The organism is Roseospirillum parvum (assembly GCF_900100455.1).
Taxonomy (GTDB): Bacteria; Pseudomonadota; Alphaproteobacteria; order Rhodospirillales; family Rhodospirillaceae; genus Roseospirillum; species Roseospirillum parvum.
This window is the reverse complement of record NZ_FNCV01000004.1, coordinates 113,108-225,632: the sequence shown is the minus strand read 5'-3', so window position 1 is coordinate 225,632 and position 112,525 is coordinate 113,108. Positions and strand designations below refer to the sequence as shown.

The 112,525-nt window shown below is 70.7% G+C and carries 98 protein-coding genes and 2 tRNA genes; 51 read left to right on the top strand and 49 right to left on the bottom strand.

Features of this window, described 5'->3' with window-relative positions; genetic code table 11:
• Window positions 1–373: 373 nt before the first annotated feature.
• Together BLR95_RS07955 and BLR95_RS07950 are read right to left on the bottom strand one after the other, a co-directional pair.
• Window positions 374–1,972, bottom strand: coding sequence for an EAL domain-containing protein (locus BLR95_RS07955; protein ID WP_092618017.1), 1,599 nt, complete (start codon window positions 1,970–1,972; stop codon window positions 374–376).
• Complete coding sequence (locus BLR95_RS07950) at window positions 1,972–3,369, bottom strand: EAL domain-containing protein (RefSeq protein ID WP_176787711.1); 1,398 nt, start codon at window positions 3,367–3,369, stop codon at window positions 1,972–1,974. Before BLR95_RS07950 ends, BLR95_RS07955 begins: the two co-directional genes overlap by 1 nt.
• A 439-nt stretch (window positions 3,370–3,808) precedes the next feature.
• Between BLR95_RS07950 and BLR95_RS07945 the strand changes: the two genes are divergently transcribed.
• Window positions 3,809–4,996, top strand: coding sequence for a sensor histidine kinase (locus BLR95_RS07945; protein ID WP_176787709.1), 1,188 nt, complete (start codon window positions 3,809–3,811; stop codon window positions 4,994–4,996).
• Between the two features lie 19 nt (window positions 4,997–5,015).
• Here the strand turns inward: BLR95_RS07945 and BLR95_RS07940 are convergent, their stop codons facing one another.
• Window positions 5,016–6,380, bottom strand: a complete 1,365-nt coding sequence (locus BLR95_RS07940; RefSeq protein WP_092618009.1) for a hypothetical protein — start codon at window positions 6,378–6,380, stop codon at window positions 5,016–5,018.
• Window positions 6,381–6,781: 401 nt separating this feature from the next.
• Between BLR95_RS07940 and BLR95_RS07935 the strand changes: the two genes are divergently transcribed.
• Window positions 6,782–7,009 carry a hypothetical protein gene (locus tag BLR95_RS07935; RefSeq protein ID WP_092618008.1) on the top strand — a complete coding sequence of 76 codons (228 nt, stop codon included), beginning with the start codon at window positions 6,782–6,784 and terminating at the stop codon, window positions 7,007–7,009.
• Between the two features lie 17 nt (window positions 7,010–7,026).
• Here the strand turns inward: BLR95_RS07935 and BLR95_RS07930 are convergent, their stop codons facing one another.
• Genes BLR95_RS07930 through BLR95_RS07920 form a run of 3 tightly spaced genes read right to left on the bottom strand, consistent with a single transcriptional unit; the run spans window position 7,027 to window position 11,653 of the window.
• Window positions 7,027–9,768 carry a DUF4159 domain-containing protein gene (locus tag BLR95_RS07930; protein WP_092618007.1) on the bottom strand — a complete coding sequence of 914 codons (2,742 nt, stop codon included), beginning with the start codon at window positions 9,766–9,768 and terminating at the stop codon, window positions 7,027–7,029.
• The gene (locus BLR95_RS07925; protein WP_092618006.1) at window positions 9,765–10,649 is read right to left on the bottom strand and encodes a DUF58 domain-containing protein; all 885 of its coding nucleotides are present in this window, start codon (window positions 10,647–10,649) and stop codon (window positions 9,765–9,767) included. The genes BLR95_RS07930 and BLR95_RS07925 overlap by 4 nt, the downstream gene beginning before the upstream one ends.
• Window positions 10,646–11,653 carry an AAA family ATPase gene (locus BLR95_RS07920; protein ID WP_092618005.1) on the bottom strand — a complete coding sequence of 336 codons (1,008 nt, stop codon included), beginning with the start codon at window positions 11,651–11,653 and terminating at the stop codon, window positions 10,646–10,648. Before BLR95_RS07920 ends, BLR95_RS07925 begins: the two co-directional genes overlap by 4 nt.
• Before the next feature lie 106 nt (window positions 11,654–11,759).
• Here BLR95_RS07920 and BLR95_RS07915 point away from each other — a divergent pair, with 106 nt between their 5' ends.
• Genes BLR95_RS07915 through BLR95_RS07900 form a run of 4 tightly spaced genes read left to right on the top strand, consistent with a single transcriptional unit; the run spans window position 11,760 to window position 14,616 of the window.
• On the top strand, window positions 11,760–12,365 hold the full coding sequence (locus BLR95_RS07915) for a DUF1285 domain-containing protein (protein ID WP_092618003.1): 606 nt from the start codon (window positions 11,760–11,762) through the stop codon (window positions 12,363–12,365).
• Complete coding sequence (locus BLR95_RS07910) at window positions 12,362–13,003, top strand: CoA pyrophosphatase (protein WP_092618001.1); 642 nt, start codon at window positions 12,362–12,364, stop codon at window positions 13,001–13,003. The genes BLR95_RS07915 and BLR95_RS07910 overlap by 4 nt, the downstream gene beginning before the upstream one ends.
• Window positions 13,000–13,275, top strand: a complete 276-nt coding sequence (locus tag BLR95_RS07905; protein WP_092617999.1) for a hypothetical protein — start codon at window positions 13,000–13,002, stop codon at window positions 13,273–13,275. Before BLR95_RS07910 ends, BLR95_RS07905 begins: the two co-directional genes overlap by 4 nt.
• 9 nt (window positions 13,276–13,284) lie before the next feature.
• Window positions 13,285–14,616, top strand: coding sequence for a CCA tRNA nucleotidyltransferase (locus tag BLR95_RS07900; protein WP_092617997.1), 1,332 nt, complete (start codon window positions 13,285–13,287; stop codon window positions 14,614–14,616).
• Here BLR95_RS07900 and BLR95_RS07895 read toward each other — a convergent pair.
• The gene (locus BLR95_RS07895) at window positions 14,607–16,064 is read right to left on the bottom strand and encodes a leucyl aminopeptidase family protein (protein ID WP_092617994.1); all 1,458 of its coding nucleotides are present in this window, start codon (window positions 16,062–16,064) and stop codon (window positions 14,607–14,609) included. The genes BLR95_RS07900 and BLR95_RS07895 overlap by 10 nt on opposite strands.
• Entirely contained in the window at window positions 16,061–17,350 is a 1,290-nt protein-coding gene (locus tag BLR95_RS07890) for a TAXI family TRAP transporter solute-binding subunit (protein ID WP_143130960.1), read from the bottom strand. Before BLR95_RS07890 ends, BLR95_RS07895 begins: the two co-directional genes overlap by 4 nt.
• A 59-nt stretch (window positions 17,351–17,409) precedes the next feature.
• On the opposite strand from BLR95_RS07890, the gene BLR95_RS07885 reads away from it, so the two are divergent.
• The 5 genes from BLR95_RS07885 (at window position 17,410) to BLR95_RS07865 (ending at window position 21,326) form a co-directional block, all read left to right on the top strand.
• Window positions 17,410–17,781 carry an HNH endonuclease family protein gene (locus BLR95_RS07885; protein WP_245689362.1) on the top strand — a complete coding sequence of 124 codons (372 nt, stop codon included), beginning with the start codon at window positions 17,410–17,412 and terminating at the stop codon, window positions 17,779–17,781.
• 11 nt (window positions 17,782–17,792) lie between these two features.
• Window positions 17,793–18,587 (top strand): alpha/beta fold hydrolase, encoded by a 795-nt coding sequence (locus tag BLR95_RS07880; protein WP_092617988.1) that lies wholly within the window; start codon window positions 17,793–17,795, stop codon window positions 18,585–18,587.
• 256 nt (window positions 18,588–18,843) lie between these two features.
• Window positions 18,844–20,124: a polyhydroxyalkanoate depolymerase gene (locus BLR95_RS07875; protein ID WP_092617978.1), complete on the top strand. Its 1,281-nt coding sequence runs from the start codon at window positions 18,844–18,846 to the stop codon at window positions 20,122–20,124.
• 61 nt (window positions 20,125–20,185) lie between these two features.
• On the top strand, window positions 20,186–20,644 hold the full coding sequence (locus BLR95_RS07870) for a YcgN family cysteine cluster protein (protein WP_245689379.1): 459 nt from the start codon (window positions 20,186–20,188) through the stop codon (window positions 20,642–20,644).
• Complete coding sequence (locus BLR95_RS07865; protein WP_092617976.1) at window positions 20,634–21,326, top strand: M48 family metallopeptidase; 693 nt, start codon at window positions 20,634–20,636, stop codon at window positions 21,324–21,326. Before BLR95_RS07870 ends, BLR95_RS07865 begins: the two co-directional genes overlap by 11 nt.
• Window positions 21,327–21,548: 222 nt before the next feature.
• Here the strand turns inward: BLR95_RS07865 and BLR95_RS16220 are convergent, their stop codons facing one another.
• Together BLR95_RS16220 and BLR95_RS07855 are read right to left on the bottom strand one after the other, a co-directional pair.
• Window positions 21,549–22,469 (bottom strand): methyltransferase domain-containing protein, encoded by a 921-nt coding sequence (locus tag BLR95_RS16220; RefSeq protein WP_092617975.1) that lies wholly within the window; start codon window positions 22,467–22,469, stop codon window positions 21,549–21,551.
• Window positions 22,466–23,044, bottom strand: coding sequence for a D-glycero-alpha-D-manno-heptose-1,7-bisphosphate 7-phosphatase (locus BLR95_RS07855; protein ID WP_092617969.1), 579 nt, complete (start codon window positions 23,042–23,044; stop codon window positions 22,466–22,468). Before BLR95_RS07855 ends, BLR95_RS16220 begins: the two co-directional genes overlap by 4 nt.
• Window positions 23,045–23,176: 132 nt before the next feature.
• On the opposite strand from BLR95_RS07855, the gene BLR95_RS07850 reads away from it, so the two are divergent.
• From BLR95_RS07850 to BLR95_RS07830, 5 genes are all read left to right on the top strand, one after another.
• Window positions 23,177–23,252: transfer RNA gene (locus tag BLR95_RS07850), tRNA-Thr, on the top strand.
• 47 nt (window positions 23,253–23,299) lie between these two features.
• A complete protein-coding gene (locus BLR95_RS07845) occupies window positions 23,300–23,584 on the top strand; it encodes a YciI family protein (RefSeq protein WP_092617967.1) in 285 nt (94 codons plus the stop codon).
• Window positions 23,585–23,710: 126 nt separating this feature from the next.
• Window positions 23,711–24,127, top strand: coding sequence for an EVE domain-containing protein (locus BLR95_RS07840; protein WP_092617947.1), 417 nt, complete (start codon window positions 23,711–23,713; stop codon window positions 24,125–24,127).
• A gap of 344 nt (window positions 24,128–24,471) precedes the next feature.
• Window positions 24,472–26,412, top strand: coding sequence for an acetate--CoA ligase (gene acs, locus BLR95_RS07835; protein WP_092617944.1), 1,941 nt, complete (start codon window positions 24,472–24,474; stop codon window positions 26,410–26,412).
• A gap of 69 nt (window positions 26,413–26,481) precedes the next feature.
• A complete protein-coding gene (locus BLR95_RS07830) occupies window positions 26,482–26,670 on the top strand; it encodes a DUF1674 domain-containing protein (protein WP_245689360.1) in 189 nt (62 codons plus the stop codon).
• 135 nt (window positions 26,671–26,805) lie between these two features.
• Here the strand turns inward: BLR95_RS07830 and def are convergent, their stop codons facing one another.
• On the bottom strand, window positions 26,806–27,330 hold the full coding sequence (gene def, locus BLR95_RS07825; RefSeq protein WP_092617941.1) for a peptide deformylase: 525 nt from the start codon (window positions 27,328–27,330) through the stop codon (window positions 26,806–26,808).
• Between the two features lie 64 nt (window positions 27,331–27,394).
• Window positions 27,395–28,102: an HD domain-containing protein gene (locus tag BLR95_RS07820; RefSeq protein WP_218119513.1), complete on the bottom strand. Its 708-nt coding sequence runs from the start codon at window positions 28,100–28,102 to the stop codon at window positions 27,395–27,397.
• 195 nt (window positions 28,103–28,297) lie between these two features.
• Between BLR95_RS07820 and BLR95_RS07815 the strand changes: the two genes are divergently transcribed.
• The gene (locus BLR95_RS07815) at window positions 28,298–29,992 is read left to right on the top strand and encodes a sensor domain-containing diguanylate cyclase (RefSeq protein WP_092617938.1); all 1,695 of its coding nucleotides are present in this window, start codon (window positions 28,298–28,300) and stop codon (window positions 29,990–29,992) included.
• A gap of 88 nt (window positions 29,993–30,080) precedes the next feature.
• Here BLR95_RS07815 and BLR95_RS07810 read toward each other — a convergent pair whose 3' ends face one another.
• Complete coding sequence (locus BLR95_RS07810) at window positions 30,081–30,824, bottom strand: rhomboid family intramembrane serine protease (RefSeq protein WP_245689358.1); 744 nt, start codon at window positions 30,822–30,824, stop codon at window positions 30,081–30,083.
• Window positions 30,825–30,931: 107 nt separating this feature from the next.
• Window positions 30,932–32,902, bottom strand: a complete 1,971-nt coding sequence (locus BLR95_RS07805) for a bifunctional diguanylate cyclase/phosphodiesterase (protein WP_245689356.1) — start codon at window positions 32,900–32,902, stop codon at window positions 30,932–30,934.
• A gap of 189 nt (window positions 32,903–33,091) precedes the next feature.
• Between BLR95_RS07805 and BLR95_RS07800 the strand changes: the two genes are divergently transcribed.
• From BLR95_RS07800 to BLR95_RS07780, 5 genes are all read left to right on the top strand, one after another.
• The gene (locus BLR95_RS07800; protein WP_092617932.1) at window positions 33,092–34,465 is read left to right on the top strand and encodes a class I SAM-dependent RNA methyltransferase; all 1,374 of its coding nucleotides are present in this window, start codon (window positions 33,092–33,094) and stop codon (window positions 34,463–34,465) included.
• 85 nt (window positions 34,466–34,550) lie between these two features.
• Window positions 34,551–35,243 carry a hypothetical protein gene (locus BLR95_RS07795; RefSeq protein WP_092617929.1) on the top strand — a complete coding sequence of 231 codons (693 nt, stop codon included), beginning with the start codon at window positions 34,551–34,553 and terminating at the stop codon, window positions 35,241–35,243.
• Window positions 35,244–35,389: 146 nt separating this feature from the next.
• Entirely contained in the window at window positions 35,390–36,373 is a 984-nt protein-coding gene (gene ubiU, locus BLR95_RS07790) for a ubiquinone anaerobic biosynthesis protein UbiU (protein WP_092618345.1), read from the top strand.
• 47 nt (window positions 36,374–36,420) lie between these two features.
• Window positions 36,421–37,332: a ubiquinone anaerobic biosynthesis protein UbiV gene (gene ubiV, locus BLR95_RS07785; protein WP_092617926.1), complete on the top strand. Its 912-nt coding sequence runs from the start codon at window positions 36,421–36,423 to the stop codon at window positions 37,330–37,332.
• Between the two features lie 141 nt (window positions 37,333–37,473).
• Window positions 37,474–39,078, top strand: coding sequence for a GGDEF domain-containing protein (locus BLR95_RS07780; protein ID WP_092617923.1), 1,605 nt, complete (start codon window positions 37,474–37,476; stop codon window positions 39,076–39,078).
• 10 nt (window positions 39,079–39,088) lie between these two features.
• Here BLR95_RS07780 and BLR95_RS07775 read toward each other — a convergent pair whose 3' ends face one another.
• Entirely contained in the window at window positions 39,089–40,288 is a 1,200-nt protein-coding gene (locus BLR95_RS07775) for an ABC transporter permease (RefSeq protein WP_092617920.1), read from the bottom strand.
• Window positions 40,289–40,296: 8 nt separating this feature from the next.
• Window positions 40,297–41,079, bottom strand: coding sequence for an ABC transporter ATP-binding protein (locus tag BLR95_RS07770; RefSeq protein ID WP_092617917.1), 783 nt, complete (start codon window positions 41,077–41,079; stop codon window positions 40,297–40,299).
• Window positions 41,080–41,206: 127 nt separating this feature from the next.
• On the opposite strand from BLR95_RS07770, the gene BLR95_RS07765 reads away from it, so the two are divergent.
• Both BLR95_RS07765 and BLR95_RS07760 read left to right on the top strand, forming a co-directional pair.
• Window positions 41,207–41,662 (top strand): MarR family winged helix-turn-helix transcriptional regulator, encoded by a 456-nt coding sequence (locus BLR95_RS07765; protein WP_245689354.1) that lies wholly within the window; start codon window positions 41,207–41,209, stop codon window positions 41,660–41,662.
• 139 nt (window positions 41,663–41,801) lie between these two features.
• Window positions 41,802–42,080 carry a DUF4405 domain-containing protein gene (locus BLR95_RS07760; RefSeq protein ID WP_092617914.1) on the top strand — a complete coding sequence of 93 codons (279 nt, stop codon included), beginning with the start codon at window positions 41,802–41,804 and terminating at the stop codon, window positions 42,078–42,080.
• Between the two features lie 197 nt (window positions 42,081–42,277).
• Here the strand turns inward: BLR95_RS07760 and BLR95_RS07755 are convergent, their stop codons facing one another.
• The 5 genes from BLR95_RS07755 to rplU form a co-directional block, all read right to left on the bottom strand.
• A complete protein-coding gene (locus BLR95_RS07755) occupies window positions 42,278–43,552 on the bottom strand; it encodes a glutamate-5-semialdehyde dehydrogenase (RefSeq protein ID WP_092617911.1) in 1,275 nt (424 codons plus the stop codon).
• Window positions 43,549–44,679: a glutamate 5-kinase gene (gene proB / locus BLR95_RS07750; RefSeq protein ID WP_092617908.1), complete on the bottom strand. Its 1,131-nt coding sequence runs from the start codon at window positions 44,677–44,679 to the stop codon at window positions 43,549–43,551. The genes BLR95_RS07755 and proB overlap by 4 nt, the downstream gene beginning before the upstream one ends.
• On the bottom strand, window positions 44,676–45,725 hold the full coding sequence (gene obgE, locus BLR95_RS07745; protein WP_092617906.1) for a GTPase ObgE: 1,050 nt from the start codon (window positions 45,723–45,725) through the stop codon (window positions 44,676–44,678). The genes proB and obgE overlap by 4 nt, the downstream gene beginning before the upstream one ends.
• A gap of 102 nt (window positions 45,726–45,827) precedes the next feature.
• Complete coding sequence (gene rpmA / locus BLR95_RS07740; RefSeq protein WP_092617903.1) at window positions 45,828–46,094, bottom strand: 50S ribosomal protein L27; 267 nt, start codon at window positions 46,092–46,094, stop codon at window positions 45,828–45,830.
• 68 nt (window positions 46,095–46,162) lie between these two features.
• Window positions 46,163–46,468, bottom strand: a complete 306-nt coding sequence (gene rplU, locus BLR95_RS07735) for a 50S ribosomal protein L21 (protein WP_092617901.1) — start codon at window positions 46,466–46,468, stop codon at window positions 46,163–46,165.
• Between the two features lie 296 nt (window positions 46,469–46,764).
• Here rplU and BLR95_RS07730 point away from each other — a divergent pair.
• The 3 genes from BLR95_RS07730 (at window position 46,765) to BLR95_RS15490 (ending at window position 49,517) form a co-directional block, all read left to right on the top strand.
• A tRNA-Ser gene (locus tag BLR95_RS07730) sits at window positions 46,765–46,854 on the top strand.
• Window positions 46,855–47,245: 391 nt separating this feature from the next.
• Entirely contained in the window at window positions 47,246–48,763 is a 1,518-nt protein-coding gene (gene dgt, locus BLR95_RS07725; protein ID WP_092617898.1) for a dGTP triphosphohydrolase, read from the top strand.
• Complete coding sequence (locus BLR95_RS15490; RefSeq protein WP_143130958.1) at window positions 48,747–49,517, top strand: hypothetical protein; 771 nt, start codon at window positions 48,747–48,749, stop codon at window positions 49,515–49,517. The genes dgt and BLR95_RS15490 overlap by 17 nt, the downstream gene beginning before the upstream one ends.
• Window positions 49,518–49,867: 350 nt before the next feature.
• On the opposite strand, the gene BLR95_RS07720 is transcribed toward BLR95_RS15490, so the two are convergent.
• Entirely contained in the window at window positions 49,868–50,131 is a 264-nt protein-coding gene (locus BLR95_RS07720; protein WP_342719798.1) for a hypothetical protein, read from the bottom strand.
• A 634-nt stretch (window positions 50,132–50,765) separates the two neighbouring features.
• The gene (metE, locus tag BLR95_RS07715; protein WP_092617895.1) at window positions 50,766–53,039 is read right to left on the bottom strand and encodes a 5-methyltetrahydropteroyltriglutamate--homocysteine S-methyltransferase; all 2,274 of its coding nucleotides are present in this window, start codon (window positions 53,037–53,039) and stop codon (window positions 50,766–50,768) included.
• Between the two features lie 101 nt (window positions 53,040–53,140).
• Between metE and BLR95_RS07710 the strand changes: the two genes are divergently transcribed.
• Complete coding sequence (locus BLR95_RS07710) at window positions 53,141–54,013, top strand: LysR family transcriptional regulator (protein ID WP_092617892.1); 873 nt, start codon at window positions 53,141–53,143, stop codon at window positions 54,011–54,013.
• A gap of 20 nt (window positions 54,014–54,033) precedes the next feature.
• On the opposite strand, the gene BLR95_RS15485 is transcribed toward BLR95_RS07710, so the two are convergent.
• The 5 genes from BLR95_RS15485 to BLR95_RS07690 all read right to left on the bottom strand — a co-directional run bounded on the left by BLR95_RS15485 (window position 54,034) and on the right by BLR95_RS07690 (window position 58,479).
• Window positions 54,034–54,297 carry a hypothetical protein gene (locus BLR95_RS15485; protein ID WP_143130957.1) on the bottom strand — a complete coding sequence of 88 codons (264 nt, stop codon included), beginning with the start codon at window positions 54,295–54,297 and terminating at the stop codon, window positions 54,034–54,036.
• 176 nt (window positions 54,298–54,473) lie between these two features.
• Complete coding sequence (prpB, locus tag BLR95_RS07705) at window positions 54,474–55,388, bottom strand: methylisocitrate lyase (RefSeq protein WP_092617889.1); 915 nt, start codon at window positions 55,386–55,388, stop codon at window positions 54,474–54,476.
• 9 nt (window positions 55,389–55,397) lie between these two features.
• Window positions 55,398–56,573 (bottom strand): bifunctional 2-methylcitrate synthase/citrate synthase, encoded by a 1,176-nt coding sequence (prpC, locus tag BLR95_RS07700; protein WP_092617886.1) that lies wholly within the window; start codon window positions 56,571–56,573, stop codon window positions 55,398–55,400.
• 11 nt (window positions 56,574–56,584) lie between these two features.
• Window positions 56,585–58,099, bottom strand: a complete 1,515-nt coding sequence (locus BLR95_RS07695; RefSeq protein ID WP_092617883.1) for an MmgE/PrpD family protein — start codon at window positions 58,097–58,099, stop codon at window positions 56,585–56,587.
• Window positions 58,096–58,479, bottom strand: coding sequence for an acyl-CoA thioesterase (locus BLR95_RS07690; protein WP_092617880.1), 384 nt, complete (start codon window positions 58,477–58,479; stop codon window positions 58,096–58,098). Before BLR95_RS07690 ends, BLR95_RS07695 begins: the two co-directional genes overlap by 4 nt.
• A gap of 126 nt (window positions 58,480–58,605) precedes the next feature.
• Here BLR95_RS07690 and BLR95_RS07685 point away from each other — a divergent pair, with 126 nt between their 5' ends.
• Together BLR95_RS07685 and BLR95_RS07680 are read left to right on the top strand one after the other, a co-directional pair.
• Window positions 58,606–60,003: a short-chain fatty acyl-CoA regulator family protein gene (locus BLR95_RS07685; protein WP_092617877.1), complete on the top strand. Its 1,398-nt coding sequence runs from the start codon at window positions 58,606–58,608 to the stop codon at window positions 60,001–60,003.
• A gap of 169 nt (window positions 60,004–60,172) precedes the next feature.
• On the top strand, window positions 60,173–60,508 hold the full coding sequence (locus BLR95_RS07680) for a hypothetical protein (protein ID WP_092617874.1): 336 nt from the start codon (window positions 60,173–60,175) through the stop codon (window positions 60,506–60,508).
• A gap of 382 nt (window positions 60,509–60,890) precedes the next feature.
• Here the strand turns inward: BLR95_RS07680 and BLR95_RS07675 are convergent, their stop codons facing one another.
• Window positions 60,891–62,006: an alpha/beta fold hydrolase gene (locus BLR95_RS07675; RefSeq protein WP_143130956.1), complete on the bottom strand. Its 1,116-nt coding sequence runs from the start codon at window positions 62,004–62,006 to the stop codon at window positions 60,891–60,893.
• Window positions 61,945–62,439 (bottom strand): hypothetical protein, encoded by a 495-nt coding sequence (locus BLR95_RS07670; protein WP_245689352.1) that lies wholly within the window; start codon window positions 62,437–62,439, stop codon window positions 61,945–61,947. Before BLR95_RS07670 ends, BLR95_RS07675 begins: the two co-directional genes overlap by 62 nt.
• Before the next feature lie 197 nt (window positions 62,440–62,636).
• On the opposite strand from BLR95_RS07670, the gene phaR reads away from it, so the two are divergent.
• Both phaR and BLR95_RS07660 read left to right on the top strand, forming a co-directional pair.
• Window positions 62,637–63,410: a polyhydroxyalkanoate synthesis repressor PhaR gene (phaR, locus tag BLR95_RS07665; RefSeq protein ID WP_245689350.1), complete on the top strand. Its 774-nt coding sequence runs from the start codon at window positions 62,637–62,639 to the stop codon at window positions 63,408–63,410.
• 204 nt (window positions 63,411–63,614) lie between these two features.
• Complete coding sequence (locus BLR95_RS07660; protein ID WP_143130955.1) at window positions 63,615–64,358, top strand: outer membrane protein; 744 nt, start codon at window positions 63,615–63,617, stop codon at window positions 64,356–64,358.
• Window positions 64,359–64,440: 82 nt separating this feature from the next.
• On the opposite strand, the gene otnI is transcribed toward BLR95_RS07660, so the two are convergent.
• A complete protein-coding gene (gene otnI / locus BLR95_RS07655) occupies window positions 64,441–65,223 on the bottom strand; it encodes a 2-oxo-tetronate isomerase (protein WP_092617864.1) in 783 nt (260 codons plus the stop codon).
• 218 nt (window positions 65,224–65,441) lie between these two features.
• Between otnI and hemN the strand changes: the two genes are divergently transcribed.
• Complete coding sequence (hemN, locus tag BLR95_RS07650; protein ID WP_092617861.1) at window positions 65,442–66,791, top strand: oxygen-independent coproporphyrinogen III oxidase; 1,350 nt, start codon at window positions 65,442–65,444, stop codon at window positions 66,789–66,791.
• A gap of 96 nt (window positions 66,792–66,887) precedes the next feature.
• Here hemN and BLR95_RS07645 read toward each other — a convergent pair whose 3' ends face one another.
• The 9 genes from BLR95_RS07645 to cobB form a co-directional block, all read right to left on the bottom strand.
• Entirely contained in the window at window positions 66,888–67,526 is a 639-nt protein-coding gene (locus BLR95_RS07645) for a nicotinate-nucleotide adenylyltransferase (protein WP_092617858.1), read from the bottom strand.
• 337 nt (window positions 67,527–67,863) lie between these two features.
• Window positions 67,864–68,979 carry a methylated-DNA--[protein]-cysteine S-methyltransferase gene (locus tag BLR95_RS07640; protein ID WP_092617855.1) on the bottom strand — a complete coding sequence of 372 codons (1,116 nt, stop codon included), beginning with the start codon at window positions 68,977–68,979 and terminating at the stop codon, window positions 67,864–67,866.
• On the bottom strand, window positions 68,976–69,926 hold the full coding sequence (locus BLR95_RS07635) for a DMT family transporter (protein WP_092617852.1): 951 nt from the start codon (window positions 69,924–69,926) through the stop codon (window positions 68,976–68,978). Before BLR95_RS07635 ends, BLR95_RS07640 begins: the two co-directional genes overlap by 4 nt.
• 60 nt (window positions 69,927–69,986) lie before the next feature.
• Entirely contained in the window at window positions 69,987–70,811 is an 825-nt protein-coding gene (locus tag BLR95_RS07630) for a metal ABC transporter permease (protein ID WP_092617849.1), read from the bottom strand.
• Window positions 70,804–71,607, bottom strand: coding sequence for a metal ABC transporter ATP-binding protein (locus BLR95_RS07625; RefSeq protein ID WP_092617846.1), 804 nt, complete (start codon window positions 71,605–71,607; stop codon window positions 70,804–70,806). The genes BLR95_RS07630 and BLR95_RS07625 overlap by 8 nt, the downstream gene beginning before the upstream one ends.
• Window positions 71,604–72,620, bottom strand: a complete 1,017-nt coding sequence (locus BLR95_RS07620) for a metal ABC transporter solute-binding protein, Zn/Mn family (RefSeq protein WP_092617843.1) — start codon at window positions 72,618–72,620, stop codon at window positions 71,604–71,606. Before BLR95_RS07620 ends, BLR95_RS07625 begins: the two co-directional genes overlap by 4 nt.
• A gap of 89 nt (window positions 72,621–72,709) precedes the next feature.
• Window positions 72,710–73,285 carry a D-sedoheptulose-7-phosphate isomerase gene (locus tag BLR95_RS07615; protein ID WP_092617840.1) on the bottom strand — a complete coding sequence of 192 codons (576 nt, stop codon included), beginning with the start codon at window positions 73,283–73,285 and terminating at the stop codon, window positions 72,710–72,712.
• A 690-nt stretch (window positions 73,286–73,975) separates the two neighbouring features.
• Window positions 73,976–74,566 (bottom strand): uracil-DNA glycosylase family protein, encoded by a 591-nt coding sequence (locus tag BLR95_RS07610; RefSeq protein ID WP_092617837.1) that lies wholly within the window; start codon window positions 74,564–74,566, stop codon window positions 73,976–73,978.
• On the bottom strand, window positions 74,553–75,296 hold the full coding sequence (gene cobB / locus BLR95_RS07605) for a Sir2 family NAD+-dependent deacetylase (RefSeq protein ID WP_245689348.1): 744 nt from the start codon (window positions 75,294–75,296) through the stop codon (window positions 74,553–74,555). Before cobB ends, BLR95_RS07610 begins: the two co-directional genes overlap by 14 nt.
• A gap of 152 nt (window positions 75,297–75,448) precedes the next feature.
• On the opposite strand from cobB, the gene BLR95_RS07600 reads away from it, so the two are divergent.
• From BLR95_RS07600 to BLR95_RS07590, 3 genes are all read left to right on the top strand, one after another.
• On the top strand, window positions 75,449–75,925 hold the full coding sequence (locus tag BLR95_RS07600) for a low molecular weight protein-tyrosine-phosphatase (protein ID WP_092617834.1): 477 nt from the start codon (window positions 75,449–75,451) through the stop codon (window positions 75,923–75,925).
• Complete coding sequence (locus BLR95_RS07595) at window positions 75,922–76,788, top strand: fructosamine kinase family protein (protein ID WP_092617832.1); 867 nt, start codon at window positions 75,922–75,924, stop codon at window positions 76,786–76,788. The genes BLR95_RS07600 and BLR95_RS07595 overlap by 4 nt, the downstream gene beginning before the upstream one ends.
• 91 nt (window positions 76,789–76,879) lie before the next feature.
• Window positions 76,880–77,536: a class I SAM-dependent methyltransferase gene (locus BLR95_RS07590; RefSeq protein WP_092617829.1), complete on the top strand. Its 657-nt coding sequence runs from the start codon at window positions 76,880–76,882 to the stop codon at window positions 77,534–77,536.
• Here the strand turns inward: BLR95_RS07590 and BLR95_RS07585 are convergent.
• The 7 genes from BLR95_RS07585 to BLR95_RS07555 all read right to left on the bottom strand — a co-directional run bounded on the left by BLR95_RS07585 (window position 77,526) and on the right by BLR95_RS07555 (window position 87,793).
• Window positions 77,526–78,635, bottom strand: a complete 1,110-nt coding sequence (locus tag BLR95_RS07585; protein WP_281241290.1) for a YbfB/YjiJ family MFS transporter — start codon at window positions 78,633–78,635, stop codon at window positions 77,526–77,528. The genes BLR95_RS07590 and BLR95_RS07585 overlap by 11 nt on opposite strands.
• A gap of 71 nt (window positions 78,636–78,706) precedes the next feature.
• The gene (locus tag BLR95_RS07580) at window positions 78,707–82,153 is read right to left on the bottom strand and encodes a pyruvate carboxylase (protein ID WP_092617823.1); all 3,447 of its coding nucleotides are present in this window, start codon (window positions 82,151–82,153) and stop codon (window positions 78,707–78,709) included.
• Window positions 82,154–82,288: 135 nt separating this feature from the next.
• The gene (locus tag BLR95_RS07575; protein ID WP_092617820.1) at window positions 82,289–82,645 is read right to left on the bottom strand and encodes a hypothetical protein; all 357 of its coding nucleotides are present in this window, start codon (window positions 82,643–82,645) and stop codon (window positions 82,289–82,291) included.
• A 147-nt stretch (window positions 82,646–82,792) separates the two neighbouring features.
• Window positions 82,793–83,314, bottom strand: coding sequence for a translation initiation factor IF-3 (gene infC, locus BLR95_RS07570; RefSeq protein ID WP_092617817.1), 522 nt, complete (start codon window positions 83,312–83,314; stop codon window positions 82,793–82,795).
• Window positions 83,315–83,532: 218 nt separating this feature from the next.
• Complete coding sequence (gene thrS, locus BLR95_RS07565) at window positions 83,533–85,449, bottom strand: threonine--tRNA ligase (RefSeq protein WP_092617814.1); 1,917 nt, start codon at window positions 85,447–85,449, stop codon at window positions 83,533–83,535.
• A 147-nt stretch (window positions 85,450–85,596) separates the two neighbouring features.
• A complete protein-coding gene (locus BLR95_RS07560; RefSeq protein ID WP_092617811.1) occupies window positions 85,597–86,613 on the bottom strand; it encodes a glycosyltransferase family 9 protein in 1,017 nt (338 codons plus the stop codon).
• 19 nt (window positions 86,614–86,632) lie between these two features.
• The gene (locus BLR95_RS07555) at window positions 86,633–87,793 is read right to left on the bottom strand and encodes a glycosyltransferase family 4 protein (RefSeq protein ID WP_092618330.1); all 1,161 of its coding nucleotides are present in this window, start codon (window positions 87,791–87,793) and stop codon (window positions 86,633–86,635) included.
• 165 nt (window positions 87,794–87,958) lie between these two features.
• On the opposite strand from BLR95_RS07555, the gene BLR95_RS07550 reads away from it, so the two are divergent.
• Together BLR95_RS07550 and BLR95_RS07545 are read left to right on the top strand one after the other, a co-directional pair.
• Window positions 87,959–88,750: an alpha/beta hydrolase gene (locus BLR95_RS07550; protein WP_092617808.1), complete on the top strand. Its 792-nt coding sequence runs from the start codon at window positions 87,959–87,961 to the stop codon at window positions 88,748–88,750.
• Window positions 88,747–89,058, top strand: a complete 312-nt coding sequence (locus tag BLR95_RS07545) for a hypothetical protein (protein WP_092617805.1) — start codon at window positions 88,747–88,749, stop codon at window positions 89,056–89,058. The genes BLR95_RS07550 and BLR95_RS07545 overlap by 4 nt, the downstream gene beginning before the upstream one ends.
• A gap of 13 nt (window positions 89,059–89,071) precedes the next feature.
• Here the strand turns inward: BLR95_RS07545 and BLR95_RS07540 are convergent, their stop codons facing one another.
• Window positions 89,072–89,959: a class I SAM-dependent methyltransferase gene (locus BLR95_RS07540; protein ID WP_092617802.1), complete on the bottom strand. Its 888-nt coding sequence runs from the start codon at window positions 89,957–89,959 to the stop codon at window positions 89,072–89,074.
• A 332-nt stretch (window positions 89,960–90,291) separates the two neighbouring features.
• Here BLR95_RS07540 and galU point away from each other — a divergent pair, with 332 nt between their 5' ends.
• From galU to BLR95_RS07480, 12 genes are all read left to right on the top strand, one after another.
• A complete protein-coding gene (galU, locus tag BLR95_RS07535) occupies window positions 90,292–91,170 on the top strand; it encodes a UTP--glucose-1-phosphate uridylyltransferase GalU (RefSeq protein ID WP_092617799.1) in 879 nt (292 codons plus the stop codon).
• A 55-nt stretch (window positions 91,171–91,225) separates the two neighbouring features.
• Window positions 91,226–92,551: a UDP-glucose dehydrogenase family protein gene (locus BLR95_RS07530; protein ID WP_092617796.1), complete on the top strand. Its 1,326-nt coding sequence runs from the start codon at window positions 91,226–91,228 to the stop codon at window positions 92,549–92,551.
• Window positions 92,551–94,200, top strand: a complete 1,650-nt coding sequence (locus BLR95_RS07525) for an alpha-D-glucose phosphate-specific phosphoglucomutase (RefSeq protein WP_176787707.1) — start codon at window positions 92,551–92,553, stop codon at window positions 94,198–94,200. The genes BLR95_RS07530 and BLR95_RS07525 overlap by 1 nt, the downstream gene beginning before the upstream one ends.
• Window positions 94,200–95,327, top strand: coding sequence for an NAD(P)/FAD-dependent oxidoreductase (locus BLR95_RS07520; protein ID WP_092617790.1), 1,128 nt, complete (start codon window positions 94,200–94,202; stop codon window positions 95,325–95,327). Before BLR95_RS07525 ends, BLR95_RS07520 begins: the two co-directional genes overlap by 1 nt.
• Window positions 95,320–96,549 (top strand): hypothetical protein, encoded by a 1,230-nt coding sequence (locus tag BLR95_RS07515; protein ID WP_092617787.1) that lies wholly within the window; start codon window positions 95,320–95,322, stop codon window positions 96,547–96,549. The genes BLR95_RS07520 and BLR95_RS07515 overlap by 8 nt, the downstream gene beginning before the upstream one ends.
• Before the next feature lie 33 nt (window positions 96,550–96,582).
• Window positions 96,583–97,332: a type 1 glutamine amidotransferase gene (locus BLR95_RS07510; protein WP_092617784.1), complete on the top strand. Its 750-nt coding sequence runs from the start codon at window positions 96,583–96,585 to the stop codon at window positions 97,330–97,332.
• Complete coding sequence (locus BLR95_RS07505) at window positions 97,316–98,242, top strand: DMT family transporter (RefSeq protein ID WP_218119512.1); 927 nt, start codon at window positions 97,316–97,318, stop codon at window positions 98,240–98,242. The genes BLR95_RS07510 and BLR95_RS07505 overlap by 17 nt, the downstream gene beginning before the upstream one ends.
• Before the next feature lie 387 nt (window positions 98,243–98,629).
• Window positions 98,630–100,639: a methyl-accepting chemotaxis protein gene (locus BLR95_RS07500; RefSeq protein ID WP_092617780.1), complete on the top strand. Its 2,010-nt coding sequence runs from the start codon at window positions 98,630–98,632 to the stop codon at window positions 100,637–100,639.
• A gap of 99 nt (window positions 100,640–100,738) precedes the next feature.
• Window positions 100,739–102,451 (top strand): asparagine synthase-related protein, encoded by a 1,713-nt coding sequence (locus BLR95_RS07495; RefSeq protein WP_092617778.1) that lies wholly within the window; start codon window positions 100,739–100,741, stop codon window positions 102,449–102,451.
• 47 nt (window positions 102,452–102,498) lie between these two features.
• Complete coding sequence (locus tag BLR95_RS07490) at window positions 102,499–103,503, top strand: Gfo/Idh/MocA family protein (RefSeq protein WP_092617775.1); 1,005 nt, start codon at window positions 102,499–102,501, stop codon at window positions 103,501–103,503.
• On the top strand, window positions 103,500–104,102 hold the full coding sequence (locus BLR95_RS07485; RefSeq protein WP_092617772.1) for an acyltransferase: 603 nt from the start codon (window positions 103,500–103,502) through the stop codon (window positions 104,100–104,102). The genes BLR95_RS07490 and BLR95_RS07485 overlap by 4 nt, the downstream gene beginning before the upstream one ends.
• Window positions 104,099–105,214, top strand: coding sequence for a DegT/DnrJ/EryC1/StrS family aminotransferase (locus BLR95_RS07480; RefSeq protein WP_092617769.1), 1,116 nt, complete (start codon window positions 104,099–104,101; stop codon window positions 105,212–105,214). The genes BLR95_RS07485 and BLR95_RS07480 overlap by 4 nt, the downstream gene beginning before the upstream one ends.
• Before the next feature lie 661 nt (window positions 105,215–105,875).
• Here BLR95_RS07480 and BLR95_RS07475 read toward each other — a convergent pair.
• Window positions 105,876–108,182 carry a heavy metal translocating P-type ATPase gene (locus BLR95_RS07475; RefSeq protein ID WP_092617766.1) on the bottom strand — a complete coding sequence of 769 codons (2,307 nt, stop codon included), beginning with the start codon at window positions 108,180–108,182 and terminating at the stop codon, window positions 105,876–105,878.
• 206 nt (window positions 108,183–108,388) lie between these two features.
• On the opposite strand from BLR95_RS07475, the gene nifJ reads away from it, so the two are divergent.
• The gene (gene nifJ / locus BLR95_RS07470) at window positions 108,389–111,985 is read left to right on the top strand and encodes a pyruvate:ferredoxin (flavodoxin) oxidoreductase (protein WP_176787705.1); all 3,597 of its coding nucleotides are present in this window, start codon (window positions 108,389–108,391) and stop codon (window positions 111,983–111,985) included.
• Window positions 111,986–112,525: the final 540 nt, after the last annotated feature.

The following is a 112,525-nucleotide window of genomic DNA, read 5'->3' as shown; positions in this document are numbered from 1 at the left end:
GAGGACTCATCGCGGTTTGGTATTAGTTGGGGGCTTTGCCCCCAAACCCCCACCGGGGAAGCAGGGCTTCCCCGGACCCCTCCATTCGTTGGTGAACAAACGCTACCTCCGGGCGGAACACGTCGGGGTTTTCCGTCCGAGCGTTCGGCTCGCTCAGCGATCCATCAATGAATGGAGGGGGTCCGGGGGAGCCCCTGGCTCCCCCGGTGGGGTTTCAAAGGGGCAAAGCCCCTTTCATGCCAACCGGCGATGAGTTCCTCTCATCGTCGGTTGGTATCAAACCCCGGGGCGGGGATCAAACCACCCCGCCGGAGGCGGGAATCAAACCACCCCGCCGGAGGCGGGAATCAAACCACCGCGCCGGAGGCGGGAATCAAACCACCGCGCCGGGGCGGATCAGGTTTTCCACGTGGCGGCCCTGGAACAGGCCGATGCCCAGTTGCTGGCCCAGGCGGATCGCCTCGGCGCTGTCGCAATGGCCGAGGATCAGGCGCCGCCGCCGCGCCTTCTGGAGCATGGCGGCGATGCCGTGCCCGTCGGGGCCGGACAGCCGGCGGGCCAGTTCGGGCTCCCAATAGATCTTGGCCAGATCGACCCCCAGCCGGTCGACGTCGATCACCGGCAGGGTGCGCCAGGTCAGGCCATCGACGCACACCCGGTAGCCGCGCTGGCGCGCGAAGTCGCGGGCGAACAGGAAGGCGTTGACGTCGGCGCAGATGTCCTCGACGCCGATTTCCAGCACCACCGTGGTGTGCTGGCCGCTGGCCACGCTGTCGTCGAACCGCAGGAAGGCTTCGGAGAGCAGGGTGCGGACGTTGAGGTTGATGCTGAACCCGGCCTCCAGCGAGCGGTCGTCGTTGCGCGCCAGCACGGCCAGCACGCGCTGGTCCAGGGTGTGGGTCAGGCGGCGGAAGAGCCACGGGTTGGCGGCCAGATCGACCGTCGGCAGGATGGTCCGGCGCAACTCCTCGATCGACACATAGATCTCGGAGAACACCGGGTCGGGGCGCTCGCCGCCGAGGATGGCGGCCACCGACTGGCGCCTGAGATAGGCGCTGAGGTCGGCCTTCTCGAGGATCGCCTCGGTACGCGCCAGAAGGTCCGGGGTCAGCGGGCTGCCCCGGTCGCGGCGCACGCTGGCCGCCACCGGCAGGGTGCCCTCCACCGCCAGCTCTTCCGGTGGCGCGGCCTCGGCCGAGGTCGCCGGAGCGCGGTCCGGGGTCGCCGGGGCGATATCGGGGCCCACCTGGGGAACCACCTGGGGAACCACCTGGGACTCCATCCGGGGGTCCGTCCGGGAAGATGACGCGCGGCTTTCGTTCAGCCGTTCGGCGCGGCTCGCCGCTTGCCGGCCGAGGCTTGCCTTCTCCTCGTTCACCGCCACCGCCAGATTGGCCAGATGGCGCTCCACGGCGCCCTGCTGGCGGTCGAGCAGGAACAGGCTGGCCAGAGGGTCGTCGCCGTCCTCGGGCATCGATTCGAGGGTCCCGCCCGCCGCCCCGGGCAGCCCGAACCCGGGCGAGATCAGGGCGTCGTCGGCGAACAGGCAGCGCACCTCGAGCAGCGCCGTGGCCACCGCCTCGCGCTGGCGACCGGCGTAGAGCACCACCAGATCGCCGTTGGGCAGCGGGTGAACCTCCAGATCCTGGCCATCGGCCCGCGACTCGAAGGCCTCCAGGGCCACCGCCAGCAACAGCGGCTGACGGTGCTCGGCGGCAAGGCGCGACAGGTGGACGATCAGCGCCATGCGCCCGGGGTGGGCGGCGAAACGGGCCACCCGGCGGCCGACGCGGTCGAAGGAATCGGCACCGGCGGGCTCGTTTCGCCGCCCTTCGCTTCTGGTCTCGCGCGGCGGCGGCAGGCGGATCGGCGCGCCGGCCTCGACCGGGTCGGCCTGGGCAAAGGCCGCCACGTCATCGAGGTGGGGCTCGCGGCGCCCCTTGGCGCGCCGTCCGGGCAGACGGGGGGCCATCAGCCGGCCTCCTTGGTGGCGCCGCTCCTGGCGCCGCTTCTGGCGCCGCTCCTGGCGCCGGCCCGGAAATAGGTCACGGCATGCAGGCGCGGCGGGTTGGGGCAGGTCAGCGGCACCGGCCCGGCCACCCCCCGGCGGCGGGTGACGCATTGGGTCAGGGTGCACTGTTCGCGGGCCGGGCAGCCGTCCATGGTGGCGGCGCCGAGCATGGCTTCCGGGTAGCGCCCCTGGAACATGGTGATGCCCAGCGACAGCCCCCAGGCGACCGCCCGCTCGCTGTCGCAGCGGGCCAGGATGACCCGCGCCGGGCCCAGGCGCTCGATCTCGGCGCGGGCCGCGTCGGCCATCCGGGGGTTGCCCGAGATGTCCAGCGTCTGCGACCACATCACCTTGAGATAGTCGGGGTCGAGCAGGGAGAGGTCGAGCAGGCGCAGCGCCGAGTGGGTGATGCCGTCGAGAATCACCGCGTGGCCCTTGGCGCGCAGGTGGTCGCGCGCCGTCAGGTAGCTGGCCACGTTGTTGAACAGGTCGATGCTCTGCACCTCGACCAGGATGCGCTGGTCGGCCTCCAGCGAGGCGGAGAAGTCGGCGAAGGTGGGGCTGGCCAGGCTTTCCAGGTTGAGGTTGAGGCTGATGTCCCACGGCCCGCGCACCGAGATGGTGCGGGCCAGACGCATCAGCACCAGACGGTCCAGCCGCCGGCTCAGGTCCTGGAACAGCCAGCGGTCGCCGCCCAGCAGCACGTCCGGGCTGATCGCCGCCTGCAACTCTTCGATGCCGACGAAGATCTCCTCGAAGACCAGACTGGCCTGACGCGTCCCCTCGATGGCCAGCACCGGCTGGCGGACCAGGAAGGGCCCCAGGTCGATGGTGTTCAGGCGCTCCTGCAGGGCGGCCAGCCGGCGCGGGTCGAGGGGCTCGGGCCGGCTCTCCCGGCTCTCCCCGCCGGTGCCCAGGACGCGCGGTCGGCGGCGCCGGGTCTGGGTGCGCTCGAACAGGGTGCCGACCACCTGTTCGACCTGGCTCAACTGGGTGGTCAGGTCGAACACCGTGGCCAGCGGGTCGCGCCCGTCCTCGGGCAGGTCGTAGGTCAGCGGGTCGTCCTCGAACAGACCGCGCACCCGGCCGACCATGCGCCGCACCTCGGCCGGGGTGATGTCGAAGGTCAGCACCATGATGTCGCCGTTGGCGAGCAGGAAGATCTGGCAGCGGTGCCCAACCTCCAGCGGCCGGAACAACTGCACCACCAGACGCAGGCGCTCCGGCTGGCGGTTGGCCGGCTGCAACTGCGACAGGTGCAGGTGAATGGCGTAGCGGCCTTCGGGATTGCGGCGCAGGCGGTCCAGGGTATCGAGCAGGGTACGCTCGATGTTGCTGGCGCCGGCGTCCGCGCTCATGCCCATCATGCGCGGCGGTCCGGATCAGACGGCGGGAGCCTCAGTGTGCCCCGGCCAGGGTTAAGGAAGCGTTGGCTCCCACAGGGGACCCGCACAGGCTGCCGGCCCCCGGGGGCACCCCCAGGAACCCCGACATTTTCCCCAGTACCTTGGAAAACCCTGGCTTTGCAGGAAGCCCCCGGGTGGCGTATGGTTCCTGGGAAAGGTGCGATGCAGCACACGGTCGGATGGCCGCGCCTCGCCACCCACGCCAGGAAGAGACGCGAGGTCGCGCCCGGCGACCGGCCCCCCCGCCGCCGGTCACCGTGGGTCACCGTCCATGGCGTGGACGCACCCAAGCAGGATGGTCCCGGCAAGGCAGCACAGGCAAGGCCGCGCAAGCAAGGGAGAACGGCGCCCGATGAACAGGCAGGCGGCAAGCGAACGAACCGCCGGCGACATGCTGAGCGATCTGGTGGCCGCCGCCGGCCGGTCGGGCACCGGAGACCCCGCGTTCGGCGCCCTGCTCGATGCCCTGCCGGCCCCGGTGTCGTTCTACGACCCCGACCTTCTGTACCGTTTCGCCAACCGCGCCTACGGCGACTGGTTCGGCCACCCGCCGGCCGACCTGATCGGCCGCCCGCTGCCGGACATCCTTGGTCCGGACACCTTCCACCGCCTGGAACCGCGCATTCAGGCGGCGCTGGCCGGCCGGCCGATGACCTACGACGCCCGCCTCAACGACGCCGAGGGCATCGCCCGCTGGGTGCGCATCCACCATGTGCCGCACTTCGACGCCAGCGGCGCGGTGGAGGGCGTGCTCAGCCTGATCATCGACGTCAGCGCCGAGAAGGACACCGCCTCGGCCCACGCCGCGGCGCGCCAGGAAGCCGACTGGATCAACGACAACAAGACCCGCTTCCTGATCGGCCTGGGCCAGGACCTGAGCCGCGAGTTGGACGGCATCCTGGGCTTTTCGGAGATGTTCGTCTCCGAGGTCTTCGGCCCGCTGTCGCCGCCCGACGCGGCCGACGACGACGCCCCCGGCGGCGCCGGCGGCGCCGGCGGCTACGTGGCGGCGGCGCGGGACCTGCACGCCGCCGCTCTGCGCCTGAAAGAGCTGGCCGAGCGGGTCAGCACCCTGGGCACCCTGGAGCACCAGAGCATCGCCCTGAGCGAGGCCCGCTTCCATCTGCGCGACGCCTTCTCCGGGGCGCTCAGGCAGGTCCGCGTCAGGGCCCGCGAGGGCCGGGTGGAGATCGGCATCGACCTGCCGCCCAGCCTGCCCCGGCTGTTCGCCGACGAACGGCTGATCCGCACCATGCTCGGCAACCTTTTGACCAACGCCCTGGACCACACGCCGCCCGGTGGGCGCATCAAGATCGCCGCCCGGCTCGATCAGGCCGGCAACATGGTGCTGTCGGTCAGCGATACCGGGGTGGGCATCCCGCCGCAGGCGCTGGATCGGGTGACGGTGGCCTTCGCCGCCTTCAGCGACGACGGCGGCGGCGGCCGGCGCTCCGGCCTCGGCCTGCCGCTGGCCCGGCGCTTCGCCGAGCTGCACGACGGGCACCTTGATCTGACCAGCACCGAGGGCCGGGGAACCACGGTATCGGTCACCCTGCCCCGGGCCCGGCTGGTGCTGTAACCGGGGCGCGCCCCCGGGATCAGGGATCGCCGCCCCGGCGCAGCGATTCGAAGATGCCCTTGCAGACCATCGACAGGTTGTCGTAGTTGCGCAACAGGCCCGAATCGGCCGGGGCATCGCGCTGATAACGATAGTTGTTGTTGAACTTGGCCGGCAGGCTGGACCAGATGGGCTCCAGCCCGGGGTCGTTGAACAGCTTGACCAGCTCCGGGTCGGGGATGTGCTCGCGCGCCGCGACCAGGATGTCCTTGGCGATCTCGGGATCGTTGATCTGCTCGAAAATGCGCGACATCCCGGGCGTGAACGAGGCCATCAGCGGGCCCAGCACCTTGCGCAGGTGGTCCGGGGTGTCGATGACGTTCTGCAGACTCTTGGCATCGGCGAACAGGCTCCAGGTGCGGCTGCCGAAGATCGGGGTCAGGCGGCGCACCAGGGTGGGCGCCTGGGTGCCGGCGTTGCGCAGCCCGTCAAGGGCGTTCATGTGGTGCAGGATGAGGTCGACGAACACCTCGCCGGCCTTGGATTCCAGCACCCGGGCCTCCTCCTCGGTCAGCTCGGGGGCCTGTTTCTGCGGCCGCGCCCCCGGCTTGGCCGAGGCCCGCTGCTTGGTCACCCGGTTGTCCAGCTTCAGGAGCACCGCCGCGTGGGCCCGGGCGATGCCCATCAGCTGCGAGATGTCCTCGGGCTTGAGCTGGGCCAGCCGCTCGACCGCCGCCTGATCCTCCAGGGCGGTGATCAGCGGCCCCAGACGCTCCGCCTGACCGCGCGACAGACGGGCATACTCGGTGATGAACTTGAACTGGCTGGGCCGCTTCAGGTGGGGCTTCAGTTGCTGGTACAGGCCATGCCCGGGGTACTGGGCGCGGAACTCCTGCGGGTCGAACTCCGGCTGGCCGCCGAGCAGCTCCTTCATGCCGGTCCTGAGGCGCCCCCCCAGCGAGCCCTTGGCCTTGGCCCGGTCCTTGGCGTGGCGCTGCCGGGCTTGCCGGGCCCGGCGCTCGGCCCAGGCGATTTCGCAACGTTCGAAGTACAGCCGCGCGGCGCCCTGCAGGTGGGCGATCTCGATCTGATGGAAGGTGCGCCCGCAGGGGGCCAGCGGCTGGCTCTTGGTCTCCACCACCTGACCGGTCTCGGCGGACAGGAAGAACGGCTCGAAGGCCTTGTTGGTGCGCAGGCCCCAGGCCAACTCGAGCAGCGAGCCGACCATCTCCGGGCGCTGGGCCATGACGTCGTTGACCGTCGGCAGGGCGGCGATGTCGGCCGCCATGCCCTGGCTGCCGGCCCGGCTGAGCAGGGCGACCAGCAACTCGTAGGCGCCCTGGGCCTGCTCGCGCAGTCTGGGGACCCGCTTTTCCCGCACATCACTTGGGGCGCGCTCGGCCATGGTCTGTCGTGTCGTTCGGCTGACGGGGTTACTTGAGGGTGGCGTGGTTTGAACTGGAACGGCTTGAACTGGAACAGCGTGATGCCGGCCGGGAGTTATGCGGTCGCTCGGTAGCCCAGCATAGCGCGGGTTTTCCGCCGCTGTCACCCCGTGCACCAAGGTCCCCCGGGCGGATCGCGTCTTTAATCCCGGCACGCGCGGCGCCAAGCCGAACGACCGCGGGCCTCCACCTGCCCATGGTCAGGAAGAACGGCGCGACACGGTCACGGCGCGGCGCGTCGCCAAGTCGGATTGATCGCGATCCGCTGTGGAGCATCGGGAGAAAAATGGTAAAACGGAAACAGCGGCGCAACAAGGCGCCGTGGTTTTTCCGACCGGCGGACACACCAGGGAAGGCGTCCATGCTGAAATACGACCGCCGACTGAGCGACAAGATCGTCATCGCCCACCTGATGTCGATCGAGGAAGACAAGCCCCGGGTGGCCGACCTGCTGATCCAGGCCCTGGAGCTGGACCTGTCCGGCATCGGCGGCGCCGTTCTGGAAAAGCGCAAGTCCCTGAAGGACATCGAGGACGCCTTCGAGCGCCACGAGGAGTTCCGCCAGCGCCACGCCGAGAACAACGGCTGATCCCCGGCCCCACCCGGTCAGCGGGTGAGGCGTTCGAGGATGGCCGGCAGGTGGACCTGATCGGCCTTGTAGGTGCCGGTCAGGGCGTACATCACCAGATTGACCCCGACCCGGGTCGCCATCTCGCGCTGTTCGGGTCCGCCCTGGTCCGGCCCGCCGGGGACCAGGGGCCGCAGCGGCCGACCCTCGGCATCGCTCGCCCAGGCGCCGGCCCAGTCGGCGTGGCCGACCACCACGGCGCTCACCGCGCCGCCGCTCTCGTCGACCGCGCGGGCCTCGATCCACGGCCGCCCGGCGCCGCCCAGACGGCCGGGAAAATCGTCCAACAGGTAGAAGGTGCGGCCGAGCAGATGGCCCCTGGGCACCTGGGCCAGCGGCGGCAGGGCCAGGGCCCGGCCGATCCTCCCCAGGCTGGCCCGGCCGGCCGCCGGATCGTCGGCCGCCCCGGCATCGAGGATCAGCAGACCGCCCCGCCTCAGATAGTCGTCGAGCCGCGCCCGGGCCGGCGGCGGCGGAGTCGGCGTGGCCTCCAGGATGGGCCAGTAGAGCAGCGGAAACAGCGACAGCGGATCGGCCGCCGGATCGAGCAGTTCCGGCTCGGCCAACTCGACCGCCGTGCGCCGGGCCAGCACCCGGGTCAGGCCGGCCAGCCCGGCCTGGCACAGGCGGTCGGTCGGCGCCGCGCCGCTGGGCAGGCAGCCCAGGCGCGGGGCCAGGGCCAGGTCCACCGCGCGCGGCGACAATCCGGCGCCGTCCTCGGCCACGGCGGGGCCAGCGGGAGCCGCCAACAGCAGCAGGACAGCCACGGCGACCCGCCGCCCCGGCCGGACCAGCACCAGCGCCCCATCGAGCAGCAAACCGGCCACGGCGGCGAGCAACAGCCACGGCCCCAGCGCCCGCCCGGCCGGCCGATCGGGCCAGGGGAGCAGGGACAGCCCGCCCAGATGCGCCTCGGTCAGGGCCTGCGGCGGGTCACCGCCCGGAGGCAGCACCTGGACCACCCGCCCGGCGCCGGGCGGGCCATACAGGCCGGGGGGCCGCCCCGGCGCGGCGCCCAGCCCGACCGCCCCGGCAGTCAGCGGGGCGAGGGAAGCCGGCGGCGCCGCCAGCCGTCCCTCGGCGGTGAGGATCAGACGCGGCGCCAGCCGCCCCCCCGGCGGCTCGACCGCGCCGCCGGGGGGGCGGCTGTCGGGCAGGCGGACCAGCCGCTCGAGAAGCTGCGGGAAAAGGCCGGACAGGGGCAGGTCGCTCCACCCCGGATCGGCCGCCGTGTGGACCAGGACCAGCCACCCGGCGCCCCGCCGGCGGGCGGTGATGAGCGGCGTGCCGTCGCTCAGGCGGGCCCACACCCGGGCCCCGTCCAGACCCTCCGGGCGGGCCAGAAGCTGGGTCCGCACCCGCACCTCGGGATCGACCTCGAGCCCGGCCAGCGGGCCGTCCTCGGGAAAGGCGGCCAGCCCCGGCGCGGCGCCCCAGGTCAGCGGCCCGCCGGCCTGCCGGGTGGTGGCGGCCAGCGGCACCGGCAGCAGGGGGTCGGGGCGCCCGGGCAGCAGACGCGGCCCGGCGAAGCGGATCAGGCTGCCGCCCTCGGCCATCCAGTCTTCCAGCCGGCTCGCCAGCGGCTCGGCCAGATGGCCGACGCCGGCCAGGATGAGCACGTCCGGCGCCGTCTCGAGCAGCCCGGCGAGGTCGCCCGAGCGCACCTCGGCCGACCCGGCCAGGGCGCGCTCCAGGTAGTAGGTCTCGCCGAGCAGCGGGATGGCCGCCCGGTCCAGCTCGGCGGCGACCAGCCCGACCCGGGGCGGCCGGGCCGAGGGGTCGCGCAGCAGCGGCGGGGCGGCCGGGCCGGCGGCGCCGGGTCGGGCCACCGCCAGGGTGGCCAGATGGGCCGCCACCGGGGGCGACGGCGCCACCTCGACGTCCAGCCGGCGCTGCTCGCTGTCGAGGGCCAGCGGCCGCCGGTCGAGGGTGCGCCCGGCCGAGTCGGCGAGGCGCAGCTCCAGGCGCTCCGCCGGGCCGCCCCGGGGCCGCAGCAGAACCACCGCGTCGCCCTCGCCGGCCAGCAGGGCCAGCGGCCGGCCGGGCGGCGGGGCGATCACCGAGACCGGACCAAGGGCCGCCAGGGCGCCGGCCAGCGGCGCCGCCTGCCCGGCCAGACCGTCGGAGAGCCAGATCACCGCCATATCAGCCGGCAAATCGGTCGGCGACTGGCCGCCAGCCAGCAGGTCGGCGGCCCGGGCCCGCTCGGTGGGCCAGGGGTGGGCGACCAGCCGGTCCAGCGCCCGGGCCGGCGCCAGCGGCCCGGCCAAGGCCAGCCGGCCTTGGCCGTCGGGGGCCGTGGGCAGCACCCACAGCGGCCCCTCCGGGGCCCGTTCGGCGATCAGCCGGGCCACCATGCGGCGCCGCTCGGGCCAGTCGGCGAGCGCCGCCCAGCCGTTGTCGACCACCAGCAGCAACCCGCCCCCGGCCCGGGGCGGCGGCCCGCCGGCATCGAGGCGCGGCCCGGCCAGACCGACCACGATCAGGCTCAGCACCAGCAGGCGGAGAACGATCAGCCACCACGGGGCGCGCCGGGCCGGGGCCTCGGCCGAGCTCAGGCCGCGCAGCAGGGCCAGCGGCGCGAAGACCACCCGGCGCGGCGCCGGCGGCAGGCGACGGACCAACCACCACAGCAGGGGCAGCCCGGCCAGGGCGAGCAGCAGCCAGGGATGGGCGAAGCCGAGCGTGCCGAGGCTGGCCAGCGGGCCGGGCAGGGTCATCGCCGGGCCTCCCCGGGCGCCGCCTCGCCGGCCAAGGCAGCGGCCAGGGCGAGCAGGCCCGGACGCGGCGCCCGGTCGGTGCGATGGACGACCAGCCGCCCGCCACCGCCGGCGACCAGCCCGGCCAGGGCCTGTTGGCGGGCGGCCAGCCGGCGCCGGTAGTCGGCGCGCACCGACTCGACGCGCGGCACCTCCAGGCTGGCCGCGCCGTCCGGGCTTTCGAAGTGGACCCGGCCGCGCCACGGCAGATCGACCTCGGCCGGGTCGAGCACCTGGAGCAGGTGGACCGGCCCCCGGCTGGCCCGGGCCAGCCGGGCCAAGGGGTCGAGGTCGCCCAGGAAGTCGCCGGCCAGCAGCAGCGCCGCGCCGCCCGGGCCGGGGGCCGCCGGCAGGTCGCCCGAGGCGGTCGCCAGATGCCCGGCCAGGGGAGCCAGGGCGGGGCGGCCGCCGGGTGGCGGGGCGCCCGCCCCCAGGCCGCCGACCCGCTCGCCGCCGCGCACCAGCAGCACCGCCAGGGCCAGCAGCAGCAGGCTGGCGCGCCCGTGCTTGGTGGGCAGGGAGCGCGCCGAGGCGTGGGCCATGCCGGGCCCGCCGGCGGCCCACAGCAGCACCCGGCGGGCGCTCAGCCACTCGCGCTGACGGACCAGCAGATCATCGCCCCGGGCCGAGCGCCGCCAGTCGATGCCCGGCGCCGGGTCGCCCGGCTGGTGCGGCCGGTACTGCCAGAAGGCCTCGCCCGGCCCGGCCCGGCGGCGGCCATGGGCCCCGGAGTCGAGCGGCGTCTGAAGGCCGGCGGCCAGCCGCTCGGCGGCGGCGAGCAGCGGCGGCAGGCCGGCGGCCAGCGCCTCGGCGCCCGGGATTTCGGCGGCCGGCCGGCTCACGCGATCAAGTCGGTGAGTTGATCGATCACCGCCTCCAGACTGGCCCCCTCGGCGCGGGCCGCGTAGTCGAGCGCCATGCGGTGGCGCAGCACCGGCCCGGCCAGCGCCCGCACGTCGTCCACCGACGGGGCCAGCCGGCCGGCCAGCAGGGCGCGGGCCCGCACCGCCAGCATCAGGGCCTGACTGGCCCGCGGGCCGGGCCCCCAGGCCAGATCGCGGTTGACCGCCTCAAGCGGGCTGTCGCCCGGCCGCCCGGCGCGGACCAGGGTGAGGATGGCCTCGACCACCTGCTCGCCGACCGGCAGCCGGCGGACCAGGGCCTGGGCCCGGGCCAGCTCGCCGGCGGCCAGACAGGGCCGGGGCTGGGGCGGCGCCGGGCCGGTGGTGGCGATCAGCATGTCGCGTTCGGCGGCGCGGTCCGGGTAGTCGACGCGGATCATCAAAAGGAAGCGGTCGAGCTGCGCCTCGGGCAGCGGATAGGTGCCCTCCTGCTCGATCGGGTTCTGGGTCGCCAGCACATGGAAGGGATGGGGCAACGGGTGGGCCTGGCCGGCCACCGAGACCCGCCCCTCCTGCATGGCCTGCAACAGGGCCGACTGGGTGCGCGGGCTGGCCCGGTTGATCTCGTCGGCCATCAGCAACTGGCAGAACACCGGCCCGGGCAGGAAGCGGAAGCGGCGCCGCCCGTCCGCCCCCTCCTCCAGCACTTCCGAGCCCAGGATGTCGGCCGGCATCAGGTCGGGCGTGAACTGCACCCGCCGGTCATCCAGCCCCAGCACCACGCCCAGGGCGTGGACCAGCCGCGTCTTGGCCAGCCCCGGCACACCGACCAGAAGACCATGGCCACCGGCCAGCAGCGCCGTCAGCGCCTGCTCGACCACCGCCGACTGACCGAGGATCACATCCTCGACGGCGGCACGCGCCCCCTGGATCGCGGCCTGGGCGATTTCTATATCCTTCAGGGACGGGACACCGTCGGGCGGGGTGGCTGCGGGCTCGGACACGGGGCTGCGGGCCTTTCGGGCCGGGAGGAAACGGGGAACGGACAAGCTCGGGAGCCGGGTCGGCGACCCTCTCCCGCCATTTAGGATGACACGGCCGGAGCGCCAGATGCCAGAGTATGCCAACAGCCGCGCCGACGCCCTGCTGCCCGACCCGCCGATGGGCGCCGGGCAGCCCCTGTGCGGCGATGTGGACATCCGCATCGCCGCCGATGGGCGCTGGTACCACGAAGGCAGCCCGATCGGCCGCCACGAACTGGTGTGCCTGTTCGCCAGCGTGCTGAAACGCGACGCCGCCGGCGACTACTGGCTGGAAACCCCGTCCGAGAAGGCGCGCATCACGGTCGAGGACGCGCCCTTCCTGGCCGTCGAGATGTTCCGCGCCGGGGCCGGCCGCGAGCAGGTGCTGAGCTTCCGCACCAACGTCGACGAGGTGGTCAGCCTGGACGCCGAACACCCCCTGCGGCTGGCCGAGGAACCCATGAGCGGCAGCGCCGCGCCCTATATCGAAGTCCGCCCGGGGCTGGAGGCGCGGCTCACCCGGGCCGTCTACTACCATCTGGTCGGGCTGGCCGTGTTCGAGCCCGATCAGGCCAGCGGCGACGATGGCGATGGCGATGGCGATGGCAAGGTGCCCTTCGGGGTGTGGAGCGACGGGCACTTTTTCGTCCTCGGCCGGCTCGACCCCGAGGACGCCGAGTTGCCGCCCGCATGAGCCCCCTGCCCTCGCCGAGCCACATCGCCCGCGCCCTGGCGGCGCGCCGCGCCAACCCGGCCCGGGGGCCGGCGGTGGCGGGCGACCCGGGGATCGACCCGGTTGCCGAGTCGGACCCCATCCCGGCCGCCGTGCTGGTGCCGCTGATCGCCCACCCGGACGGCCTCGGCGTGCTGCTGACCCGGCGCACCGCCCATCTGGCCCGCCACGCCGGGCAGATCAGTTTTCCCGGCGGGCGCATCGAGCCCTTCGATGCCGACCCGGTGGCCGCCGCGCTGCGCGAGACGACCGAGGAAACCGGCCTTCAGCCCGACACCATCCGCATCCTCGGCCGGCTCGACGACTACCTGACCGGCACCGGCTTCCTGGTCAGCCCGGTGGTCGGCCTGCTCACCCCGCCGCTGCTCCTGAAGCCCGACCCGCAGGAAGTGGCCGAGGTGTTCGAGGTGCCGCTGGCCCATTTCCTGGACCCCGCCAACCACCGCCACGGCACCTGGACCGACCGGGGCCGGCGCAAGCCCTATGTGGCCATGCCCTATGGCGAGCACAACATCTGGGGCGCCACCGCCGGCATCCTGCTTGATCTGTGGCGCTGCCTGGGCCACCCCGCCCCCCTTCGCGAAAAGAGTCTCCCATGACCCGCCTGTTGCTCACCTGGCTGCTGCCCCTGCTCGCCCCGACCCTGGCCTACCTGGCCTGGTTCTGGTGGCGCGCCCGGGTGGTGCGGGCCAACGGCGGCACCCCGCCGGCCATCGAGCGCGGCCCCTGGGTGTGGCTGATCGGGGCCGGGGCGGTGCTCACCCTGGCCGTGCTCGGGGTCGGGGCGCTGACCCGGGGCGCCCCGTCGGACGCGGTCTACGTGCCGCCGGTCAAGGTGGACGGCCGGATCGTCCCCGGCCACTTCGAGTAGACCCCACCCATGGCGCGCCGCCCCACCCCTCCCGCGCCGGTGGTCCGGGTCGGCGACGGCCACGGCCCGGTCGGCCAACTGGCCCCCCAGCCGTGGACCACCGATGCGGCGACCCGGCGCCTGCTCGCCGCGCTCCGGGCCGGCGGGCGGCCAGTGCGCTTTGTCGGCGGCTGCGTGCGCGACGGCCTGCTGAACCGCCCGGTGGCCGACATCGACCTGGCCACCCCGGAGCCGCCGGAGCGGGTCATGGCGCTGCTCGAAAAGGCCGGCCTGAAGGCGGTGCCGACCGGTCTTCAGCACGGCACCGTCACCCACCCGGCGCCGCCGCTGACCTTCGAGATCACCACCCTGCGCCGCGACGTGGCCTGCGACGGGCGCCACGCCGTGGTCGCCTACACCGAGGACTGGCGGGCCGACGCGGCGCGCCGCGACTTCACCATCAACGCCCTGTCGGCCGATCCTTCAAGCGGCGCCGTGTGGGACTACTTCAACGGCCTCGACGATCTGGCCCAGGGCCGGGTGCGCTTCGTCGGCCGGGCCACCCGGCGGATCGAGGAAGACCACCTGCGCATCCTGCGCTTCTTCCGCTTTTTCGCCCGCTACGGCCGCCCGCCGGCCGACCGCGACGCCCTGGCCGCCTGCACCGCCCGGCGGGCCGGGCTGGCCGCGCTGTCCGGCGAGCGGGTGCGCGCGGAAATGCTGAAGATCATCGGCGGGCCCGAGGCCACCGACACCCTGCTGTTGATGCGCGGCCACCGGGTGCTGGCCGAGGTGCTGCCCGAGGCGGCCCACTTCGACCGCCTGCGCCAGGTCACCTTCCTGGTCGAACGCGGGGTGGTGCGCGACGGCCTGAAGGCCGACCCGCTGCGCCGCCTGGCCTGCCTGATCGGCCCCGACCCCAAGGCGGCCCGCGCCATCGCCACCCGCTGGCGGCTGTCGGGCGCCGAGGCGGCACGTCTGCTGACCCTGTGCGGGCCCTTGGAGGAGGCCGAACCGAGCCTCGGCCCGCCGGCCCTGCGCGCCCTGGCCGAACGCCTGGGCACGGCCACCGCCGCCGACCGCCTGCTGCTCGCCTGGGCCGCCCAGCGGGCCGCCAGCGGGCGCACCGACGCCGCCCTCAGCCAGCGCTGGCGGGCGGCCCTCGACGGGGTGCTCGACTGGACGGTGCCGGACTTTCCGCTGAAAGGGCAGGACCTGCTCGACCTCGGCATGGCGCCCGGCCCCGGCGTCGGCATGCTGCTCGGCGAGTTGAAGGCCCTGTGGCGGGCCGAGGACTACGCACCCGATTACCAGGACCTGCTCGCCGAGGCCCGCCGGCGGCTCGACCCCGATCAGCCGTAGCGGCTCTGGATCAGGTCGGCCAGGGCGCGCAGCCCCTGGTCGGCGCCGCCTTCCGGGTAGCCGGGACGGGCGCACGGGCTCCAGGCGAACAGGTCGAGGTGCAGCCAGGGCGTCTTGGGGCCGACGAACTCGGCCAGGAACAGGGCGGCGGTCAGGCTGCCGGCGAAGGGGCTGTCCGGGGCGTTGGTCAAATCGGCGCTGCGGCTGTCGAGCAGCTTACGGTAGCCCGGCCACAGCGGCATCCGCCACAGCGGATCGTGGGTCGCCCGGGCGTGGCCGGCCAGGGCCTCGGCCAGATCGTCGTCCGGGGTGTAGAAGGGCACCACCTCCGGCCCCAGGGCGACCCGGGCGGCCCCGGTCAGGGTGGCCAGATCGATCAAAAGGTGCGGATCGTCGGCCGCCGCCTCGGCCAGGGCGTCGGCCAGGATGACCCGGCCCTCGGCGTCGGTGTTGCCGATCTCCACCGTCTTGCCGGCCCGTGTCGGGACCACGTCGCCGGGGCGCAGGGCGTTGCCGGCCACCGCGTTGTCGACCGCCGGAATGAGCACCCTAAGGCGCACCGGCAGGCCGGCCTCGACGATCATCAGGGCCAGGCCCAGGGCGTGGGCGGCGCCGCCCATGTCCTTTTTCATCCAGCGCATGCCGGCGGCCGGCTTCAGGTTGAGGCCGCCGGTGTCGAAGCACACCCCCTTGCCGACCAGGGTCAGGTGGGGATGGCGCGGATCGCCCCAGGCCAGATCGAGCAGCCGGGGCGGGCGCGAACTGGCCCGCCCGACGGCGTGGATGGCCGGGTAGCCGGCGGCCAGCAGGTCGTCGCCGACCGTCTCGTGAACCCCGACGCCCAGTGGTTCGAGCACCGCCCGGGCGACCGCCGTCAGCTCGGCCGGGCCCAACTCCTCGGCCGGCAGGTTGACCAGATCGCGGACCAGGGTGGCGGCCCGTAGAACGCGGCAGACACGCCCCCGGTCGGCCGCCGCCGGCCACACCAGACGCGGCGCCGCGCCCCCACCGCCGGTCCCTTCGGCGGCGGCCGGACGGTAGCTGCCCAGGGCCCAGGCGATGGCCGACCACGTGGCCCCCGCCCCGGTCGACCCGAAGCGGGCGCCCAGGCGGCGCTCGGTGTCCGGATCGAGGGCATGCAGCCCGCCCCCCAGGCGCCCCGGCAGGGCGGCCAGCAGCCACGGATCGTCGCCCTCGCCGAGGCCGAACAGGCGGCCGGCGAGGCGACCCTCGCCATCGGGCAGGGCGAGCAGTTGGCCGGCCTCGGCGGTGAAGCCGTTGGCCTCGATCCAGGTGCGCTGGCGCGGCGTCTGGCCGATCAGCCAGCGCCCCAACTCGTCGGTCGCGACGCCGCTCAGGGGCAGCGGCGGAGCGTCCTCGGCCTCGCTCAGGGGCAGGGCGCCGAGGCGGCGGGTGAGAGTCTCCAGGAAGGCGGGGTGGGCGGTCATTGGGACGCGTTTCCGGACTCGGTCGGCGCGGCTTTCGGCGCGGCTTTCGATTTGGGGGCCGGTTTGGGGGCCGGCTTGGGAGCCGGATCGGCGACCACCGTGGGCAGCCCATCCGCCGGCAGGTCGGGCAGCGGCGCCGGGGCCCCGGGATCGACCGGTGGCGAATCGCTGGTCGGGCGGGCGACCGGCGGCACGCCCTCGGCGCCGCCCTGTTCGAAGTAGTAGCGGGCCGCCCCGGCGTGCAGCGGGATGCCCAGCCCCTGGGTGGCGTCGACGATGTTCATCATGCCCGCCGCCGGATGGCCGCGCTCGAACAGGGCGCGCTGGTTGGGATGCCACAGGGCACGGGCGATGCCGTAGGCCAGATCCTCGTCCATGCTGGCCGAGGCGACCAGCACCGCGCCGACGGTCAGCGTGTCGACCCCGGGCACCCCCTCGTAGGCGCTGTCCGGGATGCGGCCCGGGCGCAGGAAGGGGAAGCTTTCGTTGACCTGACGCGCCACCTCGCCGCCCACCGGCAGCAGGCGCACCGGGGTGTGCCGGGCCAACTGGGTGACCGTGTCGACCGGCGGCGCGGCGACGAAGAAGAAGGCGTCCAGCTCGCCGCGGGCCAGCCGGTCGGCCGACGGTCCGGGGCGCAGGAAGTGGGGCTCGAGATCGGCCTCGGTCAGGCCGTGGGCGGCCAGGATGATGCGCGCGTCAACCTGGGTGCCCGAGCCGTCCTCGCCCACCGAAACCGCCTTGCCGGCCAGATCGCCGATGCCCTGGATGTCGGAATCGGCGCGCACCACCACGTGCAGCGCCTCGGGGAACAGCATGGCGATGGCCCGAAGGTCGGCCACCGCCCCCTTGTCGCCATAGATGCCGGTGCCGTGATAGGCCCAATAGGCCACGTCGGCCTGGGCCAGGCCGAGGTCCAGCGTATGGGTGGCGATGGCGTCCACGTTGGCCACCGCCCCGGCGGTCGACTGGGCCACCGCGATCAGCCCCGGCACGCCGCAACTGCCGCCCTTGTCGCAGGGGCGCGAGCCCGGCGGGTGGGAGATGACGTTGGCGATCAGCCCGCCGATGGGAAAATAGGTGCCGCCGGTCGAGCCGGTGCCGATGCGCAGGAAGCGCATCCGCGTCTCGGCCTCGTCGCTCCCGTTGGCCCCGCCGGCGCCATCCTGGGCCCGCGCCGGGTTGCCGGCCAACCCGCCAACCAGCAGGGCCAGCGCCAACACCGCCAGCCCGGACAGCCCGAGCCGCTTGATCCCCCCCATCGTTCCGGTCACTGTGACGGCCACGGTTGTCTCTCCCTTTCGCTCCCTTGGTCCCTAACCTAGCAAGAAGCTGGCGCAAAACCATGGCGATTTCCGGGCCACGCCCGCCCCGGGGCGCGCCGCGCCGCGACCCGCCGCCACGCGATCCCGCCCCGGGCAGCGATCTGGGCCCCTGCCCGCTGTGCGGCCGGCCGATGATCGCCGGCCCCTCGGTCGACCGCCACCACTGGCGGCCCCGGCGCCACGGCGGGCGCGACTGGGACTGGCTGCACGTGGTCTGCCACCGCAAGATCCACGCCGAGTTGTCCGAGGCGGCGCTGGCCACCAGCCACCACACCCCGGCCGCCCTGAAGGCCGAACCGGCGATCACCGCCTTCCTCAAATGGGTAGCCGGCAAGCCGGCGGAATTCATCGACCACCACCACCGCCCGGCTGGCCGGCGGCGGCGCGGATAGGGAGCAACATCATGGAACTGGCCTGCCGAATCCAGGGACACGGAACCCCGGTGGTCATCCTGCACGGGCTGTTCGGCAACGGCCGCAACTGGGCCGGCATCGCCAAGCGGCTGTCGGCGCATCACCGGGTGTGCCTGCCCGACCTGCCCCACCACGGGGACTCGCCGTGGCGCGGCGGCCTCGCCTACCCGGCCCAGGCCGAGGCGGTGGCCGGCTTCCTGACCTCCCACCGCCTGGACGGCGCCGCCCTGATCGGCCACTCCATGGGCGGCAAGGTGGCGATGACCCTGGCCCTGACCCGCCCCGCCCTGGTCGGCCGGCTGGCCGTGGTCGACGTTGCCCCGGTCGCCTACCCGCCGCCCCACGGCGACGACCACCGGGCCGCCGCCCAGGCCATGCGCGACCTGGCCGCCGACGGCACCCTGGCCGCCACCAGCCGCCGCGCCGATCTGGCCGAACGGCTGGCCGAGGCGGTGCCCGAGCCGGCGGTGCGCGCCTTCCTGACCGGCAACACGCGGCGCGACGGCGACGGTCTGGCCTGGGGGGTGGACGTCGATCAGGTGCTGGCCGACCTGCCCGATCTGGTCGGCTTTCCCGAGTTGCCCGGGCACACCGCCTTCAGCGGCCCGACCCTGTTCCTGGCCGGCGGCCGCTCGCCCTACCTGAAGACGGCCCATCACGCGGCGATCCATGCCCGCTTTCCCCACGCCCGGCGCGAGACCATCCCCGAGGCCGGCCACTGGCCGCACAGCGAACAGCCCGACGCCGTGCTCGGCCATCTGGCGCCGTTCCTGGCCACCTCATGACCCGATGAGTCGGCCAACCCGTAAGGCGAAGGGGACAATGGCCCTTTCGCCCCTGGGGTAATTGGACCCGGTTGGTCTTTTTTTGTTGCACCGCCCCCAAAGCCCCGGCTCAAATGGTGGCTTGCGGTATCCATCCGCCGAAGATTCGTCAAACGGGTCGGAAAACGAAAGATTCGAAAACCGAATCGCCAAACGACTCGCACAAGCGGCACCGAAAACAAGGGCCGCGCCGGTCCCGAAACGCAGGGGGGCGTCCATGCTGTACCAGATGCACGAGTTCCAACAGGCGGCGATCACCCCGATGCGGGTGATGGCCCAGGCCATGTACCAGTTCTACAGCCACCCGCTGTTGCCCACCTCGTACACCCGCCTGGCCCGTTCGATGGCCGCCGGGGCCGATGTGTTCGAGCGGGTCACCCGGCGCTACATCAAGCCCACCTTCGGCCTGAAGACGACCCCCGTGAACGGCGCCCAGGCCGAGGTCCACGAGGCCACCCAACTGTGCCTGCCGTTCTGCAACCTCGTGCACTTCGAGCGCCGGGTGGACGGCGAGGAGGTGGGCACCGATCAGCCCAAGGTGCTGGTGGTGGCGCCGCTGTCGGGCCACTACGCCACCCTGCTGCGCGGCACCGTGGAGGCCCTGCTGCCGGACCATCGGGTGTACATCACCGACTGGGCCAACGCGCGCGACGTCAGCTATTTCCACGGGCCCTTCGGGCTCTCGGACTACGTCGACTATGTGCGCCTCCTGGTCCAGTTCCTGGGCCTGAACGTGCACGTGCTGGGAGTCTGCCAGCCCTCGGTGCCGGTGCTGGCGGCGGCCGCCCTGATGGCCGAGGACGGCGACCCGCTGCGCCCCGCCTCGATGACCCTGATGGGCGGCCCCATCGACACCCGCATCAACCCGACCACGGTCAACCAGTACGCCGAGTCCAAGCCCATCTCGTGGTTCGAGGAAAACGTCGTCCACACCGTGCCGGTGACCTATCACGGGCGCGGGCGGCGGGTTTATCCGGGCTTTTTGCAACTCTCCGGGTTCATGAGCATGAACATGGACCGCCACATGGACGCCCACCTGCGCTACTACCGCCACCTGATCCAGGGCGACGGCGACAGCGCCGAGGCGCACCGCCAGTTCTATGACGAGTACCTCTCGGTGATGGACCTGCCGGCCGAGTTCTACCTGGAAACCGTCCATCAGGTGTTCCAGGAACACCGCCTGCCGGAAGGCCGCCTTGAGGTCCACGGGCGGCGCGTCCGCCCCGGGGCGATCCGCGACATCGCCCTCTTGACCGTCGAGGGCGAACGCGACGACATTACCGGCCTCGGCCAGACGAAAGCCGCCCACACCCTGTGCGCCAACCTGCCGGACGCCCTGCGCCAGCACTACGTGCAGCCCAAGGTGGGGCACTACGGCATCTTCAACGGCCGACGCTGGCGCGAGCACATCCTGCCCCGGGTGCGTGCCTTCATTCTCGAACACAACAACCGGGCCTATGATGGTCAGTTGGCTGAAGCGCCGCGCAAGGCAGGTTAAGGCAGCATCCCACCAGGATCAGGACACACCGCCGGCCGTCCTCGGGCGCGGCGTGCGCTCGCTGGCCGAGGGGGGCGCGCCGTTCTGGCGCACCACCCCGCTCGCCGCCCTGTCGCCGGAGCAGTGGGAGGCCCTGTGCGACGGCTGCGGCAAGTGCTGCCTGTTGAAGCTTCAGGACGACGACGAGGACGGCCAGCCGGGCGAGGTGCACGCCACCAACGTCGCCTGCCGGCTGCTCGACCGGCACAGTTGCCGCTGCTCCGACTACGCCGAGCGCTGGGACAGCGTGCCCGACTGCGTGCAACTGTTCCCCGCCGCCATCCGCCGCACCCCCTGGCTGCCCCCGACCTGCGCCTACCGGCTGCTCGACGAAGGCCACGACCTGCCCGAGTGGCACCCGCTGGTCACCGGCGATCCCGAATCGATTCACCGCGCCGGCAAGAGCGTGCGTGGCCGCTGCATCGACGAGCGCAAGGCCGGCCCCCTGGACCACCATCTGGTCGACTGGGATGATCTTTGAGCCGCTCGTCATCGACGGCCACACCCTGCCGGTCCGCCTGCGCACCCACCCGAAAAGCCGCCGCCTGACCCTGCGTCTGGCGGCCGACGGGGCGAGCCTCAACGTGGTCGCCCCGCCGGGCCTGAAAGCAGCCGAAATCCGCCGCTTCCTCGACACCCACCGGCCGTGGATCGCCGAGCGCCTGGGCCGCCTCGCCCCCCGCGTGCCATTCGCCGAGGGCAGCCTGATCCCCCTGCTCGGCGTCCCCCACCGGGTGGTCCACGCCCCCACCGCGCGGCGCGGCGTGTGGACCGCGGACGGGCAAATCCACATCAGCGGCCACCCCGAACACCTGCCCCGCCGCCTCGCCGACTGGCTGCGCGCCCAGGCCCGGGCCGAGATCACCCCACGGGTCCACCAGATGGCCGCCCGACTCGGCAAGACCCCCGGCCGCATCACCCTGCGCGACCCGACCAGCCGCTGGGGAAGCTGCGCCGCCAACGGCAACCTGGCCTTCTCCTGGCGCCTGATCCTGGCCCCCGACTACGTGCTGGCCTACGTGGTCGCCCACGAAGTGGCCCACCTCGCCCACCTCAACCACGGCCCCCGGTTCCACACCACCGTGCGCCAACTGATCGCCAACCCCACGCCGGCCAGACAGTGGCTGAAAACCCACGGCCCCACCCTCCACCGCTTCGGCTGAGACACACCCCGGAGCCACGTCAAAGGGGCGCCGCCCCTTTGAAATCCCCGCTGGGGAGGCCGGGGGCCTCCCCAGACCCCACCATGAGTCAAAACCCCACCGAGGGGGGCTTGCCCCCCTCGGTGGGGTTTTAAGTCACGGCGGGGGTCCGGGGGGGCCCCTGGTCCCCCCGGCGGGGGTTCCAAGGGGGCAGCGCCCCCTTGGCGCGGCCTCGGGTGTGTCTCAGCCGGGGCGGCGGGCGGTGACGAAGGCGCCGGCGGTGGTCAAGTCGTCGTCGGGCAGGGAGCGCCAGGGTTCCTGGAGGTTGTGGCGTGGGGTGCCGGGGTCGGGGGCGGGGCTGCGGTCGATGGCGATCAGTTCCAGGCCGGCCTGCTCGAGGGCTTTCAGGTGGGCCGACAGGGGTTGGCGGTTGAGCAGATAGGGGCGGCGGCCGCGCATCAGTTTCCAGGTGGTCGGCGGGATTGCCCAGTGGCCGTTCCAGGTGGTGGCGGTGCCGTGGCTGCGCAGGTCGATCTGGTGGCTGGTGACGCCGCCGGGAGCCAGCCAGCGGGCGATGGCGGCCCAGGTGGCGGGCACGTCGTCGACGTGTTCCAGCACCGCCTGGGAGAACAGCCAGTCGATGGTGCCGGCCTCGGCGTCGGCGCGGGTCCAGGGGGCGGTGTAGTGGATCGGCGGCGTGCCGGGGGCGGCCAGCGCCGGGGCCAGGGTTCGGGCGCGGGCCCGCACGGTGTCGGGATCGAGGGGCAGCCAGTCGGGGAAGCGGTGGTCGGCCAGGGTGGGACGGATGCGGGCGAAGTCGCCGCCGTGGGGAATCCCGGCCCGGTCGGCGACCAGCCCGGCCAACTGGTCGAGCAGGGCGCGGTTGGCCTCGGCGTCGCCGGCGTAGGGGGCGATGTCGAGGCCGCGATAGCTCTCGGCGCCGAGCAGCAGGGCAGTCAGGCCCATGCCCAGGGCGGCGCCGGGACCCAGCTCCGCCACCGCGCCCAGGCGAGGCCGGGCGCCGTGGGCGTCGAGCCGCACCAGATGGCGCATCAGGGCCGAATAGAAGTAGGCCGCCGAGCGTTTGTCGTGGCGGATGTGGGTCGCCCCGGGGGCGACCAGGGAGATCAGCCCCTTGGCCAGGGCGCGCGGGTTGGCGGTCATCGGCGGGGCTCCGGGGTGGGGCCGCCGGCCAGGATCAACTCGATGGCGGCGGGCAGGTCATCGACGATCGCATCGGGGGCATCGGGGTGGGCGATGCCGGCGGCCTCGGTTTCGGCACCGTAGCCGGTGCGCACCAGGATGGTGCGCGCCCCCACCGCCCGGCCCAACCCGATGTCGGCCGGCTTGTCGCCGATGACAATGGCGGCCCCGGGGTCGAAGCCCAGGCGGGCGGCGGCGCGCAGCACCATGCCGGGGCGCGGCTTGCGGCAGTCGCAATCGTCGTCCGGGCCGTGCGGGCAGACCTCGATGGCGTCCAGGCGCACCCCATGGGCGGCCAGCAGCTCACCGAGCCGGGCGTGCACCGCCTCCAGGTCGGCCGGGGTGAAGTAGCCGCGAGCCAGCCCCGACTGGTTGGTCACCACGACCACCCCGTAACCGGCAGCCTGAAGGCGGGCCAGGGCCGGCCCGGCGCCGGGGATGAGGGCCAGGTCATCGGGCCGCGACAGGTAGTTGACCTCGACGTTCAAGGTGCCGTCGCGGTCGATCAGGACGAAGGGGCGGGAAGGGCTGAGCATGGCCTTCAGCTTATGGCAGTCCACGGCGGGTCGGGCAAGGGTGCGCGCCGCCAGCCGAGGCTTGCCAAGCGCCGCGGCGGAGCGTACTTTCGCCGCCCACTCCGGCCGGCTATGATGCCCCCGGAGCCCGGCGCCGCAGTAGCTCAGCTGGTAGAGCACGTCATTCGTAATGATGGGGTCGGGGGTTCGAATCCCTCCTGCGGCACCACCTTTTCCCGGCATCTTGTCCCCCGCACCAGCCCGACGGAGCCGCCCATGCTGTTCGCCATCGTCTGCACCGACAAGCCGGGTCATGGCGAGGTGCGCCAGGCCACCCGGCAGGCCCATCTGGACTACGCCGCCTCCTTCGGGCCGCGCATCCGGGTCGGCGGGCCGATGCTGGGGCCGGACGGGCAGACCATGGTCGGCTCCCTGCTGCTGCTGGAGGCCGAGACCATCGACGAGGCCCGCGCCTTCACCGAGAACGACCCCTACGCCAAGGCGGGGCTGTTCGAATCGGTGGTGGTGCGGCCCTTCAAGCAGGTGATGGGCAGCCTGTAGCGCGGCCTCCCTCCCGGCCAGCCCTCGCCCACAGGCAATGGACGGCGCGCCCGCCAGCCCGTAAATTGCCGGCTGAACCCGGCGGGCCCCTGCCCGTCACCGTCATCGGGGGAGGGAGGTCCGCACATGCCATCGTACTGGCTGGTCAAGTCGGAGCCCGGCTGCTGGTCGTGGGAGGACCACGTGGCGGCCGGCGTCGAACCCTGGGACGGGGTGCGCAACCATCAGGCGGCCAAGAACCTGAAGGCCATGCGGGTGGGCGATCAGGCCTTCTTCTATCACTCGGTGAACGAGAAGCGCATCGTCGGCATCGTCGAGGTGGTGGGCGAGGCGCGACCCGACCCTTCAGACGAGTCGGGGCGCTTCGTGATGGTCGACCTGAAGGCCGTCGAGCCCCTGCCCGAGCCGGTCACCCTGAACCAGATCAAGACCGATCCGCGTCTTGAGAACCTGCCCCTGGTTCGCCAGTCGCGCCTCTCGGTGATGCCCATCGACCCCGACAGTTGGGCCCTGATCCGCAGCCTGGGTGGTCTTGAGGCGTGAGCCTGTAAGCGCGGCCCCAGGGCCAACCCGTGGCGCCTGATGGAACCACGGGGAGCGGCCCGCTCGTTCTCGATGATCCTTTCCAGAACAGACACCTGAGCCACCGGCCGGCGCCCTTCCCGGGGGTGACTTGAGGCCGGCGATCCCCTACCATGCGGCCCAATAATCAATAAGGGAGGCCGACCCCCGATCCCCCGCGCCCGACCGCGCCGCCGCCGCCCGCCTGCGGGCCGGCGTCGGTGGTGTCGCGTGCACCGCCTTGGTCCCTCCCGCCGCACCCCCGCGGCCCGCCCCGGCGGGGCGGTCGTGGACTTCAATGAAAAGACCGACAGGAGAGATGCCAGATGTCCGAGACCCACCTCTACCCCGTGAGCGAGGAAACCGCCAAGGCCGCCTGGGTAGACAATGCCAAGTACCTGGAGATGTACGAGAAGTCGGTCTCCGACCCGGAAGGCTTCTGGGCCGAGCACGGTAAACGCATCGACTGGATGAAGCCCTTCACCCAGGTCAAGGACGTCACCTTCACGGTCCCCGGGGTGTCCATCAAGTGGTTCCACGACGGCACGCTGAATGCCTCGGTCAACTGCCTCGACCGGCACCTTGAGACGCGGGGCGATCAGACCGCCATCATCTGGGAGGGCGACGACCCGGCGGACGATGCCCACATCACCTACCGCGACCTCTACATCCGCACCTGCAAGCTGGCCAACGCGCTGCGCGCCAAGGGGGTGAAGAAGGGCGATCGGGTGTGCATCTACATGCCGATGATCCCCGAGGCGGCGGTGGCCATGCTGGCCTGCGCGCGCATCGGCGCCATCCACTCGGTGGTCTTCGGCGGCTTCTCGCCGGACAGCCTGGCGGGCCGCATCCAGGACAGCGAGTGCTGTGCCGTCATCACCGCCGACGAGGGCCTGCGCGGCGGCCGCAAGGTGCCGCTGAAGGCCAACACCGACAAGGCGCTGGAGACCTGCCCCTCGGTCAGCACGGTGTTGGTGGTCCGGCGCACCGGCGGCGACGTGGCGATGAAGGACGGCCGCGACGTGTGGTACCACGAGGCGGTCGAGGGCCAGCCCGAGACCTGCGAGCCCGAGGAGATGAACGCCGAGGACCCGCTGTTCATCCTCTACACCTCGGGCTCGACCGGCAAGCCCAAGGGCGTGCTGCACTCGACCGGCGGCTACATGGTCTACACCTCGATGACCCACCAGTACGTCTTCGACTACAAGGACGGCGAGGTCTACTGGTGCACCGCCGACGTCGGCTGGGTGACCGGGCACAGCTACATCGTCTACGGGCCGCTGGCCAATGGCGCCGTCACCCTGATGTTCGAGGGCGTGCCCAACTACCCGACCACCAGCCGCTTCTGGGAAGTCTGCGACAAGCACAAGGTGTCGATCTTCTACACCGCGCCGACCGCCATCCGCGCCCTGATGCGCGACGGCGAGGAGCCGGTGAAGAAAACCTCGCGGGCCAGCCTCAGGCTGCTCGGCTCGGTCGGCGAGCCGATCAATCCGGAAGCCTGGGAATGGTACCACCGGGTGGTCGGCGAGCACCGCTGCCCGATCGTCGACACCTGGTGGCAGACCGAGACCGGCGGCATCCTGATCACCCCGCTGCCCGGGGCGACCGACTTGAAGCCCGGCTCGGCGACGCGGCCCTTCTTCGGGGTCAAGCCGCTGATCGTCGACAGCGAGGGCGGGCCGCTGGAAGGCGCCTGCGAGGGCAACCTGTGCATCGCCGAAAGCTGGCCCGGCCAGATGCGCACCGTCTACGGCGACCACGCCCGCTTCGAGCAGACCTACTTCAGCACCTACAAGGGCCTGTACTTCACCGGCGACGGCTGCCGGCGCGACGCCGACGGCTACTACTGGATCACCGGCCGGGTCGATGACGTGATCAACGTCTCCGGCCACCGCATGGGCACGGCCGAGGTGGAAAGCGCCCTGGTCGCCCACTCCAAGGTCGCCGAGGCCGCCGTGGTCGGCTACCCGCACGACATCAAGGGGCAGGGCATCTATGCCTACGTCACCCTGGTCGCCGGCGAGGAGCCGACCGAGGAGTTGCGCAAGGAGCTGGTGCAGTGGGTGCGTAAGGAGATCGGCCCGATCGCCTCGCCCGATGTCATCCAGTGGGCCCCCGGCCTGCCCAAGACCCGCTCCGGCAAGATCATGCGCCGCATCCTGCGCAAGATCGCCGAGAACGACTTCGGCGCCCTGGGCGACACCTCGACCCTGGCCGACCCCGGCGTGGTCGACGACCTGATCGACAACCGCCCGGCCACCTGAAGCCGACCCGACACCTTGATCGCCGGGGGGCGCACGCCCCCCGGTGAGGACCCTCAACCGGACCCCACGATGAGCGACGACGAGACCCCCAAGGCCGAGCCCGAGACGCCGGCCACCGAGTTGGTGGAAACTGAGCAGACGGCCGCTGACGAGCCGACCGGGCAGCCCCCGGCCGGCCGCGAGATCGGCGGCCCCAAGGGCCCCGAGCCGACCCGCTACGGCGACTGGGAACAGAAAGGCCGCTGCACCGATTTCTGAGCGGGGCGCGGCGGCTCTGGCCCATGTGGCAGGCGTCGTGACCCACGCCGCATGCCTCTGGGCGCCTGAACCGGCCGCAAATCGTCGCCTCGATCCGTTCTGGCTCGCTCGGGCCGGCGCGTTCGGGGGTTTTCTCTACCCGGCCGCCTTTTCCTTCTGGCGCTTCAGCTTGGTCAGCTTGCGCAGGATCAGGTTGCGGCGCAGGCTGGAGACGTGGTCGACGAACAGCACGCCGTCCAGATGGTCGATCTCGTGCTGGATGGCCACCGCCAGCAGGCCGTCGGCGGTCAGCTCCTGGCGCTCGCCGTTCTCGTCCAGGTAGCGCACGGTGACCTCGGCCGGCCGCTCCACCCCGGCGTACTGCTCGGGCAGCGACAGGCAGCCTTCGTCGAAGCTCTTGGTCTGCTCGCTTTCCCAGACGATCTCCGGGTTGATGATCTTCAGCGGCCGTGGCTCCTCGTCCTGGCCGGCGACGTCGATGACCAGCATGCGCCGCGAGTCGCCCACCTGCGGGGCGGCGAGACCGACGCCCGGAGCGTCGTACATGGTTTCCAGCATGTCGGACAGGCGCTGGCGCACCGCGTCGTCCACCTCTGCCACCGGCTTGGCGACCAGTTTCAGGCGGGGATCGGGGGCAACGATGATGGGCAGCAGGGCCATGGGAGCCTCGGATGGCGGCGATCTTGCGGGGAATGGCCTCAGATAATCCCGCCCCGCCCCCCGGTCAAGCGGCGCGCGATCCGGGGTCGAGTTCGGCGAAACGCTGAAGGAACAGGCTTTCCGCCGCTTCCGGGGGCAGCGGATCGAGGCTGGCCCCCTCGGCCAGCGGCGTGCGGATGCCGAACAGCGGGTCGGCCTCGGCCCGGCTGAAACCGGCGATGAGCACGCTTTCGGCATAGGCGCTGGCCCGGTCGGCCGCCTTGATCAGGGTCTTGAGGCGCCCCGGCAGGGTGGCCGGCAGGGCGAAGCGCAGGTTGATCGCCCGTTGCAGGCGGTCCTCCATGGCCTTGTAGCCGTCGGCCTCCAGGTGGGCCTTGGCCGGGCTGGCCAGATCGCCGCCCAGGTAGGCCTCGGCGCCGTCGTGCAGCAGGCCGGCCAGCCGCCAGCCGCGCACCCCCAGCTTGGAGTGGGCGGCCAGGGCCCGAAGGTCGCCGTCCTCGCGCAGCATCCAGTCCATCAGGTCGAGCACCAGCACCGAGTGCTGGGCCACCGAGAAGCCGTAGCGGGTGCGGGTCATGCCGGCCCAGCGGCAGATGCGGCTCAGGGCCAGCGCGATGTCGCCGATCTCCACATCGGTCGGCGCCGGGTCGAGCAGGTCGAGGCGGCGCCCGGAGGGGCAGCGAATCCAGGCCCGACTCAAGCCTTTGTGGCGGCGGGTTTCACGCGGCTGGCCGACGCGGATGGGGCCGGAGAACAACTGACGGGGGTCCATGGGGTGGGGGCAAGCCCTTGACGCGGGAGAAGGAACGATCCGGCGAGCCAAGCCGCTTTCCCGCCCCCGGTCAAGAGGCGCAATCCCCTTCCGCGCCGCCGTCGCGGCTCTTATGATGGGGACCTTCCCAGCCTGCTCCGCGCCGTGGCCGCCGACGCGAGCCGCCGGTCACAGTCCTTGCGGAGCGGTTTTCCCATGCCCACCGACACCGCCGACCCGGCCCCCACCGCCGCCACCACCAACACCAACGACGCGCGTGACGACGCCTGCCCCCTCGCCGCCGCCGGCAGCACTCGGCCGGTGCGTCTGAAGGTCGCCTTCCTGGTCCCCTTGGGTCTGGCGGTGGTGGTGCTGATCGGCCTGTTCACCCATCAGACCAACAGCCACGTCACCGCCCACATCGAGGACGAGGCCCGCACCACCCTGCGCCTGACCGCCGGCCTGTATGCCACCGGCATCGATCAGGCGGTCGACAAGCTGGGCACGGCGATCCAGGCGATCAGCCGCGACGAGGTCCTGCGCGACGGTCTTGAGGCGGGCGACCGGGCGGCCCTGCTGGCGCGCGCCGCGCCGCTCTTCCACGAGCTGCGCAGCCGCCACCAGATCACCCATTTCTACTTCCTGCTGCCCGACCGCGAATGCCTGCTTCGGGTCCACCAGCCGGACCGTTTCGGCGACCGCATCGACCGCTTCACCGCCCTGGAGGCGGAGCGCACCGGGGGCATCGCCCATGGCCTGGAGTTGGGGCCGCTGGGCACCTTCACCCTGCGTCTGGTCATGCCGTGGTACGACCCCGCCGAGCAGAACCGGCGCCTTGGCTATGTCGAGGTGGGGATGGAAATCGAGAGCCTGCTCGACGAAATCCGCCAACTGACCGGGGCGCAGTTGCTGGTCGCCATCGACAAGGCCCTGCTCAACCGCACCGACTGGGAAACCGGGATGCGGATGCTCGGCCGCACCCCCGAGTGGACCGCCTTTCCCGACGCCATCCTCAGCCTCGACACCACCGCCGGCCTGGCCCCGACCATCGCCGAGGCGCTGGCGGCGCGGGGCCAGGGGCTGCTCAGCCCGGATGACGTCACCCTCGGCGACGGCCTGGTGCTCGACCACGGCGGGCGTCACCTCCGGGCCCTGTTCCTGCCCCTGCTCGACGCCCCGGGGCGCACCGTCGGCGAGATGATCCCGGTGCTCGACGTGACCGAGGACAAGAATCTCGCCGACCGCCTGGTGTACGGCTCGGGCGGCGGGGCGCTGCTCATCGGGCTCGGCCTGATGGCCTTCTTCCACCGCCGGGTCGGGCGCATCGAGACGGAGCTGGAGGACAACCGGCGCTCGCTGGCCCATCTGGCCGCGCGCGATGCCCTGACCGGGCTGCTCAACCGCCGCGCCTTCATGCCCCTGCTCGATCAGGAGATCGCCCGCTGCCGGCGCTACGGCCGGAGCTTCGTCCTGCTGATGATCGATCTCGACCACTTCAAGCAGGTCAACGACCGGCACGGCCACCCGGCCGGCGACCATGTGCTGGCCCGGGCCGCCGACCGCCTGGCCCGCGAGGCCCGTGGCACCGACAGACTGGCCCGCTACGGCGGCGAGGAGTTCATCCTGCTGCTGGTCGAGACCGAGGGCCCGGAAGGCCTGGACATCGCCGAGCGGGTGCGCGCGGCCATCAACGAGCGCCCCTTCGTGCTCGATCAGGCGGTGCAACTGGACCTGACCGCCAGCATCGGCCTGGCCCACTTCCCCGGCGACGCCACCACCGCCGACGAGGTGATCGCCGCCGCCGATCAGGCGCTCTATCAGGCCAAGACCGGCGGTCGCGACCGGGTGGTGGCCTTCCGGCCGGCCGCCGAGCCGGGCGGGGACGGTGCGCCGCCGCCCGCCGCCGGGTAGGCGGCCCTCGGACACGCCGCCGAATAGGCGGCCCTCGGATACGCCGCCGAATAGGCGGCCTCCGGACACGCCGCCGAGTAGACGGCCCTCAGAAGCGCCACCGGCGCCCGGAAACCGGAATGCTGCTGCGCCGCCGGGTCGCCCCGGGCAGCGGCGCCGGCCCCGCCGAGCGGCCGGCGAAGAACGGCACCCGGGACGACTTGAACAGCCCGATCAGCACCATCCCGGCGACAAAGCCGCCAAGATGGGCCCCATAGGCCACACCACCGCCCTCGACACTGGCCCCGAGGCCGGCGAACTGCATCAGGAACCACACCCCCAGCACCACCACCGCCGGCAGGCGCAGGACCAGAAAACCGGCCCAGAACAGCACCCGGGCCCGGGGATAGAGCAGAATGTAGGCCCCCAGCACGCCGGAGACGGCCCCGCTGGCGCCGATCATCGGCACCGTGCTGTCGACGTCCAGCGCCGTGTGGGCCAACCCCGCCGCCACCCCGCACAGGGCGTAGAAGACGACGAAGCGGCCATGCCCCATGCTGTCCTCGACGTTGTTGCCGAACACCCACAGGTACAGCATGTTGCCGATCAGGTGCATGGTGTTGCCGTGCAGGAAGGCGGCGCTGAGCGGCGTCGCCCAGGCCGGCAACAGGACCAGCTCGGGCGGCAGGTGGTTGCTGCCGACGATCACCGAGGGGATCGCCCCCAGGGCCAGCACATAGCGGAACTCCAGCCCCGGCGGCAGGGTGGACTGCCACAGGAAGATGGCCACGCAGGCGCCGATCAGGCCCCAGGTGACCCAGGGCCGAAGGCGCGTCGGGTTGTCGTCGTGCAAGGGAAGCAAGGGCAGCCTGCGGCGGAGGGTAAGCCGGAACGACCCGGCGGGCACCCCGACAAGGTCGGCCCTGACACGACGCCGGTCAAGCCCGCCCGCCCCGCCGCTCAGACGTTCTGGCGCAACCCGGGCATCACCGAGGCGGCGGCCAGACGGTCCGGCGACTGCTTGGCCGCCTTCTTCAGGTCGGCGATGACGCTGGCGATGTCGTCCAGGCTGGCCGGGGCGTGGCCGGCCGGGATCTCGATCAGCGCGGCGCTGGCCGAAAGCAGCGGGAAGCGGCGCATCTGGCCCTCGCGGTCCTTGGCGTCGATGTAGCCGCGCTGGCGGGTTTCCTCGTCGTAGAAGCTTTCCACGTCGCGCCGGAAGCGTTCGATCAGGTGGCGCACCCGCCCCTGTGCCTCAAGGAAGCTCATGCCCCGGAAGGCGGCGAAGAAGTCGTCGCCGCCGACGTGGCCGAGGAAGCAGACATCGCCCGGCAGGTTCTTGCGCATCAGCTCGGCGAACAGGGTGATCGCCCGGTCGCCCTGGCGGAAGCCGTAGGCGTCGTTGAACGGCTTGAAGTTGTCGAAGTCGATGTAGGCCACCGTGTGCTCGGTGCCCTTGCGGTCCAGCGCCTCGGTCAGATAGGTGTTGATCAGGTGGTTGCCGGGCAGCTTGGTCAGCGGGTTCTGGTCGCGCGCCAGGGCCAGGTTCTTGTCGTTGATGACGCGCAGCAGCGAGCGGGCCGACAGGAAGCCCTCGTACTTGCCGTCGCGCACCATGATGATGCCGAGCGACGTCTCGTCGGCCGAGAAGACCTCCAGCACCCGCTCGGCGGTGGCCGAGATGTCGGCCACCGGGCAGCTCCAGATGAAGTCCTTCAGCTTGCGGCCCAGGGTCTTGTTGGACAGCAGGTCCTTGCCGTACAGCGAGTAGGTGTATTCCTTCAGGTCGCGCTCGCGCACGATGCCCATGGGCTCGTTCAGGCTGTCGACCACGGGGAAGAAGGTGGCCGACTTGTCGGCCCGGAAGCGCTCGAACACGCGGGCCATGTCCTCGCCGTAGATGATCGGGGTCAACTGCTCGATCTGCGCGGCGATCAGCCTCTGGTCGCCTTCCGGGGCCTGCCGGCGGTCCGAGCCGACCAGCTCGGCGACCCGCTGGTAGCTCAGCGACAGGGCCTCGATGCGCACCTGCGGCGGCTGGACCAGATAGCCCTGAATGAAGTCGCAGCCCAGCTCGCGGCAGACGTGGAACTGCTTGTCGGTCTCCACCCCCTCGCCGATCACCTTGACGCCCATCAGGTGGGCCATGTTCACCATGTGGCCGACGAACATCTTCTTGCGCGCGTCCGAGCCCAGCTCGTCGATGAAGAAGCGGTCGATCTTGATGTAGTCGGGCTCGGCGAAGTACATCAGCCGCAGGTCGGAGAAGCCGGCCCCGAAGTCGTCCAGGGCCAGCCGGCCGACGGCGCGGCGCAGGTGCTTGACGGCGGCGCGGGCCTGCTCGGTCGAGGTCAGCGGCAGGCGCTCGGAGATTTCCAGCACCAGGTTGTCGTGGCTCAGGCCGGCGCGGCGCAGCAGCACGTCGATGCCCCGGCTCAGGCGCTGGTTGTCGACCACCGAGAGCTGGCCCAGGGTGCGGCAGTCCATGTTCAGGAACAGCTTGAGGTCGACCGCCCCGGGCACGGTGGCGAACTTGGCCAGCGACTTCTCGTACAGCGCCACTTCCAGTTCGGGCAGGATGCCGTCCATGGCGGCGGCGTCGAGCAGGCCGTGCGGGTCGTCGAAGCCGCAGGCGGTGAAGCCCCGGATCAGCGCCTCGAAGCCCTGGGTCTGGCCGCCGTGGGCGCCGACGATGGGTTGCAGGGCGATGTCCAGGTCCTGGACGATGCGGTGCCAGCGCGGCGGCAGGGTGGCCACCGAGTTGCGCAACGAGAAGGCCGGCTGATAGGGTCCGGCCGGGCGCTCCATCAGGTGGGCCCGGGCCCGGCTGGCCGGACCGACCGCCGGCTGGGCAGCGCCCAGCGCCCCCTGGTCGGCCAGGGCGGTGCGGCCGCCGTTGGCGGGGATCAGATCCTGGAGTTCCGGAAACACGGCGCGTGGGCCTCCCGATATGGAACATGGCGCGACGCCTTCTTCCACACCCGCGCCGTTCGGGAATCAAGCTGACCGAATGGCTTACACGGAATCTTCATTGATTGAGGCTTCAAGCGTGGAACATCTAGTGGGTCCTTGCGTGTCTCCGGCGAGTTGCCCGGGGCGCCGTAACCGGAAGAGTCGACGATGAGCCGCCGCCCCCGCCCCCGGGGCGCCGCCGCTGGCTCGCCGAAACGCCGAGTCGCCACCGAGTCGGCGGCGATCGACGTCATCATCGACTCGCTGGGGGCCCGCGGCGACGGCCTCGCCCGGTTGGGCGACGCGCCGCTGTACGTGGCCGGCGCCCTGCCCGGCGAGCGGGTCTCGGTGCGCCCCGGGGCGCGGCGCGGCGACGGTCGGGTGGGGCGGCTCGAGGCGGTGCTGGAGGCCAGTGCGGATCGCGTCGCCCCGCCCTGTCCGCTGGCCCATCCGGGGGGCTGCGGCGGCTGCACCCTGCAACACCTGGCGCCGGCGGCGGTGCAAACCGAGAAGCGCCGTCTGGTCGCCACCGCCCTGACCCGGGCCGGCCTCGACCCGGCGCTGGTCGCCGCCCCCCTGGCCGTGCCGCCGGGGCGACGCCAGCGGGCCAGCCTGAGCGGCAAGCGCATCGGCAAGGGGGTGGTGCTGGGCTTCCAGGCGGCGGCCAGCCATGACGTGATCGCCGTCGGGCACTGCCCGGCCCTGCACCCCGACCTCGACCGCCTGCTCGGGCCGCTGGCCGAATTGCTGGCCGGGCTGACCACTTTCCGCGCCGGCGGCGTGCGCCTGCAACGGGCCAACCCGGGGCCGGAGGTGCTGATCGATCTGGCCGCCCCGCCCGACCTCAAGGCCCGTCAGGAGCTGGCTGCCTTCGCTGAAACCCAGCGGCTGGGCCGGCTGGCCGTGAACAGCCCCGAGGGCCTGGAGCCGGTGGCCGACCACGCCCCGTGGATCGAGCTGGGCGGGGTGCCGGTGGGGCTGCCGCCGGGCAGCTTTCTTCAGCCCTCGGCCGAGGGGGCGGCGCTGCTCGGCGGGCTGGCGGTGGCCGCCCTGGCCCCGCTGGACGGCCGGCTGGCCGATCTCTTCGCCGGCCTTGGCACCCTGACCCTGCCGCTGGCCGCCGCCGGCCGCGCGGTGCACGCGGTGGAGGCCGAGGCGGCGCCACTGAAGGCCCTGGCCGGCGCCGCCGGGCGGGCCGGACTGGCCGTCACCACCGAGGCCCGCGACCTGTTCCGGCGCCCACTGGCCGGGGCCGAGTTGGCCGGTCTGGCGGGCCTGGTCTTCGATCCGCCGCGGGCCGGCGCCCTGGCCCAGGCCGAAGCCCTGGCCGAGGCGGCGCGGCGGCCCCTCCGCCTGCTCGCCGTGTCCTGCAACCCGGCCACCCTGGCCCGCGATCTGGCCCGGCTGGTCGACGGCGGCCACCGGGTGCGCACGGTGCTGCCGATTGATCAGTTTCCCTGGACCGCCCACGTGGAAGCCATGGCCATCGTCGATCAGGCGCCCGGATTGCCCCTGCCCGACCTGGAACGGTTCCGAAATTGACCCGGTGGGCGACTGGAATACCCTTGAAGACTCGGTCCCTTTCCCAGTATCAGTCTTCCTCTCGGCTTATAGCTGGAGGTCCTCCATGTCCCAGGGAACGCCCCCGCCGTTCTCCCCCTTTCTGATTCTCGGCATCGTGCTCAAGCCGCTGCCCTTCGCGCTGGCCCGCCGGGCCGCCCGACCGCTGCTCGACAACGTGGCCCGCGATCTGGCGCCCCGTCTGGCCGGCCGGCTGGCCGGGCTGACCGGTCGCGTCGCCGTGATGCCCACCGACCTGCCCTATGGCACACTGTTCTATGTCGGCACCGGCAGCGACGGGCAGACCGCGCTGTCGATCGACCTGATCGACACCCGCCACCCGGTGGAGGCCGAGGCCCGCGTGCGCGCCCCGACCTCGGTGCTGCTCGAGCTGACCCACGCCCAGGGCCACGACGGCGACGCCAGCTTCTTCTCGCGCAGCCTGATCATGGAGGGCGACACCTCGCTGTCCATGGCCTTCCGCTACGGCCTGGAAGAGGCCGAGTTGACCTCGGGCGAGTTGGCCGCCATGGCCGCCCCGCTGCCGGGTGACCTGGGGCGCCGTCTGGGTCAGGCCCTGGAAGGGCTGATCGACGCCGCCTCGGCCGATGCCTCCCGGGTCCAGGAAGCCCTTCTGGCGCCCCTGTCCGGGCGTCTCAACCGCCTGGAAAAGGCCGCCAACCGGCTGCGCGAGGACGTCGATCAGGTGCTGAAGTCCAGCCCCCGCCGACGCCCCGCCTCGCAGGCCTCGGGCGCCTGACCGTTCGACCATAAGGGGGCGCCCCGCCCCCTTGCCCCAAGGGGAACGCCATCACCATGTCCCTCGCCCCCACCGCCCCCCCGGCCAACGACACCGAGCCCACCGGCCCCGACACCGGCCCGACCACCGGCAAGACGCCGCGCAAGATGGAGCTGGTCTGCCCGGCCGGCACCATGACGGCGCTCAAAACCGCCGCCGAGGCGGGGGCCGACGCCATCTACTTCGGCTTCCGCGACCGCACCAACGCGCGCAACTTCCCGGGCCTCAACTTCACCGCCGCCGAGGCCGAGGAAGCGGTCGCCCTGTGCAAGGCCAAGGGTGTCAACCCCATGGTGGCGGTCAACACCTACCCCGTCGCCGGGCACGAGAAGCTGTGGCACGACGCGGTGGACACGGTGGCCCGCATCGGGGCCCACGCCATCATCGTGGCCGACATCGGGCTGGCCGCCTACGTGGCCGAGAAGCATCCCGACCTGCGCCTGCACCTGTCGGTCCAGGCCTCGGCCTCCAACCCGGAGGCGGTGGCCTACTACGCCGAGACCTTCGGGGTGCAGCGGGTGGTCCTGCCCCGGGTCTTCTCGCTGGAGGAGATCCGCGACATCACCGCCGCCGTCGCGCCGGTCGAGACCGAGGTCTTCGTCTTCGGCGGCCTGTGCGTGATGGCCGAGGGGCGCTGCTCGCTGTCGGCCTATGTCACCGGCTGCTCGCCCAACAAGGACGGCGCCTGCTCGCCGGCCTCCTCGGTGCGCTACGTGCAGCAGGACGACGTGCTGATCTCCAAGCTGGGCGACTACACCATCAACCGCTTCGAGGCCGACGAGGACGCCGGCTATCCCACCCTGTGCAAGGGCCGCTACGTGGTCAACGGCGAGGAGATGTACCTCTTCGAGGACCCGGCCAGCCTGGACGCCACGCCGATCCTGGGCGAGCTGGCCGAGGCCGGCGTCGCGGCGCTGAAGGTGGAGGGCCGTCAGCGCGGCAAGGCCTACGTCCAGGCCGTGGTCGGCAGCCTGCGCCAGAGCATCGACTCGCTGGCCAGCGGCGCCGCCACCCCCAGCGACGACAAGGCCACCGCCTTCATGGAAGGCCTGAAGCGCACCCAGGGCGTCTACCGCCGCGATTGGCGCTGACGCCTCCAGGCCCCTTCCCCCCTCCCCCTGGCCGTTCGAGAGACCCCATGACCGCCGACCGCCGCCTTGTTCTCGGCCCCCTGCTCTACCACTGGCCGACCGAGACCCGGCTCGACTACTACCGCCGCATTGCCGAGGAAAGCCCGGTCGACGAGGTGGTGCTGGGCGAGGTGATCTGCGAGCGCCGCCTGCCGCTGGTCCGCGAGGCCAACGCCAAGGCCGCCGAGATGCTTGAAAAGGCCGGCAAGACGGTGGTCCAGGCCACCTTGGCCCTGCCGGTCGGCCCCAAGGAGCGGGCCGCCCTGTCGGAGGTGTGCGCCACCCCGGGCCCGGTCGAGGCGGCCGAGGCCGGGGCCCTCAAACACCTGAAGGGCCGGCCGCACCGGGTCGGGCCGTTCGTCAACACCTACAACGAAAGCACCCTCAAGGTGCTGGTCGCCAATGGCGCCGAGGTGGTCTGCCTGCCCTGGGAGCTGGGGGCGGAGGCCATCGCCACCCTCTCCGGCGCGGCGCGGGCGGGGGGTGCCGAGGTCGAGGTGCAGGCCTTCGGCCATGTGCCGCTGGCCATCTCGGCCCGCTGCTACACCGCCCGGGCCCAGGGCCTGAGCCGCGACGCCTGCCAGTTCGTCTGCGGCAACGACCCCGAGGGCATGTACGTCAAGACCATCGACGACCAGCCGATCCTGCGCGTCAACGGGGTGCAGACCCTGTCGGTGGGCCTGCAGGTGCTGGTCGACGAGGTGCCGGCCCTCCTCAAGGCCGAGGTCAGGCGCCTGCGGCTGGCCGCCGAGCCGATGGACATGGTGGCCGTGGCCCAGGTCTACCGCGGCCTGCTGGACGGCGCCATTGAGCCCGCCGAGGCCCATCAGCGCCTGAAACCGCTGCTCGCCGACCGCGAGGTGTGCAACGGTTTTTATCACGAAACGGCCGGCGTCAACTGGATCGAGGCCGCGTCTTAAGGCATCCTGCGTGATTATGGAATCACGCAGGAGACACCGCCCCCGCAGTTCCACCGCATATCATCGCCGTGATCCCCCGTGGATCGCGCGGAAGCGACGCTGACCGGGGCGGATCGGCTGGTGTTCAGGTTGGCTGATCGGATGGCGCGACACTCCGCTTCCTGGCGGCCGTTCTGGTTCGCCTTTCCCGTGCTCGCCCTGGTCCTGCTGGCGGGACTGGCCGGCTATGCCGTCTGGGCGGCCTCGGCCGAGCTGGCGGAACTGCGCCGCGACGAGCGCTTCGCCGTCAACCTTCAGGCCGAGGCGGTGTCGCGCGGCCTGACCGAGGTGGCCGACGACATCTGCTGGCTGTCCCACCAGAACGAGCTGTCGGCCTTCCTGGCCGATGGCCTGCCCGAAACGGCGGCCCGCATGGCCGTCGAGTACCAGGTGCTGGCCGCCAACGTGGGGGTCTACGACCAGATCCGCTTCATCAACGCCGGTGGCTGGGAAGCGGTGCGGGTCGACATGAAGAACACCTTCGCCTACCGGGTGCCCGACCGCGACCTGCAGGACAAGTCCGGGCGCTACTACGTGGGCGAAATCCTGGCCCTGCAGCCGGGTCAGATCTATGTCTCGCCGCTCGACCTCAACATCGAGCATGGCGAGATCGAACTGCCCCACAAGCCGATGATCCGCGTTGGCACCCCGGTCGCCGATGACAGCGGGCGGGTGCGCGGCCTGGTGCTCATCAACTACCGGGCCCAGGCCATGCTGGACGCGGTCAAGGCGGCCGGCGCCGTCTCGCCGGGCGATGCCATGATGCTGAACGACGCCGGCTACTGGCTGGTCACCCCCAATCCGCCGCCCGGCTGGGGCTTCATGTTCCCCGAACTGGCCCAGGATCGCATGGCCGACCTCCACCCCGAGGCGTGGGCCGCCATGCGGGCCGAGGGCAGCGGCGCGGTGCGCACCCCGGACGGCCTGTTCACCTTCCGCACCCTCTACCCGCTGGTCGGCCTGGGCGACTGCGCCGGGGCCGTGGAAAGCACCGCCATGCCCGAGCAGCGGGCCGGCTATGCCTGGATCATGGCCTCGCACGTGCCGGCCGAAACCCTGGACCGCATGGTCCGCGAGGCCGCCCTGGGCGCCCTGTGGGTCGGCCTGCCGGTGCTGCTGCTGCTCGCCGTGCTGACCCGGACCATCGGTCTGATGATCGCCGAGCGTCAGCGCCACCGGGCCTATCTGGAATCGCTGGCCCGCGTCGACGGCCTGACCGGGCTGGCCAACCGGATGACCTTCGATGAGCGCATGGAAACCGAGGTCACCCGCGGCGCCCGCTCCGGGCGCGGCTTCGCCCTGCTCTACCTCGACCTGGACGGCTTCAAGGCGATCAACGACAGCGCCGGCCACGCCGCCGGCGACATCGTGCTGAGGGACGTGGCCGAGGCGCTGAAGGGCTGCTGCCGGGCCGCCGACCTGCCGGCCCGGGTGGGCGGCGACGAGTTCGTCGTCCTGCTGCCCGAGGTGCCCGACGCCGACGCCGCCCGCACGGTGGCCGAAAAGGTGCTGGCCCGCATCGAGGCCCTGACCTGGCCGCACGGCATGACGGTGGGGGTGAGCGTCGGCGTTGCCCTTTGGCCCGACCACGGGCGCACCGCCACCGACCTGATGCGCCGCGCCGACGAGGCCATGTACGCCGCCAAGAAGGCCGGCAAGGCTCAGGTGCGGCTGGCCGGGAAAGAGGACGAAGGCGCGGCGGGGTGAGGCGCCTCCCTCACGCCCCCCACAACAGCGTTTCACGCGCATAGAGGCGGGCGCACAGCCACAGCAGCAGGGCCGAGACCGCCATCGTCGCCCCGCCGGCGACCAGCACGTTGAGCGTCGAGACCGGATCGCCGCGCACCAGTTGGCCCATCAGAAGGGTCTGCCCGTAGGTCGGGATGGCCATCATCCACAGCTCGGGATTGACCGGCACGAAGACCATGGCCAGCCCCGGCATGGCCGGCACCAGGGGCATCAGGCCCAGCCACGTCTGGGCTTCCTTGAAGCTTCGGGTGATGGTGGCGATGATGATCTGGATGGCGGTGGCGAACATGATCAGCGGCAGGCACACCGCGACCAGCCCCAACAGGGCCATCGGCTCCAGCCGCCCGGCCAGCGAGTAGGGCCCCGCCCCGGCCAGCGAAAAGCTGATCTTGAACGCCGCCAACTGCACGAAAAGCGCCATCAGGGTGAAGATCAGGGCGGCCGCGAACTTACCCAGCATGACCTGCCAGCGCGACACCGGGTTGGCCAGCAGGGGCTCCAGCGAGCCCCGCTCGCGCTCGCCCGAGGTGGTGTCGATGGCCAGATAGACGCCGCCGATAAAGACCGTGAAGATGATGAACGGCGGCACCATGAACAGGAAGAAGTCGTTGATCCGGGCCTCGCGCATGGAGACGTTGACCGTCTCCACCTCAAGCGGGCTGAGGTCGTCCAGGGTCAGGCCGACCGAGCGCAGGGTGTCGCGGGCGTGGCGGTTGTTGAAGTCGCGGACCAGCCGGGTCACCGTGCCCGAGGCGACCACGGCGGTCAGTTGCGCCGCGTTGAGAATCACCTCGACCCGGGCCCGCCCCTCGCCGGCCATCCGTTCGCCATAGTCGGGCGGGATGTGCAGCACCACCTTGGCTTCGCCGTCGCGCACCACCGCCTGGGGGTCGCCGCCGACCGCCTCGATGCGCGCCCCCTGATCGGCGATGAAGGCGATCAGCTCGGGCGCCCGTTCGCCCCCGGCCACCTTCACCGTGATGTCCGACTGCTGGGTGCGATCAATGCTCATCATCGCCGAGACGGCGGTGACCAGCAGGCCGAGCAGGATCGGCCCCAACAGCGGATAAACGAAGGCCACCGTCAGGCTGCGCCGGTCGCGCAGGTTGTCGAGCAGTTCCTTCAGGCAGATGACGCGGATCGGGGCCAGCATGGGGGTCCTCACCATGGCACGTCTCACGAGGCGGCGGTGGCCGGGGCAACGGCCGGCGGGGTGGGGGCGTCCAGGCTCTGCCCGGTCAGGCTCAGGAAGACCTCTTCCAGGTCCTGAAGGCCGGTGCGGGCGCGCAATTCGTCCACCGCCCCCTCGGCGACCACCCGGCCGTCGGCGATGACCACCAGATGGTCGCACAGGGCGGCCACCTCGCTCATGATGTGGCTGCAGAAGACAACACAGCGCCCCTGGTCGCGAAACCCCCGGATGAGCTCGCGCATGGCCCGGCTGGAGGCGATGTCGAGCCCGTTGGTCGGCTCGTCGAGCAGCAGGTTGGGTGGTTCGTGGACCAGGGCGCGGGCCAGCGCCACTTTCAGGGTCTGGCCCTTGGAGAACCCCTTGGCCCGGCGGTCGAGCACGTCGTCCATGCCCAGCCGCTCGGCCAGCACGCCGATGCGCCGCTCAAGCTCCGCCCCCTTGAGGCCGTGCAAGCGGCCGAAGTAGCGCACATGCTCGCGCGCCGTCAGGCGGGGATAGAGCCCCCGGTTGTCGGGCAGCACGCCGAGGCGGGCCTGGGCGGCGCGGGTCTCGGCGACCACGTCCAGGCCGTCGATGGTGGCCCGTCCGGCGTCCGGCTTCATCAGCCCGCAGAGGATGCGCAGGGTGGTCGTCTTGCCCGCCCCGTTGGGGCCGATCAGCCCGGTGATGCGGCCGTCGCGGGCGGTGAAGCCGACCTCGCGCACCGCCTCGACCACCCGTCCGCCGGGTCCCTTGAAGCGCTTGGCCAGAGCCTCGACCTCGATCATCGGCATCCTCCTCCCGGCTGCCCGGGGCAGCATACCCGTCCCGGCCGTGGCGGCAACCCACCCGGCTGATGTGAGAGCCCGGCGTGGTGATTGCCAGAGCCCCGCCCGCCTGCCTATAGTGAAGTCCGTGAGCCAGTCGTATCAAACCATCGTCGGCATGATCGAGCGTCTGCACCGCCATTTCCTGGACGTGCTGCGGGTCGAGTTGCGCCGTCTGGGGATCACCGACATCAACCCGGTGCAGGCCCTGCTTCTGGCCAACATCGGCGACGACGACGTGGTCATGCGCGACCTCAAGGATCGCGGCTACTACCATGGCTCCAACGTCAGCTACACCATCCGCAAGCTGGCCGAGGCCGGCTACCTGACCCAGGCCCGCGACCCCTTCGACCGGCGCGCCGTGCGCCTGGAGATCACCGCCAAGGGCCGCGAGTTGTGCCAGCACATCAGCCAGTTGCAGGGCCACCTGATGGAGACCATGGAGCGCCACGGCCTCTGTGAACCCAAGCTGGCCGAGGCGGTGGACAGCCTGGAGCGCCTGGAGCGCCTGTGGGCCGACTACGTGCGCTACGGCCGGCTGTAGGGCCGGCGGCGGTCACACACGGTTACACTTTTCCCCGCATCGCGACACATCGGCGTTACCGCCGGTGGGCAGATTGGGCGGCGTCGCGACGATCACGTCGCAAGCCCCCAACCCCCTCTGCCGTCGAGGAACCAACGCCATGACCACCCTTGCCGTCGCTCGCCCGAACAACCGCAATCGCACCCGTGCCCTGCTCACCCTGATCGTCGCGGTCGGCTTTCTGATCCTGGCCGCCACCGGCCTGCTCATGCTGTTCGGCCCGGAGCGCGGCGAGACCACCCTGCTCACCCCGCTGATGCGCCCGGCCCACGAGATCCACGAGATCGCCAGCATCGCCTTCCTGGCTGTCGGCGTGTGGCACGTGGCGCGCCACTGGCGCACCCTGATGCGCCACGTGCGTACCCTGATCGACGCCTGAGCGGACGGCAAAGGGGCGCCGCCCCCTTGACCCCCGCCGGGGGGACCTGGGGCCCCCCCGGACCCCCGCCATGAGTCAAAACCCCACCGAGGGGGGCAAGCCCCCTCGGTGGGGTTTTAAGTCATGGTGGGGTCTGGGGAGGCCCCACGGCCTCCCCAGCGGGGATCAAAGGGGCAGCGCCCCTTTGTGCGTCCCGCTCAGGGGCGCGTCTGACCGCTGCCGCGCACCTGATACTTGTAGGTCGTCAGTTGTTCCACGCCGACCGGACCACGGGCGTGCAGTTTGCCGGTGGCGATGCCGATCTCCGCCCCCATGCCGAACTCGCCGCCGTCGGCGAACTGGGTCGAGGCGTTGAGCATGACAATGGCGCTGTCCACCTCGTTCAGGAAGCGTTCGGCGGTCGGGGCATCCTCGGTGACGATGGACTCGGTGTGGGACGAGGAATGGGCCCGGATGTGCTCGATGGCCTGATCGATCCCATCGACCACCCGCACGCTGAGGATGGCGTCCAGATACTCGGTGTCCCAGTCGATCTCCTCGGCGGCCGCCATGGGCGTTTCGCCGGCCAGCTCGCGGGCCTCGGCGTCGCCGCGCAGGGCGCAGCCGGCCCGGGCCAGATCGGCCGCCAGCAGGGGCAGCAGCGACGCGGCCACGGCGCGGTCGATGAGCAGGGTCTCGGTGGCCCCGCAGATGCCGGTGCGCCGCATCTTGGCATTGAGCACGATGTCACGCGCCTTGGCCGGATCGGCGGCGGCGTGGACGTAGGTGTGGCAGATGCCTTCCAGGTGCTTGAACATGGGAATGCGGCTTTCCGCCGACAGCCGGGCGATCAGGCTCTTGCCGCCGCGCGGCACGATGACGTCGACGAACGCTTCCATGGTGATCAGGTGGCCGACGGCGGCGCGGTCGGTGGTCGGCACCATCTGGATGGCGTCGGCGGGCAGGCCGGCGGCCTCCAGGCCGCGGGTCAGGGCGGCCAGGATGGCGCGCGCCGAATGGAAGCTTTCCGAGCCGCCGCGCAGGATCACCGCGTTGCCCGATTTCAGGCACAGCCCGCCGGCATCGGCGGTGACGTTGGGGCGGCTTTCGTAGATCACCCCGATCACCCCCAGGGGCACCGCGATTCGGGCGATGTCGAGCCCGTTGGGGCGCTGCCAGCGGGCCAGCTCGCGGCCCACCGGATCGGGCAGGGCGGCGATCTCGCGCAGGCCCTTGGCCATGGCGGCGATGCGCTCCGGGGTCAAAAGCAGGCGGTCGAGCAGAGCCTTGGAAAGGCCCTTTTCCTCGCCGGCGGCCATGTCCAGGGCGTTGGCGGCGACGATCTCCTCCTCGGCCCGCACCAGCTCGTCGGCGGCGGCGATCAGGGCGCGGTCCTTGTCGGCCCCGGCGGTGGTGGCCAGCAGGGCAGCGGCGGCGCGGGCCCGGCGGCCCAAATCGTCCATGGTCTGCTTGAGGTCGGGCGAGGCGGTCATCTCTCTCGGTCTTCCCACACCAGATCGTCGCGGTGGATCATTTCACTGCGCCCACGGTAGCCCAGCAGGGCCTCGATGTCGCGGCTGTTGTGGCCCATCAGGCGCCGCGCGTCGGCGCTGTTGTAGGCGCTGAGGCCGCGCCCCAGCAGGTGGCCGGCGGCATCGGCGACCAGCACCGCGTCGCCCCGGTCGAAGGTGCCGTCGACCTCGATCACGCCGGCCGGCAGCAGGCTCTTGCCGGCGGCCAGGGCGCGGACGGCGCCGGCGTCGACGACCAGCCGGCCCATCGGCTTGAGCGACCCGGCGATCCACTGCTTGCGGGCCTGGCGGGGCTCGCTGGCCGGCAGGAACCAGGTCGCCCGGCCGCCGCCCTCAAGAGCCTTCAGGGGGTGGAGGTCCTTGCCCGGAGCGATCGCCATGCGACACCCCGCCCCCATGGCGATGCGCGCCGCCAGAAGTTTGGTGACCATGCCACCGCTGCCGTAGCCGGAGCGCGCCTCACCGGCCATCGCCTCGATCTCCGGGGTCAGGGCGCGGACCTCGGGGATCAGGCGGGCCTCGGGATTCTGGCGCGGGTCGCACTCGTAAAGGCCATCGATGTCCGACAGCAGGATCAACCCGTCGGCCGAGGCCATGGCGGCCACCCGGGCCCCCAGGCGGTCGTTGTCGCCGTAGCGGATTTCCTGGGTCGCCACCGTGTCGTTCTCGTTGATCACCGGAATGGCGCCGAGGCGCAGCAGGGTTTCCATGGTGGTCCGGGCGTTCAGGTAGCGGCGCCGGTTCTCGGTATCGTCGATGGTCAGCAGGACCTGGGCGGCGGTGATCCCGTGCTCTCCCAGCACCTCCTGATAGGCGTGGGCCAGACGCACCTGACCGGCGGCGGCGGCGGCCTGCTTTTCCTCCAGCCGCAAGAGCCCGGAAGGCAGGCCGAGCAGCCGCCGGCCGACCGCGATGGAGCCCGAGGAGACGATCAGCACCTGCCGTCCGGCGGCCCGCCAGTCGGCGATGTCCTCGGCCAGGGCGGCCAGCCAGCGGCGGTGCAGGTGGCCGCTGGCCTGATCGACCAGGAGGGCCGAGCCGATCTTGACCACCACCCGGTGGAGGTCGGCGAGGGGCGAGTCGGTCATGGCGTCCAGCCCGTGGGCGGTGGGGTGTCGGCCGACTCGACGGCGTGCTCGCGGACCCGGCGGGCGCGAATCGGCCCGAGCAGGGCGCGGGCGATCTCGCTCAGCCCCTGGCCGGCCACCGCCGACAGGCTCATCACCGGGCCGACCCCCAGCTCCTCCAGCTCGGCCCGGGCCGCCTCCAGGTCCTCCGGGGTCAGGGCATCGGCCTTGGACAGGGCGACCAGTTCGGGCTTGTCGGCCAGGCCGTGGCCATAGGCGTCCAGCTCGGCGCGGACCACCCGATAGGCCTCGACCACGTCTTCCTGGGTGGCGTCGATCAGGTGCAACAGCACCGGGCAGCGTTCCACATGGCCGAGAAAGCGGGTGCCCAGGCCGGCCCCCTCGTGGGCCCCCTCGATCAGGCCCGGGATGTCGGCCAGGATGAACTCCTCGTCGTCCACATGGGCCACCCCCAGGTTGGGATTGAGGGTGGTGAAGGGATAGTCGGCGATCTTCGGCCGGGCCCGGGTGAGCACCGAAAGCAGGGTCGACTTGCCGGCGTTGGGCAGGCCGACCAGCCCGGCGTCGGCGATCAGCTTCAGGCGCAGCCAGACCGAGATTTCCTCGCCCGGCAGGCCGGGGTTGGCGTGGCGCGGGGCCTGCTTCACGCTGCTCTTGAAGCGGGCGTTGCCGAAGCCGCCGTTGCCGCCCTCGAGCACCGTCACCCGCATCCCGGGGCGGGTCATGTCGGCCAGCACCCGGTCGCGCTCGTCGGTGAGGATTTCCGTGCCCACCGGCACCTTGATGACGCAGTCGCGCCCGCCCCGGCCGGTGCGGTTCTTGCCCATGCCGTCGATGCCGCGCTCGGCCTTGAAGTGCTGCTGGTAGCGGAAGTCGATCAGGGTGTTGAGGTTGGCCACCGATTCGAAGATGACGTCGCCGCCGCGCCCGCCATCGCCGCCGTCCGGGCCGCCGAACTCGATGTACTTCTCGCGCCGGAAGCTGACGCAGCCGTTGCCGCCGTCGCCGCTTTTCAGATGAATCTTGGCCTGATCGAGGAACTTCATCGACGGGGGGTCCAGACAGCAAAAAAGGGAACGGCCGGGGCCGCTCCCTCTGAACATCGCATGGTCAGGGTGCCGGCCGCCGGAGCGGGGCCGGCGGAATGCCTACTCGGCCGGCTCGACCGGGTCCACCGAAACGAAGGTGCGGCCCTTGAAGCCCTTGCGGAAGGACACCTTGCCCTCGGCGGTGGCGAAGATGGTGTAGTCCTTGCCCAGACCAACGCCGGTGCCGGGGTGCCACTTGGTGCCCCGCTGACGGATGATGATGTTGCCGGGGATCACGGCCTCGCCCCCGAACTTCTTGACGCCGAGGCGCTTGCCTTCGGTATCGCGGCCGTTGCGCGAACTGCCGCCTGCCTTTTTGTGAGCCATGGGGACGAACCTCCTGGAACTTGAACCCTCTGCCCGGGGCCGGATGCGGCCCGCCGGTCAGATGACGATCAGGCGCCGGCCTGGATGTCGGTGATGCGGACCAGGGTCAGCTGCTGGCGATGACCCTTCTTGCGGCGATAGTTCTGGCGACGCTTCTTCTTGAAGACGATCACCTTGTCGTCCTTGAACTGGCGCACCACCTGGGCCGCGACGGCGGCGCCGTCCACGGTCGGGGCGCCGACCTTGTCGCCGACCATCAGCACCTGGTCGAACATGACATCGGCCCCGTCCTCGCCCTCGATCTTCTCGATGGCCAGAACGTCGTCCTTGGCGACCTTGTACTGCTTGCCGCCGGTCTTGATGACTGCGAACATGATCCCTGCCGGATGTATCGTTTTGGAAACACTGAAGCGCCCCCGGACCCCGGCCCAGTCGGCCCGGCGAACCCGGTGGCGGCGAGAGGGCGCACTATAGTCCTCGCGCCGGCCCTGTCAACGGGGTTGTTGGAGCCTTCGCCGGCGCTGGCGGACGGCCCTGGCGAAAGGGCTTAACCAAAAGGGCTCCCAGGCCCCACAGAGACGGTTGATCCCGGCCCCGCCGGGCGCTATGTTCCGCGCCTTGCCGACGACCAGTCTGTCAGGGCCGCCCCGCCGGGCCCCCTGACCGCCGCGGAGAGGTGCCGGAGTGGTCGAACGGGGCGGTCTCGAAAACCGTTGATCCCGCGAGGGATCCGTGGGTTCGAATCCCACCCTCTCCGCCACTATCTTGTAGCGAACCCGAGATGAGGCTCCCGTTGGGGGCCTTTTCTTTATTATTTCATAAGGCGTTTAGCCGAGACGCCCGAACCTCGGAGACTGGCGCCGGGCCGAATTTCCTTCTCTGAACGGCCCTCCGTCTCTAACCGAGCGAACCTCGTCCGGCCCGCTTCGGCTTCGCGAGGGCGAGCGTTTTCAACGGGTTCCGCAGGTTGCTCAACGATGCCTTCAGCGGGCGTCGTTCCGGCTGGCGTGGCCGCCTAGAAACGCGAGGTAGGCATAGCGGCAGGGGCAAAAGCGTAATTGGCTAGATTGATGTCTGCGGGGTCTGTTAAACATCAATAGATAGTGGGGGACGCGCATCACGAGTCGCGAGCTTGGAGGGTAGCAGGGGGAATGGCGGACTGGTCGCAATTGCTCTTCGCGGAACGCTTTGGGGATCTGCTTGATCGCCGGAAGCCTGATGGCAAGCCGAAGGGGCCAGACTTTGCCGAAGGACAGTTCCGTCTGCCTCAGGAGCGCGATCACGACCGCATCCTGTTCTCCACACCCTTTCGCCGGATGGGCGACAAGACTCAAGTGTTCCCGCTTGAAAGCATCGAGAGCATCAGAACCCGATTAACCCATTCTTATGAAGTCGCGAACCTTGCAAGGTCGTTGGGAGTTGAAATTGCGGTTTTGCTAAACGATAAGCTGCCTGAAGATGCGATCAGGTCGATCCCCGCAACTCTTGCTGCCGTTGGTCTCGCGCACGATATTGGCAACCCACCCTTTGGGCATCAAGGGGAGAATGCCATTCGCGCATGGTTCAAACGGAATTCGGACGTTCTTTTCAAGCGAACGAATTCCGATGGACCGGAAATTGAGGAAGATGTTTCTCGGCTGACAGAGCAGCACAGGAATGACTTCCTGCAATTTGAAGGCAACGCCCAAACACTTCGTGTGCTCACAAAGCTTCAGGTCATTGGTGACGACCTGGGTCTTAATCTGACGCTGGGCACGCTGGCCGCCATTATGAAATACGTCGCGTCGTCCGACAAGATCGACAAGGGCAAACAGACGCACAAAAAAGTTGGATTTTTCGCTTCTGAACGCAGTTTGGTTGATCAAATCCGGAGGGAAGTCGGCTTGGAGGGCGACGCTCGTCACCCGCTCGCACTGGTGATGGAGGCATGCGATGACATCGCGTACTCCGTGCTTGACGCGGAGGACGCGATCAAGAAGGGGCTGGCGTCCCTCAACGATCTTTTAGCTTCCCTCGGCTACCACCCGGGTGGAGAAGACCAGCTTGACCCGGTTGTAAGCCATCTCTGCAAACTATCGCGCTGGGAGTATGATGTGCTCCGAAGGCAGAAGCTGCACCCCAGAGAGTTGCAGGACGTGGCGACGCAAAAGTTCAGAGTGCATGCAATCCATCTAATGGTTTCCGCTGTCGCGCAGGCGTTCAAGGACAACTATCATGACATCGTCAACGGAAACTTTGACGGAGAACTGATCAAAGCGTCCCAGGCGGCGGCTCTGTGCGATGCACTGAAAGACTTCGACCGACAGAATGCGTTTAGCCACAAGACAGTTCTCGAGATTGAACTGAATGGATACAATACGCTCAACCGCCTGATGGATTTTCTGTGGATCGGAATAAGTGACCGCAAAGACTACAAGAATCTCGACAGCAAGCGGAACTCGCCATTCTCCGCCTATGTGTATAGCCGGATTTCCAAGAATTATCGCCGAATTTTTGAGGGTAAGGTCAAACAATATCACTCTGACGCTGGCCTGCCGATCCGGTACAAGGAAATGCAACTCCTGACTGACATGGTGTCAGGTATGACGGATCAGTTCTGCATCGATCTGCATGATGACTTTTTGAAACACTATCGTAGAATGTACCCGGTCAATGGAACACCTTCTTGAAAAAAGAGTTCGATACTTTCTGAACTCGCCATATCGCGGGCGCGAGGATGTGCGACGCACGCTGAGGGAGCTTCGCGCTCACGGTCATCTTGTGCTCATCGGTGGCATGCTGCGCGATGTCGCTATGTTTGGGAACGCCGGGTTCAAATCCGATCTCGATTTCGTCATCGATCCATACGATTTGGCGGCATTCGAAAAGCAAATGCATGCAATCGGTGCGCGCGTAAATCGTTTTGGTGGCTATGCTCTTCCATCAAAGAGATGGCAAATAGATGTATGGCCCCTGCAGCGCACTTGGGCACATCTACAAGGACATGTTCGGGTCCGTACGGTAGTAGATTTGCGAGAGGTCACGTTCTTTAGTTGTGACGCCATCATCTATGACCTTGCTCATAAAAGGTTGTATGCAAGGCCCGGTTACTTTGATGACCTGAATCGGAAGATTTTGGAGATCAATCTCCGACCCAATCCAAACCCCAAGGGAAATGCCGTTCGAGCATTTCGGTATGCCTTGATCAAAGGCTTCCAATGGGGGCCAAACCTTTCGCGGTTCGTGGCTGAGACAATTGACGAAATCGGATGGAATGCACTCCGGGAAAACGAGATCCGCTCATTCAAGACCCGGTACCTTGACACGCTTGAGATAGGCGCGTTGAAGCGAGAGTTGAATCATCATCTGTCGGCGAGCGATGGCCTGTTCGACCCATCGGCTTTCCAGCGGAATGTTCAGTTGCAACTGCCCTACGCGCAATAACATAGCTGTTGCGGATTACTTCTTGGTATACGTGTCGATATTCCTCGGATAGTGAGGCATTGTTTTTTGAAATGACGGCGAGGCAAACCTAGTTAGTACAACTAGGGATCGGTGCCGAAGAGATCAGTCAAACACGATACCCACCTGCTCCGCCCACGGCCGATCGGCAACTGCAACGAGGTCGTTCAGCGACAGATTCACGCGCCCAATCTGCTCTAGCCCACGTCCGAGGGCGGCATGGCCACACCTTGACCCGGAACCCCGGCCCCGAAGCTCCAGGCCAAAGTGCAGCGCAAACTCTCAGGCGAATACCGTCACATCACAGCAGAGCTGGTTTTCAGCCCCCCGCCTCAGGCGGCGCGGCCACTCTCCTGGGCCTCGATGTGGGCCTCGAACTGGGCCCACACGCCATCGGCGCCCTCCCAGCGGCCGCGCGAGGCGCCCTTCGAGTACTCGGTGGCCCGCTGCTCGAAGAAATTGGCGTGCTCGACGCCGTTCAGCACCTCGACCAGCCAGGGCAGCGGGTGGGGCTGGAGCTGCCGATAGGCGTTGCCCTCGGTCGCCTCGAAGTAGCCGAACACAGCGGGGACACCCCGCCCGACGCACGGCCACATTGTCCCGGCGGGTTTCCTGGCTCGCGGGGCGGGGCGGCTTCGGTCTTGCCGCCGTGAGCGGTGCGCCGAACTCCCTCCTGGCCCCAGATTTCGACATCCGGAGATGTCAAACGGTTTCCACCCGTGGGGGACGCCGGCCCCCACAGGCGGCCCCCACGGGTGACGGGAAACGGCCGGAAACGGCCGCTTCCCGGGATGTTATACCAACCGGCGATGAGAGGAACCCATCGCCGGTTGGCATGAAAGGTTGGCATGAAAGGGGCTTTGCCCCTTTGAAACCCCACCGGGGGACCAAGGTGGTCCCCCGGCCCCCCTCCATTCATTCATGGATCGCCGAGCGAGCCGGGATTTCCGCACCCAGGCCAAGGCCGGCCTGCAAGCGAACCATTGGGAAGGCGATCTGAGGCTGCGCGCCCATTCCCCCGTTGTTTTCGCAGGCCAGCAAAGCTGGCCTGCAACCAAAAACCACGACGCGCTCCGCTCGGAGGGAACGATTGTTCACCAACGAATGGAGGGGGTTCGGGGGACCGCCTCGGTCCCCCGATGGGGGTTTGGGGGCAAAGCCCCCAATCAGCCCCCCGGTCCCTAAAGGCTTGACCAAACCGCGATGAGTCTTACTCATCGCCGGTTGGTATTACGCCGCCTTTTCGCGCAGGGTCCTGGCGGCGCCGACAAGGTGGGTGATCGAGCGTTCGACCTCGGGCCAGCCCCGGGTCTTCAGGCCGCAGTCGGGATTGACCCACAGGCGGTCGGCCGGGATCAACGCGGTGGCGCTCTTCAGCAGCGAGACCATGGCCGACTGTTCGGGCACGCGGGGGCTGTGGATGTCCCACACCCCGGGGCCGATGTCGTTGGGGTATTCGAAGTCGCGGAACGCCTCCAGCAGTTCCATGTCCGAGCGCGAGGCCTCGATCGAGATCACGTCGGCATCCATGGCCGCGATGGCGGGCATGATGTCGTTGAACTCCGAGTAGCACATGTGGGTATGGATCTGCGTCTCGTCGGCGACGGCGGAAGCCGTCAGCCGGAAGGCCGCCACCGCCCAGTCCAGGTATTCCTGCCGCTCGGCCTGGCGCAGGGGCAGGCCCTCGCGCAGCGCCGCCTCGTCGATCTGGATGATCGGCAGGCCGGCCCGTTCCAGGTCGGCCACCTCGTCGCGGATGGCCAGCGCGACCTGCCTGCAAGTCTCGGCGCGCGGCTGGTCGTCGCGCACGAAGGACCATTGCAGGATGGTCACCGGGCCGGTCAGCATGCCCTTCATCGGCCGCGTGGTCTGGGCGGCGGCGAACTTGGCCCAGTCCACGGTCATCGCCCGGGGCCGCGAGACGTCGCCGAAGATCACCGGCGGCTTCACGCAGCGCGAGCCGTAGGACTGCACCCAGCCGTTCTTGGTGAAGGTGAACCCGGACAGCTGCTCGCCGAAATACTCCACCATGTCGTTGCGCTCGAACTCGCCATGCACCAGCACGTCGAGCCCCAGCTCCTCCTGGCGGCGGATGCACTGGCGGGTCTGCTCTTCCAGGAAGGCGCGGTAGTCGGCGTCGTTCATCTCGCCCCGGCGGTGGGCGGCGCGGGCCTTGCGGATTTCCGGGGTCTGCGGGAACGAGCCGATGGTCGTCGTGGGGTAGGCCGGAAGACCCAGTCGGGCCTGCTGCTTGGCGATGCGGACGGCATAGGGGCTGGGCCGTTCAAGATCGGCCGCCGTCACCGCGGCGGCGCGCGCCTTCACCGCCGGGTCGTGGATGCGGGCCGAGGCGGCGCGCGCGGCCATGGCGGCGTCGGCGGCGGCGAAGGCGTCGGCGGCGGCCTCGCGCCCCGAGCCGGCGGCACGGGCCAGGGCGGCCACCTCGTCCAGCTTCTGCCGGGCGAAGGCCAGCCAGCCCTTCAGCTCGTCATCCAGCGCCGTCTCGTGGGCCAGATCCACGGGGACATGCAGCAGCGAGCACGACGGCGCGATCTCGACGCGCTCCCCGCCCAGCGCGGCGGTCGCCTTCTGGGCCAGGCCGAGGGCCCGCGAAAGGTCGCTGCGCCAGATGTTGCGGCCGTCGATCAGGCCCAGCGACAGGGACTTGTCGCCGACCTTGGCCAGCACCGCGTCGAGCTGCCCCGGGGCGCGCACCAGATCGATGTGCAGGCCATCCACCGGCAGGCCACAGGCCAGCTCGAGGTTGTCGCCCAGGGCCCCGAAGTAGGTCGCCAGCAGGATCCTCGGCCCACCCTTCGACAACGCCGCCGACAGCGTGTCATAGGCGCCGCGCAGCGCCTCGGCCTCGGCGGGGCTCAGGTCGCGGACCAGGATCGGCTCGTCGATCTGCACCCAATCAGCCCCCGCCTCGGCCAGCCGGCCCAGCAGCTCGGCATAGACGGCGACCACCTGGGGCAGCAGCGACAGCGGCTCCAGTCCCTCGGTCTTGGCCTTGGCCAGGGCCAGCCAGGTGACCGGGCCGACCAGCACCGGGCGGGTGTGCACCCCGCGCGCCTTGGCCTCCTTGAAGCGCTCGACCGGGATCTGGTTGGCCAGACGGAAGGTCATGCCCGCGGTCAGCTCCGGCACGATGTAGTGATAGTTGGTGTCGAACCACTTGGTCATCTCCATGGCCGGCGCGGCGTCGGTGCCGCGGGCCATGGCGAAGTAGGCATCAAGACCGTCAAGGCCGGCGAAGCGCGGCGGCACGGCGCCCAGCATGGCGGTGGTGTCGAGCACCTGGTCATAGAACGAGAAGTCGTTCGACGGAATCCGCGCCATGCCGGCCTCGGCCTGCGCCGCCCAGTTGGCGGCCCGCAGCCCGGCGGCGGTGGCCTCGAGCGCGGCGGCGTCGAGGTCGCCCTTCCAGTAGCTTTCCAGGGCCTTCTTGAGCTCGCGCTTGGCGCCGATGCGCGGGTAGCCGAGATTTGCTGCCTTGACCATGTCATTCCTCCTGATCGTGGGGTCGAGCCAAGGCTTACCCGTCCTTGCGCATGACGAAAAATGGGAATATTTCAGAGAAGAATGACTGGGAGTCATGTGACATGATCGACCTTCAGCCCCTGGCCATCCTGCGCGAGATCGAGCGCAGCGGCAGCCTGACCCAGGCCGCCGACAAGCTGTGCCTGACCCAGTCGGCGGTCAGCCACGCCATCCGCCGCTTCGAGGCGCGCCACGGCGTGCGCCTGTGGGAGCGCGAGGGCCGCCGCCTGCGCCTGACCCCCTCCGGCGACTATCTGCTGGGGCTGGCCAACCGGGTGCTGCCGCAGCTCGAACACGGGGCCAGCGTGCTCGAGGACTATGCGCGCGGGCGGCGCGGGGCGATCCGCATCGGCATGGAATGCCACCCCTGCCAGGACTGGCTGATGCGCGTCATCGACCCCTTCCTGGCCGCCTGGCCGGACGTCGACATCGACGTCACCTCGGCTTTCCAGTTCGGCGGGCTGGCCGCCCTGCTGGGCCATGAAATCGACGTGCTGGTGACCCCCGACCCCATCGCCCGGCCGCGCCTCGACTACCTGCCGGTGTTCGACTACGAGCTGGTGCTGGCCGTCGCCGAGGCCCACCCGCTGGCCGGCAAGGCGCGGGTCGAGCCGGCCGATCTGGCCGGCGAAACCCTGGTCACCTACCCGGTGGCGCCGGAGCGGCTGGACATCTACACCCGCTTCCTGGTGCCCGCCGGGGCGTTGCCCCGCCGCCACCGCACCGTCGAGACCACCGACCTGATGCTGCGTCTGGTCGCCTCGGGCCGGGCGGTCAGCGCGACGCCCGACTGGCTGGTCGGCGAGGTGGCCGGGGTGCGGGCGGTGCGGCTTGGCGAGGGGATCGCCAAGAGCATCCATCTGGGCATCCGCACCGGACCACGCCCCGACTACTTCACGGGCTTCGTCGACCTGGCCCGGGCGGTGGCGCTCTGAGCCGCCGCGAGACTCCCGTCTCATGCGTCCTGTCTGGGCACCACCTCCGCCTGTCCGTCGCACCAGATGCGCACACCCCGGGGAGAGAGCCTGAACTCGGCCGAACAGCCTTGCGCACAGCCATCGAGGTGGGCCCGCCCGGTGATCTCGAGATGCGGCGAGACGGGCCGCGACACGCGGTCCGCCGCCTCCAGGCAGCGGGCGAGCCGATGCAGGGCAAGGCAGGTGCAGCCAAGGCGCGGGCAGACGCCAGGATCGCGCTGCGGGGTTGGTGACTCACGCAACACGGTCTTGGCTCTTGATATGGCCGCAAAGCATCGCCGCGATCCGTTCCCGATGGCTGGGAATCTGCGCAAGGCCTGACCGGGTGGCGGATGTGCGGTCGGACATGCCCGGGCTCCCTTCCCTGACGGTCGCCTGTTTGCGGCCGGCCCACGTCTTCCGGGAGCCCCGGGGTGGCTCAGACCTTCCAATCCGGCGTCACCGAGGCGGCGATCGACTGGTCCAGCGCCTCGAAGGTGCCCAGGCCGATGGTGTCGTACAGCTCCTGGCGCGTCTGCATGCGCGCGAGCAGGGCGGTGGTCGCCCCATCGCGGGCCAGGGCGTCGTAGAGCTCGGCCTGCGCCTTGTTGGCCACGCGCAGCGAGGAGACCGGCCAGATCACCATGTCGTAGCCCAGCTCCTCGAACTCGGCGGCGGTCAGCGCCGGCGTGCGGCCGAACTCGGTCATGTTGGCGAGCAGCCTGACCCCGGGCAGGGCGGCGCGCACCTGGCGGAACATCTCGACGCTGGTCAGCGCCTCGGGAAAGATGGCGTCCGCCCCGGCCTCGACATAGAGCCTGGCCCGGGCGACGGCGCCCTCGACCCCCTCCGAGGCGGCCGCGTCGGTGCGGGCAACGATCATCAGATCGCGCCGCGCCCTGACCGCCGCCGCCACCTTGGTCGCCATGTCGGCGGGGTCGGCCAGCTTCTTGTCGTTCAGATGGCCGCACTTCTTGGGCAGCAGTTGGTCTTCCAGGTGCACCGCGGCGGCGCCGGCCTCATCGAACACGCGGACCATGTGCATGACGTTCAACGCCTCGCCATACCCGGTGTCGCCATCGACCAGCACCGGCAGGCCGCTGGCGCGGGCGATCTGGCGGATGAAAAAGGCCACCTCGTCGACCGTGATGATGCCCAGGTCGGGCAGCCCCATGGAGGCGGTCATGGCGGCGCCCGACAGATACAGCGCCTGAAAGCCGGCCGCCTTGGCCTGCAGGGCCGCCATGCCGTTGTGGGCGCCGGGCAGGCGCAGGATGCCGGGCGCCTCGAGCAGGGCGCGCAGGCGCGCGCCGGCCGCACCGTCGGGCAGATCGTTGGCCACCAGATAGGGCATCGGGCCCTCCTATGCCGCGCGATGCGACGGGCGTTGCCCGCGCTCGGCCAGGGGAACGAACCGCCGGGCCTCGGGACCGGTATAGATGGCCGAGGGGCGGACGATCTTGCCATCGGCCCGCTGCTCGATGACATGCGCCCCCCACCCGGAAGTCCGGGAGATCACGAACAGCGGCGTGAACATGGCGGTGGGCACGCCCATCAGGTGATAGGACACGGCGCTGAACCAGTCGAGGTTGGGGAACATCCGGCGTTCCTCGGCCATCACCGACTCGATCCGCTCAGCGATCTCGAACAGGCGGCTGTCCCCCGACTGGTCCGACAGCGCCTTGGCCACCCGCTTGATGACCACGTTGCGCGGATCGGAGACGGTGTAGACCGGGTGCCCGAAACCGATCACGATCTCCTTGGCCCGCACCCGGGTGCGGATGTCCTCGCCGGCCGCGTCGGAGCTGTCGTAGCGCGACTGGATTTCGTACGCCGCCTCGTTGGCGCCACCGTGCTTGGGCCCGCGCAGGGCGCCGATGGCCCCGGTGATCGCCGAGTACATGTCGGACCCGGTCGAGGCGATGGAACGCGCCACGAAGGTCGAGGCATTGAACTCGTGCTCGGCATACAGAACCAGCGAGGTCTGCATGGCGCGGATGTGCGCCTCGGACGGCGCGCACCCGTGCAGCAGCCGCAGGAAGTGCGCGGCGATCGAGGTTTCGTCGCCCTCCACGTCGATGCGGCGGCCGTTGTGGGCGAAGTGATGCCAGTAGAGCAGCATCGAGCCGAGCGAGGCCATCAGCCGGTCGACGATGTCGCGCGCCCCGATGGGGTTGTGGTCGTGGACCTCGGGCAGCGCGCAGCCCAGCGCCGAGACACCGCTGCGCAGGACGTCCATGGGGTGCGTCGCGGCGGGCAGGGTCTCCAGCGTCTGGCGCACCATCGCCGGCAGGCCACGCAGGCGGGCCAGGCGCTTCTGATAGGCCTGGAGCTGCACCACGTCGGGCAGCTCGCCATGGACCAGCAGATGGGCGATTTCCTCGAAGGTGCAGGTCTCGGCGATGTCGAGGATGTCGTAGCCCCGGTAGTGCAGGTCATTGCCGCTGCGTCCAACCGTGCACAGCGCCGTGGTGCCGGCCTCGATCCCGGACAGGGCGACGGATTTCTTGGGCTTGGGTTTGGGTTTGGGTGTCGTCATGTCCACCTCCCTCAGGCCGTGACGTCGAAGATGCCGGTGGGGCGCGCGGCGCCCAGTTTCCCGGGGGCGACGGCGATGTTGAGGGCGCCCAGATCGCCGGCCTTCAGCTCGGCCAGCCCCTCGGCCGCGGCCAGGAAGCGCTGCTGCTCGGCGGCCGCCAGGATGCCGTCGGAAAGGGTCAGGAACTTCTGCCGGTAGTTCTCGCGCCGGAAGGGCCGCGCGCCGTCGGGGTGGGCATCGGCCAGGGCCAGTTCGTCCTCGATCACCCGACCGTCCTTCAGGGTGACCACGACCCGCCCGCCGAACGCCTTCTCCCTGGGATCGCGGGCGTGGTAGCGCCGCGTCCACTCGGGGTCCTCGGTGGTCGAGATCTTGTGCCACAGGGCAACGGTGGCGGGGCGCCCGGCGCGCTCCGGCGTGTAGCTGTCGACGTGGTGCCAGCCGCCGTCCTCCAGGGCCACGGCGAAGATGTACATGATCGAGTGGTCGAGGGTTTCCCGGCTGGCCTTGGGGTCCAGCTTCTGCGGATCGCCGGCCCCGGTGCCGATCACGTAGTGGGTGTGGTGGCTGGTGTGGATCACGATGCTCTCGACCGCCGCCAGATCGCCGATCCGCGGGCCCATGCGGCGGGCCAGATCGATCAGCGCCTGCGACTGGTACTCGGCCGAGTGCTCCTTGGTGTAGGTGTCGAGGATCGCCCGCTTGGCCTCGCCCGGCTCGGGCAGCGGCACCTGATAGGTGGTCCCCGGCCCCGAGAGCAGGTAGGCGATGAAGCCGTCCTCGCCTTCCCAGGCCGGGCTCGGTGCCCCTTCGCCGCGCATCGCCCGGTCCACCGCCTCGATCGCCATCTTGCCGGCGAAGGCCGGGGCGTAGGCCTTCCAGGACGAGATTTCGCCCTTGCGGCTCTGGCGGGTGGTGGTGGTGGTGTGCAGCGCCTGCTGGACCGCCTGATAAACGGTCTCGGTGTCCAGCCCCAGCAGGGTCCCGATGCCGGCCGCCGCCGAGGGGCCGAGATGGGCGATGTGGTCGATCTTGTGCTCATGCAGGCAGATGCCGCGCACCAGGTTGACCTGGATCTCGTAGCCGGTGGCCAGGCCCCGGATCAGCTCGGCGCCCGACCTGCCGGTGTGCTGGGCCACCGCCAGGAGGGGCGGGATGTTGTCCGCCGGGTGCGAATAGTCGGCCGCCAGGAAGGTGTCGTGGAAGTCGAGCTCGCGCACCGCCACGCCGTTGGCCCAGGCGGCCCATTCGGGGCTGATCCGGGTTTCCGGGCCCATTCCGAAGACCGTCGCGCCGGGGCCGTGGGGATGGCACAGCGCCTGCGCCCTGGCCGAGGCGACCGGCCGGCGGGCCAGCGAGGCGGCGGCGACGGCGGCGTTGTCGATGATCCGGTTGATGATCATCTCCGCCACCTCGTCCTCGACCGCGACCGGATCGACGGCGACCCGGGAAATCTTCCAGGCGAGCTGTTCTTCTCGCGGCAGATGCTCGGCCGACTTCCAGGTTCTGACGGTATGGGTTTTCATGCGGCGTCTGCTTCCAGCGGGGGGACGGGAACCGGCCGGCCGGCGGCATCGACGGCGACCATGGTGAAGGTGGCTTGCGAAACCTGCCGGCGGGTGCCCGCCTCGGGGCGTTCGCACACCCCCTCGACGTGGACCCGCATCGAGCTGCGGCCCACCCCGACGACGGTCGCGCCCAGCACGAACAGGCTGCCCATGGGCACCGGCTCGTCGAAGCGGGCGTCGTGGCAGGCGACCAGAACCACCTTCTCCCGGGCATGACGGCTGGCCGCCACGAAGGCCGCCCGGGTCATCAGCGACAGGCCGCGGCCCCCGAACAGGGTTCCGTAGTGGTTCGCCTGATCGGGCAGGATCATTTCGGTGAGGATGGTGGGGTCCGGCATGATGGCTCTTTTGCAAATTTCACAAATCCTCCTTCTCATGATCGCCAGAGCGCGATAAAGTCCTAAAGAGGCGTCGAATTGCGAACGCCTCTCTGTGGATTTGCGAATTTTGCGAAGGTCTGGGCCGTGAGCAAAACCTTCATGGGCGTCCGCCTCAGGGTGCTGCGCGAGGAGCGCGGCCTGACCCAGAGCGGGCTGGCCAGGATGCTCGACATCTCGCCCAGCTACCTGAACCAGATCGAGCGCAACCAGCGCCCGCTGACCGTGCCCGTGCTGCTGCGCCTGAACGAGGTGCTGGGCCTCGACGTGCAGTTGTTCGCCGAAGGCGACGAGGGACGCCTGATCAGCGACCTGCGGGCCGCCCTCGGCGATCAGGGAGAACGGACCAGCACCGCCGAGCTGCGCGAGCTTGCCGCCAACATGCCGGGCATCGCGCGCGCCATCGTCGGCATGCAGCGCCGCCTGCGCGAGGCCACCGAACGCGCCGACCTGTTGGCCGAGCGGGTTTCCGGCGGGACAGGCGCGCCGCTGCCGCCGACCGCCTTCGAGGCGGTGCGCGACTGGTTCTACGAGCGGCGCAACTACGTGCCCCTGCTGGACGAGGCCGGCGAAACGGTCGGCGATGGCCTGCCGGTCGGGGCAATGGCCGAGGGACTGGCCGCGCGGCTGGCCGGACGGCACGGGGTGCGCCTCCGGATGGTGGCCGATGCCGGCCCGCTGCGCCGCTACGACGAGGCGACCCGGGTGCTGCATCTGGCCGAGCACCTGTCGATGGGACAGCGCGCCTTCCAGATGGCGGTGCAACTGGGCTTGCTGGAACAGGACAGCGTCATCGGCCGGCTGGTCGCCGACGCCGGCCTCGATGCCGAGGCCTCGGTGCTGTTGCGCATCGGCCTGGCCAGCTACTTCGCCGGCGCCGTCATCCTGCCCTACCGCGCCTTCCTCGAAACCGCCGAGGCCGAAGGCTACGACATCGAGCTGGTCGGCCGGCGCTTCGACGTCGGGTTCGAGACCGCCTGCCACCGGCTGTCCACCCTGCAACGGCCGGGCGCCCAGGGCGTTCCCTTCTTCTTCATCCGCGTCGACCGGGCGGGCAACATCTCCAAGCGCCAGTCGGCCACCGACTTCCACTTCTCGCGCTTCGGCGGTTCCTGCCCGCTGTGGAAGATCTACCAGGCCTTCGCCCACCCGGGCGAGGTGTTGACCCAGGCCGCCGAAATGCCCGACGGGCGACGCTACCTGTGGGTGGCGCGCACCGTCGATCAGGGCCCGCCCGGCTACGGCGCGGCGCGCAAGCAGTTCGCCGTGGCGCTGGGCTGCGACCTCTCCCACGCCGGGCGACTGGTCTACGGACGCGGCCTCGACACCGCGAACCCCGATGCGGTGACTCCCATCGGCCCGGGCTGCAAGCTCTGCGAACGGCCCAGTTGCCGCCAGCGCGCCTTCCCGATGATCGGCCGCCCCCTCGATGCCGACCCGGCCCAACGCCACTTCGAGCCCTACGCCACCAAGTCGACCGAATGAGCGGGCCTCCCGGCCAAGGGACTGGCCAAGGCACCGACCAAAACATGACCGCCGTCACAGACCGGCGCCGGCGCGGCCGTTAGCGTGGCCAGTTGTCACAACCAAAACCGCCAACGGGCCCGGCCGAAGCCGCGCCCGCCCGTGCCGCGACAGAATGTCGGAGCCCCCCATGAGCCGCCACGCCCCCTTCGCCCTCCTGCCACAGCCGCCCGCCGCCGACGGCAGCGAGCCCGTGTCCCGCCGCTTCCGCATGTCGCCCACCGCCCCCTGCCTGCGGCGCGGCCCCGGTCCCGCCGGAAGCGGCCGGACCGACCTTGAACTGGCCGCCCTCAAACGGGTGCTCGGCCTGCCCATCGCCCACGCCGATACCCGCTTGGCCCTGCTGCGCCAGTCGCCGAACGGCCGACAGAACCTGCGTCAAACCGTGCGCGCCGCCCTGGCGCTGGCCGCCCGCGACGGCGACGTCGCGGCCGAACACGCCTTCCGTCAGGCGCTGTCGGCCTGAGCCCCGCCGTGCCCATTCCGGGCGGCCAGCGCCCCATTGTTTGCGCAAACCGTCGTCGGGAAGCTTCGCTTCCCTCGGGGTTTGCGCGGGCCGCCCGCGACGGCGACGTCGCCGCCGAACACGCCTTCCGCCAAGCCCTCGCCACCCCGGTCTGAGCACCCCCGCCAACCTCCGGGGCGTGGCTGGCCATGCAAAGGGGCGCTGCCCCTTTGAACCCCGCTGGGGAGGCCGGGGGCCTCCCCAGACCCCACCATGAATCAAAACCCCACCAAGGGGGGCTTGCCCCCCTTGGTGGGGTTTTAAGTCGCGGCGGGGGTCCGGGGGGACCCCTGGTCCCCCCGGCGGGGGTTCCAAGGGGGCAGCGCCCCCTTGGCGTTGCCCGCTATGCCCCGGAAGTTGGCAGGTGGTGTTCAAGCCAGGTGGTGAGGGGTTGGTAGAGGCTGGTGGTGGCGTGGGAGCCGGCCATCATGCCGATGTGTCCGGCCGACAGGGGCAGAGCGTCGGCTTCCTTCCAGGTGTCGCCGAGGGCCTTGGCCGAGGCGTCGGGGACGATGCGGTCGCTGGTCGAGCGCACGATCAGGGCCGGGCAGCGGGCTTTGGTCGGGTCGACGGTGTGGCCGTTCAGGGTCCATTGGTTGCGGGCGGGTTGGTTGGCGCCGTACCAGTCTTCCAGGCATTGGCGGGCCAGCGGGCCGGCCAGGGCGACGCCGTCGTTCAGCCAGTCTTCCAGGCGGATGAACCAGATGGCCCGGGGGTCGTCCTCGGCCCAGCCGGCGAAGCGGCGGAACTTGGCCGGCACCAGCCCGGGATCGAGGGCGGCGAAGAGCATCTGGATCAGGTCCACCGGCAGCTCGCCCAGGGCCTGGACCACCGGTTCGAGCAGCGGCCACAGGCTGTCCGGGGGCAGGCCGCCGGAGGCGGCGGCGTGGAAGTCCCAGGGGGCGGCCAGGGTGATCAGGGCGGCCGGCGGCTGGGGCGTGGTCAGGGCCAGTCCGGCGGCCAGGGTGCCGCCCATGCAGTAGCCGAGCAGCACCGGCGCCCGGCCGCCGTTGAGCTGGCGGGCCACGCCGAGGGCCCGCTCCAGGCGGCCGCTGACGTAGTCATCGAGGGTGAAGGCGCGCTCGGTCTCGCCCGGGGCATCCCAGTCGAGCAGCAGGGGACGCAGGCCGCTGGCCGCCAGATGGGCGATGAACGAGCGCTGTGGGGCCAGATCGAGGATGTAGGCCCGGTTGACCAGCGAAGGCACGATCAGCACCACCGGGCCGTCGGACGGCGCCGGCGGGGCGCGCAGGGTGGTGGTTCCCTCGCGCCAGACGGCCGGGGCCGGGGGCGGACGCGGCGGGCGGGGCCGGCGGCGGTAGGCCAGCACGCCATCCAGGAAGGCGACCAGCCGGCGGTCCGCTTCGTGCTCCAGGGCGTTCAGGAGGAGGGTGGGATCAGTCCCCGCCGCCAGCAGGCTGTGCGGGTCCGGCGTCCCGGGCGGCTTCCAGGGCGGCAACCCGCTCCTCCAGCCGACGCAGGCGAGCCGCAAGCTGAGCCACGCCGTCGCCGCCGTGCTCAGGTGCAGGGGCAGCGGGCGCGGACCGAGAAGCGGCGTCGGGGGCGGCGTCGGCGTCGGCATGGGCGGAGCTTCCGGCGGTGGCGCCCTGACCGGCCTCGAAGCCGCGCCGGGCGGCCTCGGCAAAGGCGCCGGCGCCGCTGGTCAGGGCCTGGAAGGTGCGGCCCATCGCCTCGGCCAGGGCGGGATCGCTGGCCGCCCGGCTGATCTGGTCCTGCCACAGGTCCAGGTAGCGGCGGGCCAGGGCGGACAGATCGTCGGCACCCTCGCCGGTCGAGTCGCCGGTCGAGTCGCCCGTCGAGTGGTCGTGGCCATCGCGGGGCCCCTGGCCGGCGCCGCCGGTCCCGGGTCGGTTGTCGTCGCGTGTGCTCATGGCGGCAGCATATCGCAGCCGGCCGGGGGCTGTCACGGGTGGGCAGCGAGCCAACGACAGATGGGGGACGGCGAACCGCTGGCGGGAGAATTCTGTTGCGCGCCCTGGCCGCCCCTGGGAAACTTGTTGCACCGCGCCACCGCTGGTTTCACCGCGCGCGCCGTCCCACCCATTCCTCGGAAGACCCCGGCCGCCCGATGTCCATGCACGAGAGCAGTTCCCCGAAGGCCCCCGCCAAGCCCGGCCGCTCCACCAAGCCCGAGGCCAAGCCGGACGCCAAACCGGACGCCAAGCCGGACGCCAAGCCGGACGCCAAATCCGAGACCCCCGCCGAGGCCAAACCCGAGGCGCCGGCGCGTCCGGTGACCATCAAGAAGTACGCCAACCGGCGGCTCTACAACACCGCGACCAGCAGCTATGTGACGCTCGATCACCTGGCGACCATGGTCAAGGAGAACGTCGACTTCGTGGTCTATGACGCCAAGAGTGGGGAGGACATCACCCGCTCGGTGCTGACCCAGATCATCGTCGAGGAAGAGAACAAGGGCCAGAACCTGCTGCCGATCAGCTTCCTGCGTCAGGTGATCAGCTTCTATGACGATTCCCTGGGCGGTCTGGTGCCGCGCTATCTGGAGCACTCCATGGCCACCTTCGCGCGCCAGGAAGAGCAGATGCGCGGCGCCATGCAGAACGCGCTGGAGGGCATGTTCCCGCTCCAGCAGTTCGAGGAAATGAGCAAGCAGAACATGGCGCTGTTCGAGAACACCCTGCGCATGTTCTCGCCCTTCTATGGCGAGGCCCGCCCCGGCCAGGAGGCCCCCTCCAAGGCCGACGCCCAGGGCCAGGGCCCGGCGGGCCAGGGCGCCAGCCTCGACACCGCCCAGGTGAGCGAGTTGCGCGACCGCCTGAACCGCATGCAGGCCGACCTCGACGCCCTGCTGGCCGAGAAGGGCGACAAGAGCGGCGCCTGACGCCGCCCGGGAATCATCCCGGCGGGCGCCGGACGGCGCTCCATCTGTGCCCCAACGGCAACACTCAAGGCGCGATATTCCCCGCAACCGCCCTTCACCTTGATGGCGGGAGTCCGGCGACGTATACCCGTATGCGTGTTGCGGCCCCACCCCTGCCCGGGTGCCGGCCGTCCCGATCCGCCCCGCCGCCCGGAGACCCCAGAGATGCCCAACCGGACCCTGCCTGTCGCCGCCCTCTGTCTGGTCACCGCCCTGAGCACCACCCTGGCCACCACCGTGGCCACCACCCTGGCCACCACCACCCCGGCGCGGGCCGGCGAGATGACCTTCGCCGAGGGTCGGGCCTACGTGGGGCTGGAGGGCGGCGCCGCGCTGCCGGCCGACATCGGGGTGTCGGCGGCGACCACCTCCGGCGGCGTCACCGTCACCGGCAGCGGCGAGATCAGCCTCGACACCGGGCTGGCCATCGGCCTGATCGGCGGCTACCAGATCACCGAGTGGCTGGTCGGCGAGGCCGAGCTGGCCTATGCCCAGTTCGACTACGAGAGCATCTCCGGCAGCGTCACCTTCAACGACGGCACCAGCGCCGTGGTGGTCAACGGCAGCGCCCCGGTGGATGGCGACATCACCACCGTGATCGGCATGGCCAACCTGCTGTTCACCCCGCTGGTCGACACCTCGGGCCACATCCAGCCGTTCATCGGCGGCGGCATCGGCTTTGCCAGCTACGACGACACGGTGACCAGCATCGGCGGCACGACGCTGACCGGCGCCTCGAGCAGCGACACCGTGTTCGCGTGGCAGTTCAAGACCGGGATCGAGGTGGCGGTCGGCGACGACATCACGGTGGGCGGCCGCTACGGCTACCTGACCGCCCTCAGCGGCACCGACTACACCGATGATCTGGCCGCCCACACCCTGATGGTGGACGCCACCTGGCGCTTCTGAGGGCGCGGGCGCCCGGGCGGCCGGTTCAGCCCAGGCCCCAGTTCAGGTCCCGGTTCAGGTCCCAGTTCAGCCCAACCCCGGTTCAGCCCAACCCCCAGTCGCGGCCCCAGGCCAGCCCGGTCCGGGTGTCGCCCCGGGGGTGGTATTCGCAGCCCACCCAGCCGCCGTAGCCGTGGGAATCGAGCAGCCCGAACAGGTACGGCCAGTTGACCTCGCCCAGCCGGTCGGGCTCGTGGCGGCCCGGCACGCCGGCGATCTGCACATGGGCGATGTGCTCGATGTGGCTGTCCAGGAAGTCGCTCAGGCCGCCCTGCATGATCTGGGCGTGATAAAGGTCGTACTGGATGCGCAGGTTCCTCGCCCCGACCATCTCGACCACCCGGGCCGCGTCCTCGGGCCGGGAGAGGAAGTAGTCGGGCATGTCCTGGGTGTTGATCGCCTCCACCGTCAGCACGGTGTCGAGGTCGGAGAACAGGTCGGCGGCCCGGGCCAGATTCTCGAGGTAGGTCTCAAGGGCCTCCTCCCAGTCCGCCTCGGGGACGATGCCGGCCATCACGTGAACCCGCTTGAGGTCCAGGAACTCGGCCCAGTCGTAGGCCACCTCCATGTTCTCCATGAATTCCTGGCGCCGCCCGGGCACGGCGGCAAGACCGCGCTCGCCGGCCGCCCAGTCGCCCGGCGGGGCGTTGATGAGGGCCAGCTCCAGGCCGTTCATGGCGACCAGATCGCCCACCCGCTCGGCCGTCAGGTGATAGGGGAAGGCGATCTCCACCCCCTTGAAACCGGCCTTGGCGGCGGCCGCGAAGCGCTCTTCAAGCGGCAACTCGCAGAACAGAAAACCCAGGTTGGCGGCGAAGCGGGGCATGGCGACTCGATGCGGCGGGAGGGACACGAGCCGGCAGTATACCCGCACCCGGACTTGGGCCAAGCACCGAACCCGGGCGGACAGGGGGTCGATTTCCATGGACGGCGCGCCCACCTGTGCGCTATCGACAGGCGGACGGACGTTGGCCCCGACCCCGGAGACGGAGCCGCCCGGCGCCCGACGGCATGACGAACCGGATAGGTGAGCGACCTCACGCCATGAGACGGGACCTGATCGACAAATACGACCTGCGCCTGCCGCGCTACACCAGCTACCCCACGGCGCCCCACTTCGGGCCGCAGGTGGGGGCCGAAACCTTCGGCGACTGGCTGTCGAACCTCGATTCGTCGCTGCCCTTGTCGCTGTACCTGCACATCGCCTATTGCGCCGAGATGTGCTGGTTCTGCGGCTGCCACACCAAGATCACCAAGCAGTACGCCCCGGTGGCCGACTACCTGGACGCCCTGCTGGCCGAGATCGACACGGTGGCCGAGGCGATTCCCGCCGGCATGACCACCCAGCACATCCACTTCGGCGGCGGCAGCCCGACCATCCTCAAGGCCGAGGATTTGAGCCGCCTGATCGGCCACCTGAAAAGCCGCTTCCCGCTGCGCGACAAGGCCGAGATCGCCGTCGAGCTGGACCCGCGCACGGCCGACGAGGCCTATGTGAAGGCGATGGCCGAGGCCGGCGTCACCCGGGCCAGCGTCGGCGTGCAGGACTTCAAGCCCGACGTCCAGGAAGCCATCCACCGCGTGCAGCCGCACGATCTGGTGGTCAACGTGATCGACTGGCTGCGCCGCTACGGCATCACCGACCTCAACATGGATCTGGTCTACGGCCTGCCCCACCAGACGGTGGACAGCGTGCGCGAGACCATCGACCGGGCGGTGGAACTGGGGCCCAAGCGGGTCTCGCTGTTCGGCTACGCCCACGTGCCGTGGATGCGCCGCCACCAGAAGATGATCCCCGAGGACACCCTGCCCGACATGGAAGAGCGCTGGCTGCAATACGAAGCCGCCCACCAGCGCTTCGCCGACCACGGCTACGTGGCCATCGGGCTCGACCACTTCGCCGCCCCGGATGACGAAATGGCCGTCGCCCTGAAGGAAGAGCGCCTGAACCGCAACTTCCAGGGCTACACCACCGACAGCGCCCCGGTGCTGATCGGCCTGGGCGCCTCGGGCATTTCCAGCCTGCCCCAGGGCTATGCCGTCAACGAGATGGACATCAACGCCTACAAGGCGACGGTGCGCGAGGGCAAGCTGGCCACCACCCGGGGCTTCGCCACCGACGACAACGACCGCCTGCGCCGCGACATCATCGAGCGGCTGATGTGCGATCTGTCGGTCGACCTCAATCAGGTCGGCGCGCCCTACGGCGTCTCGGCGGCCGACTTCGACAAGGAAGTGGCGGCGCTCAGCGATCTGGCGGCCGATGGCGTGGTGTCCATCGAGGACGGTCGCATCTCGGTCACCCACGACGGCCGCCCCCTGGTGCGCGCCGCGGCGGCGGTGTTCGACACCTATCTGGTCAAGGGCGAGCAGCGCCACTCCAAGGCCGTCTGAGGACACCGACCCAACGGACACGGATCAAGAGGGGGGCGCGTTGGCCCCCCTTTTTGTTGCCAGCTTTTTGCTGCCAACCTTTTCTCCGAACTGGACTCACCCCCCGGCGCTGCCGTGGCGGATGGCGGTGGCGGTGGCGTGGTGGCGGCGGATGGGCAGGAAGGCCCAGGCCGGGGCCGCCCGGTCGATCAACTGGCCGGCCCGGTGCGGCGGCAGGCGGCGGGCGGCGTAGGCCTGACCGGCCCGGCTGAGCAGGGCACGATGGGCGTGCGGGCCGCGATCGAAGACGGCCACCGGCAAGGTCTCGAGAATGTTCCGCCAGCGGTGCCAGCGGTGGAACTGGGCCAGGTTGTCGGCCCCCATCAGCCACACGAAGCGGGCCCGGGGAAAGCGCCGGGTCAGGGCCTTCAGGGTTTCCGCCGTCTGCACCGTGCCCAGGTGGGTTTCCAGGTCGGTGACCACCAGCCGCGGATGATCGGCCACCGCCCGCGCGGCGGCCAGACGGTGGTCCAGCGGCAGGGTGCCATCGGGCGCCTTCAGCGGATTCTGCGGCGTGACCAGCCACCACACGGCGTCCAGACGCAGGCGCTTCAGGGCGATCAGGCTGATGTGCCGGTGGCCGTCGTGGGCCGGATTGAACGAGCCGCCGAGAATGCCGATGCGCCCCTGGCGGCCATCGCCGAACGGCGCCGGCCGGGCCACGCCCCGGCGGCCGGACAAGGTGTGCTGCGACATGGATGGGAACTACCCGAAACAGAGCCGACTGGACCCAACCTAAACGCCGCCACGGCCGGGGGGAAGGGCCTCATACCAACCGGCGATGAGGAGGACTCATCGCGGTTTGGTATTAGTTGGGGGCTTTGCCCCCAAACCCCCACCGGGGAATCAGGGCTTCCCCGGACCCCTCCATTCGTTGGTGATCAAACGCTACCTCCGAGCGGAACGCCCGGGGTTTTTGGTTGCAGGCCAGCTTCGCTGGCCTTTCGAAAACAACCAGGGAGTGGCCGCGCGGTCGGAGATCAATGAATGAATGGAGGGGGGCCGGGGGAGCCCCTGGCTCCCCCGGTTGGTATCAATCCTCGCCCGCTGGCACCTCGCCGGCCTCGCGGGCCAGCAGGGCCCGCTTGCGCGCCATCCCCCAGCGGTAGCCGGCCAGGGCCCCGGAGCCCCGGATCACCCGGTGGCAGGGCACCACCACGGCCAGCCGGTTGTCGGCCACCGCCCCGGCCACGGCGCGGGCGGCGCCGGGATGGTCGAGGGCGGCGGCCAGCTCGCCATAGCTGACGGTCCGCCCGGGCGGCAGGGCGCGCAGGGCCTGCCAGACCTTTTCCTGGAAGACGGTGCCCCGGATGTCCAGCGGCAGCTCGACGGCCGGCCCGGGCGCCCCCTCGACGCAGGCGACCACGGCGGCCAGCCAGTCGTCCAGCGCCGCGCCCAGTTCGGAGCCGGGGTCGGAGCCGGGGTCGGAGCCGGTGCCGGGGCCGGGAGCGGGGCGGGCATCGGGAAAACGGGCCGCGAGCACCGCCGCCGGGTCCCGTCCGTCGAGGAACTCGACCAGACAGACCCCGGCCGGGCTGGCCGCCACCACGATCTCGCCCAGGCTGGTCGGGGCGGTGGCCAGGGACAGCGTCTCGCCGGCCATCCCGGCGCGCTGGCGACGTGGTGGCGGGCCGTGGTGCTCGGCATAGGCCCGCGCGGCGCTGCCATAGCCGGCCTGATGGATGGCCTCGGTCACCGTGCGCGCCGTCCCCAGGCCGTCGCGCAGGCGCTGCTTGCGCACCGCCATGGCGAAGCGTTTCGGGGTCAGCCCGACCTGGGCCTTGAAGACCCGCCGGAAGCGCTCGGGACTGAGCCCGGCGGCGGCGGCCAGCTCGGCCAGCGGCGGCTCGACCTCGGCGGCGCGGATGGTGGCGCAGGCGGCGGCGATGGCGGCGGCGTGGGGCAAGGCCTCGCCCAGCTCCGGCCGGCAGCGCTTGCAGGGCCTGAAGCCGGCCGCCTCGGCCGCCGCCGGGGTGTCGAAAAAGCGCACGTTCTCCCGCCGGGCCCGCCGGGCCGAGCAACTGGGCCGGCAATAGACCCCGGTGGTGACGACGGCGAAGACAAACCGCCCGTCGGCCGCCGGGTCGCGCGCACACATCGCCCGCCAACGATCCTCGGGGGTGTCGGTTGTGACCGGAGGCGGGCTCATCGGGCGGCTCCCGGGCGCGACAGACGGCCGAGCAGGCGGCCCGGCAGGCGCCCGTCGAGGATTATCAGGCCGCCGCCGATCAGCGCCATGCCGGCCAGATGGCGGCCCAGCACCACCTCGCCCAGCACCCCGACGCCGAGCAGCAGGGCGCTGACCGGGATCAGCAGGGTGACCAGCAGCAGGTTGGTCGCCCCGGCGGTGGCCAGCAGGCGGAAGTAGAGAAGATAGGCCAGCGCCGTCGACAGGCTGGCCAGCCCGACCAGGGCCCCCCAGGTGGCCGGCCCGGGCAGGGCCAGGGTCCACGGCCGGTCGACCACCAGCATGACCGGCAACAGCAGGGCGCTGGAGGCGACCACCTGCCCGGTCGCGGTGACCAGGGGGCTGATCCCCAGGGTGCGGAAGCGGCGCCCGAAAACCCCGGCGCAGGCGTAGGACAGGGCGCCCCCCAGCACCGCCAGGGCGGCCAGCGCCGCCCCCTCGCCGCCGGCGCCGGAGGCCCCACCGACCAGCACGGCAACGCCCCCCAGGCCGACCGCGACGCCGAGCAGACGGCCCGGGGTCGCCTTCTCGTCGGCGGTGAACAGATGGGCCACCAGCACCGTGAACAGCGGCGTGGTGGCGTTGAGGATGGCGGCAACACCGGAAGCCAGACTGGTCTGCCCCCAGACAATCAGGCTGAACGGCAGCGCGTTGTTGAGCAGCCCCATGATCAGGAAGGCGCCCCACAGGCGGGCCTCGCCGGGCAGCCGCACCCCGCGCAGGCGCAGCACGGCGAGCAGGATCAGGGCGGCCAGCAGGACCCGCCCGACCACCACGCTGAACGGCGGCAATTCGCGCACCGCCACCTCGTTGAAGAAAAACGAGCCGCCCCACAGCAGCGACAGGCCGAACAGCAGGGCCCATTGGGCCGGGGTCATGTGGCGGTCGATGGCGGCGGGGCGGGGCATGGGGGCGTCACCTGATGATTGATCCGATGACCGTCAGCGTGGCACCGCCGGGCGCCGGGTTCATCCCGTTTCCGGTCGCGCAATTCGCTTTCGGCGGGGCAGCAGTTCGGCCACCGCCACGCTGGCCACCGCCACCGCGATGATCGCCGCGCCCGAGGTCAGATCAAGCCAGAAGGCCAGCCCCAGACCGATCAGACAGAAGGCGAAGGCCCACAGGCTGGCCAGCACCATCATGCCGGCCAGCGAGCCGGCGTGGCGCTCGGCCAGATGGGCCGGGGTGGTCAACAGGGCAATCACCAGGACCAGCCCGATGGCCGGCACGGCGGTCATCACCGCCAGCGCGATCAGCCCCAGCAGCAACAGGTGCAGGGCGCCCACCGGCAGGCCCCGGGTGTGGGCGAACTCGCGGTCCAGCGACAGGGCCAGCAGCGGGCGGTAGAACAGCCCGACCAGTCCGACCAGCAGGGCGACCAGCAGGGCCATGGTCGACAGGGTGTCCGGCCCGACGGTCAGGATGGAGCCGAACAGATAGCTCATCAGATCGACGTTGTAGCCCTCTGTAAGGTCGAGCAGCAGCACCCCGAAGGCCATGCCGCCGGCCCACAGCAGGCCGACCGTGACATCCATCCGCTCGTCACGCCGCCGGCTGAGCAGCCCGGCGGCCAGCGCCGCCAGCACCGAGAAACCGGCCGCCGTGGGCAGCACCGGCCAGCCAGCGAAGAAGGCCAGCCCGACCCCGCCATAGCCGGCATGGGCGACGCCGCCGGCCAGGAAGGTCATGCGGTTGACCACCACCAGGGCGCCCATCACCCCGCAGGCGATGCTGACCAGAAAGGCCGCCGCCAGGGCTCGCTGGACGAAGGGATAGGCTAGCAGGTCAAGCACCGGCGGAGTCCCCGTGTCGCCGCCCCAGGGTCGGCTGGCGCTCGACCAGATGGTGGATGAAACTGTCCATCGGGCAGTCGTGGCGGTGCAGGCCGTAGATCAACTCCAGCATCTCCTGGTCGAGCCGCGGCTCGGGGCGGAACAGCACCCGCCGGTTGACCGCCGCCACCGCCGTGATGTGGGGCACGGTCACCGTCAGGTCGTGCGAGATGAGAACCACCGTGCGCCGCTCGGCCAGACCGTCGAGCAGGTCGACGATGCAGCTCTTGCCGGCCGGATCGATGTTGGCGGTCGGCTCGTCGAGGATCAGAAGCTCGGGATCGCCGACCAGGGCGCGGGCAATCAGCACCCGCTGGCGCTGGCCGCCGGACAGCTCGGCCACCGGACGGTCGGCCAGATCGGCCAGCTCCACCGCCTCCAGGGCCTCAAGCGCCCGCCGCCGCCGCCCGGCCGCATCGCCCCCCTTAAGCCAGCCGGCCAGCCCGGCCGGCAGGGCGCCCAGGGCAACCAGATCGACCACCTTGACCGGAAAGCCCTGGGTCAGGGTCATGAACTGGGGCACGTAGCCGATCCGCCCGGCCGCCTTCCTGGGGTCGCGCCCGGCCACCAGGACCCGGCCCGAGGTCGGGGTCAGGCGGCCCATGGCGAGGCGGGCCAGGGTGGTCTTGCCGGCGCCGTTGGGCCCCAGCACGCCGAGCAGGGCGCCGGCCGGCAGGGAGAAGCTCACCCCCTCCAGCACCGGCGCCCCGTTGTAGGCGAAGCAGACGTCCTCGAACTGGAGCGCTGGCGGGCTCATTGCGCCGGGCCGAGCGCCTTGGCGAAGGCATCGCCGGCGGCCTTCAGCGTCGCCGGCCAGTCGGGGTCGAGCGGGTCCAGGGCGACCACCGAGATCCCCAGGTCGCCGGCAATGGCCTCGGCGGCGCGTTGCGAGAACTGGGCCTGCACGAAGACCGCCGACACCCGGTGGTCGCGCGCCGTGTCGATCACCTGGGCCAGCTCGCGCGGGCTGGGCTCGTTGCCGTGCACCTCGATCGGCAGCTGGTGCAGGCCGTAAAGGTCGGCGAAGTAGCCCCAGGCGGGGTGGAAGACCATGAAGGTGGGCCGCTCGATGCCGGCCAGCGACTCGGCCACCGCCTGATCGACCGCCCCGATGGTCGCCACCGCCTCGGTCAGATTGGCCCTGAGGGCGGGCGCGGCCTGGGGACGGGCGGTGCTCAGCGACTCGAACACCGTGGCCGCCATCAGCCGCATGGCCGCCGGCGACAGCCAGACGTGGGGGTCGGGCTGGCCGACCACATGCTGGTGGTCGCCATGGTCGATGACGGTGCCCTGGTCGTGGTCCGCGTGGTCCTCGTGCTCGTGATCACCCTCGTGTTCGTCCGCATGCTCGTCGTGATCGTGCGCGTCGTGATCGTGCTCGTCATGCGCCGCCGGCAGGCCGTCGATGGGCCGGCGCTTGACGTCCCTGGCCATGTCGATCACCGCCAGACCGGGCGCCGCGTCGTGCAGGCGGGGCAGCCATGCCGCCTCGAACGGCACACCGATGGAGAAGTAGAGGTCGGCCGCCTCAAGGGCGCGCATCTGACCCGGCTTGGGCTCGTAGGTGGCCGGCGAGGCGCCGGGCGGCACCATCACCGTGACCGTCACCGCATCACCCCCCACCGCCTCGACCAGCCACTTCTGGGGCAGGATCGACACCACCACCGACAGCGGCTCGGCGGCCCGCGCCGGCAGCGCCAGCAGGCTGAACGACAGAAACAGGGCAAGGGCGGCGAAACGCCCCAACGCCCGGCGCGAAAAAGATGTCATGGCTTGGCTTCCCTGCGCGTGAAAGGGGAGAAGAACAGCAGATGTGCCAGATATAGGTCGCCCCACCGGCCGCTCAAGCAATCCCCTGCTCAACCGCCCGCCAGATCAGCCTCCAGCCGGTCGCACAGGACATGGTACAGCACCAGATGAACCTGCTGGATGGCCGCCGTGTCACGCGCCGGCACGGCCAACAGCACATCAGCCAACGACGCCAGTCGGCCACCGCCTTCGCCGGTCAACGCCACCGTCGCCAGCCCCCCAGCCCGCGCCGCCTCGAAAGCCGCCACCACGTTGGCCGAATTGCCACTGGTCGACAACCCGATCACCACCCCACCCGGACGCCCATAGGCCTCCACCTCACGCGCCAGGGCCGAGGCATAGCCCACGTCATTGGACCACGCCGTCAGGGTCGCCGGGTTGGCCCCCAAGGCGATCACCGGCAGCCCCTGACGGTCGCGCCGGAAACGAGCCGTCAACTCACCGGCCAGATGCAGCGCATCAGCCATCGATCCACCATTGCCACAGACCAGCACCGGCAGACGCTGCCCCAAGGCCACGTTGCACAGCGCATGCGCCTTCTCCATCGCCGCCAACAACGCCCCGTCCTCGCGGCAACGGGTCAGCAACTGCGCGGCGGCGGCAAAAGCCTGGTCAAGAGTCGACATGAAACAACGCCCCTGGAGTAAATCCCTCCCGCCTGTCTAAACGCCGCCCCACCCTCCGGCAAGCACCGCCTGCGCACGCCGTCGATGAACGGGAGCGTTGTCCCCGCCCCCCCCGCGCCAGCAGACGGGGGCTTTGCCCCCGAACCCCCACCGGGGGACCGAAGGCGGCCCCCCGGACCCCCGCCATTTCATTGGCGCGGAACGCAAACGCCGAAACAGGCTCGGATGGTGGTTGGGTGCAGGCCAGCTTCGCTGGCCTGCGAAACAACCAATAAAAGGGGGCGCTGTCGGCGCGACACGCTCCTCGGTGAAGGGCTTTTGGTTACGCGGGCCAGCAGACGGGGGCTTTGCCCCCAAACCCCCACCGGGGGACCGAAGGCGGTCCCCCGGACCCCCGCCATTTCGTTGGCGCGGGACGCAAACGCCGAAACAAGCTCGGATGGTGGTTGGGTGCAGGCCAGCTTCGCTGGTCTGCGAAACAACCAAAAGCAGGGGACGCTGTCGGTGCAACGCGCTCCTCGGTGGAGGGTTTTTTTGTTTTCGCGGGCCAGCGAAGCTGGCCCGCAACCAACCCCACTCGCTTCCAACTCAGTTGCCGGCGTTCAACACCAACGAAATGGCGGGGTCCGGGGAGGCCCAGCCTCCCCGGCGGGGTATGGGGCAGCGCCCCATCCAGCGGCCGCCACGCGGCTACGCCGTCAACAGTTGCGCAAGGTGGCGGCGCAGGGCTGGCAGCAGGTCGGTTTCAAACCAGGGGTGGTGTTTCAGCCAGGCATTGTTGCGCCAGCTTGGGTGGGGCAGCGGCCACAGGGTGGGGGCGAGGTCGGCGAAGGCGCGCACGGTGTCGGTCATGGAGCTTCTGGAGTGGAGATGGAAGCGTTGGGCGTGGCTGCCGACCAGCAGGGTGGTGTCGAGGTTGGGCAGGGCGGCGCGGGCCCTGGCCTGCCACAGGGGCGCGCATTCGGGGCGTGGCGGGGCGTCGGCGCGGCCCTGGGTGCCGGGGTAACACAGGCCCATGGGGACGATGGCGACGCGGCTTTCATCGTAGAAGGTTTGTGGGCTCAGGCCGAGCCAGGCGCGCAGGCGTTGGCCGGAGGGGTCGTTCCACGGGATGCCGGTCTCGTGCACCCGCCGCCCCGGGGCCTGGCCGACGATCAGCAGGCGGGCGCTGGACGAGCCCTTGAGCACCGGGCGCGGCGCGTGGGGCAGATGGGGCGCGCAGGCGGTGCAGGCCCGGGCCTCGGCGGCGAGGCGGGCGAAGGGGTCGTCAGCCGGGGGCATCCGAAAGCCCGGCGAGCAGGCGTTCGACGTAGGCCGGCACCACCTGGCTGGCCGGGCCGTGGATGGTTTCGGCGAACAGGCTGGCTCCCTGGCTGGGTTCCAGGTTCAGCTCCACGCTGTGGGCCCGGCCCAGGCTGCGCACCATGTGCACGAAGCCGGCCGCCGGATAGACGTTGCCCGAGGTGCCGATGGACAGGAACAGGCTGCAGGCCGACAGGGCGGCGTCGATCTCTTCCATGTGAAGGGGGATCTCGCCGAACCAGACGATATGCGGGCGCAGGGTGCCGACCCGGGCGCAGGCCGGGCAGGCGGTGCTCACCTCGAGGTCGCCGGGCCATTCGAGCACCGCGTCACAGGCGGTGCAGCGGACCTTGGTCAACTCGCCGTGCATGTGCAGAAGGTGGGTGGTGCCGGCCCGTTCGTGCAGGTTGTCGATGTTCTGGGTGACCACCAGCACCGGGTGGGGCCATTCCGCCTCCAGTTTGGCCAGGGCCAGATGGCCGGGGTTGGGGGCAAGGTCGGGCTCGGCCAGTTGCCGGCGCCGGGCGTTGTAGAAGGCGTGCACCTTGGCCGGGTCGCGGGCGAAGCCTTCCGGTGTGGCCACCTCTTCCAGGCTGTGGCGGGCCCAGATGCCGTCCTTGTCGCGGAAGGTGTCGAGCCCCGACTCCTTGCTGATGCCGGCGCCGGTGAGGATGACGATGGGTCCGGGGGTGGGCAGCTCAGAGGACACGCCGGGCGGCTCCTGGTCAGGTGGGGAGGATGGGGGGGCAGGATAGGTCGGGGAGGCGGGCCAGTTCAAACCCCCAATCGGGCGCCGGCCTTTCGGGGGCCGGGGCGGGGTGCTATAACCGGGCGCAGTCCGTCCGTTGCGCCGCCGGGGCCATGATCCGCGTTCTTTTCGTCTGCACCGGGAACATCTGCCGCTCGCCGACCGCCGAGGGGGTGTTCCGTCACCAGTTGGCGGCCGCCGGGCGGACCGACGAAATCGCGTGCGATTCGGCCGGCACCACCGCCTTCCATGTCGGCGAACCGCCCGACCCACGGACCCGCGCCGCCGCCGCCCGGCGCGGCTACCGGCTGGACGACATCCGGGCGCGGCGGCTGGAGGCGGCCGATTTCAGCCGCTTCGATGTGATGCTGGCGATGGATCGCGGCCACCTTCGGGAGATGCGCGCCATGGCCCCGCCCGGCGCCACCGCCCGCCTGGGGCTGTTCCTGGACCACGCGCGCCGCCATTCGGGCGACGTCGGCGACCCCTACTACGGCGGGCCGGACGGCTTCGAAACGGTGCTCGACATGATCGAGGACGGCGCCCAGGGTCTGCTCGCCGACCTGCTGGCCGCCCCCCCGACATCATGACCGCGCGCCACGCGCTCCTGGACCAACTGGTCGAGGCCAGCACCGGGGCCCGGGTGGTCCGCCAGTGGCCGCTGGCCGACGGCTGCGTGGGCCGCGTGGTCGGCCTGGAGTTGTCGGACGGCGAACGGCTGGTCGCCAAGACCGCCGACGGCCCGGCCGGCGGCCTGAAGCTGGAAGGTTTCATGCTGGGCTACCTCAAGCGCCATTCGCGCCTGCCGGTGCCCCGGGTGCTGCACGCCGACGACCATCTGCTGCTGATGGAAATGCTGCACGGCGGCGGCCGGCTGGACGGCGAGAGCCAGCGTCAGGCGGCGGAGATCGTGGCCCATCTGCACGGCGTGACCGGCCCGGCCTACGGCTTCGAGCGCGACACGGTGATCGGCGGCCTGCCCCAGCCCAACCCGTGGAGCGACGACTGGGTGGGCTTCTTCGCCGACCATCGCCTGCGCCACATGGCCGAGGCAGCGCGCCGCGAAGGGCAACTGCCGGGTCACCTGGCCGACCGGGTGGACAAACTGGCCGCCACCCTGGGCCGCTGGATCGACGCCCCGGCCGCCCCGGCGCTGATCCACGGCGATTTGTGGACCGGCAACGTGCTGGTCGACCAGGGGCGGATCAGCGGCTTCGTCGACCCGGCCATCTATTACGCCGACCCGGAGATCGAGCTGGCCTTTTCCACCCTGTTCGGCACCTTCGGCCAGCCCTTCTTCGAGCGCTACCAGGAAATCCGCCCGCTTTCGCCGGGCTTTTTCGAGGCCCGCCGCGACCTCTATAATCTCTATCCCCTGCTGGTCCACGTCCGCCTGTTCGGCGGCGGCTATGTGAACAGCGTCGCCCGCCTGCTTGAGCGCTTCGGCGCCTAGAGCCGAGAGCAGATCGTGCGAAATCTGAAGCGCTCCGCGATTCACATTTCGCACGATCTGCTCTAAGCCCCCCACCAGTGAACCCCGGACCGTGACCCAGAGCCCCGAGACTCCCGAAGCGACCAAACCCCGCGATCCCCTGGGCCCGGTGGCCCGCATCTTCGACAACGGCGCGCGCATGAAAGGCGCCCGCCCCGAGGGTTGCGGCTGGACCTCGACCGAGGCGGTGCACACCCGCTTCGAGCAACTGGCCCGGCTGTTCGAGGCGGCGCCCCAGGGCCGCGCCATCACCGTCAACGACCTGGGCTGTGGCTACGGCGCCCTGTTCAACTGGCTGGAGCGGCGGCTCGACCCGCCGCTGGCCGGCTATCGGGGCTACGACATCTCCGACGGCATGATCGCCCTGGCCCGCCAGTCAATCCACGACCCCCGGGCCACCTTCGTGCAGGCCGACCGCCCCGACCGGCCGGCCGACTTCGGGCTGGTCAGCGGCACCTTCAACCTGATGGGCGACACCCCGCGCGGCGAGTGGGAGGCGATGATCCGCCACAGCCTGACCCAACTGGCCCAGAGCAGCCGTTACGGCATCGCCTTCAACCTGCTGCGCGCCGACGGGCCGAAGCTGACCGGCCGCCTGTACACCGCCGACCCCGCCGACTGGGTGCGCTTCGCCACCCGCCTGGGGCGGAAGGTGCATCTGCTCACCGACTACCTGCCCGAGGATTTCACGGTGCTGGTCAGGCGCTGAGGCGGTCCGCAAGCGCCGCCAGCAGGAGCACCACCACCGCCAGCGCCAGGGCGCCGGCGGCGACGGCGAACAGGGGCAGCGAACTGCCCGCCGCCACATAGAGGGTGGCCATGGCGTAGGCCGCCAGCGCCTGACAGAGGGCGAAGCCGGCGGTGGCCAGCCCCCAGGCCCGGCGGTGCGGGCCCAGGCCGACCACCTCGGCCAGCCGCCCGGAGACCAGGGCCACCACCCCCGGGACCAGCGCCCCGACCAGGAACGACGAAGCCCCAAGCCCCCACGGCGTGGCAACCAGCAGGGGCAGCCCGACGGCCAGCGCCTTGACCGAAAGGGCGAGCACCAGGGCCCGTTGCCAGCCCACCGTCTGGGCGGCCAGCCCGGCGGCGAAGGGGCCGACGATGCCGCCCACCCCGAACAGCGCCCAGTAGACGCCGGCGGCCGCACCCTGCCCGGCCTCGCGGGCCAGATAGTCGACCCAGAACACGGTGTGCGGCACGAAGCCCACGGCATCCAGCCCATAGGCCAGCAGCACCGCGCCGAAGGCCAGCCCGTGGCCCGGCGGGATCAGCCTGTCGACGTCCTGGCGCGGCGCGGCGGCGGTCTCCGGCGGCACCAGATGGCGCCAGCACAGATAGGCCGGGATCAGGCCGAGCAGGCTCATGGCCAGCCAGCCGGCGGACAGGCTCCATTGCACCAGGGGCGGCACGATCAACGCCGAGGCGACGATGCCGACGCCGATGCTGCTGAAGATCAGGGTCGAGCCGAAGCGCCGCCGCTCGGCCGGCAGCCCGGCCAGCACCGCCGAGGGCGCGACGACCATCAGAAGCGCCCCGGCCACCCCGGCGACCAACCGCCAGCCGGAGACCCACAGGGCCGGCGCCGGGCCGGCGCAACAGGCGAAGCTGAGCAGCACGGCGAGCAGGCTGAGCCGCACCACCCGCCGCGCCCCGAAGCGCCGCGCCGCCCAGGGGGCGGTCAGCGCGCCGATCAGGTAGCCCAACAGGTTGGCGGCGCCGATGTAGGCGCCTTCGGCCTCGCTGACCCAGCCGGCCTCGATGATCGCCGGCAGCAGGGCGGCATAGGCGAAACGCCCCAGGCCGATGGCGACCAGGGTCGCCCCGGCCCCGCCGGCGATCAGCCGCCAGGGCGCGGGGATGGCGGCGGGCGCCGGGCTCAGTCGGTCAGCTCCAGCAGCAGGTCCTTGGCGTCGACCTGGGTGCCGGCCGGGGTGACCACACGGGCCACCGTGCCGTCGCGCTCGGCATTGAGGGCGGTTTCCATCTTCATCGCCTCGATGGTCAGCAACAGATCACCGGCCCGCACCTTCTGCCCCTCCTTGACCGCCACCGAGGCGATCAGCCCCGGCATGGGGGCGGCCACGTGGCCCGGATTGGCGGGATCGGCCTTGGGATGCTTGGGGGCGTGCTCGACCGCCTTGCGGTCCGCCACCTTGGCGGTGCGCGGCTGGCCGTTGAGCTCGAAGAAGACCTTCACGTGGCCGGCCTCGTCGGCCGCCCCGAAGGCCTGGCAGCGGATGTTCAGGGTCTTGCCCGGCTCCAGCTCGACGGCGATCTCCTGGCCCGGCTCCATGCCGTAGAAGAAGACCGGGGTGGGCAACACCTCGACCGGTCCGTTGTCGCGGTGGTGGGCGGCGTAGTCGAGGAACACCTTGGGGTACATCAGGTAGCTCTCGAACTCGACGTCGCTGATCGCCCGCTCGGCCTTGGTCTCGGCCTCGGCGCGCAGGGCGGCGAGATCGGCCGGCGGCACCACCGAACCGGGGCGCACGGTGATCGGCGGCTGATCCTTCAGCACCTTCTTCTGCAGCGCCTTGGGCCAGCCGCCGGGGGGTTGGCCGAGATCGCCGCGCATCATCTGGACCACCGAATCGGGGAAGCTGATGTCGCGCTCGGGGTCTTCCACGTCGGCCCGGGTCAGGCCGGCCGAGATCATCGACAGCGCCATGTCGCCGACCACCTTGGAGGACGGCGTCACCTTCACGATGTCGCCGAACATCTGGTTGACCTCGGCATAGGCCCGGGCCACCTCGTGCCAGCGTTCCTCCAGGCCCATGGCGCGGGCCTGTTCGCGCAGGTTGGTGAACTGGCCGCCCGGCATCTCGTGCAGATAGACCTCGGAAGCGCCGAACCTCAGGTCGGCCTCGAAGGCGGCGTACTGCTTGCGGACCATCTCCCAGTAGTCGGAGAAGCGGCGGATGGTCGCCGGATCGAGCCCGCTGTCGCGCGGCCCGCCGCGCAGGGCCTCGACCAGCGAGCCCAGGTTGGGCTGGCTGGTCAGCCCGGACAGGCTGTCCATGGCGGCGTCGAAGGCATCGACCCCGGACTCCACGGCGGCCAGCACGGTGGCGGCGGCGATGCCGCTGGTGTCGTGGGTGTGGAAGTGCACCGGCAGCCCGGTCTCGGCCTTCAGCGCCGGGATCAACTGGCGCGCCGCCGCCGGCTTGAGCAGGCCGGCCATGTCCTTGAGGCCGATGATGTGCACCCCGGCCGCCTTCAGCTCGCCGGCCATGCGCACGTAGTAGTCGAGGTCGTACTTGGGCCGCCGGGGGTCCAGCATGTCGCCGGTGTAGCAGATGGTGCCCTCCAGCAGCTTGCCCGAGGCGAGCACGGCGTCCATGGCGACGCGCATGTTCTCGACCCAGTTCAGGCTGTCGAAGACGCGGAAGACGTCCACCCCCTCGGCGGCGGCGCGGGCGACGAAGCCTTGCACCACGTTGTCGGCGTAGTTGGTGTAGCCCACCCCGTTGGCGCCGCGCAGCAGCATCTGGAACAGCACGTTGGGAATGCGCCGGCGCAGCTCGGCCAGCCGCCCCCAGGGGCATTCCTTCAAGAAGCGCATGGCCACGTCGAAGGTGGCGCCGCCCCAGCACTCCAGGCTGAACAGCCCGGGCATGTGGTGGGCGTAGGCGTCGGCCACCTGGACCATGTCGAAGCCGCGCATGCGGGTGGCGAGCAGCGACTGGTGGGCGTCGCGCATGGTGGTGTCGGTGACGAGCACCTTGTCCTGGGCCAGCATCCAGTCGCGCAGGCCCTCGGGCCCCAGACGATCGAGCAGGGTGCGGGTGCCCTGCGGCGGGGTGCCGGCGGGAACCTCGGGCGCCTTGGGGGTGGGGTGGGGCGCCGGGCGGGCGCGGCCGGCGACCTCCGGATTGCCGTTGATCGACACATCGGCGATGAAGTTCAGAAGGCGGGTCGCCCGGTCGCGCCGCTTGGTCACCTGGAACAGCTCGGGCGTCTGGTCGATGAAGCGGGTCGAATAGTCGGCCGCCTGGAAGGCCGGGTGGTTGATCAGGTTCTCGACGAAGACCAGGTTGGTCGCCACGCCGCGGATGCGGAACTCGCGCAGCGCCCGGTCCATGCGGGCGATGGCCTCTTCCGGGGTCGGCGCCCAGGCGGTGACCTTTTCCAGCAGGCTGTCATAGTAGCGGGTGATGACGGCGCCCGAATAGGCGGTGCCGCCGTCCAGCCGGATGCCGAAGCCGGTCGCCCCGCGATAGGCGGTGATGCGCCCGTAGTCGGGGATGAAGTTGGCCTCCGGGTCCTCGGTGGTGATGCGGCACTGAAGGGCGTGGCCATTGAGGCGGATGTCCGGCTGGGCGGGCACCCCGGTCTCCGCCACCTCGCCGATGCGCCCGCCGGCGGCGATGCGGATCTGCGCCTTGACGATGTCGATGCCGGTCACTTCCTCGCTGACCGTGTGCTCGACCTGGATGCGCGGGTTGACCTCGATGAAGTAGAAGGCGCCGCTGTCGCGGTCCATCAGGAACTCGGCCGTGCCGGCGTTCACGTAGGCGGCGGCGCGGGCCAGCTTGAGGGCGCTGTCGCACAGCTCGGCCCGGGCGGCGGCGTCCAGGTAGGGCGCCGGGGCGCGCTCGACCACCTTCTGGTTGCGCCGCTGCACGGTGCAGTCCCGCTCGTACAGATGCACCACGGTGCCGTGGTGGTCGCCCAGAAGCTGGACCTCCACGTGGCGGGCCCGGCGGACCAGCTTTTCCAGATAGACCTCGCCGTTGCCGAAGGCGGCCTCGGCCTCGCGGCGCCCGGCGGTGACCTCGCGGGCCAGCGCGTCCGGCCCCTCGATGATGCGCATGCCGCGCCCGCCGCCACCCCACGAGGCCTTCAGCATCAAGGGGTAGCCCACGTCCTCGGCGAGGCGCGCCACCTCGTCCATGTCCTCGGGCAGGGGGCCGGTGGCCGGCATCACCGGGGTGCCGGCCTGCTCGGCCAATCGGCGGGCCGAGACCTTGTTGCCCAGCGCCCGCATGACCTCCGGCGGCGGCCCGATGAAGACCAGCCCGGCGGCGGCGCAGGCCTCGGCGAACTCGGGATTTTCCGACAGGAAGCCATAGCCCGGATGAACCGCCTGACAGCCCGATTCGGTGGCCACGCGGATCATTTCCTCAACCGACAGGTAGGCCTTCACCGGCCCCAGGTGGGCCCCGATCAGATAGCTCTCGTCGGCCTTGAAGCGGTGCAGGGAGAGCTTGTCCTCCTCCGCGTAGACGGCAACCGTGCGGATGCCCAGCTCGTTGGCGGCGCGCATCACCCGGATGGCGATCTCGCCCCGGTTGGCGACCAGGATCTTGGAAAAATGCTGCATGGCTGTCTCAAGGTCTCTCGGAAGGGGCCAAGGGAAAGGGCCAGGGGAAAGGTTTTGCTGGCTTTTCTTGGGACGCCGTCAGGGAGCGGCACCCGCGTTACGTGTCTTGGGCGCTGTCAGGGAGCGGCACCCGCGTTACGGGCGGCGGCGCAGCAGGCGGTCCACCTCCTGCTGGCTGAGGCCGGGCCTGGGCTTGCCGGAAGCGCCGTCGGCGTCGGCCGGCGGCGGGGGGATGGTGACGTCAAGCTCGCGGGCCAGATGTTTCAGAAGGTTGCCCACCTTGCGCAGGCGCTGGCCCGTGATGTCCTGGAAGCCGCAGGCCTCCATGATGCCTTCGACGCGCAGCCGCTCGGCCTCGCCGGGCTGGCGCTCGACCAGCAACTCGGCCAGACCGAGGATGCGGTTGGCCGCCCGCTCCTGTTCCGCCACCGCCTGCTCAAGCTGGCGGATGGCGGCGGTCAGGGCGACGTCGGCCGGAATGCGCGGTGGCATGGCGGTGACCCCGTGGCGAACCGGGTGGCGAACCGGGTGGCGAACCGGAAACGGGCCGACTGACGACAGGCGCACGGCTCCCCTTGGTGGGTGCGCCAGCCGTCGGCGTCTCGGCCAGGAACAGCCGGCCGCGCCGGGCCTTGACCCTTAACGCGGAGCCATGACCATGACCATCTGGCGCCCCTCCATCTTGGGGTGCTGCTCGACCTTGGCGCTTTCGACGAACTGCTCCTGAACCTTCATCAGAAGCTGGAAGCCCAGGTCCTGGTGGGCCATTTCGCGGCCCCGGAAGCGCAGCGTCACCTTCACCTTGTCGCCGTCCTCGAGGAAGCGCTGAAGACTGCGCATCTTCACCTCGTAGTCGTGACGCTCGATGTTGGGCCTGAGCTTGACTTCCTTGACCTCGATTACCTTCTGCTTCTTCTTGGCTTCGTTCTTCTTCTTCTGCTGTTCGTATTTGAACTTGCCGAAGTCGAGAATCTTGCAGACGGGCGGATCGGCATTGGGCGCCACTTCCACCAGATCGAGTCCGACCTGATCGGCCCGCTCCAGGGCCTGGGAAATGGACACCACACCCAACTGTTCGCCGTCCTCGGCGACGAGACGAACCTGGGGGACCGAAATCTGGTCGTTGACGCGCGGTCCATCTTTGGACGGCGGCGTCTGCATCGGTGGCCTAGCTATGAACACCCTCCTTTGACTGCATTTTCAGGGATGACGCGGGAAAGCACAGCGCCCACCCCGCCTCTGACCGCACGCGGGCGCGGCGGCGTTGACGGATGGGCGACCCCCTCCCCACGACGACATGGGCCGGCCTCCCCCGAGGCCAACCCGACCGCGTCCGGGCCTTGGCCGAGTCCCCGCTTGGATCTGCGGGTTGTCTCGACTCAGGCGGGAGGCGCGGCCTCGTCCGACAGTGTAGCGACGGCCTTGTCCAGCGCAAGAATTTCCTGGTCCTTGCCGCCCAGGCGGCGGATCGCCACCGTGCCTTCCTCGGCCTCGCGCTTGCCGACCACCAGGATCACCGGCACCTTGGCGTCGCTGTGCTCGCGGATCTTGTAGTTGATCTTCTCGTTGCGCAGGTCGGCCTCGGCCTTCAGGCCAGCCGCCTGCAGGGCCTTCAAGACGGCGCGGGCGTGGTCGTCGGCGTCCGAGGTGATGGTCGCCACCACCGCCTGGCGGGGCGCCAGCCACAGCGGGAAGCGCCCGGCGTAGTGCTCGGTGAGGATGCCGATGAAGCGCTCCAGCGAGCCGAACAGGGCGCGGTGCAGCATGACCGGCGGCTTGCGGGTGTCGTCCTTGTCCACATAAACCGCCTGGAAGCGGGCCGGCAGGTTCATGTCCACCTGGAGCGTACCGCACTGCCAGTCGCGGCCGATGGCGTCGCGCAGCACGAACTCGAGCTTGGGGCCGTAGAAGGCGCCCTCGCCCGGGTTGTGGCTGTAGGGCAGGCCCATGTGATCGAGCGCCCCTTTGAGCGCCGATTCCAGCTTGTCCCAGGTGGCATCGTCGCCGATCCGCTTGTCCGGGCGGTCGGAGAACTTGATGCGCACGTCGGTGAAGCCGAAGTCCTTGTAGATGTCCATGATCAGCTCGACCACGGTGCGGCACTCGTCCTCCATCTGCTCGGGCGTGCAGAAGATGTGGGCGTCGTCCTGGGTGAACTCGCGCACCCGCATCAGCCCGTGCAGGGCGCCGGAGGGCTCGTAGCGGTTGACCTTGCCGAACTCGGCGATGCGCAGCGGAAGGTCGCGGTAGCTGCGGGTCGCCGAGCGGTACACCGACAGACAGCCCGGGCAGTTCATGGGCTTCAGCGCGAAGATGCGCTCGTCCTCGGTCTGGGTGGTGTACATGTGCTCGCGGAAGGTCTGCCAGTGGCCGGAGGTCTCCCACATCGCCCGGTCCATCACCGAGGGCGTGTTGATCTCCACATAGCCGGCCGCCTCCTGGCGGCGGCGCATGTAGTCGATCAGGGCGCGGAACAGGGCCCAGCCGTTGGGATGCCAGAAGACGGCGCCGGGCGCCTCCTCCTGCATGTGGAAAAGGTCCATCTCGCGGCCCAGCCGGCGGTGGTCGCGCTTCTCGGCCTCCTCCAGCATGGTCAGGTAGGCCTTGAGCTGCTTGTCGTTGGCCCAGGCGGTGCCGTAGATGCGCTGAAGCATCTCGTTGTTGGAATCGCCGCGCCAATAGGCCCCGGCCAGCTTGGTCAGCTTGAAGGCGGTGCCCAGCTTGCCGGTCGAGGGCAGGTGCGGCCCCTTGCACAGGTCGAACCAGTCGCCCTGGCGGTAGACGCTGATCGGCGCCTCCTCGGGCAGGGCCTCGATGATCTCGGCCTTGTAGGCCTCGCCCATGTCGCGGAAGGTCTTGATGGCGGTGTCGCGGTCCCACTCCTCGCGGATCAGCGGCAGGTCGGCGGCGACGATCTCCTTCATGCGCGCCTCGATCTTCTCCAGATCGTCGGGCGTGAAGGGGGTTTCGCGGGCGAAGTCGTAGTAGAAGCCGTTGTCGATCGCCGGGCCGATGGTCACCTGGGTGCCGGGATAGAGGTCCTGCACCGCCTGCGCCATGACATGCGCCGCGTCGTGGCGGATCAGGGGCAGGGCGATGTCCTCGTCGGCGGCGGTGATGACGCGCACCTCGGCGTCGGTGTCGATGGTCCGGGTGAGATCGCGCAGCTCGCCATTGACGGTGACGGCCAGGGCCTTCTTGGCCAGGCTTTTCGAGATGTCGGCGGCCAGCTCGGCCCCGGAGATCGGGGCCTCGAACTGGCGCACGCTGCCGTCGGGCAGGGACAGGGCGATCATGATGGCACGCATTCCGGCTTGGTGGACGGGACAGGGAGCCGCCATATGGGGCACCGGCCAGTCTCCAGCCAGCCCCTTCAAGCGGCCCTGCGACTTATAGACCCTGCCGGAAGTGAGTCAAGGAAGGGGCCACGGGAGGGGGGGGGGCTACCCCAGCCCCGCCACCTCGCCGATGGCCTCGCGCACCTCGCTGAGGCGCACGTCGGCGGCGATCGGCTGGCGCAGGATCTTCACCGCCGCGCCGCGCTGGCCGCACAGGGCGGGGTCGGAGGCGTACGAGTAGACCACCACCGAGGGGCAGTCCGACAGCGCGATCAGGTGCATCGGTCCGGTGTCGTTGCCCACCGCCAGGGCGGCCCCGCGGGCCAGCGGGGCGATGTCGAACAGGCTGGTCTTTTCCAGAAGGTTCACCGCCTCCGGGCAGATCGCCTCGATGACCCAGGCCTCGGGCTGCTCGCTCTTGGTGCCGAGGATCACCGGGGTCACCCCGCGCTCGACCAGCCAGCGGCCGATCTCGCCATAGAACTGGGCCGGCCAGCGCTTTTCCGGGCGGTGCGGGGCGCCGCCGGGAACCAGCAGGGCATAGCGTTCGGGCAGCCCCAGGCGGCCGACATCGGACTGGATCCACGACAGATCGGGCAGCCCCACCTCGAAGATGCCGGCCATGGCCAGTTGGCTGGCCTGGCGCTCGATGGTGTGCATTTTGTCGCGCCGGGGGTTGGTGTGCGGGTGCGAGCAGCCCTTGGCGATGCCCGACCACTCCGGCCCGCCCTTGGGCCCGCCCATCAGCTGGAAATAGCGCGACGAGCGGTCCGAGGTCTGCAGGTCGTAGACCCGGTCGAAGTTCTGGTTGAGCAGCCGGATCAGCCGCTTCAGCGCCTTGAGCTCCCAGATCTTCGGGCGGGTGTCGATCTCCACGGCGTCGAAGTAGGGGCTGGCCTCGGCCAGATCGACGAAGGGCGGCGTGGTCAGAAGGGTGATGTGGTCGTCCGGGTGATAGTCGCGGATCGCCGCGCACGGCCCCAGGGCCTGCACGAAATCGCCCAGCGCCGACAGCTTGATGACCAGGATGCGCCGCTGCCCCGGCGCCGGCGGCCGGGTGCCCAGCGTCTTGTGGTCTCTTTCCTCCGGGGGCGGCGCCGCGGGGCGTCTGCGACCGGGCATCGAGGTCTCCTGAAAAAAACTAGCGCGGCGTCGGCCCGGCGGCCAACACCTCGCGGTAAACATCCAGCGTGCGCGCCGCCATCAGGGCGCTGTCGAAGTGGGTCCGGGCGTGCTCGATGGCGGCCCGGGCCATCTCGTGGCGCCGCTCGGTGGACAGATCGAGCGCCGTGGCCAGCCGTTCGGCCAGCGCCTCGGGGTCGCCCGGCGGGGTCAGCCAGCCGGTTTCGCCGGGGCGCACCAACTCGGGCGCCGCGCCGTGGTCGGGGGCGATCACCGGGCGGCCCATGGCCTGGCCCTCGACCACCACCCGGCCAAAGGCCTCCGGGTCGGTCGAGGCGCTGACCACCACGTCGGTCAGCATGTAGGCGGCCGGCAGGTCGTCGCAATCCTGGATGATGTGGACCCGGTCGCCCAGCCCGGCCTCGGCGGCCAGCTTCTCCAGCTCGCGGGTGTAGGCGCTGCGGCCCTGATCGGAGCCGACCAGCAGGCAATGGACCTCGGGCCGGGCCAGTTTGGCCAGCGCCCGGATCAACACCGCCTGCCCCTTCCAGCGGGTCAGCCGGCCGGGCAGCATGACGACGCGCGCCCCGTCGGGCAGGCGCCAGCGCTGGGCCAGGCGGATCATCCGCCCGGGGCTGACCGCCTCGGGATCGAACAGCGTCGGGTCGACACCGCGATGGACCACCCGCAGGCGCGCCTCCGGCACCTGATAGGTCTCCAGGATGTGGCGCTTGATGAACTCGCTGATGGCGATGACCAGCCGCCCCTTGGTCATCACCGCGTTGTAGGGCTTCTTCAGACCGAACGGACCCAGGTTGTAGGTGCCGTGGAAGGTGGTCATGAAGGGCACCCCCTGGCGCCGGGCGGCGACCACGGCGCTCAAGGCCGGGGCGCGCGAGCGGGCATGGACCAGGGCCACCTTTTTCTGCGCGATCACCCGGCGCAGGCGGTTGACGTTGAAGTGCATGGTCACCGGGTCCTTGGCGTGGACCGGCAGGGTGACATGCTCGCCGCCGGCCCGGCCGACCTGATGCACCATCGGCCCGCCGGCGCTGACCACCAGGGGCCGCCAGCCGGCCTCGGCCAGGGCGCGGGTGATCTCGATGGTGCCGCGCTCCACCCCGCCGGTGACCAGACGGGGCAGAACCTGCAGGACGACGGGGCTATCGGGCGTGGACATCAGGGCTTGTCGGCGCGGCTGGGGAAACAGGGTCAGGCGGGCGGGGTTGAAGATACGAGCCTCGAACCCCAAAACGGAGGCGATCCTACAAGGGGAGCCCCGAAAAATCATCAGGAATGGGGCGCCCCCCTCGAACCCCTTGCCCAACCTTGGAAAGGAGCCGCCATGACCGAGGCGGAATGCGCATTTCTCGACCGTGGCGACGGTCACCAGGTGGCCTATGTGCGCCATTCCGGGGCGTCGCCCGGGGTGGTTTTCCTGCACGGCCTGAAAAGCGACATGGAGGGCGGCAAGGCGCTGGCCCTGGAGGCCCACTGCCGGGCCCGGGGGCAGGCCTTCCTGCGTCTGGACACCTTCGGCCACGGGCGCTCCAGCGGCACCTTCGAGGAGGGCACCATCGGCCGCTGGCGGGCCGACGTCACCGCCGCCCTGGACCATCTGACCGAGGGCCCGCAGGTCATCGTCGGCTCGTCCATGGGCGGCTGGCTGATGCTGCTCGCCCTGCTCGACCGGCCCGAGAAGGCGGTCGCCGGGCTCGGCCTGGCCGCCGCCCCCGACTTCACCGAGGACCTGCTGGAACCCGGCCTGAGCGCCGACCAGCGGGCCGAGCTGAAGCGCGACGGACTGGTCCATCTGCCCAACTGCTACGGCGCCGACCCCTACCCCATCGCCCTCAAGCTGATCGAGGAAGGGCGCGACCACCTGTTGCTGCGCGGCCCGCTGCCGATCACCCAGCCGCTGCGCCTGATCCACGGCATGAAGGACGCCGACGTGCCCTGGCGCACCGCCCTGCGCATCATGGAGCAGGTCAGCGGCGACGACGTGGAATGCCTGTTCGCCAAGAACGGCGAACACCGGCTGTCCGAACCGGCCGACCTGAAGCGCCTGTGTCACCTGCTCGACACCCTGCTCGACCACGTCGCCCCCCATGCCCCCGGCGAGGACTCCGAGGGGTGAGCCACGACGCCGCCCGGCGGGCCCTGGACATCCTCAACCAGGCCCTGGAACGGGACCCCGAGGCGATCACCGCCCTGGTCAACCTGCGCGTGCCGTGCAACGAGAAGCTGGCCCGGCACGCCACCATCCAGACCTACCTGCTGGACGACAGCCCCCGCCTCGGCCCGCTCGGCCTGATCAACGGGGTGCTCGGCCTGGGTCGCGGCGGCCTGGGCGCGGAAGGCGAGGTCGATCCGCGCACCGGCCGCCTGCTGCGCATCAGGCGCTTCGTCCTCACCCTGCCCCCGGGCCTCGACACGGAAGTGTAGCCCCCCCGGCGCCTCAGGCCGCCGGGGCGGTGGCCTCGGCCCGGATATGGGCGCAGCCGTAGAACTCCCGGCCGCCGGTCAGCAGGCGGTGCAGCGCCCCGATGGCCGCCGGCAGCCGCCCGGCGCCGGAGATCGGCGCGTTGGTCTGGTCGACGACCCGCCAGCGGGGGTCGTGGTCGGCGATGTTCTCGGGGCGCAACAGGGCCCACTGGAAGACCACGCTGCTGTCGCGGATGCGGGCCAGGGCCGGGTGCCGGCGGCTGCGCCGCACCATCGCCGGCGAGCACCAGTCGAACACCGCCTCGGCGCCGGGGTGGTCGGCCAGACGGCTGAACAGGGCGTGGATGGCGGGCGGCGGCAGGTACATCAGCACCCCCTCGGCCAGCATCAGCAGCGGCCCGTCGATGCCCGACAGAAGCTGCGCCAGGGCGGTCGCGTCGGTGGCGTCCAGAACCCGGCTGGCGCGCCGCGCGTCATCGTCGAAAACCGTCTCGCGCAGGGCCATGACCGAGGCCACGTCGCTGTCGATCCAGCGCCAGCCTCCGTCGGGCACGCGGGCCGCCACCCGTTCGTAGGCGGTGTTGAGGCCGGCCCCCACATTGAGCACCGTGCCCTCGGGGTGGCGGCTCAGGAAGTCGATGCAGCGCGCATCACACCAGGCGCCGCGCAACAGGGTGCCGCGTACCGTCGGCCAGTGGGCGGCGTAGCGGATCATGTCCACCTGGAAGCGGCGGCACAGCATCTCGGCCGTGGGGTCGGTGAAGTCCGCCACCGAGCGCGCCGCCGAGCCCCTGGCCCGCGCCGCGAGGGGGATCAACAGCGTTTCCGAAACGCCATTGAGAGCGGCCACGCCGGGCGCTTCGACCGGCACGTCCGCGGGGGTTGGGGTGATCTGGTTCATTGGGGAGCCCTCCTGGAAGAGCCGGGACCATATCGCTAATGCATCTCACTCGCAATATTTGTTTCTCCCCTTCGCACTCCCTAACTTTCCGGGCAGCCGCTTCCCGGGCGGGGCGGCGGGCGGTTGCCGGGCGGGGCGGCGGGCGGTTGCCGGGCGGGGCGGCGGGCGGTTGCCGGGCGGGGCGGCAGGCGATTGCCGGGCGGCGCGGCGGGCCTTGGGGCGCCGACTGTGTTACCTTTTCGTGTCGGGGCGGTTTCGGCCGGTTCCGGTGGTTGCCTCGTCGGGGTGGGCGTGGCAATACCTCGTCGCTTGAAGAAGGGAGATTGATCGACATGTCCAAGCCCGTTCGCAAGGCGGTGTTTCCGGTCGCCGGTCTGGGGACGCGCTTCCTGCCGGCGACCAAGGTGATCGCCAAGGAAATGCTGCCGGTGGTCGACAAGCCGCTGATCCAGTACGCGGTGGAGGAGGCCAAGGCGGCCGGCATCGAGTTCTTCATTTTCGTCACCGGACGCGGCAAGGCGACCCTGGTCGAGCATTTCGACCACGCGCCGGAGCTGGAGGCCCAGCTCAAGGCCAAGGGCAAGGACGAGGCCCTCAACCAGTTGCTGGGCTCGATGCCCGAGCCGGGGCGGGTGATGGCGACCCGCCAGCAGGACCCGCTGGGCCTGGGCCACGCGGTGTGGTGCGCCCGCGCCTTTGTCGGCGACGAGCCCTTCGCGGTGATCCTGCCCGACGACCTGATCCTGTCCGAGAAGCCCTGCATCGGCCAGTTGATCGAGGCCCACGAGAAGACCGGCGGCAACGTGGTGGCGGTGGAGGACGTGCCGCGCGAGCACACCAACCGCTACGGCATCCTGGATGTGAAAAGCGACGACGGGCGGCTGGCCGAGGCGGCCGGGCTGGTCGAGAAGCCCAGGCCCGAGGTGGCGCCCTCGACCCTGGCCATCATCGGCCGCTACGTGCTGACCCCGGACATCTTCCCCATGCTGGAAAGGCAGGAGCCCGGGGCCGGCAACGAGATCCAGTTGACCGACGCCATGGCCGCCACGCTGGGCACGATTCCCTTCCACGGCACCCGCTTCGACGGCACCCGCTTCGACTGCGGCGACAAGACCGGCTTCATCAAGGCCACCGTGTCGTTCGCGCTGGATCGGCCCGATCTGCGCGACGGTGTCGCCGCCTATCTGAAGGAGATCGCCGCCAAGCTTTAGGGCACGGTGGCCTTCCCCTTCGTCCCCGCCCGCACCACCATAGGGTTTCCCACACATGCGCATTGCGATGATCGGCACCGGGTATGTCGGCCTGGTTTCCGGGACCTGTTTTTCCGAATTCGGCATCGAGGTGGTCTGCGTCGACAAGGACGCCGCCAAGATCGACATGCTGAAGGGCGGCGAGATCCCGATCTACGAGCCGGGGCTCGATGCCCTGGTGGCGAGCAACGTGAAGGCCGGGCGGCTGTCCTTCACCACCGACCTGGCCGAGGCCATGAAAGGCGCCCAGGCGGTGTTCATCGCGGTCGGCACGCCCTCGCGGCGCGGCGACGGCCATGCCGACCTTTCCTACGTCTACGGCGCGGCGCGCGAGATCGCCGAAACCATGAGCGGCTACACGGTGGTGGTCACCAAGTCGACGGTGCCGGTGGGCACCGGGCGCGAGGTGGCGCGCATCATCAAGGAAACCCGCCCCGACGCCGACTTCGACGTGTGCTCGAACCCCGAGTTCCTGCGCGAGGGCAGCGCCATCAACGACTTCATGCGCCCCGACCGGGTGGTCATCGGGGCCGAGAGCGAGCGCGCCCAGGAGGTGATGCGCCAACTCTACCGGGTGCTCTACCTGATCGAGACGCCGATCGTCTTCACCAGCCTGGAAAGCTCGGAGCTGATCAAGTACGCGGCCAACACCTTCCTGGCCACCAAGATCACCTTCATCAACGAGATCGCCGATCTGTGCGAGAAGGTGGGGGCCGACGTGCACGATGTCTCGCGCGGCATCGGCCTCGATGGACGCATCGGCAAGAAGTTCCTGCATCCGGGTCCGGGCTACGGCGGCTCGTGCTTCCCCAAGGACACCGTGGCCCTGGTCAAGACGGCCCAGGATTCGGGCAGCCCGCTGCGCATCGTGGAAACCGTGGTCGACATCAACGACAAGCGCAAGAAGGCGATGGCCGACAAGATCATCGCCGCCTGTGGCGGCTCGGTGGCCGGCAAGACCATCGCCGTGCTCGGCCTGACCTTCAAGCCCAACACCGACGACATGCGCGACGCCGCCAGCCTGTCCATTCTGCCGGCGCTGAAGGCCGCCGGGGCCACCGTGCGGGCCTACGACCCGGAGGGCATGGACGAGGCCAAAAAGCTGATGCCCGACCTCGACTATCGGGACGACGCCTACGCCACCCTCGAAGGGGCCGACGCCCTGGTCATCCTGACCGAGTGGAACCAGTTCCGCAGCCTCGACCTCGGCCGCGTGAAAAGCCTGCTCAAGGCGCCGGTGATGGTTGACCTGCGCAACATCTACGAACCCGCCGAGATGGCCCGCGCCGGCTTCGCCTATTCCTGCGTCGGCCGGCCCTCGGTGGCGGCGGAGACGGCCTGATGGACATCCTGAGCGTCCCCACCACCCCCTTCGAGGGGCAGAAGCCGGGCACCTCGGGCCTGCGCAAGAAGGTCAAGGTGTTCCAGCAGCCGCACTACCTGGAGAACTTCGTCCAGGCGGTGTTCGACGTCATCGACGGCCTGGACGATCTGCCCCTGGCCGGCGCCGCGCTGGCCCTGGGCGGCGACGGACGCTTCTTCAACCGCACCGCCATCCAGACCATCCTCAGGATGGCCGCCGCCAACGGGGTGGGCCGCATGGTGGTCGGCCAGGGCGGTCTGCTGTCGACCCCGGCCGCCTCGTGCGTGATCCGCAAGCACGGCCTGAAGGGCGGGCTGATCCTGTCGGCCAGCCACAACCCGGGCGGGCCGGACGAGGACTTCGGCATCAAGTACAACATCAGGAACGGCGGCCCGGCGCCGGAGGCGGTGACCAACGCCATCCACGCCCGAACCCTTGAGATCGAAAGCTACCGGACCCTTGAGGCCGAAGCGGTCGATCTCGACCGTCTGGGCACCCAGACCCTGGGCGGCATGACGGTCGAGGTCATCGACCCGGTGGCCGACTACGCCGCGCTGATGGAAAGCCTGTTCGATTTCGACGCCATGCGCGCCGCCCTGGCCCAAGGGCGCCGGGTGGTGTTCGACGCCATGCACGCCATCACCGGCCCCTATGCCCGGGAGATCCTGGAAAACCGCCTGGGCGCCCCGGCCGGCAGCGTGCTCAACGCCACCCCGCTGGAAGACTTCGGCGGCCACCATCCGGACCCCAACCTGGCCCACGCCAAGGAGCTGGTGGCGATCATGAACCGCCCCGACGCCCCCGACCTGGGGGCGGCCAGCGACGGCGACGGCGACCGCAACATGATCCTCGGGCCCAAGGCCTTCGTCACCCCCTCGGACAGCCTCGCGGTGCTCGCCGCCAACGCTCCCCTGGCCCCCGGCTACGCCAAGGGCATCGCCGGCATCGCCCGCTCCATGCCGACCAGCCGGGCCGCCGACCGGGTGGCCGAGGCGCTCGGCGTGCCCTGCTTCGAGACCCCCACCGGCTGGAAGTTCTTCGGCACCCTGCTCGATGCCGGCAAGGCCACCCTGTGCGGCGAGGAAAGCTTCGGCACCGGCAGCGACCACGTGCGCGAGAAGGACGGCCTGTGGGCGGTGTTGTTCTGGCTCAACATCCTGGCCCGCCGGCCGGGCGAGAGCGTCGGCGACCTGCTGGCCGCCCACTGGGCCCGCTTCGGGCGCGACGTCTACGCGCGCCACGACTACGAGGGCCTCGACAGCGCCGCCGCCCAGGGCCTGATGGACGCCCTCAAGGCCCGCCTGCCCGGGCTGCCCGGGCAGACCATCGGCGGCTTCACCGTGGCCCAGGCGGACGACTTCGCCTACACCGATCCGGTCGACGGCTCGACGGCCAGCGGCCAAGGGCTGCGGGTGATGTTCAAGGGCGGCGCCCGGATGGTCTTCCGCCTCTCCGGCACCGGCACCTCGGGGGCCACCCTGCGCGTCTATCTGGAGCGCTACGAGGCCGACCCCGAGGCCCAGCGGGGCGACGCCCAGGACCTGCTGGCCGACCTCATCCAGGCGGCCCGCGAACTGGCCGACATCCCCGGGCGCACCGGCCGCGCGGCGCCGGACGTGATCACCTGATGGCGGCGGCCGAGGCGGTCGATTGCGTGGTCGTCGGGGCCGGCGTGGTCGGCCTGGCTGTGGCCGCCGAGCTGGCCCAAAGGGGCCGCGAGGTGCTGCTGCTGGAGGCCCTGGAGACCTTCGGCACGGTAACCAGCTCGCGCAACAGCGAGGTCATCCACGCCGGGGTCTACTACCCCGAGGGCAGCCTGAAGGCGCGGCTGTGCGTGGCCGGCAAGGCCCTGCTTTACGCCTACCTCGCCGAGCGCGGCATCGACCACGAGCCCTGCGGCAAGCTGATCGTCGCCGCCGACGAAAGCGAGATCGCCGGCTTGAAGGCGGTGCAGGCCAAGGCGGCCGCCGCCGGGGTCGAACTGCCGCTGATCTCCGGGGCCGAGGCCCGGGCCCGCGAACCCGATCTGGCCTGCGTGGCGGCGCTGCACTCGCCGACCACCGGCATTCTCGACAGCCACGGCCTGATGCTGTCGCTGCTCGGCGACCTGGAGGCGGCGGGCGGCCTGTTCGTCGCCCACGCGCCCGTTGTCGGCGGGGCGGTCGGCGCGGCGGGGATCACCCTGGAGGTCGGCGGCGCCGAGCCGATGACCCTACAGGCCCGCAGCGTGGTCAACTGCGCCGGCCACGGGGCGCAGACCCTGACCCGGGCCCTGAGCGGCGCCCCCGGCGCCCCCATCCCGCCCCAGCACTCCGCCAAGGGGCGCTATTTCAGCCTGCTCGGCCGGGCGCCCTTCAGTCACCTGATCTACCCCTTGCCCCAGGCGGCCAGCCTGGGGTTGCACTACACCCGCGACCTGGGCGGCCAGGGCCGCTTCGGGCCGGACGTTGAGTGGATCGAGCCGCGGGCCGACGGCAGCTTCGACTACACCGTGCCGGCCGAGGACGCGGCCGGCTTCGCGGAGGCCATCCGGCGCTACTGGCCGGGACTGCCGGACAACGCCCTGAGCCCGGCCTACGCCGGGGTGCGGCCGAAGATCCAGGCCCCCGGCGAGCCGGCGGCCGATTTCGCCCTTCAGGACCCCAAGACCACCGGAGTTAACGGATACGTAGCCCTTTACGGCATAGAGTCGCCCGGTCTGACCGCCTGTCTGGCGATCGCCCGTACCGTGGCGGAGATGCGGCTTCTTGGCTGACCCCAATGCTCCCCGTTCCCTGCTGACAGCCGCCGGCCTCGGGCTGGCCGGGCTGCTGCTGCTGGCCGCCCCGGCGGTCGCCCAGCGGGCCCAGGGCGACCGCCCGCCCGAGGGGCAGGTGCGGGTTGACGGCCGGGTGCTGGCCGAGCCCGAGGACGAGCCGCTGCCGCTCGACATTCCCCGGATCGAAATTCCCAACTACGCCGAACGCCTGCGCGACATGATCGCGGTGTTGGCCGACTACGCCCACAACCGCGACCCGGGCCTGCTGGTGCTGACCCGCAACGGCCTGCAACTGACCGTGCAGACGGTGCGCGAACAGCAACTGTTCGAGCTGAAAACCCCGCCCAACGCCCTGCCCACCCCCGACGCCGCCCCCCGTCCCGGCGACCTGCACCGCAACTACGTGCGGCGTCTGGATGGCGTGGTCATCGACACCCTGTTCTGCGACCCGACCAACGCCCCGCCCGACCCCGAGGACCTCAAGGGCATCATCACCGACGAGGAGCCGGAGGTGCCGGTCAGCCCCTTCCGGGGCAGTCTGGTCAACCAGGACCTGGAGCTGATCGCCGAGGTGCGCGGGTTGGGCATGGGGGTGATGGTGGTCGAGCAGTGCCCCGACCGCGAGACCGCCAACCAGGCCCTGCGCCGCGCGGCGGACGAAAAGATGCCGATCCATCTTTTGATCCAGCCGGGGCCGCTGGTCTCCTTCGCAAGCATCCCGCCGGGCGATCCGCCGTTCCTCAATTCGGACAACGTGGAGGCCCTGGCCGAGGCGCGCAACCTGTTGGTCCTGCTCGACGGCGCCGCCTGGGCCAGCCCGCGCGAATGGGCCCTGGCGGTGGCCGAGACCAATTACGACGCGGTCATCGTCGATCCCATGTGGCGCAAGAGCCGGGCCCTGGGCGCCGACGAGGTGCTGGACATGAAGTTCAAGCGCCTGGGCGCCCGGCGCCTGCTGCTGGCCCAGCTCGACGTGGCCATCGCCGACGATTCCCGGCCCTACTGGAACAAGGACTGGGGGATCGGCAATCCGTCCTGGCTGATCGGCCGGGTGCCCGGCTTCCCCGGGCGCTACTACACCGACTTCACCCATCCCGACTGGCAGGAGCTGGTCGGGCGCTATTTCGCCACCCTGCTCGACCTGGGCTACGATGGCGTGGTGCTGGAAGGGGTGGACGCGGCGCTGAAGCGACACGAGATCATGACCCCGCTCGATTGAGCCGCCCTTGCCCTCCTTGCCTGAGGTTTTCCCGTGCACATCCTGGTCATCCTGAACGACGAGCTGGACCCCCCGGGGTTGATCGGCCAGGCCATCTTCGAGCGCGAGGGCTATTACGACAGCCTCAACCCGCACCAGGGCTACCACTCCACGGCGCCGCACCAGCCGGCCGCCCTGCCCGACAGCCCCGGCCCCTACGATGCCCTGGTGGTGATGGGCGGGCCGCAGGATTCGTGGGACGACGCCGGCCATCCCGCTTTTCCGCCCATCCGCGCCCTGATCGCTGCCTTCCACGCCGCCGGGCGGCCGGTGCTCGGGGTCTGCCTGGGGGCGCAGCTGATGGCCCAGGCCTTCGGCGCCGAGGCCCGGCGCATGGAGCGCCTTGAGGTGGGCATGGTGCCGCTGGTCCGCACCCCGGCCGGGCGGGCCGACCCGCTGCTCGGCCGCCTCGCCGCCGAGCCGGTGTTCATGCAGTGGCACCAGGACACCTTCGACCTGCCGCCCGGCGCCGAGTTGCTGCTGAGCGGCGACGACTGCCCCAACCAGGCCTTCCGGCTGGGCGACACCGCCTATGGCTTCCAGTGCCATTTCGAGGTCACGGCCGACATCGTCCGCGAGTGGCTGCGGTACAACCACCAGGACCTGGGGCGGCGCCGCCCCGACGTGCTGGCCGCCTTCGAAAGCCAGCTCAGGAGCCACCTCAGGCAGTCCCGACGCGACGCGGAAGCGTTGATCGACGGCTGGCTCGACCTGGTGGAGGCGCGCCGTGCCGGCGGGCACTGACCCACGGGCAAGGGGGGCGTGGCTGGCCGGCCTCGCGCCGGTGCTCTTCGTGCTGCTGTGGAGCACCGGCTTCATCGGCGCCAAGTTCGGCCTGCCCCACGCCGAGCCGCTGACCTTCCTGGCCGTGCGCTTCGCCGTGGTGCTGCTCCTGCTGGTCCCGCTGGCGCTGCTGTGGCGCGCCCCGTGGCCCGGCTCGGGCGCCCAGGCGGGGCATCAGATGGTGGTCGGGGCGCTGGTCCACGGGCTGTATCTGGGCGGCGTGTTCATGGCCATCGACCGCGGCATCCCGGCCGGTCTGGCCGCCCTCATCGTCGGCCTGCAACCGCTGCTCACCGCCCTGGTCGCCGGGCCGCTGCTCGGCGAGCGGGTGGGGCCGCGCCAGTGGCTGGGCCTCGCCCTGGGCCTCGGCGGGGTGATCCTGGTGGTGCTCGACAAGGCGGGCGGCAACCTTGGCTCGGGGCTCGATCCGCTGGGCCTGGGCACGGCGGTGGGGGCGCTGGTCGGCATCACCGCCGGCACCCTCTACCAGAAACGCTTCGCCGCCGGCATGGACCTGCGCACCGGCACCGCCATGCAGTTCCTGGGCGCGCTGATCGTCACCTCGGCCCTGGCCCTGGGGCTGGAGGAGGGGCGCATCGACTGGACCTGGGAGTTCATCGGCGCCCTGGCCTGGCTGGTCGTGGTGCTCTCGGTGGGTGCCATCAGCCTGTTGATGTTCCTCATCAAACGCGGCGAGGTGTCGCGGGTGGCCAGCCTGTTCTATCTGGTCCCCCCGGTCACCGCGACCATCGCCTGGGCCCTGTTCGACGAACGCATGGGGCCGCTGGCCCTGGTCGGCATGGCGGTGGCGGTGGTCGGGGTCGGACTGGCGGTGGTCCAGCCCGGGCGGCGCGGCGCGAAACGCTTATGAGGAAGCCCCCGGAAGCGGCCCGGATTATCCGAATTCAGGCAATTTAATGTAGCTTTTAGAGCATTGTCGCCTTAACCTCTGGTGGTGGTTTCCTGGGGTTCTTCCGGCTTGCAGAGGGCGCGGATATCGGGCCTCGACGGCGGACCGGTGGCCCGCATACCGGGTGCCCCAAGGGATATTCCAGGGGATATTCCAGGGGATGTCCCAGGAAGTGACCCGCGGGGTGGCCGCTGGCATCGGCGGAAATCCTTCTGGTGACGTTTGTTTGAACGGGCCGTCGCGCCGTCATCCGACCCCAACGGGCGGCAGTTGAAGCGGGCGGCACGGGGTCGGTGATCGAGGGTGGCGGCGCGGGGGCGGCACGCCACGGGAACAGGGAAGCACTCCATGAAATTCCTCAATAACATTCGCATCGGCATGAAGATCGGTGGCGGCTTCGGCGTCGCCGTCCTGCTGCTCGTCCTGATCGGCGTGGTGGCCGGCTTGGCCCTCACCTCGGTGGGGTCCTCCTTCAACGAATACCGGGGCCTCGCCCGCGCCGCCAACGAGGTGGGCCGGGTCCAGGCCAACATGCTGCTGACCCGCATGGGGGTCATCAACTTCCTGCGCACCCAGGATCAGGCCACCATCAAGACGGTGCAGGAGCGCGGCGACGCCACCCTCGAGTTCGCCAAGGAAACCCGGGGCATGGTCGATGACCCGCAGCGCCTGAAGCTGCTCGATGAGGTGGTGGCCAACATCGACAAATACCGCGCCGGCTTCGCCCAGGTGGTCCAGAGGCAGGGCGAACGCGACGCCCAGGTCAAGGTGATGGACGAGGCCGGGCCGAGGATCGAGCAGAACCTCACCGAGGTGATGCGCTCGGCCTACCGCGACGCCGACGCCGAGGCGGCCTATCTGGCCGGGCTGGTGCTGCGCGACCTGCTGCTGGCCCGGCTCTACGCCTTCCGTTACCTGGACAGCAACAGCCAGGCCGACCACGACCGCGCGATCCGTGAGCTGGACAGCGCCGAGCAGGGTCAGGGCACCCTTCTGGCCTCGCTGCAGAACCCCGAGCGGCGCCGGCTGGCCACCGAGGCCGGCCAGTTGATCGACACCTACCGGACCGCCTTCGGGGCCGCCTTTTCCGCCATCAGCGCGCGCAACGCCATTGTCAGCGGCGAACTGGATCGCCTCGGCCCCCTGGTCGCCAGCCAGATCGAGGACTTCAAGCTCGACGTCATCAAGCGCCAGGACCAACTGGGGCCCGAGGCCGAGGCGGCCATCGCGGCGGCCATCACCACCACCATCATCGTCGCCGTGGTGGCGGCCGTCTTCGCCATCGCCGCTGCCTTCCTGATCGGCTCGGGCATCGCGCGACCGGTGGGGGCGATGACCGCCGCCATGCGCCGGCTGGCCGAAAACGACCTCTCGGTCGACATCCCGGCCACCGACCACAAGGACGAGGTGGGCGAGATGGCCAAGTCGATGCTGGTCTTCAAGGAGAACATGCAGAAGAACCGGGAGATGGCCGCCGCCCAGGAAGCCGAGCGACAGGCCCGCGAAACCCGGGCCCGGCGCATGGAGGAGTTGACCAAGGAATTCGACGCCAACGTTTCCGGCGTGCTGGAAATGGTCAGCTCGGCCTCGACCGAGTTGCGCGCCACCGCCGAAAGCCTCTCGGCCACCGCCGAGCAGTCCAACCGGCAGGCCACCGCGGTGGCGGCGGCCACCGAGGAAGCCTCGACCAACGTGCAGACGGTGGCCTCCGGGGCGGAAGAGCTGTCGAGCTCGATCAGCGAGATCAGCCGTCAGGTGGTCCATTCCTCGAAGATCAGCCAGAACGCCGCCGACGAGGCCCAGCGCACCAACGACATCGTGCGCGGGCTGGCCACCTCGGCCAGCCGCATCGGCGAGGTGGTCGCCCTGATCACCGACATCGCCGACCAGACCAACCTTCTGGCCCTCAACGCCACCATCGAGGCGGCGCGGGCCGGCGAGGCCGGCAAGGGCTTCGCCGTGGTCGCCAACGAGGTGAAAAGCCTGGCCAACCAGACCGCCAAGGCGACCGAGGAGATCAGCCAGCAGATCAACGCGGTGCAGAACGAAACCAACGCCGCCGTCGATGCCATCGAGCACATCGTCAAGGTGATCGGCGAGATCAACGAGATCAGCTCGGCGATCGCCAGCGCGGTCGAGGAACAGAACGCGGCGACCCAGGAAATCGCCAGCAACACCCAACAGGCCGCCGCCGGCACCAACGAGGTGGCCGAGAACATCCTGGGCGTCACCCAGGCGGCCCAGGAAACCGGCAGCGGCGCCGAACAGGTGCTGGAAGCCTCCGGTCAGTTGTCCGAGCAGGCGACCAGCATGCGCCGGGTGGTCGAGGGCTTCCTCAACGGGGTGCGTTCGCTGTAGACTGTCTTCCGGTCCCTCCGACCAGGGCGCGGCGCCGGCCTTCCATGGGCCGGCGCCGTTGCCGTTCCAGGCCCTTGAAACCCCGCCCCCCCTTCCCGCATGACCACCGCCGCCCCCTGGACCCCGCTGCTTGACTCCACCCCGGGCTGGACGCACCACCGGCACGGAGAGCTGACCCTGTGGTGGGCCGGCGCCGAGCTGAGGCGCGATCCAGCCACCCTGGCCGCCGAGCTGGTCGCCCTGGGCGGCACGCAGGCCCCCGACCCGGACCGCCTGACCGCGTGGCTGGCCGGTCTCGACGGCTTCTTCGCCCTGGTCGCGCAAGGCCCCGGCTGGCTGCTGGCGGCGGTGGACCGGGTGCGCAGCCGCCCCCTGCTGTGGGCCGAGGCCCAGGGGCACTTCTGGCTCTCCCAGGAGGGGCCGCCGCTGGCCGAGCGCCTCGGCCTGGGTCCCGGGGATGCCGACCCCGATCAGGTCATCGCCTTCGCCCTGGCCGGCTACACGGTGGGCGAGGCGACCCTTTATCCGGCCATCCGGGCGCTCACCCCCGGTCAGGCCCTGCTGCTCGACGCCGGCCCGGAGGGCCGCGTCACCGCTCGTCCGTTGACCCATCACCGCTGGCGGCCCTTCGCCCCCGACGCGGTCGACCCCGACGACCTGCGCCGCCCCCTGGCCGAGGTGCACGAACGTCTGATCCAGCGGCTGATCGGCCACGCCGCCGGACGGCCCATCCTGGTTCCCCTGTCGGCCGGACTTGATTCGCGGATGATCGCCTCCGGGCTGGTTGCCGCCGGCTACCCCCACGTGCGCACCTTCGCCTACGGCCGGGCCGGCAACCGCGAGGCCGTCATCAGCCGCCGGATCGCCCACCGCCTGGGTCTGCCCTGGACCTTCGTGCCCTACACCAACCGCGGCATCCGCCGGATCATGTCCAGCCCCGGGCACCGCCGCTACTGGGCCCAGGCCGACAGTCTGACCGCCATCCCCTTCCCCCAGGACTTCGCCGCCCTCAGCACCCTCAAACAGGCCGGCGAGGTGCCCGATGACGCGGTGGTGGTCAACGGCCAGACGGGCGACTTCATTTCCGGCAACCACATCCCGGCCAGCCTGTTCGCGCCGGGCCATGGGCTGTCGCCCGAGGCCCGGCTGAGGCGCATCGTCGACGGCCTGCTGGCCAAGCACTTCAAGCACTGGCGCTGCCTGCTCGACGCCCCCCGCCTGGATGCCGTGCGCGCCCTGCTGGACGCCGAGGTGCGCCGCCTCGGTGACCTGCCCGACAGCCCGCTGGGCGACCACGGCCTGCTCGAGGCGACCGAGTTCCACAACCGTCAGGCCAAGTACGTGATCAACGGCCAGCGCTGCTACGAGGCCCTGGGACTCGACTGGTGGCTGCCCCTGTGGGACCGCCCGGCCCTCGACTTCTGGGCCGCCGCGCCACTGGCCGCCAAACGCGACCAGACCCTTTACCGGGAGGTCCTGACCGAAACCAACTGGGGCGGGGTGTGGCGCGACCTGCCGATCAACCCGTTGCGCATCCAACCGGCCTGGATGCGCCCGGTGCGCTGGCTGGCCAAGGCGGCCCACGCCCCGCTGCCCGACGGCCGGGCCCGCTGGCGGACCTTCGAAACCCGCTACCTGACCTGGTTCACCGACCCCTTGTGCAGCTACGCCACATGGCCCTGGTGGCAGGTCGCCACCGAGCCGCGCGGCGCGGCCAGCCCGCTGGCCTTCTTCCACGCCGCCTACCTGGAGGCCCGAGGCATCGACTGGGCGGGGATGCCCCCTTGCCCGCGAACGGCGTCTGAAGGATGATCCCGAGCCATCAAAGCCTCCCCTTTCCTGGACTGCGCCCCCCGCTCATGACCCAACTTCCGCGCACCGCCGTCATCGGCACCGGCCACTGGGGCAAGAACCTGGCCCGCAACTTCCACGCCCTGGGGGCGCTGGCCGCCCTGTGCGAGGCCGACCAGTCAGCCCGCGCCGCCCAGTCGGCCCTCTACCCCGAGGCCGCCGCCCACGCCGAGGTGGCCGACATCTGGGCCGACCCGGCCATCGAGGCGGTGGCCATCGCCACCCCGGCGGCCACCCACGGCGCCCTGGTCGCCCAGGCCCTGGCGGCCGGCAAGCATGTCTTCGTGGAAAAACCCCTGTGCCTGGACGTCGCCGAGGGCGCCCGCCTGAAGGATCAGGCCGAGGCGACCGGGCTGACCCTGATGGTCGGCCACCTTCTGCTCTACCACCCGGCCTTCCAGGCATTGAGCGCCGCCGTCGCCGAGGGCCGCCTGGGCGAGCTGCGCTATGTGGTCTCCAACCGCCTGAGCCTGGGCAAGATAAGGCGCGAGGAAAACGCCCTGTGGTCGTTCGCCCCGCACGACATTTCGATGATCCTCAAGCTGGCCGGCCGCCTGCCCAGCCGGGTGGTCAGCAACGGCGGCACCTACCTCGCCCCGCCGGTGGCCGACACCACCCTGTCGCACCTGAGCTTCGGCGAGGGGTTGCAGGCCCACCTCTTCGTCTCCTGGCTGCACCCCTACAAGGACCAGGAACTGGTGGTGGTCGGCAGCCAGGCCATGGCGGTCTTCGACGACGTCGCCAAGGGACCCGACAAGCTGCGCCTGTACCGCCACCGGGTGGGCTGGGACGGCGCCCTGCCGGCCATCGACAAAGCCAACGCCGAGCCCCTGCCCTACGCCGAGGCCGAACCCCTGCGCAACGAATGCGCCCACTTCCTCGAGTGCGTCGCCCATCGCCGCCGCCCGCTGTCCGACGCCGCCGAGGGCCTGGGCGTGCTCAAGGTGCTCGACGCCTGCCAGCGCTCGCTGGCCAGCGGCCAGCCGGTCGAGCTGAACGGAGCCACCCCATGAGCGCCGACTTCTTCGCCCACCCCACGGCGGTGATCGATGACGGCGTGGAGGTCGGCCCCGGAGCCCGCATCTGGCACTTCGCCCACCTGCTGTCCGGGACCCGCCTGGGGGCCGGCTCGGTGGTCGGCCAGAACGTCATGATCGGGCCCGATGTCACGGTCGGCGCCGGCTGCAAGATCCAGAACAACGTCGCCCTGTACAAGGGCGTCACCCTGGAGAACGATGTCTTCTGCGGTCCCAGTTGCGTCTTCACCAACGTGCGCACGCCGCGCGCCTTCATCGAACGCAAGAGCGAGTTCGCCCCCACCCTGGTGCGCACCGGCGCCACCATCGGGGCCAACGCCACCATCGTCTGCGGGGTGACCATCGGGGCCTATGCCCTGATCGGGGCCGGCGCCGTGATCACCCGCGACGTGCCCGCCCACGCCCTGATGCTGGGCACCCCGGCCCGTCAGGCCGGCTGGGTCGGGCGGGCCGGCGAACGGCTGACCGAAAGCACCGACGGCACCCTGGTCTGCCCGCGCACCGGCGACCGCTACCGCGACGACAACGGCACCCTGACCCCCCTTGATCCCCCCCCGCAAGGAGACCGCGCGTGAGCCTGCCCTTCATCGATCTGGCCGCCCAGCAGGCCCGCCTGAAGCCCGAGCTCGACCGCGCCATCGCCGAGGTGCTGGCCCACGGCCGCTACATCATGGGCCCCGAGGTGGAAGCCTTCGAGGAGGAGCTGGCCGCCTTCGCCGGGGCCGGCCAGGCCGTCTCGCTGGCCAGCGGCACCGACGCCCTGATGGTCGTCCTGATGGCCTGGAACATCGGCCCGGGAGACGCCGTCTTCGTGCCCTCCTTCACCTTCACCGCCACCGCCGAGGCGGTGCTGCTGCTGGGCGCCCGGCCGGTCTTCGTCGAGGTCGACGACAGCTTCAACCTCGACCCCGCCGATCTGGAAGCCAAGATCGCCCAGACCCGCGCCGCCGGACGCCTCACGCCGCGCGCCATCATCGCCGTCGACCTGTTCGGCCTGCCCGCCGACTATCCCCGGATCAACGCCATCGCCCGCGCCGAGGGCCTGAAAGTGCTGGCCGACGCGGCGCAAAGCTTCGGCGGCAGCCTGGACGGCAAGAAGGTCGGCACCCTGGCCGACGCCACCGCCACCAGCTTCTTCCCGGCCAAGCCCCTGGGCTGCTACGGCGACGGCGGCGCCGTGCTGACCGACGACGCCGAATTGGCCCAAGCCCTCGCCTCGATCCGCCAGCACGGCAAGGGAGGGGCCAAGTACGACATCGTCCGGGTCGGCGTGAACAGCCGCCTCGACACCCTCCAGGCGGCCATCCTGCGGGTCAAGCTGGCCGCCTTCCCGGGCGAGCTCGAGGTCCGCGAAGCCGCCGCCCGGGCCTACGACACAGGCCTCGCCAACGCCCCCAACGTCACCCCGCCACCGCGCCGCCCCGGCGCCACCTCGGCCTGGGCCCAGTACACCATCCGCCTGCCCGAGCGCGACGCCACCGCCGCCCGCCTGAAAGAAGCCGGCATCCCCAGCGCCGTCTACTACCCGCTGCCCATGCACCTGCAATCCGCCTACCGCGACCACGGCGACGGACCCGGCAGCCTGCCACTCAGCGAACACCTCTCCGGCGAAGTCCTCAGCCTGCCCATGCACGGCGACCTGGAAACCGAAACCGCCTCCTGGATCGCCTCCCAAATCGCCGGGTGACGTAAGCGCGGGGGCCTTGCCCCCGCCCCCCCACCGGGGGGACAGGGTCCCCCCGGACCCCGCCAATTCGTGGGAGAGGAACGCCGGCAGCGAGCCGGGGCCGATTGAGGCTGATTACAGGCCAGCTTCGCTGGCCCGCGACAACAACAAGGGGCGCCAGGGCGCGATGCACCGACGGTGTTCCCTGTCCTTGGTTGTTTCGCAGGCCAGCAAAGCTGGCCTGCACCCAAACACCGTCTGAATTTGGCCCTGCCCCTGCGTTCCGCTCCAACGAAACGGAGGGGGTCCGGGGGATCGCCTTCGATCCCCCGGCGGGGTCCAAAGGGGCAGCGCCCCTTTGCCGGTGCAAACCGCCTGCGGCGACCTGGAAAGGGAAACCGCCTCCTGGATCGTCTCGCAAATCGCCGGGTGGCGCAAACGCGGGGGCCTTGCCCCCGCACACCCCCACCGGGGGGACAGGGTCCCCCCGGACCCCGCCAATTCGTTGGAGGGGAACGCCGGCAGCGAGCCGGAAACGATTGGGGTTGGTTGCGGGCCAGCTTCGCTGGCCCGCGACAACAAAAAGGGGCGCCAGGGCGCGTCGCCCCCACTGCGCCCCCTGCGTTTCGCTCCAACGAAATGGAGGGGGTCCGGGGGATCGCCTTCGATCCCCCGGCGGGGTTCAAAGGGGCAGCGCCCCTTTGCCTTCGCCCCTGGTGTCGGCTCGGAAGCGGCGCAGCAGCAGGGCGTTGCTGACCACGCTGACCGAGGAGAAGGCCATGGCGGCGCCGGCGATCATCGGGCTGAGGTAGCCGGCGGCGGCGGCGGGCACGGCCAGCACGTTGTAGCCGAAGGCCCAGAACAGGTTCTGGGCGATCTTGCGGTGGATGGCCCGGGCCAGGTCGAGGCTGGTGGCCACCGCCTGTGGCTCGCCGTGCATCAGGGTCAGGGCGGCGCTTTCAAGGGCCACGTCGCTGCCCTGGCCGATGGCGATGGACAGATCGGCGGCGGCCAGGGCGGGGGCGTCGTTGACGCCGTCGCCGACCATGGCCACCGGGCCGCCCACCTGGTGGCGCAGGCGGGCGATCTCGTCGGCCTTGTCGGCTGGCAGGATGTGGGCTCGGATGAGGTCGACGGGCAGCCCTTTCAGGGTCGCGGCGACGGCGTCCGGGCTGTCGCCGGAGAGCACCGCCACCTTCAGGCCGCGCGCTTTCAGCGCCTGAAGCGCCTGGGCGGCGCCGGGCTTCAGGGGGTCGTGGGCGGTGAGCAGGCCGAGCAGGCGGGCCCCGCCGGTGTTTTCCTCGGCGATCCACAGCAGGCTGTGGCCCTGGTGGCGGGCGTGGTCGGCGGTGGTGTCCAGGGGGGTGGTGTCGATGGCCTTTTCGGTCATCAGCCGGTCGCCACCGATGAGCAGCCGGCGCCCCTCGACGGTGGCCGACAGGCCGCGCCCGGGCAGCGCCTCGAAACTCTCCGGCTGGGGTAGCGGGCTGCCTTGGTGCGCCGCCAGCACGGCGCGGGCCAGGGGGTGCTCGCTGCCTTGTTGGGCGGCGGCGGCGAGGCGCAGAAGCTCGGCCGGGTCGACCCCGGGGGCGGCGTGGCGGCCGGCCAGGGTCGGCTTGCCCTCGGTCAGGGTGCCGGTCTTGTCGAAGGCGACGGCGGCCAGCCCGCGGGCCCGCGACAGCCCGTCCGGGTCGCGGATCAAAAGGCCGTGCCGCGCCGCCACTCCGGTGCCGACCATCAGGGCGGTCGGCGTGGCCAGCCCCAGGGCGCACGGGCAGGCCACCACCAGCACCGCGACGGCGGCGGCGAAGCCGGCCTGGGGCTGGCCCAGGCCGAGGCTCCACACGGCCAGGGTGAGCAGCGACACGGCAACGATGGTCGGCACGAAGATGGTGCTGATGCGGTCGACCAGGGCCTGCACCCGGGGCCGCGCCGCCTGGGCCTCGGCGACGGCGCGCACGATGCCGGCCAGCGCCGAGTCGGTGCCCAGCGCGGTGACTTCCACCTTGAGCCGGCCCGAGCCGTTGACCGCCCCGCCGATGATGGCGTCGCCGGGCCCCTTCTCCAGCGGCCGGCTTTCCCCGGTGAGCAGCGATTCATCGGCCTGGGAGTGACCGTCGAGCACGCGGCCGTCGGCGGCGAAGCGTTCGCCCGGGCGGACCACCATGACGTCGCCCAGGTCGAGCAGGTCGGCGGCGATCTCCACCACCCCGTCGCCGCGCTCGATGCGGGCGGTCGCCGGGCGCAGGTTCATCAGGGCGCGGATGGCCCCGGCGGCGCTGCGCTTGGCCCGCGCCTCCAGCAGCTTGCCGAGCAGAACCAGGGTGATGACCACCGCCGCCGATTCGAAGTACAGCGGCCCCGAGCCGCCCGACAGCACGGTGAAGGCGCTCGCCCCCCAGGCGGCCGAGGTGCCCAGGGCGACCAGCACGTCCATGTTGGCGCCGCCCCCTTTCAGCGAGCGCCAGGCGCTTACGTAGAAGCGGCCGCCGATGCCGAACTGCACGGCGCTGGCCAGCAGCAGGGCCAGCCAGCCGGGCAGGGCGATCTCAAGGCCCAGCGGCGCGGCCAGCATGGGCGCCACCAGCGGCGCGGCGAGCAGGGCGGCAAGGGCCAGGATGGCGCGGTCGCGGCGCAGGCGATAGGCGGCCTTTCGGTCCTCCTCGATCAGCCGGCTTTCCTCGTCGGCCACCGGGACGGCGGTGAAACCGGCCTTCTCCACCGCCCGGAACAGGGCGCCTTCCTCGGCCGGCGGATCGGCGAGGTCGATTCGCGCCCGCTCGCTGGCCAGATCGACCCGTGCCGCCGCCACCCCTTCAACGCGGCCCAGCACCTTCTCCAGGCGGGCCGAGCAGGCGGCGCAGTGCATCCCCTCGATGCCCAGCACGAGGCGGGCGCCGGCCGGGGTGTCGCGCGGGGCGCTGGCCGGTGGGGGGGTATCCGAACCGGCGAGGCCGGCGGTGGCGGGGGTGAAATTGGCGGATGTCATGGCACTTTCATGTCTGGTCGATCAGGCTGGCAGGCAAGGGGAAAGCGACTTTCCCGGGGCTTTTGGCGGTGCACAAAAAACCCGAAATTTGGTGTTCCCTTTCGCAGGTGCGGCAATTATAAGGATGTGTCGCGCGAAGCGCCCATCGTGTACAAAAAGAACCCGCCGGACCCGTCAAGGGTCCGTTTTCGAGTTTGGAGGAAAGCATGTCCAGGCCGACCATGATCACCGTTGACGGCAACGAGGCCTGCGCCTCGGTGGCCTATCGCCTGAGCGAGGTGGCGGCGATCTATCCCATCACCCCGTCGTCCAACATGGGCGAATGGTCCGACGAATGGTCGGCCCAGGGCCGCACCAACCTGTGGGGCGACGTCCCCCAGGTGGTCGAGATGCAGTCCGAGGCCGGGGCCGCCGGGGCCTGCCACGGGGCCATCCAGGCCGGCTCGCTGGGCACCACCTTCACGGCCTCGCAGGGCCTGCTGTTGATGATCCCGAACATGTACAAGATCGCCGGCGAGCTGACGCCGTTCGTGATCCATGTCTCGGCGCGCACGGTGGCGACCCACGCCCTGTCCATCTTCGGCGACCATTCCGACGTCATGGCCTGCCGGCAGACCGGCTTTGCCATGCTCGCCGCCGGCTCGGTGCAGGAAGCCCACGACATGGCGGCGGTGGCCCACAGCGCCAGCCTGAAGAGCCGCCTGCCCTTCCTGCACTTCTTCGACGGCTTCCGCACCTCGCACGAGGTGAACAAGGTGGCCGAGTTGTCCGACGACGACCTCAAGGCCCTGGTCAGCGACGATCTGGTGCGCGCCCACCGGGCCCGCGCCATGACCCCGGACGCCCCGGTGCTGCGCGGCACCTCGCAGAACCCGGACGCCTTCTTCCAGGGTCAGGAGGCGCGCAACCCGTTCTACGACGCCACCCCGGAGATCGTGCAGCAGACCATGGACGATCTGGCGGCGCGGACCGGGCGGCGCTACTCGCTGTTCGACTACAGCGGCGCGCCGGATGCCGAGCGGGTGATCGTCATCATGGGCTCGGGCGGCGAGACGGTGGAGGAAACGGTCAACTTCCTGGCCGAGCGCGGCGAGAAGGTGGGCGTCATCCGGGTCCGCCTGTTCCGCCCCTTCTCGGTCGATGCCTTCGTCTCCGCCCTGCCGGTCAGCACCCGGTCGATCGCCGTCATGGACCGCACCAAGGAAAGCGGCACGGTGGGCGAACCGCTGTTCCTCGACGTGGTCGGCGCCCTGCACCGAGCCCGCGCCAAGGGCCTGCCCACGGTCACCGCGCCGGTGGTGGTCGGCGGCCGCTACGGGCTGTCCTCGAAGGAATTCACCCCGGCCATGGTCAAGGCGGTGTTCGACGAGTTGGCCAAGCCCGAGCCGATGCCCGTCTTCACGGTCGGCATCACCGATGACGTCACCCACCTGTCGCTGGACGTGGACAGCGGCTTCTCCATCGAGCCGGCCGACGTCGAGCGCTGCCTGTTCTTCGGCCTGGGCGCCGACGGCACGGTGGGCGCCAACAAGAACTCGATCAAGATCATCTGCGAGGGCTCGGACCTTCACGGCCAGGGCTACTTCGTCTACGACTCGAAGAAGTCGGGCGGCAACACCATCTCGCACCTGCGCTTCGGGCCGCGCCCCATCCGCGCCCCCTATCTGGTCAGCGAGGCCGGCTTCATCGCCTGCCACCACTTCGAGTTCCTGGACAAGCAGGACGTTTTGGCCCAGGCGGCCAACGGCGCCACCTTCCTGCTCAACAGCCCGTTCAACAAGGACGAGGTGTGGGACGAGCTGCCGGCCGAGGTGCAGAAGGTCATCGTCGAGCGCAATCTGCGCTTCTACGTGATCGACGCCAACTCGGTGGCCGGCGAGGTGGGCATGGGCCGGCGCATCAACACCATCATGCAGGCCTGCTTCTTCGCGCTCTCTGGCGTGCTGCCGCGCGACGAGGCGATCACGCGCATCAAGGACGCCATCGCCAAGACCTACGCCCGCAAGAGCCAGGCGGTGATCGAGGCCAACTTCGCGGCCGTCGATCAGGCCCTCAACCACCTGGAAGAGGTGAGCGTCCCAAGCGCCATCACCGGCCACCCCCGCCCGCCGGCCATCTCGCCCCGGGCCCCGGAGTTCGTGCAGAAGGTCTGCGGCGAGCTGATCGCCGGGCGCGGCGACGATCTGCCGGTCAGCGCCTTCCCCATCGACGGCACCTGGCCCACCGGCACCGCCAAGTGGGAGAAGCGCAACATCGCCCTTGAGGTGTGCGCCTGGGACGCGGCCCTGTGCACCCAGTGCAACAAGTGCGTGATGATCTGCCCGCACGGCGCCCTGCGCGCCGCCACGGTGGATGACGAAACCGCCCAGGCCCTGCCCGAGACCATGCAGTACAAGCCGATGCTGAAGGGCGGCGGCCAGTACGTCTTCCAGATCTCGGCCGAGGACTGCACCGGCTGCACCCTGTGCGTCGAGGTCTGCCCCGGCGTGGACAAGGAAAACCCCGAGCGCCGCGCCCTGGTCATGCAGCCCAAGACCGAGCAGGTGGTGGAAACGGCGCGCGCCAACTGGGAAGCCTTCGAGACCCTGCCCGCCGAGGACCGCAGCAAGCTGCGCGCCGACGTGCGCTCGACCCAGTTGATGACCCCGCTGTTCGAGTTCTCCGGGGCCTGCGCCGGCTGCGGCGAAACGCCCTACCTCAAGCTGATCACCCAGTTGTGGGGCGACCGCCTGCTGATCGCCAACGCCACCGGCTGTTCGTCGATCTACGGCGGCAACCTGCCGACCACCCCCTTCACCACCAATGCCGACGGGCGTGGCCCCACCTGGTCCAACTCGCTGTTCGAGGACAACGCCGAGTTCGGCCTGGGCTTCCGCGTCGCCATCGACCAGCACCGCACCGAGGCGTTGCGCCTCCTCGGCGTGCTGGCCGGCGACATCCCCGGCGAGCTGGTCGAGGGCCTGATGGCCCACGCCCGCAGCCTGGGCGAGGTCGAGGTGGCCGAACAGCGCCGCCGCGTGGTCGCCCTGCGCCAGCGGCTGGCCGAGATCAGGAAGCCCGAGGCGCGGCTGCTCGAATCGCTGGCCGACTACCTGGTGGAAAAGGTGGTGTGGGCCGTGGGCGGCGACGGCTGGGCCTACGACATCGGCTACGGCGGCCTGGATCACGTGCTCAGTTCCGGGCGCAACGTGAACCTGCTGGTGATGGACACCGAGGTCTACTCCAACACCGGCGGCCAGCAGTCCAAGGCCACGCCGATCGCCGCCTCGGCCAAGTTCGCCGTGGCCGGCAAGGCGCTGCCCAAGAAGGACCTGGGCATGATCGCCATCTCCAACGGGCACGTCTACGTGGCCTCCATCGCCTCGGCGGCCAACGACGCCCAGACGGTGAAGGCCCTGAACGAGGCGGTGTCCTACGATGGCCCCAGCGTCATCATCGCCTACAGCCACTGCATCGCCCACGGCTACGACCTGTCGTGCGGCATCGGCCAGCAGAAGCTGGCGGTGCAGAGCGGCTACTGGCCGATGTACCGCTACGACCCGCGCAAGCTGGCCACCGGCAAGGCCCCGCTGACGCTCGACAGCAAGCCGCGCTCGCGCCCGCTGGCCGACTACATGGCCGGGGAAGGCCGCTTCCAGGTGACCGCCAAGGCCGACCCCGAGGGCTACAAGAAGCTGCTCGAAAAGGCCGAGCGGGAAGTGGACCAGCGCTACAACCTGCTGCGCCACCTGGCCGGCCTGCCGCCGCTGGACGCCGAGGCCAACAAGGGCAAGGACACCGGCTCGGCCCAGGCGGCGGAGTAACGGCGCACCGCGGGCGTATGATCGGGGGCGTCGCCCCCGAACCCCCGCGCCATCACCTCGGGGGCCTTGCCCCCGAACCCCCACCGGGGGACCGAAGGCGGTCCCCCGGACCCCCGCCGGGACATTTCCGAAAATGGTTCACCGCCCGTGCCATGCGCCCGGGCGGTTTTTTCACACCAGCCAACCGATCCCCTGTTGGTTTTCCGTTTCCGCAGGCCAGCAAAGCTGGCCTGCAACCAAACCCCGCCTGCGTTCACCTCATCGCCTTCGTCCCACACCTACGAGATGGCGGGGGGCCGGGGGACACCCGGTGTCCCCCGGTGGGGGTACGGGGGCAAAGCCCCCGTTCTGATAAGGCGGTCCCCCGGACCCCCGCCGGGACATTTCCAAAAACGATTCACCGCCCGTGCCATGCGCCCGGGCGGTTTTTTCACACCGGCCAACCGATTCCCTGTTGGTTTTCCGTTTCCGCAGGCCAGCAAAGCTGGCCTGCAACCAAACCCCGCCTGCATTCACCTCGTCGCCTTCGTCCCACACCTA

What these genes read in the sequence shown, in the direction of transcription:
- BLR95_RS07830 (WP_245689360.1), top strand. Translation starts at nt 26,482, where the DNA reads ATGAGCGACGACGAGACCCCCAAGGCCGAGCCCGAGACGCCGGCCACC.
- BLR95_RS07610 (WP_092617837.1), bottom strand. Translation starts at nt 74,566, where the DNA reads ATGCCCCCGGCTGACGACCCCTTCGCCCGCCTCGCCGCCGAGGCCCGG.
- infC (WP_092617817.1), bottom strand. Translation starts at nt 83,314, where the DNA reads ATGCAGACGCCGCCGTCCAAAGATGGACCGCGCGTCAACGACCAGATT.
- nifJ (WP_176787705.1), top strand. Translation starts at nt 108,389, where the DNA reads ATGTCCAGGCCGACCATGATCACCGTTGACGGCAACGAGGCCTGCGCC.
- BLR95_RS07560 (WP_092617811.1), bottom strand. Translation starts at nt 86,613, where the DNA reads ATGCCCGGTCGCAGACGCCCCGCGGCGCCGCCCCCGGAGGAAAGAGAC.
- BLR95_RS07865 (WP_092617976.1), top strand. Translation starts at nt 20,634, where the DNA reads ATGATCTTTGAGCCGCTCGTCATCGACGGCCACACCCTGCCGGTCCGC.
- BLR95_RS07595 (WP_092617832.1), top strand. Translation starts at nt 75,922, where the DNA reads ATGACCGCGCGCCACGCGCTCCTGGACCAACTGGTCGAGGCCAGCACC.
- BLR95_RS07770 (WP_092617917.1), bottom strand. Translation starts at nt 41,079, where the DNA reads ATGATCGAGGTCGAGGCTCTGGCCAAGCGCTTCAAGGGACCCGGCGGA.
- BLR95_RS07500 (WP_092617780.1), top strand. Translation starts at nt 98,630, where the DNA reads ATGAAATTCCTCAATAACATTCGCATCGGCATGAAGATCGGTGGCGGC.
- BLR95_RS07945 (WP_176787709.1), top strand. Translation starts at nt 3,809, where the DNA reads ATGCTGAGCGATCTGGTGGCCGCCGCCGGCCGGTCGGGCACCGGAGAC.
- BLR95_RS07930 (WP_092618007.1), bottom strand. Translation starts at nt 9,768, where the DNA reads ATGACCCTGCCCGGCCCGCTGGCCAGCCTCGGCACGCTCGGCTTCGCC.
- BLR95_RS07680 (WP_092617874.1), top strand. Translation starts at nt 60,173, where the DNA reads ATGAGCCGCCACGCCCCCTTCGCCCTCCTGCCACAGCCGCCCGCCGCC.
- dgt (WP_092617898.1), top strand. Translation starts at nt 47,246, where the DNA reads ATGGCGGACTGGTCGCAATTGCTCTTCGCGGAACGCTTTGGGGATCTG.
- BLR95_RS16220 (WP_092617975.1), bottom strand. Translation starts at nt 22,469, where the DNA reads ATGACCGCCAACCCGCGCGCCCTGGCCAAGGGGCTGATCTCCCTGGTC.
- BLR95_RS07495 (WP_092617778.1), top strand. Translation starts at nt 100,739, where the DNA reads ATGACCACCGCCGCCCCCTGGACCCCGCTGCTTGACTCCACCCCGGGC.
- BLR95_RS07855 (WP_092617969.1), bottom strand. Translation starts at nt 23,044, where the DNA reads ATGCTCAGCCCTTCCCGCCCCTTCGTCCTGATCGACCGCGACGGCACC.
- BLR95_RS07645 (WP_092617858.1), bottom strand. Translation starts at nt 67,526, where the DNA reads ATGTCGCAGCACACCTTGTCCGGCCGCCGGGGCGTGGCCCGGCCGGCG.
- obgE (WP_092617906.1), bottom strand. Translation starts at nt 45,725, where the DNA reads ATGAAGTTCCTCGATCAGGCCAAGATTCATCTGAAAAGCGGCGACGGC.
- BLR95_RS07950 (WP_176787711.1), bottom strand. Translation starts at nt 3,369, where the DNA reads ATGAGCGCGGACGCCGGCGCCAGCAACATCGAGCGTACCCTGCTCGAT.
- metE (WP_092617895.1), bottom strand. Translation starts at nt 53,039, where the DNA reads ATGGTCAAGGCAGCAAATCTCGGCTACCCGCGCATCGGCGCCAAGCGC.
- BLR95_RS07915 (WP_092618003.1), top strand. Translation starts at nt 11,760, where the DNA reads ATGCCAGAGTATGCCAACAGCCGCGCCGACGCCCTGCTGCCCGACCCG.
- thrS (WP_092617814.1), bottom strand. Translation starts at nt 85,449, where the DNA reads ATGATCGCCCTGTCCCTGCCCGACGGCAGCGTGCGCCAGTTCGAGGCC.
- BLR95_RS07550 (WP_092617808.1), top strand. Translation starts at nt 87,959, where the DNA reads ATGACCGAGGCGGAATGCGCATTTCTCGACCGTGGCGACGGTCACCAG.
- BLR95_RS07845 (WP_092617967.1), top strand. Translation starts at nt 23,300, where the DNA reads ATGCTGTTCGCCATCGTCTGCACCGACAAGCCGGGTCATGGCGAGGTG.
- BLR95_RS07555 (WP_092618330.1), bottom strand. Translation starts at nt 87,793, where the DNA reads ATGTCCACGCCCGATAGCCCCGTCGTCCTGCAGGTTCTGCCCCGTCTG.
- acs (WP_092617944.1), top strand. Translation starts at nt 24,472, where the DNA reads ATGTCCGAGACCCACCTCTACCCCGTGAGCGAGGAAACCGCCAAGGCC.
- BLR95_RS07475 (WP_092617766.1), bottom strand. Translation starts at nt 108,182, where the DNA reads ATGACATCCGCCAATTTCACCCCCGCCACCGCCGGCCTCGCCGGTTCG.
- BLR95_RS15490 (WP_143130958.1), top strand. Translation starts at nt 48,747, where the DNA reads ATGGAACACCTTCTTGAAAAAAGAGTTCGATACTTTCTGAACTCGCCA.
- BLR95_RS07905 (WP_092617999.1), top strand. Translation starts at nt 13,000, where the DNA reads ATGACCCGCCTGTTGCTCACCTGGCTGCTGCCCCTGCTCGCCCCGACC.
- BLR95_RS07520 (WP_092617790.1), top strand. Translation starts at nt 94,200, where the DNA reads ATGGCGGCGGCCGAGGCGGTCGATTGCGTGGTCGTCGGGGCCGGCGTG.
- ubiV (WP_092617926.1), top strand. Translation starts at nt 36,421, where the DNA reads ATGACCGCCGACCGCCGCCTTGTTCTCGGCCCCCTGCTCTACCACTGG.
- BLR95_RS07885 (WP_245689362.1), top strand. Translation starts at nt 17,410, where the DNA reads ATGGCGATTTCCGGGCCACGCCCGCCCCGGGGCGCGCCGCGCCGCGAC.
- BLR95_RS07900 (WP_092617997.1), top strand. Translation starts at nt 13,285, where the DNA reads ATGGCGCGCCGCCCCACCCCTCCCGCGCCGGTGGTCCGGGTCGGCGAC.
- BLR95_RS07910 (WP_092618001.1), top strand. Translation starts at nt 12,362, where the DNA reads ATGAGCCCCCTGCCCTCGCCGAGCCACATCGCCCGCGCCCTGGCGGCG.
- rplU (WP_092617901.1), bottom strand. Translation starts at nt 46,468, where the DNA reads ATGTTCGCAGTCATCAAGACCGGCGGCAAGCAGTACAAGGTCGCCAAG.
- BLR95_RS07485 (WP_092617772.1), top strand. Translation starts at nt 103,500, where the DNA reads ATGAGCGCCGACTTCTTCGCCCACCCCACGGCGGTGATCGATGACGGC.
- BLR95_RS07635 (WP_092617852.1), bottom strand. Translation starts at nt 69,926, where the DNA reads ATGCCCCGCCCCGCCGCCATCGACCGCCACATGACCCCGGCCCAATGG.
- BLR95_RS07880 (WP_092617988.1), top strand. Translation starts at nt 17,793, where the DNA reads ATGGAACTGGCCTGCCGAATCCAGGGACACGGAACCCCGGTGGTCATC.
- BLR95_RS07895 (WP_092617994.1), bottom strand. Translation starts at nt 16,064, where the DNA reads ATGACCGCCCACCCCGCCTTCCTGGAGACTCTCACCCGCCGCCTCGGC.
- BLR95_RS07625 (WP_092617846.1), bottom strand. Translation starts at nt 71,607, where the DNA reads ATGAGCCCGCCAGCGCTCCAGTTCGAGGACGTCTGCTTCGCCTACAAC.
- BLR95_RS07615 (WP_092617840.1), bottom strand. Translation starts at nt 73,285, where the DNA reads ATGTCGACTCTTGACCAGGCTTTTGCCGCCGCCGCGCAGTTGCTGACC.
- BLR95_RS07955 (WP_092618017.1), bottom strand. Translation starts at nt 1,972, where the DNA reads ATGGCCCCCCGTCTGCCCGGACGGCGCGCCAAGGGGCGCCGCGAGCCC.
- BLR95_RS07490 (WP_092617775.1), top strand. Translation starts at nt 102,499, where the DNA reads ATGACCCAACTTCCGCGCACCGCCGTCATCGGCACCGGCCACTGGGGC.
- BLR95_RS07640 (WP_092617855.1), bottom strand. Translation starts at nt 68,979, where the DNA reads ATGAGCCCGCCTCCGGTCACAACCGACACCCCCGAGGATCGTTGGCGG.
- BLR95_RS07710 (WP_092617892.1), top strand. Translation starts at nt 53,141, where the DNA reads ATGATCGACCTTCAGCCCCTGGCCATCCTGCGCGAGATCGAGCGCAGC.
- otnI (WP_092617864.1), bottom strand. Translation starts at nt 65,223, where the DNA reads ATGCCCCGCTTCGCCGCCAACCTGGGTTTTCTGTTCTGCGAGTTGCCG.
- BLR95_RS07940 (WP_092618009.1), bottom strand. Translation starts at nt 6,380, where the DNA reads ATGGCCGAGCGCGCCCCAAGTGATGTGCGGGAAAAGCGGGTCCCCAGA.
- BLR95_RS07720 (WP_342719798.1), bottom strand. Translation starts at nt 50,131, where the DNA reads ATGTGGCCGTGCGTCGGGCGGGGTGTCCCCGCTGTGTTCGGCTACTTC.
- BLR95_RS07780 (WP_092617923.1), top strand. Translation starts at nt 37,474, where the DNA reads ATGGCGCGACACTCCGCTTCCTGGCGGCCGTTCTGGTTCGCCTTTCCC.
- prpC (WP_092617886.1), bottom strand. Translation starts at nt 56,573, where the DNA reads ATGACGACACCCAAACCCAAACCCAAGCCCAAGAAATCCGTCGCCCTG.
- BLR95_RS07670 (WP_245689352.1), bottom strand. Translation starts at nt 62,439, where the DNA reads ATGAGCACACGCGACGACAACCGACCCGGGACCGGCGGCGCCGGCCAG.
- BLR95_RS07660 (WP_143130955.1), top strand. Translation starts at nt 63,615, where the DNA reads ATGCCCAACCGGACCCTGCCTGTCGCCGCCCTCTGTCTGGTCACCGCC.
- BLR95_RS07875 (WP_092617978.1), top strand. Translation starts at nt 18,844, where the DNA reads ATGCTGTACCAGATGCACGAGTTCCAACAGGCGGCGATCACCCCGATG.
- phaR (WP_245689350.1), top strand. Translation starts at nt 62,637, where the DNA reads ATGTCCATGCACGAGAGCAGTTCCCCGAAGGCCCCCGCCAAGCCCGGC.
- galU (WP_092617799.1), top strand. Translation starts at nt 90,292, where the DNA reads ATGTCCAAGCCCGTTCGCAAGGCGGTGTTTCCGGTCGCCGGTCTGGGG.
- hemN (WP_092617861.1), top strand. Translation starts at nt 65,442, where the DNA reads ATGAGACGGGACCTGATCGACAAATACGACCTGCGCCTGCCGCGCTAC.
- prpB (WP_092617889.1), bottom strand. Translation starts at nt 55,388, where the DNA reads ATGCCCTATCTGGTGGCCAACGATCTGCCCGACGGTGCGGCCGGCGCG.
- BLR95_RS07800 (WP_092617932.1), top strand. Translation starts at nt 33,092, where the DNA reads ATGAGCCGCCGCCCCCGCCCCCGGGGCGCCGCCGCTGGCTCGCCGAAA.
- ubiU (WP_092618345.1), top strand. Translation starts at nt 35,390, where the DNA reads ATGGAGCTGGTCTGCCCGGCCGGCACCATGACGGCGCTCAAAACCGCC.
- proB (WP_092617908.1), bottom strand. Translation starts at nt 44,679, where the DNA reads ATGACCGACTCGCCCCTCGCCGACCTCCACCGGGTGGTGGTCAAGATC.
- BLR95_RS07775 (WP_092617920.1), bottom strand. Translation starts at nt 40,288, where the DNA reads ATGGTGAGGACCCCCATGCTGGCCCCGATCCGCGTCATCTGCCTGAAG.
- BLR95_RS07540 (WP_092617802.1), bottom strand. Translation starts at nt 89,959, where the DNA reads ATGAACCAGATCACCCCAACCCCCGCGGACGTGCCGGTCGAAGCGCCC.
- BLR95_RS07575 (WP_092617820.1), bottom strand. Translation starts at nt 82,645, where the DNA reads ATGCCACCGCGCATTCCGGCCGACGTCGCCCTGACCGCCGCCATCCGC.
- BLR95_RS07795 (WP_092617929.1), top strand. Translation starts at nt 34,551, where the DNA reads ATGTCCCAGGGAACGCCCCCGCCGTTCTCCCCCTTTCTGATTCTCGGC.
- BLR95_RS07755 (WP_092617911.1), bottom strand. Translation starts at nt 43,552, where the DNA reads ATGACCGCCTCGCCCGACCTCAAGCAGACCATGGACGATTTGGGCCGC.
- BLR95_RS07695 (WP_092617883.1), bottom strand. Translation starts at nt 58,099, where the DNA reads ATGAAAACCCATACCGTCAGAACCTGGAAGTCGGCCGAGCATCTGCCG.
- BLR95_RS07530 (WP_092617796.1), top strand. Translation starts at nt 91,226, where the DNA reads ATGCGCATTGCGATGATCGGCACCGGGTATGTCGGCCTGGTTTCCGGG.
- BLR95_RS07620 (WP_092617843.1), bottom strand. Translation starts at nt 72,620, where the DNA reads ATGACATCTTTTTCGCGCCGGGCGTTGGGGCGTTTCGCCGCCCTTGCC.
- def (WP_092617941.1), bottom strand. Translation starts at nt 27,330, where the DNA reads ATGGCCCTGCTGCCCATCATCGTTGCCCCCGATCCCCGCCTGAAACTG.
- BLR95_RS07600 (WP_092617834.1), top strand. Translation starts at nt 75,449, where the DNA reads ATGATCCGCGTTCTTTTCGTCTGCACCGGGAACATCTGCCGCTCGCCG.
- BLR95_RS07820 (WP_218119513.1), bottom strand. Translation starts at nt 28,102, where the DNA reads ATGGACCCCCGTCAGTTGTTCTCCGGCCCCATCCGCGTCGGCCAGCCG.
- BLR95_RS07935 (WP_092618008.1), top strand. Translation starts at nt 6,782, where the DNA reads ATGCTGAAATACGACCGCCGACTGAGCGACAAGATCGTCATCGCCCAC.
- BLR95_RS07580 (WP_092617823.1), bottom strand. Translation starts at nt 82,153, where the DNA reads ATGCAGCATTTTTCCAAGATCCTGGTCGCCAACCGGGGCGAGATCGCC.
- BLR95_RS07840 (WP_092617947.1), top strand. Translation starts at nt 23,711, where the DNA reads ATGCCATCGTACTGGCTGGTCAAGTCGGAGCCCGGCTGCTGGTCGTGG.
- rpmA (WP_092617903.1), bottom strand. Translation starts at nt 46,094, where the DNA reads ATGGCTCACAAAAAGGCAGGCGGCAGTTCGCGCAACGGCCGCGATACC.
- BLR95_RS07525 (WP_176787707.1), top strand. Translation starts at nt 92,551, where the DNA reads ATGGACATCCTGAGCGTCCCCACCACCCCCTTCGAGGGGCAGAAGCCG.
- BLR95_RS07690 (WP_092617880.1), bottom strand. Translation starts at nt 58,479, where the DNA reads ATGCCGGACCCCACCATCCTCACCGAAATGATCCTGCCCGATCAGGCG.
- BLR95_RS07760 (WP_092617914.1), top strand. Translation starts at nt 41,802, where the DNA reads ATGACCACCCTTGCCGTCGCTCGCCCGAACAACCGCAATCGCACCCGT.
- BLR95_RS07815 (WP_092617938.1), top strand. Translation starts at nt 28,298, where the DNA reads ATGCCCACCGACACCGCCGACCCGGCCCCCACCGCCGCCACCACCAAC.